Source organism: Paenibacillus paludis, from assembly GCF_042610515.1.
Classification (GTDB): domain Bacteria; phylum Bacillota; class Bacilli; order Paenibacillales; family Paenibacillaceae; genus Paenibacillus_AQ.
Map to the genome: position 1 here is coordinate 460310 of NZ_JBGJZP010000001.1, position 115343 is coordinate 575652.

Consider the following 115343-nt stretch of genomic DNA (forward strand, 5'->3'; position numbering starts at 1 on the left):
AAAGCAAATAAGCTGGCTGAGAACAACATGACATAGATTAGAAACAGGTGATTGTACATAGACAGGAAGCTGTAAGACGCATAAGTATATGTAAAATATCCCAAAGCTCCAGCTAACAGCAAACGTCCTCTGACCCTCCCTTTGAAGCTCATAACCAGTGACACAACCAGCAAAGGAACCCCCAATACCAGCGTAACTCCATCCTGGGCTATAGCCTGAGCAGCTGCGGAAACTGAATCGTGTTTATATATCCCACTACCATATAATTCGACCTTGTCACCCCAGATAGAGGTAAAAGATTCAGACCTTCTTGCCGCCTCCGGGCCGTGACCTGACAGCAAACCGTACCCCGACGCAATTATCGCAAGGAGAATAATTAAACCCGTTAAAATGCCAACTGACCGTCTATATTCCATCGGCGTCTCCCCCTGGTCGAATAGTCAAGCAGAAACGGCTTTGCCGTCCTTTTAAAGGACGGCACCGTTCCAGCCCCCCCGCAATTAGAAGCATGGCCTCAACATGCCGCGCGATCAGGGCCTCCTTCTGCTCCTCCGGCAGCTCTTTCTCGACGGTCAGCCTCATGATCAGTCCAAATGCCGCGCTCCAGATCACCTGGGCGGTAAGCTCCATTTCCTCCTCTTTACGGGCATCCATCCCTTTGAATTGGCGAAGAATACTGCAGAGCATACTGATCGCATTGCGCTCCAGTGCAGCCCCTTTATGCAGCACTGCCGTGTGGTTAAGCACAGCTGGTGAATCATTCAGTATCACATTCCGGTACTGGGATTCCTCCGCTGTTGTCACCCGAATGAACTGCGACAGCGACTGGCTTAGCTTCTCCTCAGCCGATTCTTCATTCTGCGAAGTGTGTAATCGGGCTGTTAGCCCATCAATCAACTCCCTGTACCCCTGCTGTAGAAGCTGCTCGACAATAGCCTCCTTTCCCTGAAAATAGTGATAAATGATTCCGGCGGAATAGTCCATCCGTTTAGCAATCTTGCGGATAGATAACTGCTTGATCCCCTTCTCGGCCACCAGCTCACCGGCTGTTGTCAGAATCAAATGACGCATCGCTTCGCGTTCCTGCTCTTGCCTTTGTTCTTTGCTCATGATTTCAAAATTCCTCCATTTGCGTTTAGATCAGTCAATTTAACACTGAAATGTTTTTAAACAGTGTTCAATATGCATTATATGGAACTATATTGCTGCGGGATGTGATTATTTTGACATTCTTAAGGAATCTCATTTCCAAACTGTATAATTTCCTAACAGAAATAAAGCCTGAGATAGCCCCGGCGGGCATCCCAAGCTTTAGATTTATCATTCAGTTGCCGAATTAAGTTAACATAATTATTGAATAAAATTTGGAAACATTTTGCTCATTCGAAACGTCTAATCATAGTACATCAGGTTAGGTTCACCTCTGCCATTCGCGTTTACTTCACATCATATAACTTTGTCACTTCTGGAGCAAGCCGCCTGCCTCTCATTCCCGGTGCAGCACAAAACATGATAAGATAGATTAGACCGCAACACTTCAAACCTAAGCAAACTATGAAAAAGGTGATTGTTATCAGCATCCAAAAAAACAGCGACCGGAAAAATCTCGANACAAAACATGATAAGATAGATTAGACCGCAACACTTCAAACCTAAGCAAACTATGAAAAAGGTGATTGTTATCAGCATCCAAAAAAACAGCGACCGGAAAAATCTCGACCAGAGGCTGCATCTTATGCCATGGTTTGTACAGCAATTCATTGACTATAAACGGCCGGATCTGTCGCCTTCAACCCTACTGGAGTATATCCGCGATTATGAATCTTTTTTTGGGTGGCTGCGTGTGGAAGGACTGTCAACGGCCGGCAGCAATGCTGAAATCACTCTGCTTGATCTGGAAACACTTCATATGGACAGTATTGTCGGCTACCGGCTGCATTTAACTACCCGCGCCGAAGGAACGAACACCCGGGTGACGGTATCCCGCAAGCTGTCCGCTCTGCGCTCCCTCTTCCATTACCTGAGCCAGATTGCCGAAGATGAGAATTTCTACCCGCTGCTGAAGCGCAATATTATGGCCAAGGTGGAAATCAAACGCATTCATAAACCGAAAGATACCGCAGCCAAGCTAAAGGGGAAAATTCTCGAAGACGAGGAACTGCTGGAATTTGTGGGCTACATCTATGAAGGTTATGGCAGAGATGTTGAGGCTAACAAGCAGGCACATTACTCCTTTCAGTTGAACCGGGAACGGGATGCCTGCATCGCCAGTCTGATCTTGAATTCCGGCTTGCGTGTATCCGAGGTGGTTAATCTCAACGTGGATGATCTGGATGTGAACAACAAGCTGCTTTATGTATACCGCAAGGGCAATAATGACGAGACCTTCAAGACACCTGTGTATTTCCGCGAGCAGGCCAAGGATGATCTCTCGCTGTATCTAAGTCTCCGCCAGGCCCGCTACAAGACGCCAAAGAGGGAAAAGGCGTTGTTCATTGCATTGCCCAATGGCAGCCAGGAAGGGAAACGGATGACAAAACGGGCGATTCAAGAGATGATTATCAAATACGCCAAGCGTTTCGGGAAGCCGTATTTGACTGTGCACAAGCTGAGGCACTCTTTCGCCACAGACTATTATCTGCAAAATGATATCTACAAAACTAAGGAGCAGCTCGGACACGCTTCGACCGAAACTACCGAAGTCTATGCCCATCTTACGGACAAAACGATGTCCGAAGCGATTGAGCGGCGTGTGGAAAGCTGATGGCATCGCAGCTGCTCTGTAGGAAACATGTGACGCTGCATTCGAGCGGAGTTTTGTTCTAATGCTGAAGAGTATTTAATTTTTATTATTGTAAGGAGCATACCCATGTCAGAGTATTACAATTATTCACCATCCGGCCCAGCCGGAGCTTCTCTCTATTTGCAATCGGACTGCGAGAACTGTTTTGGCTTATGCTGTGCGGCACTGCCCTTCGCGGTTTCGGTAGACTTCGCGATGAACAAAAACGCCGGACAGCCCTGTCCCAATCTGCAGACGGACTTCCGTTGCGGTATTCATACCGCGCTGAGAGACAAGGGCTTTCGGGGCTGCACGGTGTATGACTGCTTCGGAGCAGGCCAAAAGGTATCCCAAATCACCTACGGCGGCAAGGACTGGCGGCAGGCACCCAAAACATCATCACAAATGTTCGAAGTATTCCCGGTAATGCGTCAGCTACATGAACTGCTGTGGTATCTCACCGAAGCACTTCATTTCCAGTCAGCCGCCCCGCTTCATAGTGCACTGTCAACCGCTCTGGAGAAGACCGAACAATTCACGAACCTGAAGGCCGAGGCGCTGCTGGAGCTGGATGTTGCTGCTCACCGGGGGGAAGTCAACGAACTGCTCCTGCGTACCAGTGAACTTGTGCGTGATGCGGCCCGCCGGGAGCTGAAGTCGGTTCCCAAACGACAAGCAAAATATGGCCGCGGCGCGGATCTGATCGGTGCCAAACTGAAGGGTGCGGATCTGCGGTGCGTAAGCCTGCGGGGGGCCTATCTCATTGCTGCTGATCTCAGCGGAGCAAATCTGCAGGCTGCTGACCTCATTGGCGCAGATTTCCGGGATACTAACCTAAGCGGAGCGGATCTGACCGGCAGCCTGTTTCTTACACAGGCACAGCTTAATGCAGCCAAGGGCAATACCTTAACCAAGCTGCCTCCAGCGCTTGCCCGTCCTGGTCACTGGACATAGGATCTTCAACAATAGCAGCCCCAGTCTTCCGTTACCATGGAGGACTGGGGCTGCTGCTCCTTACGACCCGATTTTGAAGAGACGGTTCAATGAAGCGCGGACAGAATTTTCCGGGTTTTCTATTGTGAATTTTTCATATGTTGAAATTTTGAAAATAAGTTCGTTGCTGCCACAAAAAATCAGCGATTGCCGCACTATCGTTGATGCTGAAATGCCGGATTCCCGGCTCAATCCGCACGGTGTCCTTCATTTCCTCCCAAAATGCGGCAGCGACCTTATTCTGGGCATTGTTCAGCAGGCTCAGGTCTTCTTCGTTATGAACCAGTACTATTTTAGGATAAGCTTCATGTTTGAAGCCCTCAACGAGCACATAATCATAGCTGGAAAAAGCTAAAATCAGCTCTGCCAAACTACTGCTGCGTTCTTCGATCACCGATGTCTTTCTGCCGCTGGTGATGGCAATTGCGGATGCTCCGGCCTGCCGTTGCTGCCAGGTATCTGTCCCCGGATGATCCATATCATAGTCATGCGCATCATGTTTAATCACCGCCACAGTGCAGCCGTGCCGCTGCAGCAGCGGAATCAAGTCACAGATCAGCGTAGTTTTGCCGCTGTTTTTATAGCCGACGATCTGGCATACGGCAGGTGGACTCTTGCTGCCTCCGCCATTCGATTCCTCACCCGTTCGAGGACTTCCCGCGGGAACCCGGCTTGTCCTTTCTGCATTTCTACTGCAGGTAAAGCTATTCTTGCCCTTTCCATTCCTGCCTCGTCCTAGCCTTGAGTTGCCAATATTCAGCCGCGCAAAGTCCCGGCCTGTTTCACTTCTTTTCTTGCTACGCTTCATCACGTTCCTGCTTCACCCCTGATCTCTAGTTCCGCACGCTCCCGCATGGCTGCCAGAGTCCATTCAGCCCTGAAGTTCTCCCGGCAGCTTCAGCACCCTTACTTTGGCGCCAGCGCATAAACCGCGTTCTTCCGGCGGAACGACAATCAGACAATCGCTGTCCTTGATCGTTACCATGACCGATGATTCGTCGATTGCTGCCGGAAAGGCATACAAACAGCCATCACGGAATTCCAGCCTTGCGCGCACATAACGTGTATAATTGTTCACCTTCGAATAATCTGCGCCAAGCACAGCCGTCCATTCCGGCAAAAAGGGCAGCGTAGCACCCTGCATCAGGGAAATGACCGGCCGCGCAAACAGATGAAAACCTACGAAGCAGGCTCCGGGATTGCCGGACAGTGCCAGCAGCAGTTTGCCTCCGCGAACAGCGGCTGTTGTGACGCTGCCCGGGCGCATCGTAACTTTATTAAATAGCATGTCGCCGCTGTTCTCCCGGACCAGATCACCCATAATATCGTAATCCCCCACAGATACCCCGCCCGTAGTGATCACCATGTCATAGCTATCCAGAGCCATTTGCACTTTGCTCCGGGCCAGCTCCAAGTCATCTATGATCGCACCCAGCATGACAGGCTCACCCCCGGTCTCCCGCACCAGCGCTTCCAGCATCGGTGAGTTGCTATTGCGGATTTTGCCGGGTTGAAGTGGCTCATCTACCTCCAAAAGCTCAGTACCCGTAGCGAAAATCCCGATCTTAGGCCGTCTCAGTACTTTGACGGTATGTACTCCAAGCGCTGCCAGCGCAGCGATCTCACCCGCAGCAATCTTCCCTCCTGATCGAAGTACAAGTGCTCCTTCCTTCAGTTCAAAACCCCGCGGGGTAATATTGCGGCCGGCCTGCTGCGGCTTGCGGAGTCCGACAAAACTTTTGCCATCGGCTTCCCGGGTTTCCGTGATCTCCAGCATCACAACCGTATCCGCACCTTCGGGCACTTGCGCCCCTGTCATAATTCGCGCGGCTGTTCCGGACGTTATACTCACAGCAGGTACAGCTCCGCATGGAATATCATCGACGACTTCCAGCCAGACTACGCGATCCTGCCCGCAATCCTTGGTATCCCCGGCGATCAGCGCATACCCGTCCATCCCTGAGCGGTTAAATGCCGGAAAAGGATGCGACGCAATCACCGGCTCGGCCAAAAAACGCCCGAAACTCTGATTCAGCGGTACTTCCTCACCATCCAGCAATTTTGCATATTCAATCACCCGGGCTTGCGCTTCTTTAACCTGGAGTGCTTTTCGATGAAATTTATGATCCGGCGTATCCTGTCTGCTATTCATAAGAACCCTCCGTCCTCTGTCTCATGTGGCATCATGTGCCTACTGTTTGCTGCTCCGGTACAGAACTATTTTAACATGAGACCCGGGAAAGTGATATTTGGATATGAGTGTCTGCTCGCGGTACGCTCCCCTTAGCATTACGAGACAAGGCAAAAAGGATACCCGCTATAGAAGCGAAGGTATCCTCTAATCCCCATTTGGGATATAAATACAGATGTTGAATTACGAAGCCCGGATCACTTTGACATCTCCCGGAATTACTTTCTCGCCCTCATAGAGCATAAACCGCCCGTTCTGCCATTCCACCCGCAGCAGCCGGTAATCATCGGACTGGTACTGCCAGACATGCTGCTCTCCGCCATTGACATACGGCGTCTGTCCTGTTACCGCTGCGAACCCTTCGTATTCTTCCTCCAGGTGGAACGTGTAACCATCCAGCTCCAGCGTAGAAGGTACCTCGGCAGGATCATCCAGCCGCCCGTCAATCGGTTGATACAGACTGTACTGCAGCTGTTCACGCTCCTCAATATACAGATAGGAGATCTTGCTTCCGTCGCGGAGTGTCAAGACAACCGCATTGCGGCCGCTGGTTTTCGTCCGTCCTGTTACTTCATAAGTAACCAGTGACACTTCGCAAATATCTCCCGGGGAGAGATTCAGCATACTTTTTGGTGCAGCCGGTGCTTCTGTTTTGGAAAAAAGATTACCAATACGTTTCCATATACTCAAACTCCATCATTCCTCCTGTTATATTTAACCTCGTATATAAGCCGCAATAATTAATGCCCCCGTTACATGCAGCGAGCCAGCCAATAATCCATAACCGATTTTGCCCAGCTGGGTGCCATAATCAAGATTTAGCTTACCCCAGCGGCTCAGCAGCAGGCGGACTGTCTTTTCAAGGAAAAACAAAAGAACAAAGGAAACTATGGAGACAATAAGCGCATCTCCCAGACCCTTTGAAGTGGAAATGGAAGCCGATAATATGTAGGCTTGTGCCAGCAGTTTCAGTACGAAACGCGTTGTGACCGCCATATTGCCTGCCTTCAGTTCCTCTAAATCATTATAACGGGTAAACAGCGAATCCACGAACATCAGTACACATAGAAGCACTGCGCCGCTCACCGTCCATACAACCATGGACACCAGTGTTTGGAAATCCATTGCTTTAGCCCCCGCTTATTCAGATTGCTGCTCTATCCGACCACATAGAGAAGGCGAAGGAGAAACCGCTAGTTCCGTCTCCCCTTCGCCTGTGAACACCGGCTTTAGGACCGGTAAGTCCATATCCTATTGTTTGTCGTATTGCTTCATCAGCGCAGCCAGCTCATCTTCTACAGCTTGGTCCTTGCCCAGCTTCTCGAATTCATCGTCAAGTGATTTATTGCCCGAGCTCATCTCATTGCTGGCTTCTGCCTGAGCTTCAGCTTGCAGCATCTTTTCTTCCATGCGCTTCAGTCCGGCGGAAGCCGAGTCAGAGCTGAAACCGCTCATTGCCTTATTGATTTCAGTTTGCGCCTTGGCGGCATTGAAACGGGCTACCAAAGTCTCACGTTTGTTCTTCATCTCGGTGAGCTGTTTGCGCATTTCCTCCAGTTTGGCACGCAGGTTGTCGGCCGAAGCTTTATTCTGATCGAAGCTTGTTTTGTACTCCACCAGCTTGACTTCAGCAGATTTCTTCTCTTCCAGCGCGCGGCGGGCCAGATCGGCATTGCCGGCTTGAGCTGCCGTATGCGCCTGCTGGTTGCGCTTGGCTACAAGTGCTTCCTGCTCTTCATACAGCTGTTTGAATTTCTTCTCGATGGCGATCTGGGCAGCTACCGCTTTCTCAGCATCCTCCAAATCCTCGGTCATATCACGGATATATTGGTCCGTCATTTTGACCGGGTCTTCCGCCTTGTCAATAATCGCATTCACATTGGACATGGTCAAATCACGCAATCTTTTAAATATAGACATCGGTTCATTCCTCCAAAATAAAAGTTAATTGCTCATTTGGTATCTTTTACGCAGAGTGTCGAGAATCGTTTCAAATTTATTGCGTTAAATATTGATCTACCTTGCTGTTTACGATTTCTACAACTTTAGTGATGTCCTCTTTGCTCAAATCATCATAATGAATGCCCATAACCACCGTGACCGTCTTGCCCAGTGCAGCCGATACCTTGAGCGCGATGGCTTCACTGATTGTATGCTCTTTGTGATGGGGGACGGCAGAGGTGGATACGCTGATGTTATCACCGTCAACATATGCGGTGCTTGCCGCACCGATATGGCGGACCCCTCCGGTAATGAGCAGCAGTAAATCACGGCCTACAGCTATTGCAGACAGTTCAATGTCTTCTGGATGGAACTCATAAGCAACCAACCCGATCTCCCCCTTCCCATTATATTAACCTTGAAGCACGAAGATATCTCAGGTCAGCGGAAAAACAGTACGTGCAAAACTTGGGATAGCTCACACAATACCGCGGATCTCGTCCAGGGAAGAAATGTTCTCAGCTAGCATGAACTGCTGCAGTTCTTCCACAAGCGTGCTTCCTGCCCGCAGGTTCATGAAATTATAGGTTCCAACCTGGATAACCGTTGCTCCGGCCATAATAAATTCTATAATATCCGTTGCCGAGGTAATTCCGCCCATACCGATTACCGGAATGGACACCCGTTTCGCTACCTGATGCACCATACGCAGCGCCACCGGCTTGATCGCCGGACCGGACAGTCCGGCATACAGATTATTGAACACGCTGCTGCGGCGGCGGACATCGATCTTCATCCCTGAGATCGTGTTAATCAGCGAAACCGCATCTGCCCCCTCTTCCTGGCACATCTCAGCCATTTCGGCGATATCCTCGGCGTTCGGTGACAGCTTCACGGCGAGCGGAAGTTTCGTTGCTGCTCTGACCGCACGCACGACCTCCTGTGCAGCAGGAGTCTTGACACCGAAAGCGATACCTCCTTCTTTTACATTGGGGCAGGAAATATTAAGCTCTATCATGTCCACCGCAGTTGTGCCGGCTAGACTCCGGGCTTCAGCATCCCGCTGGATCAGCTCGGCGCCGAGTACATAATCATGCAATGTATTGCCGCCAAGATTCACGATCCGTGCAGTGTCCAGTGTCTCCCAATATGGAAGTTCCTTGGCCAGAAACCCTTCCACTCCAGGGTTCTCCAGACCGACACTGTTCAGCATGCCGGAAGCCGTCTCATAGACGCGAACACCGGGGTTTCCAGCCTTGGCGTTAAGTGTAAGACCTTTGCCGGAGATTCCTCCCAGCATGGACACATCGTAAAGCTTGCCATACTCACGGCCGAAGCCGAAAGTGCCGGAGGCCATGACGATCGGATTCTTGAAATGTACGCCTGCTATATTTGCAGTTAAATTAATCATGGAAGAGCACCTCCTCCGCCAAAAAGACCGGACCGTCCGCACATGCCTTACGCTGCCCGTCTCGGCAGGACACACTGCATACGAGACATGCACCTATCCCGCAGGCCATCCGGTTCTCCAGTGAAAGATACACACCCGGTTTTTTGCCTGCTGTCTCGGCTGCGAAGCCTTTTAATTGCGCTGCTTTCAGCATGGGATGCGGTCCACAGACAAAAATATGATCATAGCTGGTAAAATCAACACTGTCGAGAATCAGGCCGCCGACATTGACCGTCAGCTCCGCCGCCAAGGGACGAAATGCTTCCGTACGGAAGGCTTCCCGGCTGAATCCCAAATAAATATCGCTGCCCGGAAGCTTCTGCGCACAGTAATAAAGCGGAGCAATGCCAATCCCCCCGCCTACCAGAGCAACCTTCCCCTCAACTTCGGGAAAGCCATTGCCAAACGGCCCTTCAAGATCAATGTTATCTCCGGGTGTCAGACCGGCAAAGATTTCAGTTCCTTCCCCGACCACATGATAGAGAAATTCGACACCGTCATCGTTTACTTGATGTATGCTAAGCGGTCTGGACAACAGCGGATAGGCTCCCCATGCCCGCAACATGTAGAATTGACCCATTTCACCGCCGTAATTCCCTTCAACCCGAAGGTGGTACACTCCATCAGCCAGCCGCTCGTTAGTTATAACTGTCGCCACGTTATCAAGCTCCTTCAAATTTAATCTTATTAACCATGCCCTAGAAGGAGTATAAAATCTGTGACATATTTCACATTGGTAGAGTGCTATTTTCTGTGCCATACCCCGCGCTCATAGGGTTTCGGCACATTCGCTTTGTCTAGCCCGCCAAGCGCTTCCTCAGCATGCAGCGCCCAGTAAGGGTCACTGAGCATTGCCCGGCCAATAGCCACGAGTTCCGCCTTCTCTTCGGCAACTACGGACTGGGCTTCTGCGTAGTTCTCAAGACGTCCTACCGCTATAACCGGAACCTGCAGGCCGCTTCTGATATATTCAGCGAGATCCACCTGATAAGCCGGACCCGCGTTAGGTCCACCATTAGAGCCGACCGGTCCTTCTCCGCCAGAAGATACATGGAAGATATCTACGCCAGCGTCTTTATACCGGCGGCAAATGTCCAGAGCATAGGCTTCATCATAGCCGCCTTCGACATATTCTCTGGCTGATACTCTCATCAGCAGCGGCATCTCTGCGGGCAATACTTCTCTAACTGCTTGGACCACTTGTTCGCCGAACAGTGCCAAATCAGCTCCGTACTCATCTTCTCTGACGTTGGTGAGCGGGGAATGGAACTGATGAATCAGGTATCCATGGGCACCGTGGATCTCTACCGTGTCAAAACCGGCTTCCACTGCTCTGCGTGCGCCCTCACGGTAAGCCAAGACAAGCTCTGCGATCTCTTCTTTGGAGAGGGCCTGAGGTATTTTGGACTTCTCATCGAACGGAATTGCCGACGGAGCAACCGGCGGCTCCGCATCCAGCGCCTTGCGGCCTGCATGACCTAACTGAATAGCAATTTTGGCGCCGTACGCATGGACCCCATCCGTAATCTTGCGATAGGCCGCTATCTGGTCATCGCTCCAGATCCCGGTGTCGTGGTTAGTGATTCGCCCGTCCGGATGCACACCGCTCATCTCTACAATAATAAAGCCGGTTCCGCCAACGGCGCGGCTGACATAATGCACGAAATGCCAATCATCCGGTATTCCGTCCTGCTTGTACACCGCATACTGGCACATCGGGGGCATAACTATCCGATTCTTTAAAACTAAGGCCTTCAATTCATAAGGCTTGAATAAATCAGTCATTTCCGATTCCAACCTTTCCGGTGATCCGATTTATAGTGGAAGCGAATCTCCCATTTCATTAGTATACACGTAAAATTCACGGCAATAAATCTCAACCTGTGAGCATGGAGTCCGGCATAAATTAGCCTTCGTTTGGGGATAACAAGGGAGAAACCGCAGTGAGCGAAGTTACATAGGAGGTGTGGATGAATGGATAAGCTGTTAAAAGGGCGGAAACTGCTCATTCTCTTAGCAATTACAATGGTTCTGCTTAGCCCCGTGACCTCTGCAGAGCTTGTTTCAGCCTCTCCTCCCCTGCTGCAGCAACCGGAAGAGAACGGAACCCCTCAGCCACAAAATGCTGCCGAAGACGAAGTAGAGGCTATTGCACCCGGTTCTTCTTCTTCCGCAGCGGCTGCCCGGCGGCAAAAACGCAGCAAAACTCTGACTCTAAGTCAGCTGATGCGCAAATATCCGGAGACGATCAAGACCCAGGGGCCCCGGAACAGGATGATCGCCCTGACGTTTGATGATGTTCCTGATCCGCGTTTCACACCGCAGCTGCTGGATGTTCTCCGCAAATACCATGTGAAAGCGACCTTTTTTGTCGTCGGAAGCCGGGCTGAGAAACATCCTGCACTGGTGCAGCGGATGATCAGGGAAGGCCATGTTGTCGGCAACCACTCTTATAATCATCCGGAATTCGGGAAGCTTAGTGTAAATGAATTCCGGACACAAATTGTGCGTACCGAAAATATTATTGCTGCCCTTGCCGGGTATAAGCCACGATTAATTCGCCCGCCGTATGGGGATGTCAGTGAGCAACAGCTCAAATGGGCGAAAAGCCACGGCTACAAGCTGATCAATTGGAATGTTGATTCTTTGGACTGGCGGGGGTTGTCCAAATCGCAGGTAAGAAACAACATTCTGTCTCATGCGGGCAAGGGGGCGATTGTGCTGCAGCACGGCGGCGGCGGCCAGGGAAGTAATCTTCGGGGGACGATCCAGGCGCTCCCGGAAGTTATCAATATCTTGCGCAAGCGGGGTTATACTTTTGTAACCGTCCCCCAAATGCTTCAGATTGATAAAAATAAATAACTATTTTAGTGGCTATAGCCTCTAGGTTGTTCTTTATTTCAATTGATATAGCAAAAGCTTCGCCTTCCGTCTAGAACCGGTGTCCGTTTTTTGAAATTGAAAAAGGAAACGAGCTGCCATGATCTGCGGCATTCATCGTTTCCTTTTGAGTGTGGCTTAATAGCAGCATGGAGCCGTTAAAGCAGACTATTCAATAATATACAAATTCACGTACTGGAATCCAAAATCCGATACGAAGCTTTGGCTTCCGGGAATAAAGATATCTATACGGTTGCCTTTGATCGCACTTCCCATATCCGTAGCCGTGGCCAGAAATGCCTGCTTCGGCAGCCCGGGATGCGAATGTCCGGTCACCAGCACCTTCGTACCTAGGGGAATCACATTCGGATCTACAGCAATCGTGCCCAGCTTAAGCGCATCGCCGAAATAATCGACCGCCCCCCATTTGCCGTTCTCACTGGCTGCTGAGGAGTAAGCTGTAGCTTTGGCCTGAATAATTTTGGCATAGTTGAATTCTTTACCCCAGGCTTGAACTGTATTGGATTCCTTCTCCACGTTCAGGCTGGTTGAAATGACGGAAGCTGGGGACGAGGTGTCTGCAGCGGCAATAAGTTTATTCTCACGTGGAATGGTGAGCTTAAGCCCCGGATAAATATTCACGCTCGCAACCGACTTGTTGGCGTTCATGAGTTCATCAACACCGATACCGTAGTAGTTCGATAGTGTATAATAGGTGGTAGTTTCTCCTGCAATATGTACGCTGTCCGCCTTGGCGGGAACTGCATGCAGCAGTGTACTGATGCCAACGGCAGCAGCAAGGGCTGTAATGGCTCTGAATCTGATCTTCATATTTGCCTCCTTCATTAGTGGGTGCAAGAGGGTTCCCGTGAGGGAATATCTCGCACCAAGATAACTCTGGACGTATGTACCTTTTTCTTTGCCGGCATATCCAGTGCAGTTGTTTGTAAACTAACAGTATTGAATATATCACAATTTTGTAACCAATGCCTAAGAAATTGTTACCATTCTGATAGAATTTACTTTTTCTCCACGCAACGAAAGGAATACTATTACATAGTAATCATATATTCCCAATATATTAAGAGATTTTTTAAGATATTCGGATATTATCCGCGAAAATTTTACACAGATTTAACAATTCCCCCTTCGGCAAATAGTAGAATGGTAGAATACGATAAAGTTATTAAGACATTGAAGCACACTTGGAGGGTCTATGAACGCAGAAGAGAAAAAAAACAACCATAGCAGTCCAGCTACTGCTTACCTCAACCGGGACTTAAGCTGGATCGAATTTAACCGCCGCGTACTGCTTGAAGCGCAGGATCTGGACAATCCGCTGATGGAACGCGCGAAATTTCTCGCGATCGTATCCAGCAATCTGGATGAGTTCATCAGTGTGCGTGTAGCCGGAATTCAGGATCAGATTAGAGCTGGCTACACGAAAAAAGATTTTACCGGCTATACCCCCTCCGGATTGTACAAACGTCTGATCAAGCGGGTCACCAAAATTATTGCCGACCAATACCGCACCTTCCGCGATATCTCCCGGCATTTGCATAAAGAAGGCATTGTCTTTGTTAACTATGAGGATTTGACTCATGCTCAGGAGTTGTCGATTGAGCAGTATTACCGCGACATTATTTTCCCTGTTCTGACTCCGATGGCCGTTGACCAGAGCCGTCCGTTTCCGCTTGTGCACAGCCAGTTCATCTATCTGGCCGTGGTGCTGACCCGTAAGAACAGCCAGGAAGAGGATCCCTATTTCGCCATCCTGCAGATCCCTTCCAACCTGCCGCGGTGCATTCCGCTACCTCACCGTTCCAACAGCAAAAAACGGCAGTTCGTCTTTATTGAGGATGTTATCCGCCATCATATTCAAACGTTATTCAGCGGCTATGAGCCGGTAGCAGTCAGCGAGTTCCGCCTAACCCGCAACTCTGATCTGACGATTGATGAGGAAGGCGCAGAGGATTTGCTCGAGGAGATTGAAAAGGAGCTGCGCAAACGCCGCCGTGGTGTTCCCGCCCGGCTTGAAGTGCAAAAAGGGATTCATCCTTATGCCCTTGAACAGCTGCAGGCCGAATTCGAGCTTGAGGATTTTGTCTTTGAAATTGATGGGCCCCTTGACCTCGGGTTCCTGCGGGGATTCGCAGGCAGCCTGAAGGGCTTCAGTTACCTGTTTGATGCTCCGATAGTGCCGCAATATCCGGCGGAATTTGAGGAGAATGAAGATTTCTTCGAAGTGCTGAGCGAGCGCGATGTGCTTGTGTACCATCCATACGAATCCTTTGATGCGATGAGCGACTTTATTATTCAGGCCTCCGAGGATGAGCATGTCATGGCCATCAAGATGACCCTGTACCGGGTCAGCGGCAACTCGCCGCTGATTACCGCCCTGGCCAATGCCGCAGAATCGGGCAAACAGGTTACCGTGGTAGTAGAGCTGAAAGCCCGCTTTGACGAAGAGCGGAACATTGCCTGGGCACGCAAGCTGGAACAATCCGGCTGCCATGTCGTCTATGGCCTGGTCGGGCTCAAAACGCATGCTAAAGTGACGCTGATCGTCCGCCAGGAAGGGAACGAGCTGCGCCGCTATGTACATGTCGGTACCGGGAACTACAATGACAGCACAGCCAAAGCCTACACCGACCTCAGCCTGTTCACTGCCAATAATGAAATTGGGCTGGATGCCTCAGAGCTGTTCAACCAAATGACCGGTTATTCCGCCAATTATGACTGGAATGCCTTCATCGTCGCTCCGACCAACATGAGCCTGTCGCTGCAAAAGCTGATTCTCCGCGAAGCCGAGCACGCGGCAACCGGCAGACCGGCACGGATTATAGCCAAGATGAACTCTTTATCCAATCAGGAGGTCATCGACAGCCTGTACAGTGCAGCCCAGGCCGGTGTTTCCATCGATTTGATTGTACGCGGCGTCTGCTGCCTGCGCCCGGGCATTGAGGGCCTCAGTGAGCGGATCACAGTCCGCAGCATCGTTGACCGTTTTCTTGAGCATTCACGCATCTATTATTTCGAGAATGGCGGCAAGCCGGAAGTGTATTTATCCAGCGCCGACTGGATGACACGCAATTTGACCCGGCGGATAGAACTGATGTGTCCGGTGTTGGACAGCGGCATCCGCAAGCAGATCGTCAAGATCCTTGATCTGTCGCTGAAGGATAACGTGAAAGCCAGCTTCCTTCAGCCGAATGGATATTACGAACGGCCAGACGACAAAAAGGCTCCCTTCCGGAGCCAATTAGCCGCTTTGGAGGTCAGTCATTGGAAAGGGAGCCGAGCTTTACCTTCACCGACCAAGCATTCTTAAATGCTTTTAGGGCGTTCTCAATGTCTTCCTGTCCGATATGCACCTCACCTACACCCTCAAGCTCCAGATGAAGAGTATTGCCGTGCAGCTCAGCATTCAATCCGCGGATTACACCGATCTCGGTGCTGTCCAGAGCAATGCTAAGCTGTACGAGCGTACCCAGCTTATGAATCCACTCCTCGTCGGAAGCCAGTAAAATGTCCTTATGTGTCTGGGACAATTTCTGCTTCCGGCTTTTTGTGCTGTAGGAAGCAATAAGCGCACTGAGAATCAATTGCCGGTGAGTAAGACCGCGGATCGGTGAATTCATCAGCCAGTAGCGTGTATGCCGTTTCGACTGGTAGTAGTTAATATTCGACCCTGTCCGGTGCAGCATGATGGAGACATAGATCAGCATCTTCTGCTCTTCGTGGTCACCTTCATGTCCCAATGCGCCAAACAGACTCATCGCAAGCTTGCAGATATGTTCCAGATGCCCTTTAGAAGTGCGGATATCGAAGCGGATTATCGTATCCAGACTGAACTCCAGCGCACTGTCACACACCGGCTGCTCAGGATTTAAGAGGTCATGCAGCATGCCTTCCCGCAAACCTTCCCCGCTGATGAGTGCCTGACTGGCTCGGATATAGTTGTAAACCGTATGGAAAATGACCAGCCCCGACACAATGATGTCCGCCCGGCTTTTGGACAACCCTTCCATATCTTTCCGTTTCTCATAAGGCGTATCAGGCAGTATCTCCATAAACCGGTCTATCGTTTCACTGGAGAGTACATAACCATGAGAATTCGGCAAGGAATACTCCCTCATCTTCTGGTCCAGCTTGCCTAATGAACGGAGCGTTCCCCCGAGGCCGTATAACGGCAGACCAGCACTGGTGCCCAGCCACTCATGCTCGACTAGCCTGCCGGTCACATAAGCCTGGAGCTTCTTCACTTGTTCGCTGTTCCAGTTGCCTTGGTGGCTGAACATGAGGTTGGTGTTGACCGCACCGAATGGAAAGGAGATGCTGTGCTGATAGCGCCGTCCGCGGAACAGGGTAACCTCCGTACTGCCGCCGCCAATATCAATCACGAATCCGTCCTGCACATCAAAGGCATTAATGACGCCAAGAAATCCAAAGTAAGCTTCCTGATAGCCGCTGATCACCTCAATTGGAATCAAGGAAGCCTCCGAAAGATATGTAATGATCTCGGAAGAATTTGCGGCGTTGCGAATGGCCGCTGTCGCTCCTGCACGGATCCTATCCACCTCAAAAGCGCTGCAAATCTCCTTAAACTGGCGCAAGACAGGAATAATGGTGTCCATATCTTTCCGCTCGAGCCTGCCCTCTTTTGTAATCTTCTCACTTAACCGGGCAGAGTATTTGCACTCCTTGATGATTTTGTAACCTCCTTGCCGCGTTGTATCATAAATCACAAGACGAATGGAGTTGGAACCAATATCAATGATGCCTATCCGGCAGAGATCATCGCTCATCTGTATGTACCCCCTTCAAGTTGATCGAGCATATCTATATACTATATCACCCATTTAGGTCTTAACCAAAAGCAAAACGGCCGCCGGAGTTGTTTCCAAGGGCCGTTTAGTGCGTTTCTATAAGACTTTGCTGAGGAAATCCCGGGTCCGGTCATGTTTCGGATGGCCGAAGACTTCCGCAGGTGTCCCCTGTTCTACGATATAGCCGCCGTCCATAAAAAGAATCCGGTCGCCCACTTCACGGGCAAAGCCCATTTCATGAGTGACAATAACCATCGTCATCCCATCTTCGGCCAGCTTCTTCATCACTTCCAGCACCTCCCCGACCATCTCAGGGTCAAGCGCCGATGTCGGCTCATCGAAGAGCATCACATGCGGCTGCATGGCCAGTGCACGGGCGATGGCGATCCGTTGTTTCTGCCCGCCGGAGAGCTGAGCCGGGTAAGCATCGCGTTTATCTTCAAGCCCAACCGTCCGTAGCAGCTCCATCGCAATTTTTTCAGCTTCCGCCGGCTGCTGCTTTTTTACTTTGAGCGGAGCAAGCATGATATTCTGCAGCACCGATTTGTGCGGGAACAGGTTGAACTGCTGGAACACCATGCCCATTTTTTCACGGGTCACATTAATATCATGTTTCTTCGCTGTGATGGACTCGCCTTCAAAGGTGATTTCTCCCCCAGTGGGCTGCTCCAGCAGATTCAGACAGCGCAAAAAGGTGCTTTTGCCGGAGCCGCTGGGTCCGATGACCACCACAACTTCGCCTTTTTGGATTTCGAGGTCAATGCCCTTCAGGATTTCCAGCTTGCCAAAATGTTTTTGCAGGTTGTTAACGGCGATCATCCGTATTCAGCCTCCTTTCGAGAATGCCAAGCAGCTTAGATAAAGTGAATGTAAGGATGAAATACATAATGGAGATGATGATCAGCGGTGTAAGCCCCTCATAAGTAATGGCTGTAATATTTCTGGCCTGGAAAAGAAGATCCGCCACCCCGATCATCGACACAATGGACGACTCCTTAATGATCGTAATGAACTCATTGCCGATAGCCGGCAGCACATTCTTCAGCGCCTGGGGAAGCACAATGTAGCGCATGGTCATCCCTTGTTTCATCCCGAGAGAACGGGCTGCTTCCATTTGGCCGCGGTCCACGCCTTGAATACCGGCACGGAAGATCTCGGCCAGATAAGCCGAACTGTTAATCGTGAGTGTAATCGCACCGGACTGAATCGCCGAAAATTCAAGACCTAATTCTACTAAGCCGTAATGGATGAGAAAGAGCTGTACCAGCATTGGCGTACCGCGCAGAAATTCAACCCACGCAGTAGCGATAAACCGCAGTACGCTCCACTTGGACATGCGCAGCAGAGAAACTATAATTCCCAGTACAAAGCCGCAGAGTACCCCAATCAATGCCAGCAGCAAGGTGTATTTTAAGCCGGAGAAAAAAAGATTGCGGTATTCATATGCCATATCGAATAGATTCATTGCAGGCCTAACCTCCTGTCTTCTTGTAGGATTTCAAAAAAATAGAAAACAGCGGATCACCGCCATTTTCTGAATAGTGTAACTGTACTCTGCATAACTGTCATTATTTCTGAAAGTGCCGGAATCTGAGCTTCCTTTATTTGCTTATGGAAAGGTCGCTTGCAGCCGATACGTACTCTTCGATTTTGCCGTCTGCCGTCAAACGTTTCAAGGTTGTATTCACTTGATCCAGCAATTCTGTATTGCCTTTCTTCACTCCGATAACGTATCCGTCATCCTCTACCACTGGTTTGGCGTCAGTAATTACTAGGCCCTTCACATTCTTCACGAACGATTCTGCAACAGGCCCTTCCATAATAGAAGCATCTACACGGTTAGATTGCAGCTGCATAACAATCTCAGTCATTTTGGTCAGCGAGGTCAGCTTCGCCCCTTCAATTTCTTTGGCGATATCTTCCTGAATCGAACCTGTCTGAATGCCAATCTTCGTATTCTTCAGGGCATCCATAGTAGCAAATTTATCTTTATCAGCTTCACGAACGACAACCGCTTGCTCTGCTTTAAAGTAAACATCAGAGAGGCCGACTGCTTCTGCACGTTTTGGTGTATAGCTCAGTCCGGAGATAACAATATCCACTCTTCCGCTCGATAGCTCGTTCAGCAGGGAATCAAAAGGAAGATCCCTGATGACCAGCTCAGCACCCATATCAGCAGCGATGTCCTTGGCAATCTCGATGTCAAAACCTACGATCGTATCCTTGCCATCTATCATTTTATGGAATTCGTAGGGCGGAAATTCTGCGCTGGTTCCCAGCGTCAGTGTTTTGGCTGCAGTTTCGCTGCCCGCGTTGCCATTCGATGCCGCATTTTTATTATCATCATTGTTATTGGTACCACAGCCGGTCATAAGTCCTACCGCCAGCAGCATGCCTAAAGAAAGTTTACCCCATTTTTTCATCTGTATATCTCCCCTATCCTGTTTTGGTACTCTAAGTTGTGCCTTTGACCGATTTATTATAAATCACTCCGCATGAATATGCAAAGACAAATTTGTGACAAAGCCCGTTAAATCAAGGTTAGAAAAATATGGTGTAAGCTTGCATTACATTCCATCATTTTGCACATGCCCTGACTTGAAGTATATACTATTTACTATCTCCAGCTGCTTCCTGGAATAAACGGAATTGGTTCACAATGACCTCTGGAGTGGTAATAACATGCAAACTGTGTGAAAAGGATGCCTGCGAGGTCAGTTTGTTCGAAGTGTTGCAATGATGTGAATGCTCACAAACATAAGCTTATGCTTTCGATGTCAGTTTGTTCGAAGTGTTGCAATGATGTGAATGCTCACAAACATTTAGGAGGTGCAGGCCATGCTGCTGGAAGCGATGTACCATGTTCCCCGTGACAAGTGGGCTTATGCCTACGATACAAAAACTATACATCTGCGTGTTCGCACCAAACGTGACGATGTGGACTGTGTAGCAGCCCTTACAGGTGATAAATATGATTGGGATCATACCTTTTATGAAATCATGATGGAAAAAGCCGCTTCCGACGACAGATTCGATTATTGGGAGGCTGCGGTCCGGCCTAAATATAAACGGCTCAGTTATACTTTTCGCGTCAGCAAAGGACAGGAAAATGTATATTTGCTTGATAACGGCATCCGTTCGGAATGCCCTCAGCCGCCTAACCACTTCTACGAGTTTCCCTATATACATCAAATTGATCTGTTCAAGGTTCCCAACTGGGCCAAGGATGCGGTGTTTTATCAAATTATGACCGAACGTTTCGCCAATGGCGATCCCACCAATGACCCGGAAGGAACCGAAGCCTGGGGCGGAACTCCGAAGCTGGATAATTTTTTTGGCGGAGACTTGCAGGGAGTGCTGGATCATCTTGACGATCTGCATGAACTGGGTATCAATGCTGTATATTTCACTCCGCTGTTTTTCTCCCCTTCTAACCATAAATATGACATCGTGGACTATAAAAAAGTCGACCCCCATTTCGGAGATAATGAGCTGCTGAAACATGTAGTCGAGGAATGCCACCGAAGAGGAATACGGGTGATGCTGGACGCCGTCTTCAATCATTGCAGCGACAAGTTCCCGCCTTTTCAGGACGTGCTGGAGAAGGGTGAATATTCGGTTTATAAAGATTGGTTCCATATCAACTCCTTCCCGGCTGTGGTGGCTGACGGTATTCCTACGTATGACACTTTCGGCTTTTTTGGCAATATGCCCAAATTCAACACAGCAAACTACGAGGTCAGAGCCTACCTGCTGGAAGTCGCCGAATATTGGATCAAGGAGATCAAAGTAGACGGGTGGCGGCTGGACGTTGCCAATGAGGTGGATCATCATTTCTGGCGCGACTTCCGCAAAGTGGTGAAATCCGCCAATCCGGAGGCTTATATCGTTGGTGAGGTGTGGAGTGACTCCCTTACGTGGCTGCTGGGCGATCAGTTCGACTCGGTGATGAACTACCCGTTCTCAGGTACGGTGCTGGAATTCTTTAATGGCGGTATGGATGGCATCACCTTCGGACAACGGATCGGCGCTCTGTTAATGAGATATCCGCAGCAGACAAACGAGGTGGTCTTCAATTTGCTCGGCAGCCATGACACTCCCCGTTTGCTGACGGTGGTCGGAGAAGATAAACGGCGCCTCAAGCTGGCGGTTGTTTTCCTCTTCACCTTTATGGGGACACCTTGTATTTATTACGGGGATGAGATCGGCCTGACCGGCTCCGAAGATCCCGACTGCCGTAAATGCATGGAGTGGGATGAAAAGAAGCAGGACCGCGAGCTGTATGATTTTTACCGGATGATGATCTTCCTGCGCAAAGAGCACAAAGCCCTTCGAGAAGGCAGATTCCGCATTCTGGTAGCCTGTGAAAATGACCCCTGCATCGTGTATGAACGTGCGGATGAGATCATTCATTTCACGGTCTGGATGAACAATTCCGCGGAGCCTCGCACGCTTAGACATCCGATGGAAACCGATGACTGGCAGGATGCGCTTACCGGCGAACCGGTTGCCCCGAAGGAGGGGATTATGCATATCTCGCTTGATCCTTATGGTTACCGGATTCTGTGCCGTAATTTAAGCTGAAGGCAACAAGATTGTGTGCCTATTAAAACCAGTCAAACACGATAAAGTGTCTGACTGGTTTTTTTATGATATATCCTCTCGAATATCCTTATAAAACTCAAAAAAGACACTCCTAAAGTCTTAACGACCTGTAGGAATGCCTCTTTGTGCTTTAATTATTGTGTGATTTTGTTGTAGATGTCGATATACTGCTGCGCGGAAACGTTCCAGCTGTAGTCACCGGCAAAAGCGTTTTTCGTGACTTTTTTCCAGTGTTCCGGCTTGCGGTAGAACGATACAGCCCGGCGCAGTGTATGCATCATGTCATGTGCGTTGTAATCCTTAAATGTGAAGCCGTTGCCCTCGCCTGTTTCCTCGTTATAGGCATGAACGGTATCATTAAGCCCGCCTGTCTCACGGACTACAGGAATACTTCCATAACGCAGCGCCAGCAGTTGGCTGATTCCGCAAGGCTCGAACTTTGATGGCATCAGGAACAGATCGCTGGCCGCATATATTTTGCGCGACAAAGCGTCATTGAACAGAATCTGCGAAGACAGCTTGGTCGGGTACCGCCATGCCGCTTCACGGAACCAGCGTTCATAGGATTCGTCCCCTGTACCAAGCAGTACAAATTGAATATCATCGTAATACAGCAGCTCATCCAGCACGCGTGTCAGGAGATCAAGACCCTTGGAATCAACCAGCCGCGTAACCATTGCGACCATCGGAATATACGGGGCTACGGGCAACCCTAACTCCTGCTGCAGGCCCAGCTTATTCTCAGCCTTCTTCGCCAGATTTGAACGGTAACGTGTAAAGATTTGCGGATCGCTGTTGGGATTGTAGCTCTTAGTATCAATGCCGTTAACAATCCCGCTGAGACTGTCCGCCCGGGAAGAGAGCAAGCCATCCAGACCATATCCATAATAGGCCGTACGGATTTCTTCCGCATAAGTCGGACTGACCGTAGTCACATGATCACTATGGACGATCCCGCCCTTCATATAGTTCACGTTGCCGTAATACTCTACACCGCTGAAGTAGCTGTCATCCAGGCCAAGCAGCTCACCCAGCACGGAATAAGGAAACACGCCTTGGTATAGCAGATTGTGAATGGTAAAGACAGTGCGCATCTGACTGTAGAACGGATCATGCCGGTAATGGCCCTGAAGCAGCATCGGAATGACTGCAGCATGCCAATCATGGCAATGCAGCACATCCGGCTGAAAATTAATGGCCGGCAGGCATTCCAGAACCGCCCGGTTGTAGAATGCAAACCGTTCCCCATCATCCAGATATCCATAAATGCCGTCACGTCCAAAATAATATTCGTTGTCGATAAAATAGACCGGAATACCATCGTAAATAATCTGTTCGATGCCGCAATACTGATTGCGCCAGCCTACAGGAACATCCACTACGGCTACATGCTCCATTTGCGAAGTGAACTTCTCGGGAATTCCCCGGTATTTTGGCAAAATCACCCGTACATCCACTCCTGCGCCCTTTAGCGCCTTGGGCAGAGCTCCAATGACATCAGCCAAACCACCTGTCTTAACAAAAGGATGGGCTTCGGCTGCAGCAAATAAAACTTTCATTCAGATTCCCCCTTAAATGTACGAATTCCACTATTTCAAGCTTGTTTGACCACCTTGCGGCCGGATTTCTTGAGCACCAGAAATCCAAGTGCCGGAATGGTCAGCTCTATGCTGTTCAACTGATTATGCCATTCTTTCTTGCTGCTCTTCATGGGCTCATTGCTGGCACCCGAGCCGCCAAACCGAATGTCCTCAGAGCTGAATATCTCTTCATAAGTTCCCGGGCGGGGTACGCCAATCCGGTACTGACGCCGTTCCACCGGCTGAAAATTGATAATTACAAGCAAGGTATCTACGGGTCTCTTACCTCTGCGGATATAGGACACAATACTTTGGCCATTATCATCGGCATCAATCCACTGATAGCCTTCCATATCATGATCAAGCTCCCACAATGCTTTTTCCGCCAAATACAGCTTGTTCAGCGCAGCGGTATAGGCCAGCATTCCGCGGTGGCTTTCATAATCCAGCAGCAGCCAATCGAGCTGCTCCTGATCCTTCCACTCGATAAATTGTCCGAATTCTCCACCCATGAACAGCAGCTTTTTGCCGGGATGGGTAATCTGGTAGCCCAGCAGCAACCGGAGACCGGCAAATTTCTGTTCATAAGAGCCTGGCATCTTGTCCAGCAGTGATTTCTTGCCGTGCACCACTTCATCATGAGAGAGCGGCAGCGTGTAATTCTCGGCATAGGCATAACAAATTGGGAAGGTCAACAAATTATGATGATAGGGCCGTGCCCCGAAATCATGTTCTATGTAGCCCAGTGTGTCATTCATCCAGCCCATATTCCATTTGTAGTTGAAACCGAGTCCCCCTTGATGAGCTGGAGAAGTAACGCCAGGCCAGGCGCTGGATTCCTCCGCCATCATCAATGCTTTCGGATAATACTGAAAGATTGCTTTATTCAACTGCTGTATGAAACGGATGGCTTCAAGATTCTCAAGACCACCGTTTTGATTGCGTCTGAACTGATGGCCCTGCTTCTCAAAATCGAGCCGCAGCATGCTTGTAACCGCATCAACTCTCATGCCATCTATATGATACTGCTCGAACCAGAATAAGGCATTTGAAATCAGAAAGGAGGAAATTTCCGGCTTGCTGAAATCAAAGGAAAGCGTTCCCCAGCCCGGCTTCTCGGCCAGCATAGGATCCGCATACTCATACAGCGGTGAACCGTCAAACATTCTCAGGCCATGTGCATCCTTCGCAAAATGGGCCGGAACCCAGTCAAGAATGACTCCAATGCCTGCCTGATGCAGCTGATCAATTAAATACATCAGCTCATGCGGCTCTCCGTAACGGCTCGTTGCGGCAAAATATCCGGTTCCCTGATAACCCCAGGATAAATCATAAGGATGTTCAGCCAGCGGCATAAACTCTACATGGGTATAACTCATCTCCAGCAGATAAGGGATCAGCAGATCACTCATTTCCCGGTACGTATAAAATTCTCCGTCTTCCTTCTGACGCCAGGTGCCGAAATGCATTTCGTAAATGTTCATTGGCCCGTTGTACGGGGCCTTCGTCCGCCGCCGCCAGGCAGCATCTCCCCAGCTGTAGCCGTTAAGATCCGCCACCACTGATGCCGTCGCCGGACGCACTTCAGCCTTGAAAGCATAGGGATCAGCTTTAAGGAAGCTGTCGCCATTCGCTGCGACGATCCTGTATTTGTAAAAAGTTCCCGGCTCTATTCCCGGAAAAAAACGACTCCAAAATCCTGAATCGGGTATCTTATATAACGAGTCCACGTCCTGCGTTCCATCCCAGCCGTTATGATTACCAGCCAGTCCTACATATGTCGCATGAGGAGCCCACACGGTAAAGCGTACGCCGGTCATTCCTTCTTCAGCGGCAATGTGCGCGCCCAGCATCGTATAGCTGCGATAATTCGTGCCCTCATGGAACAGGTAAATATCTTCAAATGACGGGAGGTTTTCTGCTTCTTGTATGTCAGGCAAATCATCACCACCTTATTATATAGAATGCACCTATAACATTACCCGAATGTTGGGCGTTTGAAAATGATTTTACAAGCAAAATAAGCTTTCACAGAATAAAGAAAATATTCATGTAATTTTTCTTGCGGTAACGCAATATATTTCACCTATGTCGTTTCAAGCGCTTGTGGAGAGTTTATATTACAAGCATTGACAAAAAAATGGGAGGGATAACAAATGAGTAAAAAAGAATGTATCGCCATGCTCCTGGCGGGTGGTGAAGGCCGCAGATTGGCCCCCCTGACCAGCACAATGGCAAAGCCTGCAGTCCCTTTCGGAGGACAGTATAGAATCATTGACTTTCCCCTCAGCAATTGTGTGAATTCCAATATCGACACTGTAGGCGTACTGACGCAGTACGAAGCTAATTCCTTGCATCAACATATTGGTGAAGGGGAGCCCTGGGGGCTTCACAGCACAACTAATCAGGGTGTCAGACTGCTTCCTTCGGGAGTTGAAGGCCGTGAAAGTTATTCTGGAACAGCCGATGCCATTTATAAGAACATTGAGTTTATTGACAGTCAAAATCCTGAGCATGTACTGATCCTCTCGGCAGATCATATTTACCATATGGACTATCGAAAAATGCTGGATTACCATATCGGCAAATCCGCCAAAGCCACCATCTCGGTAATGGAAGTGCCTTGGGATGAAGCAAGCCGCTTTGGTGTGATGAACGTAAATGAGGAACTCCAAATTTCTGAATTTGCCGAAAAACCAAAAGTCCCTAAAAGCAACCTCGCTTCGATGGGGATTTATCTATTCGAGTGGAAATACCTGAAAGAACATCTTCTCCGTGATGCCGCAAATCAGGCTTCCAGCCATGACTTCGGCAAAGATGTGATCCCGACGATGCTGGAGGCTAATGATGAATTGTTTGCCTTCCGTTTTGAAGGCTACTGGAGAGATGTAGGTACAGTGGGCAGCCTCTGGGAAGCGCATATGGATCTTCTGCAAGCCGATAACGGCTTCAAGCTCGACAACTCGAAGTGGCCAATGTATAGCCGGGCCCGCCGGACCAAACCCGCTGCAGTTAAACCACGTATGCAGTTGCAGATCAAAACAGCAGATTGCCTCGTAAATGAAACTTGCCTGCTGGAAGGCAGCCTGCAGCGCTCTGTAGTGTTCGGCGGCGTGGAAATCGGCAAAATGACCATGATTAAACAAAGCGTTATTATGCCGGGTGCACGTATTGGCCGGGGCGTAGTGATTGAAAATGCAATTATCGGTGAAGGAGCTGTTATCAAAGACGGCGCTGTAATTAAGGGCAGTGTGGACAACATTGTCGTTGTCGGTCCTAATGAGATTGTGGCCGCCAAACCTGTCATTCGTACTCAGCCTTCCCGTCTACTGCAGGAAGTGTACGAAAAAACCGGACGTCTGCGGGCTGAAGGACTTCCTTCCTAAGTTATCAGCATCCCGTCAGTCTCCAACCTATACAAGAAAAAGCAGCAGTCTCTGATAACCGGAGCTGCTGCTTTTTTCTTGCAATATTTACTTCCTGTCGCTTTACACTCATAAAGAGCCTGTTACAGTAATTCGGGTCCGTTTTCACCCTCTGCTGCAACTGGAGGCTGTTCCTCGGTCAGCGGCAAAATAACAGTAACCTGCGTTCCTTTGCCCAGCTCACTATCCAATTCCAGCTTTCCGTGATGAAGCTCCACAATTTGCTGGGAAATGGCAAGCCCCAGTCCGGTTCCTCCGTTCAGCGCGTCGACCTGGAAGAAACGATCGCGGACTCTGGAGAGGTGGGCTTCACTGATGCCAATTCCGCTGTCCCTGACAATGACAGCCATCTCCTCCTTGGAGAGACGGTGGGTGGACAGGACAATGCTGGAATCTTCAGGGGAGAACTTCACCGCGTTGTCCACCAAATTCAGGAATACCTGTTTCAGCCGGTTGGCGTCTCCCTTGATATAGATCGTCCCTTCACATTCCAGCAGCAGATGTATACGTTTCTTCTCCGCTTTGGCCCATACATTCAGTATCGTCTCCTGAAGCACAACTTTGATATCGATAAGAGCGATGGATAGCTTCATCTCATTCTGCTGCAGCTTGGAGAAGTCGAGGATTTCCTCCACCAGCCCGATCAGCCGGTCGCTTTCCTTGGATATAATCCCCATGCCCAGCTTGGTTTCCTCCGGATCGTAGCCACCTGAAATCAGTGTTTCACTCCAGCCCTTGATGCTGGTCAGCGGCGTCCGCAACTCATGGGAAATCGAGGAAATGAAATCATCCTTAATCTGATTGCTGCGGATAATTTCATCTGCCATATAGTTGAGTGTGGTTGCCAAATCACCAATCTCATATTTGTAGTCACCTTTGATCCGGGTCGTAAATCTGCCTTTGGCCATCTGCGCCGATACTGCCGTAATATTATTGAGCGGCTTTACGATGGAATTGGCGAGACCGAAGCTGAAGAGCATAACAATAGCCATTACTGCTCCACCGATACCGATGGATACCAAGGTAAGATTCAGCAAATCTGAGTTGATTCTCTCCATGGACGTAAGGTATCTTACAATAAAAGAATCGCGGCCGTTAATGTGCAGCATTTTGGATACCGCCATAACGCTCTCATTCGTCCCTGCTTGTCTGCCTACCCAGCGTCCGATACTTCCGCCAACCGCTTCTGAAACATCACTGGTAGTAATCGTACGGTCAGGCTGAAATGGCGTAGATCCGGTAAGGATATCACCGTTAAGGGTCAGTATCTCCAATTCTGTATTATCCATATCGAAGTATTCAAGCAGCTTCTGAAAATGAACGGGCGAACCCTCGTTGGAAAATGTAAATTTATAGAAGTTTTCCGATATTCCGATCTGGGTCGTAATTTTATTATAAACACTATCGTAATAATACGTCCGGATGGCCAGCAGAAAAATAACCTCAACGAGGAGGAGCGCCACGAAGACTACAAGAATATAGTGCAGTACAATCTGTCTGCGCATCCCCTTCTTGATCATTGTCCTTGACCCTTCCATTTATAGCCGTGTCCCCATACGGTCTGTAGGTATTCGGGTTCTGAGGGATTATTCTCAATCTTTTGGCGCAGCCGGCGGATATTTACATCAACAATTTTCGGATCACCCATGTACTCCTTGCCCCAGACATGATCCAAGAGCGAGTCGCGGCTGAGCGGCGTGTTTTCTTTTTCCAGGAAAAATTGTACCAATGAAAACTCGGTTGGCGTCAATTCGATGCCTTCCCCGCTGCGCTTAAACTGTTTGGAAATCAGATCGAGCGTAAACGGCCCCGAATGAAATGAGACCTTTGCAGACTGCTCCCGGTGAACATTGACACGGCGCAGCAGCGATTGTATACGGGCGATCAGCTCCGTAGGACTGAATGGTTTGCTGACATGGTCATCCGCACCGACTGAAAGGGCGTAAACCTTATCCTGCTCCTGGACTTTTGCCGTAAGAAAGATAATCCCGAGCCGTTCATTCGTTTCCCGGATGCGTCTGCACACCTCAAATCCGTCGATTCCGGGAACCATTACGTCCAGGAGTGCAATATCAATATCAGGAACCGTAGTCAGCTTGTGCAGTGCTTCATTGCCGTCAGCGGCTTCCAGCACCTCAAATCCGTTACGCTTGAGATTAATAACTATAAAACTGCGGATGGATTCTTCATCCTCCAGGATTAATACCTTACTCATCGATTCCCTTCCTTTCTATAGGCGAGGTGATTTTATTGTTGTCGCCCCCGCTTGTGTTCTGCTCAACTTCTCCCCGGTAGCCGATAAACTTATCAAGATCAAATCCTAATATTTTCCACCCGCTACTCTTTACGCGCTCCCATTCCGCCGGAGAAAAGAATGAGATTTCTGCTACCGTCTCACCGGTATTCGACAAAATAAACTTAAGTGATTTGTCCTGGACCGACTTGGTATCCACTGTAACATTCTCATGCCATTCCGGTAAAAGATCAATCCTGAAGCGGTCCGACGGATCACGGTATTGCAGCGCGGAAAAGGTTAAGCCGTTTTTGCCGTCCCATTTGTAATAAGAATTGAAATAGGGAATCGTCTCAGGATCAAAATATTCCCAGCCCTTCGGCGGCTCCAGCAATCCGATTTCGATAACGCCGTCGCCGTCGATATCCTCGCTGACAATCTTTCTGTCCTTAAAGGTCCGGGCATCTCCGGGGATCACCACACGCAGCTTATTATTCTCCATCACTACCACCGTCGTATATGCTGAGCGTGAATCCACTGCCGAATCCAGAACTATACCTTCTTTATTCTCTGCCACTTTTCCTGAGACAATATTGTAATAATTACTGAAATAAGGATCCAGATCGTCAAGCTCATCCAAAACCTTAAAGCCGTCGTTGTACTGATAGGTAGTAATTGTCGCAAACTCATTACGTTTAAAATACACAACCGTGATGTCTTCAATCCCATCCTCATTGAGATCATCGACCATATATTTCGTGTAGGGCTGGGAGAGCACTTCCTCCAGCTCTCCGCCGGAATAGGAGTAGACCACCATCCCTTTCTCTACACCTCGTGAATAACCGGCAATGATATTCAGCTTCCCCTCACCGGTTACATCCCTTAAATCAACGGAATCCAATTCCGTTCCGCCACCGTCAAATACCAGCTTCTTCTCCCAGACATCGTCCCGCTTCTCCAGGATCATGCCGTGAATCAGTACGGCCTCGTTCTTCGTCGAATAGAAGACGAGTGTCTCCATCGTTCCGTCCTTGTCCAGATCCTCAGTGAAAATAGAGCTGTCATCGTCACTAACCGGACGGATCAGCGAAGCTCCGGCTGGCATGTGGGACGTGATCGCCGTCATCAGCGAAGCCTTGTCGGCAGACAGCTCCGGCGCCTTCATCCGCAAAACAGGATCGCTGATGAAGGTGCAGCCCGACAGTATGGACAGAGAAAGAGATACCGCCGCCAGACGTCTCAGAACTCGATTATTCAACTTCATCACTCTTTCCTTGTTTCGTGGTGTAATGTTTACAGATGCAGGCGTTCTTGTGATGTCAGACGGCGGCCCTTTACATCATGTTTGATCCGGCCGTCTTCAAGCACCCACAACCGTGTAGCATAACGTTCCGCCAGCTCTAGGGGCAACACCGTCACTACCGTCAGCCCTGTCTCTTTGCAGAGCTTGCGCAGGGTTTCCAGCACTCCCTCTGCTGTACGCGGATCAAGACCGGTAACCGGTTCATCTGCCAGAATTACCTTGGCTCCGTGAACCAGTGCCCGGGCAATCGCCACCCGCTGGCGTTCTCCGCCGCTTAGCTGGCTTGTCTTCATCTTGGCCTTATCCAGCAGACCCAATAAATCCAGCTCGTCCATCGCGCCCATGTAGTCGTCTGAACGGACCATTCCTGTCACCATCCGCCAGAGCGGTGTTTGTGAGGACTGGCCTATCAGCACGTTCTTAAGCGCAGTCCGGTTCGGATTGAGCTCTGCATTTTGTTCCAGATAAGCCCACTCCCGGCGGATCTTCCGTTTGCCGGTAAAGACATTTCCGAGAATATTGACTCCATCCACCCTGAAGTTCCCTCTGTCCCATTTCTCTTTCAGCGCAAGGCAGCGCAGCAGCGTTGACTTACCGCTCCCGCTGGCTCCCAGCAGTACAACAAGCTCACCTGGTTCTAATTGAAAGCCAATGTCCTGCAGAACAGGCATTTTTTCTTCCCCGACTGCTTTGGCTAAATGTTCAACTGTGATCATAGTTCAGCCTCTCCCTGTCTTTGACTCTACTCTATAGTGTACTCTGAAAGCGTGATCGATTTCCATGCGAGCATCCGTTCTTATCTTACCTCAATTCAGCTGGCGTGGCGAGAATAATAACCCTGCCAAACCGAACAATATATAAAAAGCGCCCAGCAGGACAAAAACACCGCTTCCCCAGCCAAATTCTAGCAGCAGTCCGCCGATGCCCGGTCCCACAATGCTGCCGAGACTAAAATGAAAGGAGGAAACCACATTTGCTGCAGGCAGCAAATTACGCGGAAGAATATCTGCAGCGTAACTTAGACCCAGCGAGAAGAAAGAACCTACCAGACCGCCTGCCAGCATCAGCACAACCAGCGTCAGCAGGAAATGATTACCGGACAGCGGCAGCAAGGTAAAGGCCAGACCGCCACTCACACCGGAAAAGATCAGAATCTTCTTTCGGCCGTAGCGGTCGCTCCATATCCCCAGCGGCAGTTGAAGCAGCAGACCGCCAATACCGGCGAATGGTAGCAGCGCAGCAATCTGATCCGTGCTGTAGCCGATGCGCAGTCCGTACACAGGGAAATTACTGTTCAGACTAGCTTCCATATAGCCGTAAAGAAGTGCAGGAATCAGGGCATACCAAGCGAGGCTGTAGCTTCGCCCGAAACGCCGCGCTTGTCCCTCACCATGCTCCACTTTATCCGGGTGAGAATCCGGCAGCTTGATGAGGACCAGCAGCAGCACCAGTACAAAAAGCACAGCGATGATCAAAAACGGTGCAGCCTGGCCATATCGCAGCAGGCTGATCCCTAGCGGGCCGAGACTAAACCCGAGACCGTAGGACATCCCATACAGCGAGAGATTGCGCCCCCGGTGCTCCGCAGGTGTCATGAGCAGCACCCATAGCTGCGCGGCATAGTTAATGGCTGAGTCTCCAATGCCCACAAACAGGCGCAAGACAAACCAGACCTTGATACCCGGCAGCAGCGGGAACAAGAGCAGCGCCACCAGCACAAGGCTGAGCCCGGCAGCGATCAGCTTCTTGAAGCCGATGGCGCCAAGAACCCGCTCGGCTACCAGCGTCATCGCAAAAGAGCCTACATATAAAGCAGCGGCATTAAGGCCGTTGAGTGAGGAAGAAACCCCTTTTTGCTCCAGCAGAATGGAGAGTACCGGAAGCAGCAGCCCTTGGCTGAGCCCGGCAGCGATAATAACGGTAATCAGAATCATATAATTCCATTTGTTGTTCAGTTTGCTTGTTGCGGTGAGCCGGTCTGACACGGATGAATCCTCCTAAAAGTTTTGTGAGCATTTACTTCCTGAGTCGCTTCGAACAAAACTGGCTTCGAAAGCATACGCTTAGTTTTGTGAGCATTTGCTTCCTGAGTCGCTTTGAACAAAACTGGCTTCGGAAGCTTAGGGCTATGTAATACAATAGTTAAGCAAACGGACGTGAAACGGCAAACACCGAACATTATAGTGGACAACCCTCTTCAAAACAAGAGATAATATATAGAAGTGACGGATTTCCCTGGGGGTGTATGCTTCATGAGCTATGAACTGAAAATTGATGTCTCGCCTGTATATGAACTGCTGGACAGTTTCATGATATATGTTACCGGTAAATGGATCTCTAATCTGGATATAGGTCCCGACTGGGTCCGTGATCTCGACGGCCGCATACCGCCGCAGCAGGTATCCGCTCTGAAGCAGGCTGCCGAATGGCCCTTTACTGACTATGATGTGCTGTATGCCTGGGCTTACAACCGCGGGCCAGGCTCCAAAGTGCTGCAGTTCCTGGACGAATTGGAGTCCTCCTCACTGGAGGAGCGCTTCGGGCGCTTGTCTCCCCTGTTCCCCGATTTTACGATTGAAGAATGTAAACGGATCAGGGACAGCTATGCTCCGCTTCTTCGCCTTTGGTATGATCAGTACTTCCGCCATGTGGAGCAGAAGATTCTGCCGTTGCTGATTGAGGATGCCTCGGAGAAGAAGCTGCTGGAGAGCAAAATGGACCCTGGAGCGCTGATTGAATACGCCTCAGGCGGAGTGGTAGTCGGAGACATCCCGGATTTGCAGACTATTGTGCTGCTGCCTACAGTGCACAACCGGCCGATTAATACGTATTGCTTCTATAATACCTTAATGATCATTCAGTACCCTGTAGATGTGCCTTCTGAAGACGAAGACGAGCCGCCTACCGTACTGCTGCGCCTGACCAAGGCGCTGTCGGATCCGACGCGTCTAAGACTGCTGCGCTATGTGGCTAATGAGCCCAAGACCATATGGGACATGCAGTCCGATTTGAGCCAGTCCAGTGAAATGCTTATGCATCATTTGCTTATCCTGCGGGTCGCCGGTCTCCTGCGCGTCCATCTGGGCAGTGAAGGAGAAGGCAATGAACGTTTCAGCATCCGCGCGGACGGCGCCTCGGATCTTCAGATGTTCCTGGAATCCTATATTCGTTTATAATAACAGTACCAAATAGAGACAGAGACAAGTGAATGCTTACGAAGCGAGTTTTGTACGAAGCCCTGCCCATAAGTATCTGCTAACAAAACTTTTAGGAGTGAGCGTTATGAAATATTCAACACAGCAAGTAATTTTCGATTTGGACGACACCCTGGTGCACTGCAACAAATATTTCGACCTCATTCTGGGGCAGTATTTCGAACTCATGTCCGACTGGTTCAGCGGCATTGGTCCTACTACGAGTGAAGTCCGCACCAAACAGGCCGAGATTGATGTAGAGACGGTAAGCACCAGCGGACTGGCCAGTGAAAACTTCCCCAAGTCCCTCATCGCAACCTACCACTATTTTTGCGCCAAATTCAACCGGTCAACCGATCCCTATCAGGAGCAGCAGCTGATGAAGCTTGGACTCAGTGTCTATGATCAGGAAATCGAAGCTTATCCGGGCATGGTCGAGACGCTTGATTCATTGAAACAGGACGGTCATGATTTATATCTGTACACCGGCGGCGACGATACGATTCAACAGCGCAAGATTGAACAGATGAAGCTGGATGTATATTTCAACGACCGGATCTTTATCCGCCAGCACAAAAATGTAGAATCACTGGAAAATATTCTGAGCACTTACCCGTTCGAGCGCCAGCGCACCTGGATGATCGGCAACTCTCTGCGCACCGATGTACTCCCTGCCGTGACCGCAGGCATCAACAGCATTTACCTGAAGCAGCAGAATGAATGGCTCTATAACCTGATCGAGCTTCAACGTGAAATGCAGCAATCTGTAGTAACCATTTCTTCCATTCACGAAGTAACCCCGGTTATCCGGACAGCGTCTCTGCGGCAAAATCACGGCTGACAAAAAGACAAGTCCTTGTTACAAATGACATAGGCAACCTCCTGGCAGTGTGATTATACTGTTTGAGAAGATTCTCATCTCATTGCAGGAGGTAGGAATGAACAAGAAGACGAACCCTAAGAACACTCCGGACAGCAGACGCTTACTCCCCATGCTGCTGGCTGTAGTTGTGGTTATCCTCCTTGGTGTGCTTGTCTATATCACGACGAGCAACAAAGACGATGAGGCCATAGTATTCGACAATCTGCCCAACTACACGGATGTAAAAGGCACCATCGTGGTTGACGGGCTGAAGTATGAGAAGCAGCCGCATCTCGGAAGTGAAGATGCCAAGGTCAAGGTCATTGAATTCGCCGATTTCAAATGCCCTGCCTGCAAGAAATGGACGGCAACTTATCTGGATACGTTCATTAAAGATTATGTAGACAGTGGCAAAGTGCAATTTTATTTCATGAACTTTGCATTTATTGACCGGGATTCTTATCTTGGCGCAAGTGCCGGCGAAGCCATCTATAAGCAGAGTAACGAGAAATTCTGGGAGTATCTTCATAAGTTATATGAGAATCAGGGTGACGAAAGCAAGATCTGGATTACCCAAAAGTTCATCCTAGACTTCGTGAAGGACAATATTGATGGCCTGGACTATGCTCAATTTGAGCAGGATGTCCAGAATCACACCTACATGTATGATGTGAAGGAAGACTTTAAGATTGCCGGCTCTTATGGAGTGAATGGCACACCTAAATTCATGGTGAACGGCGTTCTCCTGCCGAACTCTTCATATGAAACACTGGCCGCTGCCATCGAAGCCGAACTGGTCAAATAAGAAAGTAATGCATTTAAAAAGAGGATGTGCTCCGGCCGGAAATCATTAGGCCAGGGTGCATCCTCTTTGATTGCTCGTAAGATTTAAACTTTGCCTTTATTCTACAGTCAGTTGACCTGTACTCACATCCGAGAGTACCAGCTTGCCCTCCTGCGGTGAGCCGTCCTCACCGGCAAGCTTCAGCTTGCCTGTTTTGCCTTTCTCAATCAGCGCCTTGACCTGGGCATCACTAAGGGTGCGGCCGTGATTTTCCTTCCAGATGACAAATTTACAGCCTTCCTTGTAATGGGAACAGCCATACCCTTTGCGGCCCATAAAAATCGTTCCACCGCAGCCGGGCCGCGGACACTTCCCGATGATTTTTGGTCCGTCATCCCCTTTGGCCGCAGCCGATTTTCCGGCAGCTTCCGCTCCTGACTCTCCAGCCACTTTGCGGGGCTTCGCCTCAGCCGGTTTACCTGCCGGCTTACGTGCCGCGCCGGCTCCGCTTCGTCCTTTGGCTCCGCCTTTCAAGGATGGCGTCTCCCCTTCAAAGGAGGTTTTGGCTGCCCGGGACTGTACCCGGACTTTGTCCACAATCATCGAGGCGAAGCGTTTGACGTTCTCCATAAACTGCCCGTCCGCCGCCGTGCCTCTGGCGATTTCATTCAACCGCCGCTCCCACTGGCCGGTCATTTCCGGTGACGTCAGCAGTTCGACACCTGCACCACGAATAAGCTCAATGGCAGTCCTGCCCTTTTGCGTGATGGCGATTTTTTTGCCCTGCATTTCCACATAACCCACGTTCTTAAGCCGTTCAATCGTCGCCGCGCGGGTAGCCGGTGTGCCAAGGCCGGAGTCCTTCATCGCGTCGCGCAGCTCCTCATCCTCGATCTGCTTGCCCGCACTTTCCATTGCTTTCAGCAGCGTGCCCTCCGTGTAGTGCTTGGGCGGCTGCGTGTCCTTCTCTTTGACGATCGCATCACTGCAGATCACCTCATCGGCAGGAACCACTGAGAAGGGTTCATTCACTTCAATTTCTTCTTCCTCTTCATCTTCCTTGCCTTTGCCCTTGGACGGCTTGGCCTTGTCCTTCTTCTGATCGCCGTAAATCACTTTCCAGCCCAGGGACAGCAGCTCCTTGACCGTAGTTTTGAAATTTTCGTTCTCCACCTCGGTAAGTACGGTATGAACCTTATATTCAGCAGCCGGATAAAATTGCGAGAGGAAGCGGCGCACAATCAAGTCGTACAGCTTGGCCTCATCCGTGCTAAGTCCCGATGCTTTGCGGTTAGTCGGCAGAATGGCATGGTGATCTTCAACCTTCGAGGGATTGCAGATAAACTTATTGCCTTTATGGACCAGATTCCGGTTGGCGCCTTTGACCCATTCGTCGTACGATGTTCCTTGCAGGGCGGAAAGCGTCTTGTGCATCTCCGGAATGTTCTGCTCGGTCACGTAGTTGGAGTTGGTCCGGGGATAGGAGATCACCTTATGCTTTTCATATAATGCCTGAGCAATATCGAGCGTTTTTTTGGCGGAAAAAGCATGCTTACCGTTCGCCTCGCGCTGCAGCAGCGTCAAATCATATAACTTATTCGGATACTCTTTCGTCTCTTTGACCTCATAAGAAGCTATCCTGCCCGGCTTGCCCTTGACCTTGGCGGCCAATGCTTCAGCTTTGGCTCCATCCGTCAGGCGTTCCCCTTGCCACATCCCTTTGTAGGTCATCTCGTTCTGAGCGAAATGTCCCTCCACTTCAAAAAACTTAAGCGATGAAAAAGCTTCTATCGTCTTCTGGCGGTCATAGATCAGCGCAAGTACTGGAGTCTGCACCCGCCCGACGGACAGCAGCACATTATGTTTGGTCGTAAACGCCCGCGAGCCGTTCATGCCAATCAGCCAATCCGCTTCACTGCGTGCTCTGGCGGCTTTGGTCAGGTTTTCGTACTCTGAACCGTCCCGCAGCTCCTGGAACCCTTTACGTATCGTCTCCGGAGTCAAATCGGAAATCCACAGCCGTTTCACCGGCTGATTCAGCTTCAGATGCCGCTGTATCAGCGAAAAGATATGCTGTCCCTCCCGCCCGGCGTCGCAGGAATTGACCAATAGGTCGCTGCGTTTGGCCAGTTCACCAATAACTTTCAGCTGGTCAATGGTACGCGCATTGGGTACCAGCTTGAACTGCTCGGGGATGATCGGCAAATCATTGATATTCCATTTTTTATATTTGTCGTCATAGGCTTCAGGCTCGGCCAACCCGATAAGATGTCCAATCGCCCATGTGATGATGTACTGCTCCCCTTCCAGATAGGAACGGTAATTTTTGGCCTTTGGTTCTATTGCGGCGGCGATATTCCGCCCCATATCCGGTTTCTCCGCAATAATAAGTGTCTTCAAAAAGTATCGCTCCTTAACCTTCATTGTTCCAAAATACGTCCAGTAGTCTATTATACCATTATGTTTAACGTATTACCTGCTATTAATCAGTATAAGTTGAGCACCAAATACAGGTGCTCATGGATTCTACCAGGCTTTTTTATCATTAAATATAAAGAGCAGCTCCAGCTTCCTTTGCAACTCCAGTTGACGGTGATGGAACCGGATGTGAATGAAAAATACCCCGCCATTATCACTGACGGGGTTTCGTTTTATTTTTGCAGGTCTTTTAATACTGCCCCAAGGTCGGCGGTATACTTGGTCAACCTTAAGCTTATCTCTGTACGCATAACATCACGGGTTAGTCCAAAGCGTTCCTGGTACCCCCGGCAAAAGATTTTATAATATACCAAAAATTCCTCCTGTTCATCCGCCAGCATCCTGATATTCCGCTGCTTCAGCTCTTTTTGTAACTGATAGGTATCCTGAATAATTCTACGCTGTATGGCTTGACCGGCCATTAAATAGGCGCGTTTAAGGATGTTGCCTGAATGTTCGATCTCCTTCAGGCTCTTGCTAACCATAGTATCTATGTAAGGGAGCAATATGAGGTCACGAACCATTGTCCGTTCATCGACGGTTATCATTTTTCTTACCTCATCATCTTGCTTCTGCTCATACTGCTCCACGTGTTCGGTCATTAACATTTTGGTTTTCCATCTCTCATTCCCGTTTAATTTACTCATTTATAATGTCCTCCAATCTGTTCGGCCCGTTCCAGGGCAACACCAGATTCGAGCAACGAGGAAGCACGTATGAGCGCTCGGCTACCGTACCGGGTTTTGATTTGATCAATTGCCCATTCTCTGTTGTATGTGCGGATACGGTCATCAAATAAGGTAAGCTGCATGACACTGTCATCGGTCAAATGCGATATAGATATCGCTAAACGGCTTAAAGGCATACCGGTCCAATTATCAACGAATAAGCGATATGCCGCTGCTGCCACCTCATGAGTTAAAGACGATGGCTCCGGCAGTGTCATTTGTCGGCTGTATGAGTTTGATTTATCACCATCGGTTTCTGATACCGCTATAGACACCGTTGCTCCCATATACCGGTATCTCCGCGCTCGTTGGCACACCTCAATCACCAATTCAAGCAAAACAACCTCGATTTCAGGTAGCCGGGTATACAAATTCCAGCGTAGAGCCTTACCGTGTCCTACTGATTTGATTTGATGGCGTATGCCGGTAACTACTGGACTGGGATCTATGCCACGGGCAGTCTGCCAGTAATACTCCGCCTGAATATCGCTTTGCTTGCCCATGGTCGTACGCATTCTCCGCTTAAACTCACCTAACTCCATACGGGCAATATCTCCAATTGTGGTAATACCCATGCGGTAAAAATTTTTGCTCATTCGACCAGCCACCATAAACATTTCATGCACTGGCAACGGCCAGAGCTCTTTATCTAAATTGTCGTAATCAAGCCTGAAAATTCCGCCGTCCTTCTTCTTGGCAAAGTTGTTTGCCATCTTAGCAAGTATTTTTGTCGGTCCGATCCCCACTCTGGTCCAAACACCAGTTGATAACATGACATGCTGCTGAATGGAGTGAATTACCTCCTGCAAATCTCCTCCAAAAAAGCTCAATGAGCCTGTCACATCCAAAAATTGCTCGTCGATACTGAAGGCTTCAACAAGGTCGGTATAACCGTGATATATTTCTGAAATCAGCAGAGAGACCTTTATATACGTACTCATCCGTGGCCGGATGACCACGAGATCCCGGCATTTAGTCATTGCTTCACCCACGCGTGACGCGGTGGTTACACCATAGGCTTTGGCGATGGGGCATGCTGCCAATACAATGCCATTCATCCTGGTTGGATCTCCGACTGCGACAGGCTTATCTTTGTATTCAGGGTGAGCAGCCTTTTCGACGCTTGCGTAAAACGCTTGGCAATCTGAAAGTAAAATGATTCGGTCCTTAGGCATATCGCTGCTCCCGTACCGGATGCCACCCGAGGATATTAGAGAGCAGAAAGACTCGTGGCGCACGGACTGATAAGCAAGTAGCGATCTCTCCCAATTTGTCCAGGTATATGATTTCAATGGTTTGGCCGATACTCATTTTCATGATTGATCGCCTCCGATAAAATAAGAACATTTGTTTGTATTATAACCAAACATACGTTCCTTATACAATAAGTAAGATATTCTTCGAATGGAATAAAAAAGTAATTAATTATCTCCGCTCACTTTATTGCAGATATAGACATATTTGTTTAGACAATCCTTGTTAAGTTTTGTAAAGTGTCTATCTATACTACATATGAGGAGTGTTCCAATTGAAAAAGTTTAAACTAATGTTAATTTTATTATTAGTTTTTGCATCCTTGCCCGTGCAGAGTGCGCTAGCAAGTGGTTCCATCATAGTTACTGATACTCCGGCTAATATGCCCACCGTGCCAACACCTACATTTTCACCAATGCCTACACCCCAAGTAACAACGAACCTCACTGCAACGTCAATGTATGATTATTCTGGAGGTTTACTCGATGGAAAAAGACTGAGTATAAACCCTCAACTGACAGAATACATTACTAAGCTAACGGATAATAACGAGGATACAACAGAATCTATGGAGAAATGGCAGCAGCTAGTTTACGTTTTTCCTGAGGAAGTAACGATTAATGGTGCTATTGCAAAATTCATATCAGAAGGTACAGGTGAGTTACTGGCTATTTATTACGATTCCAAAAATGTTTCCATAACATCAACAACATTAGTGAGTGGCAATCGAATTAAAGCTGCTCTGGGTAAAGGTGAAGTAACTGGTGTTAAAAAAGTAATACTTTATGCTAAAGGAACTGATTCTAAGGAAGTTGACTTTAAAGTGACTGTTTCTGAATTTAACGTCTATGGTTTTGGGAAAGATCCCACACCTCAACCAACTCCTACACCAACTCCAGAACAACCAACTGGTGACCAGGCAATACTTACAATTACATTATTGAATGGAATAGAAAAACAATATGATCTTCCTATGAACGAAGTTAACGCTTTTTTGACTTGGTATGATGCCCGTGATGCAGGCAGAGGCCCTGGAATGTATGCAATTGATAAACATAGCAACAATAAAGGTCCCTTTAAAAAGCGTAAAGATTATGTTGTCTTTGACAAAATACTCACCTATGAAGTAAGTGAGTACACAGCAGCAGAATAAACAAAACAAGCCCGTTAGGCAAAGTGGTCAAGCCCCTGTTTTATAGACACTGAAAAAAGACCCTAGGCTATAAGCTGCTTCCGGTACTCTACCGGAGGCAGCTTATTTAGTCTTCGTTGCGGTCGATGTTGGTTGTAAAATTGAATATAGGCTTCAATTCGCCTTTGTGCCTCGTCCAAATTTCGGATGTCATAAGGGTAGAGCCCTTCCGTTTTGAGATGCGAGAAGAAGCTCTCCATGGAGGCATTGTCATAACAATTTCCTCGGCGAGACATGCTGATTTGGGCGCCAACCTTTGGCAGCATGTCGTGGTATGCATGAGACGTGTATTGGAATCCCTCGTCGCTGTGAACGATCAGTCCAGTCACGTCTTTTGTCTTGTGAAAGGCTTTCTCAAAGGTCTGTAGAACCAGTGGATTGTCATTTCTCTGACTCATGTGGTAGGCTACAATTTCATTGTTAAACAAATCTTTCACCGCAGAAAGGACCTTCTTATGATTCATCCAAACTCCATGATCCTGCAGCAAGAACAACTGGATCTGTCGGTATCCGTAAACTCCGTTGTAGTGCTCGTAAACCTTCTTCACGTTACATACCGATCTGCTTCATCTCCTGCATCCAGATTTCCAAGCACTTTTTTAGCATCTCGTTCTCCCGCTTCAGCCTTTGGATCTGCCTATCCTGATTCACATATTCCTCACGCGTTCCCCGCCCATGTATCAGTCCAAACTCGCCAAGTTCCCGATACTTCCGCATCCAAATGTTAAACTTCTCCATGATTCTGCGATAGGTCCATCCTTCTTTAACGTGTAGGCGTATAGCTTCAAGCTTCGTCTCATATGAATACGTTGTTAACTTCTGTCCCTTTTTCAAGAGGTTTATTCCAATGTCTATCTAAGGGGTACACTTCAAGTGCCTAGCGGGTTATTTTATGTATGCTCTAAATTCAAATCTTTCCAAGATGGCCGCAATAAGTCGCGTCAGATTCGTCATATCAGCATCTTTTGGTAAAAGTGTTTTTTTATTGCCCCGCTAGTATCTAGGTTTGTATGATCAAGAAAAGTATAACTTAAATGTATTTTATCATCAGGAATTAAGTCCAATCTATCATTGCGGATTCACAATATAATAACGTATAACCTTGAAATGGAGTGATGATAAATGGCGACAATTATAAGTTATGGTTCACAGGCAAAAATCCCGTTAAACCCGCTCACTATTGCTACAACAGTTGCGGGGATTCCTGGAGCTGGAGCGGGTCTAGCCACAGCGCAAGTAAATATTAGTCCGGCTAACCCTGCCTCTTTCTCCAGTAGAGTCGAGTTAAATGGTAGTTTTAGTCTTACTGCACTTGCTAATAGTCAATTTTTTGTTATAATTCGGCGTGCTGGAGTTGATATTTATAGATCCTTTTTCCGTTTTACTACAACTACTGATATTCAATTAAATGTTCTGTGGGTTGATGGTCCTTACCTTGGAATCCACAACTATGAATTGGTAATTCAAAATGATAGTAACTTGCCTATAAATCTATTTGGACCCATAGCATTCACAGCAACTGCTATTGGAGGAGACGGCGTAATTTAAGTTATAGAACTAGATTTGGGTCTAGTCAGATAACAAACGCGAAATCTTTTGATGCTCAAAATCAAAATTAGCGGTTGCAAATTGAAACGGAGAAAAAACGTGGATTTAAATATACGAAGAATTAAAAAATGAAAAAAAGCCCTGCGACCATTACGGCCGACAGGGCTTTTACCGGTGCTTTCGGACTGCACGCTTCGGCGCTTCCGATATATGTCGCAGTCTTTTTTTCGCAGATTACGCATGGCCTGCTTTCCGAAGAAGAAGTCCATTCCTTTACCTGTGTCATGGCTGTGTCTCACCTTCCTAAGCCTCCAGAATGGTTAATCAGGATCACGTCCTCCGGTCCGTATCTGGCTGCAACCTCGACTGCCACAATACCTGATGTCTCGCCACCGCTATAGCAGACGATGTGCTTCAAGTCTGTTTCCTCCCTGGGACTAGACAGCCCCTAAATGTGCAACCTCATTCGCTCAGTCTGCGTAAAATTGATAAAGGAGTTGGTAAAAATGGTGGTCTTCGCTATTCTTTTCATGTTGCTTGCGATACTGAATATTTTCTTTCCGGCAATGGGCTGGTACATACGTTATGGATGGATGATAAAGGGTGACTCCGAACCCAGTGACGCATATCTCATGATGAGTAGAATAAGCAGTGTTATCGTACTTATTGTTTTTCTCATATTCTTTTTGCCTATAATTTTTAGTTAGGGGCTTGCTGATCCCTTAAAATAACTGCTGCTATTTGATTGCTGTCCGCCGCTACGCGATTTCCACATTCTGCAGGCCGATTTCGATAATGTTACATACCCAATTGTTTTCCGGGAATGTGGCAAAGCGTCCATCTGGAAATGGCTGAGTGGCCACTGTCCAAACGCTACGTTTATTCCTCATTCCGCTGTACTCGATATCTTCCCGATCTGGGCGGTACTGCTGCGGCTGACCGGGCGGTGGAGATTCTTTTACATCACGGGCGAAGGAATTGCCCTTGCTCCGGCCTTTGCGGTGAATGGTGCCGTGAGATCCTTCCTCTCCCAGCCTGCAGGAACTTTGAAGTCCCCCCGCGCTTTCCGCCCTCCTGGTTATCCAGCGGAGTTTTTCCGAAGAGTACCCTCCTCTACAACCGGCGCAGTCACCTGTCTTATGATACGCCGGACGTCATCCAACTTGTCACCGATCTGAGCAGGCACATTTCCTCCGGGTCGGTATTGTCATACTCGTCCGATTCTTCGGCACTCTCGATGGTTTTAGTAATCTGTTTGATCTGCGGAAGTAGCTTCTGAACATCAGCTATAATTTGATTTTTCCATGTGATTATCATCTTAAAGGAAGAAGAGTAGCTTATGCTGCTCCTCCGCCCCCTTTCATTTTTCTCTCAACACGCTTCTTATAAGCGCCCCACTTAGCTGACAATACTTTAGGGTTGTAATCATTCTCTTCCGCGATCTCTTTCTTTACTCACTTCTTCCATAGTGTCAGCTCCTTCGGCGTCTTGTTCCTCGCCCAGGTTCTACCGGTTTTCGTTCCATCCAGAAGCCTCCGCTCTTTCTGACTCCGATCGCAAATACCTTGAGCGAAATGAACTTGATGAATTTTCAAATGGGTTAGAGGAGTTTGGCATCGACGATGATTTAGAACCCTTTGATTATTTGTTGTTTAGCGGATCTCGTTCTGGAGAGTTTTGCACTTTGGAGTGTGGCCTGACATTGATTTTGAGACTTTCGAATGCCACGTTTATAAAACATATTTTCCGCCATACTCATATCCCAATGCTAATCGAGGCAAGTCTGGAATCCGGATCTCCAATTAATTTAAAAGCTATCATGAGTCTCGTAGATTTCGTTTTTTAATAATTTCATATATATCCGCTAGTTTAGTCCAAGCAGCACGACAGTTTTTTCATATATTAATTTTAAGGAGGTGAATATCCTATGACCATTCAATTTGTAGATTTACGGTTATCGAACCAGGCAGCTTCCGATGCAACTCCAGTTGTGATTCCATTAGCGGCTACCCCTTTGGTATTCGGAGATATCGGGATTCAGACCGCAGGGGTACTGCCTGAGAATCAGAGCAACGTCCGCGTGCTGCTGGCTGGATATGTAAAGACGGAAAACAATCCCTTGTTCAATACGAATACCCTTAGAGTTCGCAGAAATGGAACCATTATTTTTACCACAACATTCGGGGTGGCGATCAGCAGGGAAAATGAAGCTTTTGGTTTCTCTGCTGTCGATGTCCCCCCTGCTGCCATTGTAGCAACCGGGCAAATTCAGTATACGGTTGAAATCTTCACCAATGCAGCTGCCACAGATCCATTTAATAACGTTCAGGCGAGAAACTTCAGCGGAATTGCCGCTGCAGGCAATTTCTCCGGCTAAACAATCTTCCCCTGCCAATCTTAAGATTGGCAGGGGATTCAATTACATAATCAAAAATGCCGCAAGCCGCTATCAAACCTTCACTTCAATTCAAAGTCCCGGCAATCCGCATAACCGCTTCAGTAATATCCAGTACTTCCTTAGTGCTGGCTTTGCGGTCCATATATTCAACCTTCTGCGCTGCAGCATCCTTGCCTACAACAATCGCAACCGGAATACCGATCAGGCCGGAATCCTTAAATTTCACCCCGGCACGCTCATCCCTGTCATCATAAAGCGTGTCAATCCCTAGAGAGGTAAGCTGCGCATACAGTCGTTCAGCCACCGCTGTCTGCTCTTTGTCCTTGGTTGACATCAGCAGAATATGAACATTGTAAGGCGCGAGTGCTTGGGGCCAAATAAGACCCTGTTCATCATGATTTTGCTCGGCTACAGCAGCCAGCAACCGCGAGATGCCAATCCCGTAGCAGCCCATAATCATTGGAGCACTTTTGCCTGAATCGTTCAAATACGTGGCTCCCAGCTTCTCACTGTACTTGGTACCCAGCTTGAAAACATGGCCGATTTCAATTCCCTGATGAAAGTGCAGTACCCCTTGGCCGCAATTCGGACAAGACTCACCCTCCAAGACATTTCGGAGATCACCCACATGCTTGAGGCTGAAATCCCGTCCGGGTACGACACCGCGCAGATGGTAATCTTTCTCTCCGGCACCCGCTATACCCGACTCCATAGCCGCGACTGCCGAATCAACCAGCACGGTCAGCGAAAGACCGACTGGACCGACATAACCGCTCTCTACTCCGGCGGCATGCTGCACAGCTTGATAATCTGCCAGGGAGATGTTGCTAGCCCCGATCATTTTGGCCACCTTATGTTCGTTGACCTCATGATCCCCGCGAACCAGTACGGCATAAAATTGACCGCTGGCTTCATATATCAGCGTCTTGATGATTTCCTCAGGCTGGATATGCAATTCCTGTTCCAGTTGTTCAATCGTCCGGATGTCCGGTGTATGGAACTTCTCGGCAGCAGGTTGGTCCCCTCTTATCATGCGTACTTCTTGCTCTCCCTCAGGAGACCGAACTTCAGCCAATTCCAGATTTGCAGCATAATCGCAGACAGAGCAGACGCCAATGGTATCCTCTCCTATTTCGGAAAGCGCCATAAATTCGTGGCTCCCGCCTTCACCGCCTATGGCCCCGGAATCGGCATGCACGGCCCGGTACAGCAGACCGCAGCGTTCAAAAATTCTTTGATAGGCGTTATACATTCGCACATAAGATTCGTCCAACCCGTCCCAGCTGGTATCGAACGAATAGGCATCCTTCATCAGGAACTCCCTGCCCCGCAGCAGCCCGGAACGCGGCCGGCGCTCATCACGAAACTTGGTCTGAATCTGGAACACAGTCAGCGGCAGCCTCCGGTAGGAATTGATCTCCCCCCGTACCAGTGAAGTTATTACTTCCTCATGGGTTGGTCCCAGTACAAACTCCCGGTCATGACGGTCTTGAAGCTTGATCAGCTCCTTGCCGTAGACCTCATATCGCTCCGACTCTTTCCAAAGCTCAGCAGGCTGCATCGCGGGCATCAGGATCTCCTGTGCACCCGCGGCATCCATTTCCTCGTGGACAATCTGTTCAATCTTGCGCAGCACACGGCGGCCAAGAGGCAAATAGGTATAGATTCCGGCCGCCAGCTGGCGGATGTATCCTGCACGCAGCAGCAGCTGGTGGTTTGCGGTCTCGGCCTCAGCCGGAGCTTCGCGAAGGGTTGTGGCAAGTAGTTGACTTTGACGCATAAGGTTCAGCCCTCTCTGGTTTGGTTAACACAATTTCTCAAGTCTTCTTAAGAAAACGCAAAAAGACACATCCGTCAGGGACGAATGCGTCGTGATACCACCCTATTTCAACCGCCAAGCTGTGCCTGGCAGTCCTCAAGTCCGGATAACGGCCGGGGCCGGCAGCACCTTAATGTCTTTCCAAAGTGCAGCAGCTTTCAAGGCAGGGTACACTTCTCTCGCTTCATGAAGGACCTTTCAGCCGGTGAGTCCTCTCTCTGATCCAAGCGATTCCAGAAACGTAGATCCTTGATCAACGCTATTACGCTATTAATATGGTATTCAATTTAAAGGATAATGCAAATTTCGTCAAGCCCGCTGAGAGATCCATCAGTTTCCACTCTCTCCAATTTCAGTGCAATTAATCCTTTACAATGTAAAATTATATCAGGATGTATGTTAATTCTTTCATATTCAAATATAGACATATGAAATTATTGTGTCAATAAACCGAATATATCATTATAACATTTCACAAGGAGCAGCTGCTTACAACCAAATCTGCTTCTATGCAACCAAGGGGGAGTCATAACAATGTACACAAATATTAGAAAAATCATCCGCAAACTCACATCCCGTTCACTTCAGAGGAAGATGATGTTGATCTTCACGATTATGCTGGTTATCCCAGTCCTCCTCGTGAGTTACTTCTCCTACTCCAGTGCAAGCAAACAATTGGAGCTGAAGATGCAGGAATCGACACATGCCAGTGTGAATTTGCTAAAAACTACAATCAATGAAACGGTAAATGCAGCTATGAAAAATGTTCAACAGCTCAGCCAGCAGCTCACTTCCGCCGACATTGATGCTCAAACACCGGAAGCCCGTGAACTCATTGAATTGTTCATGAAAGAACATCCAGAGCTGGAGATCCTTACGGCGGGTAATGAAAAAGGCTCCTGGATGAAGGCACCGGATCCCGGCAAGCAACAGGATTACGATCCGCGTACCAGAGAATGGTACAAGGCGGCCATGCAAAATGCCGGCAAAGTTACCATCGTGGATCCCTTCGTTTCCGCCACTACAGGCAACTACAACCTGTTCATCTCTGAAACGCTAAAAGACGGCAAAGGAGCAGTCACCACCAGTCTTAGCCTTAAAGCGATGAGCGAACGAATCAACCAGGTTAAGCTGGGAGAACACGGCTACTACTATGTCGTTGACCGCAATCATAAATTTGTGTCCCATCCTGTCAAAACAGCAGGAGAAGAGATCGACGACTATGTGGTGAAGCTACTTACAAATGAGGGTGGAGCGTTATCCTATACCAATCCGGATTCCGGTCTTGAAATGCGGGGATATTACACCACTGATCCAATTACCGGCTTCACGATTGTCGGTGTCTTAACCACACAAGAATTCTCAGATGCCTCCCTGCCTATACTCTATACCGGCTTAATGGTTCTCGGAGCAGCCCTGATTGTTGCATTGGTATTGATGTACTTTATTGTCCGGGCAATCTCCCGGCCAATCGCCAACCTCAACAACTCGGCACGCCGTGTAAGCGAGGGCTATCTGAATGAACGAATTGTGATTGACCGTACAGATGAGATTGGCCAATTAGCTGAGAACTACAATCTCATGGTCGATTCCTTGCGGAATATCGTGATTGACATCTCGGATACGTCCGGTCTCTTGGCTGCTTCGAGCCAGCAGCTGACAGCGACTACCGAGGAGAACTCCAAAGCAACAGCCTATGTAGCCGGGCTGGCAGAGGAGTCTTCGAATGGTGCCGAAACTCAAACCGCTGCGATGATTGAAACGTCGCGGGCGATGGAAGAAATGTCCTCCGGCATTCAAAAAATAGCCGAAGCCGCCTCATCCATCGTTGATTCCTCGACCGATACAGGAGCAGATGTGCTAGTCGGGAGCCGCAAGATCGAGCAGGTCAGCAAGCAGATGAACGCCATCCGGGAATCTACGCAACTGTCGGCTGAGCTGATTGGACAATTAAATGGCCTAAACAGCGAGGTCTCGGAAATGAGCAGCGCCATTTCCACTATCGCCGTACAGACTAATCTGCTCTCATTGAATGCAGGAATCGAAGCCGCACGCGCCGGGGAACATGGCAAAGGATTTGCAGTAGTTGCCGCCGAGGTGCGCAAGCTGGCTGATCAGTCTAAAATGACCGCCGGCAATATCCAAGACACAATTGTTCAGATGACTGAACTGATCGATCAGACCTATGAAACCATCCAGAATAGAGTGTCGGCAGATGTCGAGCTTGGTATGCAAGTAACGGAAGAAGCCAAAGAAGCCTTCGCAAGCATTGAACATTCCACAGCCAAGATCAATGGACAGATTCATGACATCTCTGCGATCACTGAACAAATGTCAGCAGGTGCAGAAGAAGTCGCAGCATCTGTCCAGGAGATCTCGAACATCTCGCGTTCCGCTTCCGATGCCTTCCAGAATGTAACAGCTGCTACCCAGCAGCAGCTTGCCTCGATGGAAGAGATCACCTCTTCATCGGGTGAGCTGTCCAAAATGGCCGGAGATTTGCAGCAAAAAGTCGAACACTTCAAGCTTGAAGATTAGGCAGCCGCCTAATCTTCAACTGTCAGCTAAATCAGCTCTAATTTAAAGAAGCCGTCTTCCACAGCATATACTGTGAAAGACGGCTTTTAAGGTTTCATGTTCAGATATTCATTATAGATTAGACGAGAACTGTCGATCCCATCAGATATTTATCGACTTCACGTGCAGCTTCGCGTCCTTCATTGATCGCCCAGACCACAAGACTTTGCCCACGGCGCATATCACCGGCGGCAAATACTTTATCCACGTTCGTGTTGAACTTGCCGTAACGAGCCTTCACATTGCTGCGGCGGTCTGTCTCAAGGTTCAACTCCTCGATCATCTCCTGCTCTGGTCCGTCGAACCCAATCGCAATCAGGGCAAGCTGAGCCGGATATACAGCCTCCGTACCTGGGACCGGCTGATAAATCTTACGTCCGGTCTCATCCACCATCCGGCGGATTTGCACGGTATGAAGTTCCTTGAGGTTGCCTTCTTCATCACCTACGAATTTCGTAGTCATGATGGAGAATTCACGCGGGTCATCACCGAAGATTGCCTTGGCTTCCTGCTGTGCATAGTCAAGCGTATACACATTCGGAAACTGCGGCCAAGGATTGGCAATCGGATCACGCTCAAGCGGAGCTTTGTCATGCGTACCAAATTGGGTAATGCTGTTGCAGCCATGGCGGAGCGAAGTTGCCACACAGTCAGAACCGGTGTCACCGCCGCCAAGCACAATAACATCCTTACCTGCAGCAGAGACAAAGTTGCCATCCTGCAGATTGGAGTTCAAGTAGCTCTTAATCGTGCCGTTCAAATAATCCATCGCATACATGACGCCCTTAAGCTCAGCTCCCGGGACGTTGAAACGGCGCGCCTTGGTCGCACCGCCGCAGAGGACAACCGCATCAAATTCATCAACCAGCTGCTGTGTCGGAATATCTTTGCCGATCTCTGTATTCACTACGAAGTTCACGCCTTCGGCAGCCAGCAAGTCAACACGGCGCTGCACGACACGTTTGTCCAGCTTCATGGTCGGAATTCCATATGTCAACAGGCCGCCTACGCGGTCACTGCGTTCAAATACAGTTACAGTATGTCCTGCCTTGTTAAGCTGGGCCGCTGCAGCCAGACCAGCGGGTCCGGAGCCGACGATGGCTACTGTCTTGCCGGTACGCTTCTCCGGCGGACAAGGCACAACCCAGCCTTCCTCAAAGCCCTTATCGATGATGGCAAGCTCTATCGTCTTAATCGTAACCGGCTGGCCGATCAGACCGACGGTACAGGAGCCTTCGCAAGGTGCCGGACAGATGCTGCCCGTAAATTCAGGGAAATTGTTCGTCTTATGCAAGCGTTCGAGTGCTTCCTTCCACAGTCCCCGGTACACCAGATTATTCCATTCAGGAATGAGATTGTGGACAGGGCATCCTGAAGTTCCGCCGGCCATATCAATACCTGTATGACAATAAGGGGTTCCGCAATCCATACAACGGGCGCCTTGTGTCCGAAGCTCGTCCTCGGTTAAATGATGGTGGAATTCTTCCCAGTCTTTCACGCGCTGTTCAGGATCCCGGTCTCCTGGGAGCTGGCGCTTATACTCCATAAATCCAGTAGGTGTAGACATATTTACGTTTCCCCCATCCGTTCTCTTCGTGTTGATGTATAGTACATTGTAACATATTGCGGCAGACTCATGTCGTTTCAGCGCAATGAAGTACCTGCACATTCTATACTACTTTTAAGTTTAGCATTTCTAATTTTAATTATAGTAGCATTCTATACTTTCGCACTGTAATGGATTAATCTGCTGATTATTTGTACTATTTCACATGTTGTGTCAGAGAAAACGCTTTTTCTTCAAACCGTACGTTCATAAACATAGAATCGGTAATCATACGGATTTTTTTCATCGCGAATTCCTGGGGTGTTGGAAATCTCTGTCCACTCACTCCACTCTACCTCAGGAAATTTCGTATCGCCTTCAAACTCATGTCCTATCCGGGTCACAATCAGCTTATCGGCATACGGCAGGAACATCCGGTAGATCTCCGCACCGCCAATAATCATCAGTTCATCACCCTTGCCGCCTTCAGCCAGCGCTTCCTCCACTGTGTGCACGACCTTTGCCCCCTCCGGAGCATAGCTGCGGTCCCGGGTAATAATAATACTCGTTCTGTCCTTGAGGGGCTTGCCCCCGAGCGACTCCCACGTCTTACGGCCCATTAGCATTCGTTTACCAAAAGTTTCGGATTTGAAAAAGGCAAAATCACGCGGCAAATGCCAGGGCATATCATTGTCCTTGCCGATTACACCGTTAGCACCCATTGCCCATATCATGCTTATACTCATATTTTAGCCCCCTTTTCAAGGAATCATCAGAAATGTTTCCAACAAAGACTATATAGCCACTGGTGCTTTAATTCCCGGATGATGAACATAATCAGTAAACTCAAAATCTTCAAAGGTATAATCAAAAATACTGTCCGGCTTTGTGAGCATCTTCAGTGTAGGCAGCGCATAAGGCTCTCTGGACAACTGCTTGGCGACCTGCTCCAGATGGTTTGTATAAATGTGCACATCGCCTCCGGACCAGATGAAATCACCAACCTCAAGGCCGGTCTGCTGGGCAACCATATGTGTGAGCAGGGCGTAGCTGGCAATGTTAAAAGGCAATCCCAGGAAAGTGTCCACTGAACGCATCGTCAGCATGCAGGACAACTTGCCGTCCGCTACATAGAATTGGAACACAAAATGGCAAGGCGGCAGCTTCATCTGCTCAATCTCGCCCACATTCCAGGCACTGACGATATGACGGCGGGAATCGGGATTATGTTTGATCGACTCGATCACATTCGAAATCTGATCAATAATCCGGCCGTCGGCGCTCTCCCAGGCCCGCCATTGGGAACCGTATACGGGGCCCAGCTCCCCGTTCTCATCTGCCCATTCGTCCCAGATCGAAACACCGTGCTCCTTCAGATAGGAAGTGTTCGTCTCTCCTCTAAGAAACCACAGCAGTTCATAAACTACCGATTTCAAGTGAATGCGCTTAGTTGTCACCAGCGGAAAACCCTCTTGCAGATCAAAGCGGAGCTGGCGCCCAAATACGGATATCGTACCAGTACCTGTCCGGTCGCTTTTTTCCGTGCCATGATCCAATATATCCTGAAGTAAATCCAAATATTTACGCAACAGTCAGCGCTCCTCTCCTCTTTTTTTCTTATCCTAGTTTACCATGACCTGACCGCCCTTGTAACTTAGCAAAGAACAGGAAATTTTTTTCGCGAATATTGTTCGAATGCCAGTGATGGCTATATACCGGCTACTCTGAGATCCGCAGCTCAACTTTTTGCTCAGAGGCCTTCACCACAGCACGTCCGCCAACAGGGAAGGTAAAGATCGGCGAGACATGTCCAAAATTGACATCGGCGATTACCGGGAGGTGCTGCAGCTCTTTTTTACTCTTAATGATGGAGCCTAATATTTCCGGGGTCATCTGTGAAGCACGCTGAAATCTCCCGATTACCAGAGCCTTTACTTGTGCGAAGCCGGGCTGATGAAGCAGCGACTGCAGGTCGCGGTCAAAGTTCCCCGGGCGGGATTCATAGTCATCTTCCACAAAAAGAATCGCGTCCCTCAGGCTGGGCATAAACTCTGTCCCCTGCAGCAGATTCAGTGTGCATAGGTTACCACCAATTATAGTGCCTTCTGCGTAACCTTCGTGAATGGCATAAGGCCCGGCGTTTGCTTCAAATATACGATTTTCCTGATCCAAGAACCAGGCATCATCGCTCCACTGCTCCGAAGGAAGTATATCCACTTCTTCATCTTCCATCATCATTTTGACAAAATAATCGGAAGTATATTCATTCCCGTGACGCATGGACAGTGTAGAGAAATGAGGACCGGAGTAGGTGATCAGTCCTGTTTTGGCATAAATGGCATTCTGCAGTACCGTAATGTCGGAATAGCCGCATAACCGTTTGGGATTCGCTGCAATCAACCCGAAATCCAGTCCCCGCAGCAGCTGGTTGCAATTGAAACCACCAAGCGTCGTCAATATCCCTTTTACCTTAGGATCGCTGAAGGCGCTGTGGAGATCCTCAAGTCTGGAGTCCACCGAAGACGAATCGAAGCCATCTCTTTCATAAGCATGCTTGGAAAAAGAAACGGTAAACCCAAAAGCCTCCAATTTCTTTGTTGCTGCCACGATTTGCTCTTCCGCTATAACCCCTAAGCTCATGGAAGGTGAAATAATCCGGATTTCATCACCGGCTTGCAGTTTTGCCGGCTTCATTGTCTTCACTCCCTTTGTGCTTGATTTGCTCCAGCAGCAGGTCAGTAAGTTCATTTACAGGCAGCGTACCGTCTGCCACATAGTCGGATGAGGGAAGAACGGTATGAAGCATTGCCAAGTATGCCTCCCGGCCTCCACGCAAATATCCTTCCATTTCCCGGGCTACATCGCTGCTTGCGGAATCTTTATACTCTCGGATGAATCTTCTGGCCATAGCCACATCAAGCGGAGTGTCGATAAATATGGCATAATCAATCAACCGGCTTAGTTCGTTATGTACATAGGCGAAAGGATAATCGAGTAAAATATACTCCGGCCGGTCCGCTCCGGCAAGCAGCCCTTTCAGGTCAGCCACCAGGGGTTCAAGCTTCCACTCATTATAGTCAGCACCCCGTTCCATCCACCGGTCAAACTCATCAGGCCAAGGGAAATCATAGTCATCAAAAAACAAAGCAGCCGAGTTCACCAGCCGCTCCTGCAAGATTCTGACGGCAGTCGTTTTGCCGCCGCCTGAGACGGCTGCTATGGCGATAACACAAGTTCTGTGTGTAATGTTCCTCTCCTCCTTTTATACCCGCTTACGATGAAAGGACAGCTGTATAGGCCCGTTTCTCTCTTGATCTTACCACAAGTAGTTTCGGCTGCCATCTGTATAACTATATGTAATGTGTTAAAAAAAGAGGATGTCTACCAAGCCATTTGCATGGCTCGGCGGACATCCTCTTATTGTTGTCTGCCGAAGCAGTCTATAATTTATTATTTAATTACGTGAATTGGGTGGCCTTCCACAAGCTCAGCCGCTTCCATGACGATTTCGCCAAGGGTTGGATGCGCGTGGATTGTCAATGCGATGTCTTCGAGCGTAGCGCCCATTTCAATCGCCAGACCCAGTTCAGCAATTAGGTTGGAAGCTTCGATACCCACAATTTGTGCGCCCAATACGAGGTTGTTCTCGCTGTTTGCCACAATCTTGATGAAGCCATCCGGAGCGTTCAAGGAAACTGCACGGCCATTACCTGCGAACGGGAATTTGCCGGCTTTTACTTTGTAGCCCTTGTCCTTCGCTTCTTTCTCGGTCAGACCCACACTGGAGCATTCTGGATCGGTGAACACAACAGCCGGGATGACTTTGTAGTCAACAACGGATTTGTGTCCGGAGATCGCTTCAGCAGCGATTTTACCTTCGTAAGAAGCTTTGTGTGCCAGAGCAAGGCCTGGAACAATATCGCCGATTGCATAGATGTTAGGAATGTTGGTACGGCCCTGGTGGTCAACTTTGATCAAGCCGCGCTCGTCAAGTTCCATACCGATCAAATCCAATCCCAGCTCGCCATCCGTATTTGGACGACGTCCTACAGTTACAAGCAGGTAATCCGCAGTAATTTCCTTGGACTCGCCGCCCACGGAGTATTTCACGGTTACTTCCTTGTCGTTCTGTACAGCACTTTCCGCTTTGGCATTAGTAACAATCTCAATCCCAGTCTTCGCCATGTTCTTGGCAACCAGACGGGTCATATCCTTGTCAAAGCCAGGCAGAACTGTGTCCAGACCTTCAATGATGGTTACTTTAGTGCCAAATTTGGAGTACATTTGGCCAAGCTCGGCTCCGATGTAGCCGCCGCCGATAACGATCATGCTCTTCGGAATTTCCGGAAGATCAAGCGCTTCGGTCGAAGACAGAATACGTCCGCCAAATGGGAAAGGCTTCAGTTCGATCGGACGGGAACCTGTAGCAATGATACAGTTGTTGAATTTGTAGCGGGGAGATTCATGTTCATTGAACAAACGGGCTTCGTTTGTATTGATGAACATAGCTTCACCGCTGAATACTTCAATTTTGTTGCCCTTCATCAAACCGGTTACGCCGGTTGTCATTCTTTTGACAACGCCGTTTTTGAATTCCTGTGTTTTTGCCCAGTCCACTTTGACGTTCTCGGCAGTGACACCGAAAACTTCACCATGCTGTGCAGCTTCGAATTGATGGGCTGCAGAGATCAGAGCCTTGGAAGGAATACATCCGCGGTTCAAACATACACCGCCGAGTTCCGATTTATCCACAATCAGAACTTTCTGGCCGAGCTGGGCGGCACGAATTGCCGCCACATACCCGCCGGGACCTGCACCAATTACCAATGTGTCGATTTCGATTGAAGCGTCTCCGACTACCATTAATTACACCTCCATAACTAACATATCAGGATTTGCGAGCAGGGTCTTAATATAATTCATGAAGTTCTGTGCTGTTGCACCGTCGATGATGCGGTGGTCAAAGCTCAGGGACAGCGCCATAACAGGAGCGGCTACGATTTCGCCGTTCTTCACAACTGGTTTCTCAGTGATACGTCCAGTACCGAGGATCGCCACTTCAGGGAAGTTGATGATCGGTGTAAAGAACATACCGCCAGCGGAACCGATGTTGCTGATGGAGATTGTGCTGCCTCTCATTTCGTTAGCTGCCAACTTACCGTCGCGTCCGCGCACAGCCAGATCGGTAATGCTGCTGGCAATCATCCAGATGCTCTTACGGTCAGCATCCTTGATAACCGGAACGATCAAACCGTTGTCTGTATCTGTAGCGATACCGATATTGTAGTATTTCTTGTAGACAATTTCATTGGACTCTTCATCAATCATGGCGTTAAGCGCCGGGAATTGACGGGAAGCGGCCACGAGTGCTTTGACGATAAACGGAAGATAAGTCACCTTCACGCCTTTCTTCTCAGCAACTGGTTTCATGCGGGCACGGAAAGCTACCAGCTCGGTAACATCCACTTCGTCCATGATGGTAACGTGAGGCGCAGTGTATGCGGATTTAACCATCGCATTGGAGATCGCTTTACGGATACCCTTGAATGGAACACGTTCTTCTTCAAGGCTTACATTGCCGGATGCTGCTGGTGCAGCTTCTTTGGCCTTGGCTTTTGGTGCTTCCGATGCTGCTGGTGCAGCAGCCGGTGCAACTGCTGCCGGTGCAGCGGAGCCGCCTTTCAGGAAGGCTTCAACATCTTCATGAGTGATCTTGCCGTTCTTGCCGGAGCCGTTCACCTTGGAGATGTCAACACTCTGCTCACGGGCAAACTTGCGCACACTTGGCGTAGCAAGTACATCGCGGTTTGGAGCAGGAACCGCTGCTGGTGCAGCTGCTGCCGGTGCAGTTTCTTGAGCAGCCGGAGCTTCAGCGTGGCCGCCTTCCTGCTGTGGAACTTCGCCTTCTGCAGCAATGATCGCTACAACTTCGCCCACACGGCATACCTGTCCGTCCTTCACACGTACTTCAAGCACTGTGCCGTTAACCGGGCAAGGCACTTCTACTACAGCTTTGTCATTCTGTACTTCCATTACGATATCGTCATCGGTTACTTTGTCGCCGACTTTGATATGCATTTTGATAATTTCGCCTTCATGCAGACCTTCGCCCAGTTCAGGGAACCGGTATTCAAAGTTTACAGCGCCGCCAGTTGCAGGGCTGCTGGTTGCCGGAGAAGTCTTAGTGTCAGCTCCGCCTTTGGCTGCATCTGCTTCTTGAGTAGCCTGTGCTTCCGCATGGCCGCCCTCCTGCTCAGGAACATCGCCTTCTGCATCAATAATTGCCACTACTTCGCCTACGCGGCAGACTTGACCGTCTTTGGTGAAGACTTCAAGCACTGTACCGTTGACCGGACAAGGAACTTCTACAACCGCCTTGTCATTCTGTACTTCCATTACGATATCGTCATCGGTTACTTTATCGCCGGCTTTGATATGCATTTTGATAATTTCGCCTTCATGCAGACCTTCGCCCAGCTCAGGGAACCGGTACTCAAATTTTGCCACCTTGATAACCTCCTAATAGTTATATAGCCGATGCTTCTTCAACTAACTTCTCAGAAACTCGCTTCGAAAGCATCCGCTTAGTTTGTGAATACCTCAAAAGCAAATCAGAAACGGGTGCCGCCCTTTTACAAGGACGGCAAGGACGTTTCTTCTTAGAATTCCATAACTTTCTTAACAGCTGCAACTACGCGTGCTGGTGTAGGAATCCAACTATCCTCGATTTGCGCGAACGGATAAATGGTGTCCGGACCGGCAACACGAAGCACTGGCGCTTCCAGATGAAGAATAGCTTTTTCATTGATTTGTGCGATTACCTCTGCAGCCACACCGGAGCTCTTTTGCGCTTCTTGCACAACGATCGCACGGTTCGTCTTCTTCACAGAAGCAACGATGGTATCAATATCAATCGGGCTAACCGTACGCAGATCGATAATTTCAGCCTTAATGCCTTCCTTTTCCAGCTGATCGGCCGCTTTGGTAGCAGTATGTACCATTAGACCGTAAGAGATAATTGTAACATCCGAACCTTCGCGGACAACATTTGCTTTGCCCAGCTCGACGGTATATTCACCTTCAGGCACTTCTGCACGGAATGCATGGTACAGGTTCAAGTGCTCCATGAAGAATACCGGGTCATTGTCACGGATCGAGGCAATCAGAAGTCCCTTTGCATCGTACGGATTGGAAGGAATAACCACTTTGATCCCCGGGCTTTGAGCGATCAGGCCTTCGAGGGAATCGGTATGCAGTTCAGCCGCTTTTACGCCGCCGCCAAATGGAGTACGGAATACTACAGGAGCATTGAATCTGCCCCCGGAACGCCAGCGCAGGCGTGCAGCCTGTACGACGATTTGATCGAGTGCTTCAAAGATGAAACCAACAAACTGGATTTCAGCGATCGGACGGAATCCTTGCACGCCCAGACCAAAAGCCAGACCGCCGATGGCGGATTCAGCAAGCGGAGTATCGAAAACACGATCTTCGCCAAATTCTTTTTGCAGCCCTTCCGTTACACGGAAGACGCCCCCTACATTCCCTACATCCTCACCGAAGATAAGAACGTTAGGGTCACGGTTCAGTTCAACACGCATTGCGTCACGAATTGCTTCTTTCATATTCATTTGTGCCATTGCCTGATATCCCCCTTATTCAAAATCGGCTTTTTGTTCTTCCAGATGTTTCGGAGTTACCTCGAACATGCTGTCGATCAAGCCAGGAACGGTCATTTTTTCGGTTTGCTCTGCTTTTTTAATCTGCTCGTTAACAGTCGCTTTCGCTTCTTCTCTTACGCGCAGCGTATCTTCTTCGGTCCAGAGGCCTTTCTTCTCCAAATACTTGGCAAGACGGGCAATCGGATCCTTCTCGTTCCATTGTCCTTCTTCTTCTTTGGAACGGTATTTGCTGGCGTCATCGGAAAGGGAATGCGGACGGAAACGGTAAGTCACAGCTTCAATCAGCGTAGCTCCTTCGCCTTTGCGTGCGCGTTCTGCAGCTTCCTGCACCGCGGAGATTACTGCAAAGACGTCCATGCCGTCGATCTTAATACCGGGAATACCAGCTGCTACTGCTTTATGTGCAATGGATTTGGCAGCCGTTTGCTTCGCGAACGGAGTCGTAATCGCATAGCCGTTATTTTGAACAAAGAAGATTACCGGCAATTTGAAGCGTCCGGCAAAGTTAAGACCTTCATAGAAGTCGCCTTCGGAAGAACCGCCGTCACCAGTGTAAGTAATAGCAACGTTTTGTTGTTTCTTCAATTTGAAGCCCATTGCAATTCCGGTAGCGTGCAGAATTTGTGCACCGATGATAATCTGAGGCATAAGAACATTTACACCTTCAGGAATCTCACCGCCATGTTGATGGCCGCGGGAATATAAGAAAGCCTGGTATAATGGAAGTCCATGCCATACCAACTGCGGAATGTCACGGTAGCCAGGGCATACGAAATCTTCTTTCTGCAGGGCGTATTCACTGCCCACCATGGTTGCTTCTTGTCCGGATACCGGCGCGTAGAATCCCAGGCGGCCTTGACGACCCAAGTTGACCGCACGGTCATCCCAAGTACGGGTAAATACCATACGATACATGATTTCTTTCAGTTGATCATCGGTAAGTGTAGGCATCTTATCCTTGTTGATAACTTCTCCATCCGGGGAAAGTACCGAAAGGGCCTCTACGTCCTCTGTATACACTTCATAAGGAACTCTAGTCATCATTTTCACCTCAATAAAAAAATTTGAATACCATTTGAATATCAGTGGCCTCTGTTATAGAATTATTATACACCTGTTTTATCTGTTTCGTCAAAGAAATACGCATAAAATTTATGTTTTCATAAATTTTGTATGTATAACAGGTTGATAAATATTCTATAACAGATTAGAGTTTTTTAAGCAAGTAAATGATTAATGCCACATTTACCGCTTGGGTAATTTTAACGCACTGCTACGTTTAATGCAAAATTCGACAAGAAAGGTGACGATTCAGCTATGAGCGAACCTGTTTTTCTGAAACGTACAATTGTTAAGCAAACATTATGGAGTGAATTTCTCCAGGAAGAACGCAGGCTGCGCATTTATCTCCCCCCCGGTTATAACGAAGTCCTCAGTTATCCGGTAGTGTACTGCCAGGATGGTGAGGAGTTCTTCAACTTCGGCCGCATCGCTACTCTTGCCGGGCAGCTGATTGTGGAAGAAGATGTGGAACCTTTCATTATTGTTGGCGTGGAAGTAAATGTCCCCGTGCGGACACAGGAGTATGCCCCCTTTGGCAGCAGGTTCAAGCAATACCTGTCTTGCTTTGCCGAAGAGATTATTCCCTTCATTGAACATAATTATCCGGTTCGCCGCACCCCTGATGAGCGGATCATCGCAGGAGACTCCTTGGGCGGCAGTGTTTCTCTGCATTTGGCACTGGCATATCCCGGGCTTTTCACCCGTGTCCTTAGTCTTTCCGGTGCATATTATCCGGAGTCACGTGAAATCATTGCGCAGGAAGAGGACCTCTCCTGGCTTACTATTAATATGGTAGTAGGACTGCAAGAAACTGAATACCAGACGGATACCGGAGTTTACGATTTCGTGCAGATGAACAGGGATACCAAGGCTTTGCTGGAATCGCGGGGCGCTACAGTATCCTACCGCGAAAAAGACGGGCGTCATCTCTGGGGATTTTGGCAAAAAGAGCTCCCAGAATCATTACTCTATTTCTTTAACTCATGAAACAGGTGAAATGGGCAAAATAGTGAACATACTGCGAACGTATGTATGTTCCCTAACTGATTACGCTTTCAAATCATGACGGGCATTACGGTGCCCGTCCTTTTTTTTTTGCAAGGACGGCAACCGATATTCTGGAATGTGGCGCCCTGTCTAGAGCTTCTCCGCAATAATCCGCTCCAGCAGTACATCGCAGCCGGCACTGATCAGATCATAGACCTGCTCGAAGTTACCGGTGAAATAAGGGTCTGGTACCTCGCGCAGCTCTTCATCCGGCAGCAAATCCATGAAGAACAGCAGCTCCGCGTCCTTCCCCCCGGGAAGCTTGCGGACATTCTCCCCATTTGATTTGTCCATGCACACTATATATTGAAACTTTTCAAAATCACCGCTGCTAACCAGGCGAGCTGTCATATTCTCATAGCTGATTCCCCACTGATCGAGAATACGGCGGGTTCCTTCATGCGGTGCTTTGCCGATATGCCAGTCACCAGTACCGGCAGAATCCACCGAGATTCTATCGGATAGCTTGCGTTCACCAATTTTATGGCGGAGCACCGCTTCTGCCATAGGCGAGCGGCAAATATTGCCCAGACAAACGAATAATACACTTACGATTTCTCTCACCTCCTGCAATTGTTTCCTCAGTTATTTAATCTGCACATTTCATAAACGAAACGTACTCTATTCATTTTAGCGTTGTCCGCATCAATTGTACAACTTTTCAATCTGCATTATACTTGGTCAGGATGACAAACTATGTAGCAGATTTAAAGGAGGGGATTGTATTGCCATCCAAACGTGTTGTTATTTTTGCCGGCGGCGAGCTGTCAGAGGAGTTTTTACTACTATTAGATGAAGAAGATTTTATTATCGGTGCTGACCGTGGCGCCTTGTTTCTAATATCCCATGGGTATACACCCGACATTGCCGTTGGCGATTTCGACTCTGTCTCCCCAGAAGCACTGCAGCAGATTGAGGCAGGAAGCAAAAAAACCATCACCTGCGACCCTGTGGACAAGGACTTGACCGACAGCGAGATGGCGCTTGAGCTTGCACTCAACACCCAGCCCGAGTCGATTCTGCTGATCGGTGTGACCGGCACGCGGATGGACCATACTCTGGCCGGGATCCAGATGATGACAAGAGCACTGCAGCGGCAGGTAAGCTGCTCTGTGATGGATACTCATAATTATATCACCCTGACCGGTTCGCAGGCGCTGGTGCATGAGCGGGGGTATACTTATGTCTCTTTACTCCCTCTGACTCCTGAAGTTACAGGGATTACACTTCAAGGTTTCCAATACCCGCTTACCGATGCCACGCTTAAGCTTGGCCAGTCTCTTGCCGTAAGCAACCGTCTGATAGAGGAGTGCGGAACAGTTACTATTGAGAGCGGTCTGCTGCTGATTATTCAGAGTAAAGATTGATTTACATATGAATTCGGAGACATCGTTGTAACCTTTGTTTCAAAATGAAAAAGCCGGGATAACCCTTGTCACAAAAGGGGTTTCCGGCTTTTTTTGTATCGAAATAACCGTCAAATATTAATATTTTGTAACTTTTAATGCGATTTTAATAAAACGCTTACAACCCATATCCAGCTTGCTTTTGAAGCCTCTGTTCCATATTTTAGGGCATGTATAACCTGCTATACTACGAAACAGAGAAAGACGAATGAATGATAGATACAAACCTGGGAGGTATTACAACATGAAAAAGCAACAATGGTTTAAGCAAGCAATCGTCGTAGGAATGTGCACCACAATTGGCCTGAGTACACTAATGGTTACAGGAGCCGGCACAGCACCCGTTGCTGCTGCATCCGTGACGTCGTCCTCTACTGGACAAAAGGTTGTTAATTTCGGCAAAAACTATATGGGTACCCGTTATCAGTTCGGCGCATCCACTTCTACTACCAGATATTTTGACTGCTCTTCCTTTACCAAATACATTTTCGCCAAATATGGCGTCAATCTGCCGCGCACATCTGCAGCGCAATCGAAAGTCGGAACCTATGTTTCCAAAGCTAACCTTCGTGTAGGCGATCTGGTGTTTTTCTCCAGCGGCAGCAGAGCTAACGGCAGAAACGTAACTCACGTAGCTGTATATGCAGGAAATGGCAAGATTCTTCACACTTATGGCTCACCGGGTGTAACGATTTCGGATTTGAACTCCGGAAACTGGAAAAGAACCTACCTTAAAGCCCGTCGAGTACTGTAGTTTTCTACAAGTGGAAACGGCTTCGCCGTCCTCAAAAGGACGGTATCCGTTTCAGCGAGAAATAGAAGGATAACTTAACGCGTGAAACATATAAATTCTTATCTTTTAAAATAGTTTTCAGCGCTTACCATGCACCGGAAGTCAGTCCGTCTCTACCCCTTCCGGTGCGCGCATTACATATCCGGTTCCACGTATGGTATGAATCAGCTTATTGCGATGGCCCTTGTCCACTTTCAACCGGATATGCCGGATGTAGACATCTACTACATTCGTATCCGCTTGAAAATGGTATCCCCAGACATGCTTTAGAATCTCGCCGCGGGGACAGATTTCCCCCAAATGCACGGCGAGGTAATACAGCAGATCAAATTCTTTGGGGGTCAGTGTAAGGGAATTTCCGTCCCGGCTAACCAGCCTGCGGCTGGGGTCCAGCACCAGTCCATCGACCTTAAGCCGTGTCTCATGGCCCCTCCGGTGTCCGGTGAGCCATAACAGATTCATTACCCTGCATTTGAACTCGCCTGCATGAAGCGGCTTCTTCAAGTATTCATTGCCGCCCGCCTCAAAAGCCGCAACTACCTCTCCTTCCGAATTGCCGCCGGATATGACTACTACTGGCAGAAACACGCCCCGTTCTCTAAGATCCGCAATAATTCCCCATCCCTCCCATCCTCGGGCATCGTACAGCTCTGTTAAGAGCAGTACGGGCTCCTCTCTGGACAGCATTAAGCGAAGATCCTCAAGATCTCCGCTTAATGCTGTTTGCAGTCCAAGCTCATGCAGAGTGAGCTCAATGAATTGATGCTCCTCTTCTCTCCTGGTTCTGTCTTCCGCAGATTCTTTACTGCCAAGGACTGCCCCGGGCGCAAACCATACGACTACCTCATTCATGGACATCCCCGCCTCACTCATCGTTCGATAGCGGCCGCACGGCCGCAGATATTCATTAGATTTCCCGCAAAGCAAAGAGACCATTCCTCAGAAATGGTCTCTTTGCTGACTTCTATTAACAATTATTTCACAAAATCAATCTCCTGAAAGCCCGCCACCTCAGTGTCCCAGCGTTCACGCACAAAAGCCTGATGACTGGGGTGATTATTATAGGCCTCGTAAGCCTCCTGATTATCGAACTCCATCGAGAAGCCAAAGTCATATTCACATTTGGCACTCACCTGGCGCAGCACCTCAAAATTGCGCACCACCGGAATAGCGCTGAGAATATCCTCTCCGGCTCTCAGAAATGCCGCTGTTTCCTCAGAATTTACCGGATGTTTTAACGTAAAGATTGCCATGTGACGGATCGTTCCATTGTTCATTCTATCCTCTCCCCTTCATTATCCGAAATACCGGTGATAAAAGCTGCGGGCTGCTGCAATATCACTGGTTCCATGAATCAAAGCTCGTCCATCAGTGAAAATGACCATGCGGTAAGGCCCATCCGTATAGGAGACAAGATAAGGATTGCTCTCTACCTTGCCGGCCCCCAGTCTGGACAGCCGGTCTGCCGTTTCCTGCAGATTCAGCTTCTGCCGCCGCGCCGGACGGATCTGCACGGTGTCCCGGCCACAGAGCACATCGCTCCGTTCCGTATTCGCCGCTGTCAAATAAGGATAAACCGGCTGGCTGCCGCAGGACGGACAATCACTCTTCTTGGCAGCTTTGACACCGATCTCCTGATGTTCATTACGCCACACATCAAAGGTCAGCAGCTTGTTGCGAAGCTGTTCCTTCCGTCCTCCGAGCAGCTTCAGCGCCTCCGCTGTAGCGTTAGCAGTAACGAGCTGCACTGCCTGCGGCAGAATCCCCGCCGTATCACAGGTATCCCCACCCAGAGGTATAGTCCCCAGCAGGCAGTTCAGACATGGTGTTTCTCCAGGCAGTATCGTATAGGTAATACCATAGCTGCCTACGCAGCCCCCATAGATCCAGGGAATGCCGTACTTCATCGCCATATCATTTATAATTAGCCGGGTATCAAAGTTATCAGTACCATCCATGATGAGGTCCACGCCGTGAAGCAGGCTTTCCAGTTCTTCGGCACGCACATCCAGCACATGCGCTTCAACCTTTATTTCGGAATTGATGTTCTCCAGTCTGGCTTTGGCCGCTTCCGCTTTGGGCATACGCCCGATAGCGTCCTCCTCGGTGTACAGCTGCTGGCGCTGCAGATTGCTCCACTCCACATAATCACGGTCGGCAAGAATCAGGCGTCCCACTCCGCAGCGCGCCAGTGTCTCGGCAATCCCCGTGCCAAGCGCTCCAGCTCCAACAATAAGTACGCTGGAACGTGCTAGGCCCTGCTGCCCCTCTATCCCGAAAGGTGTAAAGCGTACCTGGCGTGAATATCGTCCATCCCGGCCTGAAGAATGGACAGCAGACTCTTTTTCATGTTCATTATGGCTCATCCCGGAAACAACCCCCCCATATTTAAAAGCCGGGGAACAGCACCAATAACATTGCTCTTCCCCGGACTTTGAAATTCAACTATACAGATTGCGCCGACCACTGCTCAACATCCCAAGTCTTTGTCACCCAATCTTCGTAGAAATCAGGTTCATGAGATACGAGCAGAATGGTACCTTTGTATTCCTGCAGGGCACGCTTCAGCTCTGCTTTGGCGACGATATCAAGGTGATTTGTAGGCTCGTCGAATAAAATCCAATTGCTTTCGCGCATCATCAGCTTACATATACGCACCTTAGCCTGTTCCCCACCGCTCAACATGCTCAGCGGACGGGTAATATGCTCATTTTTCAATCCGCAACGGGCCAGATGGGCGCGCACTTCATGCTGATTGAGACTGGAAAATTCATTCCAGACATCATCAATCGGTGTAATGTTAGCAGCCTTAACCTCCTGCTGGAAGTAGGCGGAACTGAGGAAATCACCCAAGTACGTTTTTCCGCTGTAAGCGGGAAGCACGCCGAGTATCGTCTTCAGCAGCGTGGATTTACCTACACCGTTGCAGCCGACAATTGCAATCTTCTCCCCGCGTTCAATCGTCATATTCAGCTTTGGCAGCAGTGGACGGTCGTAGCCAATCTCGAAGTCGATGCCTTCAAATACAGTCTTGCCGCTGGCCCGGCTTTCCTTGAACGAAAACGTCGGCTTGGCCGCTTCTTCTGGACGTTCAATCCGTTCCAGACGGTCGAGCTGCTTCTCACGGCTCTTCGCCCGTCCCGAGGTGGAAGCACGCGCCTTGTTTCGCTGAATGAAATCCTCTTGCTTCTTAATGAACTCCTGCTGCTTCTCATAAGCATCAATATGCTGGTTCTTGTTCATGTCAGCCATATCAAGGAATTGCTCATAGTTGGCCGTATAGCGGGTCAGCTTGGCAAATTCAAGATGGTACACGACATTAACAACCTTGTTCATAAATTCAGTATCATGGGAAATCAGCAAAAAGGCATAAGGATACTGCTTCAGGTAGTTGGTAAGCCAGTCAATATGCTCTACGTCCAGATAGTTGGTAGGCTCATCGAGCAACAGCACATTCGGTTTCTCCAGCAGCAGCTTGGCCAGCAGCACCTTAGTCCGCTGTCCTCCGCTGAGCGAAGCGACATCACGGTCCAGGCCAATCGCCGTCAATCCCAGCCCGTTGCCCATTTCCTCAACCTTCACATCAATCAAATAGAAATCTCCGATATCCAGCTGTTCCTGGATTTCACCCATCTGTTCCAGCAGCAGTTCCAGCTCTTCCGGAGAGGCATCGCCCATTTTCTCGGTAATCGCCATCATCTCATTCTCCAGCTCAAGCAGCGGCAGGAAAGCATCCTTCAGCACATCGCGCACGGTTTTACCCGGCGTAAGATTGGTATGTTGATCCAGATAGCCATAACGCACCTTGGGAGTCCATTCCACTCTCCCGCTATCCTTCAGCAAAGTTCCGGTCAAAATATTCATCAGCGTCGATTTGCCGACGCCATTCGCCCCCACCAGTCCAACATGCTCTCCGTCGAGCAGCCGGAAATTCACATTCTTGAAGAGCTGCCGGTCTCCGAAGTTGTGGGAAACGTCTTCTACTGTAAGTAAACTCATAAATTCTCCGTAAGCTCCTATCTATATTTAAAAATAAGCAGTATTCTGTCAATACATACAACGACCATTTTAGCACAAGTAAGCGCCAGCCTGAAATAGGAATTTAACTGAATGAAAGATCTATTGCAATATAATTCCATTCATTTACGTTCTTTTCTGAAAAAAACCATAGCGTTTTTCAGAATTCTTCTTCACGCTTTCACTTAGCAGTTCATCCAGAACCTCCAGCAGCTTCCCTTTCCGTTGAAAAGGATCCTGCTGGAGCGGCAAACTGTATACCCTCCCAATACAAAGCGCCGATTCTAGCAGCAGCGCTGCAGATTTTCCAGCAAACGGCAGACAAATCCGCCACTGCGGCTGTGGTGCAAGCCCGCTGCGGCGCAGCCAGTGAAGAGTATCTTCCAGTCTCCATTCGGCTCCCGATGTAATCAGCATCGGAACATCGCTGGCCGTGAACGCCTCAAATGCACCCTCATATCCGCCTGTTCCAAGGTCAAGTACTACAAACTGATATCCCCTCTCCAGTATTTCTGTCATATTCCCATGTTCTGGACGCTGCCAGAAATGCAGCTCTTTCCATTCCAGAGGAAGAACTTTACTGGTGGGAAATCCCCCGGCCACCGGAAAATCAAACAGGCTGCGGATACGATCATAAACGGATGAATCCGGGCTGAAATCCACCCAGGCCGTCATCCCCCTCCTGGAAAGGCTGCTGGCCACTGCCAGAGAGGTATGTGTCGTGCCGAGGCCCGAAGCTGTCCCGAGCAGCGCCACAATGGTTGTTTTCCGTTTCGTCTCCGGGCCGGAAACCCGCATCTCCCGGAATGTGTAATTCTCAGCCGCTGCTTCAATCGGCTCCAGCGCACGTAGCACCTCCTCAGCGCTTTGATATCTTTCTTCGGGATGATGGCGCAGCAAACGTCTGATGACAGGAATCAGTTTATCCGGAATTACCCGGCGCAGCTTGGCCTCCATGCCCGGTTGCCAGCGGCTGTATTGACCGGCAGAAGCCATATACAATATTAGCGCTCCCAAACCGTAGAGGTCCGTGAAAGGCCCGCTCTGTCCGTTGCCGTATTGTTCCGGTGCGGCGAAGCCGACAGTCCCCAGCTTCTCGGTATCTTCACCTGCACCGCTTCTGTAGCTGCGGGCGATGCCAAAATCAATCAGCATCAGCGAATTCGTCCCGGTCAGCATAATATTAGAGGGCTTCAAATCACGGTAAATAATCGGCGGTTGATGCCCGTGCAAATAACACAATACCTCCAGCAGCTGTTTGACATAGCTGATCAGCCGTTCAGTCTGTATCGGTACAGGATGCCCGGCCATATACTGGCTAAGGGTCACACCTTCGATATAATCCATAACCAGATAACAATATCTTTCTTCATCCGGAGGGTAGAAGTCGGCAACTCTCGGGAATAGCTTGTGGTTCAGCGAGATAAGCATATCTGCTTCCGCCAGAACGGATCCGTAATTCCCTTCGCCTTCAAAGCACATGCTTTCCTTCACGGCCCAGCGTTTGCCCGCCAGCCGTATATCCTCCGCCAGATATACATAACTCATTCCGCCCGTACCGATTAAAGCAGTGATTTGGTACCTGTCTCCAAGAACCTGCCCCACAGCAAGCTTCGATTCGTAATTCATCCTCATTTCCTCCTTGTCCCTAGCCTGATACAAACAAAAAAAGAGGGAGAGCCACCGTTATACAAGCTTAACCCGGCGATTCGCCGGAAGCGTAGATAACGGGATGCTTTCCCTCTAATAACTAAATTATTTATAGAATGAACTAATGCTGTTACCTAAACAAAGATTCACTTAATACTTGATCATATACAGTGTAATCTCGTCACGGTTATGAAACAGCTGCTTCGCCCGCTGAATCTGCATCCGTTCACCTTCAAACATACTGATGATTTCCTTAATCATCGCCAGTGGCTTCTTATGCATTAGCTTCACTGTAACAACCGCCGTTCCACCTGGCGTGAGACTGTGCAGCAGCCCCGTAACCAGCTTCGCCATCAGCTTGGGGCTCCAGCTCATATCGCAGACCAGCAGATCAAACTCGTTCTCGCGGAATTTCACTTCACCCGCATTTTTGCGCAGAATCTTCAGTCCTGGCTGATTGCGCAGCGATTCATGCATCAGTGCCGGGTCAACTGCCGTCACCTTGAGGCCGCGCTCCAGCAGGAATGATGTCCAGCCGCCTGGAGAAGCGCCAATATCGACCGCATTGCGAAAGCTGGAGAACGGAATGGCAAATTCCTTCTCCGCTTCCATCAGCTTAAACTTCGCACGCGAAATTTGCCCATCCTCCTTGCGGAAACGGATCATTCCTCCGTTCCAGCTGGACAGATTGTCCTCAGGCCGGGACACTCCGGCATACAGCGCCTCTCCGTCTGCATATACAGATATAACCCATGCCGGTTCCTGTACGGTGAATTCCGCCCCCAGACTCACGAGCTGCTCCTGCAGCCATTCACGAAGCTCGCCGGGACTGTCCTGCCAGAAGGAGCTTCCGCCTTTGCGCACATGCAGCGAAACCTTCTCGCCTTCCAATTCTTTGCGCCGGCTCAGATAGGCTACCAGCCGTTCCAGGGCAGACGGGTTGCCCTGATCCTGGAACTGCACGGGTTGAATATGCCGCAGAAAGATCGGCAGGTTCTGCGCCAGCAGGCTGGATACCTCTTCCGGCTCCGCTTCCAGTGTCGCCAAGAAGATCTCACCCGGCAGCAGCAGCGTACTCTTCACCGCGCCGAACAGGCGGCGGAGCTCTTCCTGGGCATAAGGTGCAAATCCGTGATTGGCGGTGCAGATATAACGTGAAAGGGTCTTTTCTTCCGGAGCAGCTGTCTGCTCACCGTTCTCTTGTATACTATCGTTCAAATCATTTGCCTCCAGGTCTGATTTTAATCCAGGGACGACCGCTATCCCATTCAACTTCTACGGGAATATCAAAAGTAGCCAAGATCATTTCTTTGGTTAATACTTCTTCTTTGGGGCCGGAGCCTGCCAGCTTCCCGTCACGGATCAGCGCCACATGGGTAAAGAGCGGCACAATCTCTTCCACATGATGTGTAACGTAAACTACGGATACATCACGCTGCTTCAGCTTGTCGATCTCGGCGAGCATTTTCTCCCGCTCGTAAAGATCAAGGCCAGCGCAGGGTTCATCCATAATCAGCAGCTTCGGCTCGGCCATCAGGCAGCGGGCCAGCATCGCCTTTTTGCGTTCTCCTTGGGACAAGGTGCCAAACGGATGATAGGCCATATCTCCGAGGTTCATCTCTTCAAGCAGCCTTTTCGCCTGATCCTGAACAGATTGTGGAATCGCCTGATAAAATCGCAGATAAGCATAAGCACCGGTAGCTACCACTTCCCACACGGGGTCGGTGAGCGACAGCTTTTCCATCAGTGACGGGCCGATATAGCCGATTTCCTTGCGCACTTCACGCAGATCGCACTGGCCGTATTTATAGCCCAGAACCTCAACGGATCCGCTGCTTGGAAACAAATAACCAGTCATCATCTCCAGAATCGTTGTTTTACCGGAACCGTTCCGTCCAAGAATAACCCAGTTTTCGCCTTGCTTCATTTCCAGCGACACATCGTCAAGAATCTGGCTTTGCTCCCGTCTAAGGGTAAGATGTTGTAAAGATATCATTTATGAGGTCACTCTCCTTATGTATTCCAGCACTTGTTCTACAGAACCCATTGCATAATGAATCTCCGGTTCAGAGCAGCGGTCCGCCGGGACCACCAGCAGTGCAGGGACACTTGAAATACGGTAGAGGTTCACGAGCTCCGGAAGCATGTTCACATTCCCGCCAGCCATTATCAAATCTTGGGGCAGCAGATGAGCCGCTACCTCCAGCATCCGCCGGGCAGCCTTACAGGTCCCGCAAAGCGGGGTATACAGAAAAACAGCAAGCGGTTCACGCCTCTGCTCCAGCAAACCCAGCAGCTCGGATTGATTCATTTCAGTAATTTCAGTCATATGCATCCCGCTCCTGCAGCAATTTCCATTAGCTTCTCAGCTGTGATCGGTCCATAATGCAGTACGCTTCCCTCAGGTCTTGCAGCATACAACAGCTCATACATTTCTTTGCGGCCAGCTGCACTTGAGGTATGCAGATAGATCTCCCGGGGATACAAGCCTTCCAGCACGATTCGTCTGGCCACTTCAGCCCCGTTGTAATCTTCCGGCCCCATATCATAATCCAGCGACAGGATACCGACCTCGCATTCACGCAAGAGCAGCAGACATTCTTCCGTTGTCCGGGCCAGTGTGAAGCCGGAAGGCAGCTTTCTTAGATCATCCATATAAATATTTATCACGGTCTGTCCTCCGCTTCATACCAGGCCAGCACGGCAGCAATCTCCTGGCGGTGGGTGCCGTCCGGCCCCTTTCCGGTTTCCAAGGCAACTGCCATGTGACGGAAATGCTCTGAGGTCAGCAGCTTCCGCAGATTCTCTGCACCAATATGGCCTTGTCCGATCGGCGCGTGCCTGTCCCGGCGCAGCCCATAGGGATAAAGGGAATCATTCAGATGTACGGCAACGAGATGCGGCCAGTAATTCAGCGCAGCCCCCCGTTCCAGCAGTTCCTCCGTATGCTGCGGATTCCAGATCCCCGATGCAAAAGCATGACAGGTATCAAAACAAAATCCGATCTTCTCCGGAAAGCGGCTAAGCTCGCGTACCTTAACCAGCTCTTCCAGCGTCATGCCTTCATTGCCATGATTCCCGGCCTGATTCTCAATCAGCAGTTTGGTCCGGCCATTCCAGGCGACCAGTGTGTCATTCATACATTGTATAATATTTTGATAGCCTTGTAACGGCTCTATTCCGGCAAAATGTCCGAAATGCACGACTATCCCCAGCGAACCGCAGGCCTCCGCGATTTCCAGATCATTCAGCAGCGACGCCACCATGATCTCTCGGGAAGCCGCACCATTGGTACCGGCCGCCATATTCGTCGGGTAAGGAGTATGCGCGATAGACACGATTCCCTTCTCCCTGCAGAAGGCAGCGCAGTCCTCGGCATCCCGCCTGTCCACCGGCTTCAGCTTCAGACTGCGCGGATTCTTCGGAAAATATTGAAAACATGCCGCACCGCTCTCCCAGGCGAACCGGGCCGCACGCCCGTATCCGCCGCGAATGCTGACATGAGCCCCGATTTTGGGGCTATTCTTCATGCTGGCAATCCGGGCAATAGAACACTTTACGCCCGGATTGCTCCGTCTTAATTATCGTTCCCCCGCCGCGCAGGCATGGTTCGCCTTCCCGGTCATATACCTTGCACTGGTCATTGTAAGAGCCGGTAACTGTATCGCCGGCCATAAACGGCATCTCCATATAGCCGCCGATTTCCGTTGCCTCCGTCAGTACCTTGCGGATACTGTCATACAAGCGTGTAATCGCCTCGGGTGATAGATTCTGAACCAATACCGAGGGCAGCAGCCTTGCCTCAAAAGCAATTTCATCGGCGTAGCAGTTGCCGATGCCGGCCATAACCTGCTGGTTTACGAGCAGGCTCTTAAGTGCGCCGCGGCGTCCCTTCAGCAGTCCTGCGAAACGCTCCGCAGTCATTCTGCGGTCCAGAAGCTCAGGACCCAGCTTGCCCATTGCCGCTTCGCTTTCCTTAACCGACAACAGATGAAGGTATCCGAGCCGCAGACCCATAAAGTATAGGATGTGCTCGCCGAAGGCCAATTCCACCTGTGTACTGCGATCCGGACGTTCTTCCTCTGTTCCATAGTAAAGCAATCCGCCGAGCATTAAATGCAGCAGCAGCCTGCGGCCATCGTGAAGGTGGAACAGAATATGCTTGGCACGGCGTTCTACAAACACAATGCGCGCACCTACCAGTGCGTTGACAAAGGCTTCAGTGTCCATATTTATTGTTTTTTCTCTATTCACAGTTACACCCGTAATTGGAACATTTATAAGATGCTGGCTTAGCAGCTTTCGGTAATTCTCCATTTCCGGCAGTTCCGGCATATTCACATCGTCCCTTCTAGGTTGGTAAAGCAATCACAACATTGACATTATACACCGAGCCTTGCCATAAGTTCAGCTAAATCAGCATAAATTTCATCTGGTGTTACGCCTGTTATTTGTTGATAATGTTCAAAATTGTCCGCTGTAGTCAGGCCGGTAAGCACCAATATCGTCCGGCAGCCGGCTTTTACCCCGGCCGAAATGTCAGTCCGCATATTATCCCCGACAACTACAGCCGTCTCTGGTTTAATTCCCAGCAGTGCAGTTGCATAGGTGACCAGGTGCGATTCCGGTTTGCCGATGACTACGGGGGACACACCGCTTGCGGCTTCAATCGCCGCCCCCAGTGATCCCGCTCCCGGCATGACCCCATCATCGGAAGGCAGCATCAAATCCGGGTTCGTCAGCACAAATTTCGCACCTTCCTGAATCCAGCGGGAAGCCTGCGCCAGTGAATCATATGTAAAAGAGCGGTAAATCCCTTGCACCACATACTCCGGTTTCTCCGTCACAATTAACAATCCTGCAGCTGTACAAGCTTCAATCAATCCCTCTTCCCCAAGTATCGCCACCCTTGCCTTTGGTGATTCCTCGGCAACATAACGTGCTGCAGCCATTGAGGAAGTGCAGACCTCTTCCGCCTTGGCTTCAATGCCCATCCCGTTCAGATGTGCGGCGACAGCCGCCGCTGTCCGTGACGAATTGTTTGTTACAAACAGAAAGGGGATTCCCGCTGAGCGCAGTCCTGCTATCAGTCTGTCAGCGCCGGGAATCATCACGCCTCCGTGAAATAATGTCCCGTCAAGATCAATCAGCAAACCTCCGATATCTTTCATACCGCTCCCTCCATCCCCAGAATATTAATTAATGCAATTAATAAATCACTCAATTAATTAACATTAAATGAACCGCAGCAATAGCAGACAAACCCGCAACTGTTCGGCATTTTCTCTATTGCTTCGTGCTGTTTTAACGAGTCTAATCTTTAAAATTTAACATACATCGTCGAACGATAGCGAACCGCTGTCCTGTTGGTCTTTTTATGGCAGTACAGTGTCATTTCCTGCGCTTTCCCGGAAAATAATTTAATTCCCCGGGCCATTTCCCGCTGGCTTCAGGGAGTTTCGCCGATACACCGGAAAGGTGCAGAACTCTTCTGCGAGCAGTGTATTCGGGAAGATCGCCTGCGCCTCTTCCAGCAGTGGAGCAAGCTCTTCCTGCGAAATATAACGTGAGCTGAAGTGTGTCAGTAACAGTTCCCGTCCTTCCGCTTCATGGGCAAGCATAGCCGCCTGCCGGGCAGTGCTGTGATGATATTGATAGGCCATATCCGCCAGTTCATGGGCGAAGGTTGCCTCATGGACGATAAGATCAGCACCCTGTGCCAGCGGCAGACTTCCCTTACAAGGCCGTGTGTCGCCCAGAATAGTCACGATGCGTCCTTTTTTCGGCTCGTTGACCACATCTGCAGCGCGAATGAGCGTCCCTTCATCGGTAACGACATCTTCACCTTTCTTCAGCTTGCCGTAAAGCGGCCCCGGCTTCAACCCATAGCTTCGAAGCAGTTCTGTATTGAGACTTCCCGGACTGTCTTTCTCTGTTACCCTGTAACCATAGCTGTCAATCCGGTGCTCCAGCAGGCCAGCCTCCACCTTAAAGCTGTCGTCTTCAAACACGAGACCTCCGGTATGCTCTACAATATCAAGCTTATATGGAATACGGGACTGGCTGACGGATAATGAAATGTCCAGAAAAGCCTTCAGGCCCGGTGGACCATATACAGTTAGCGGAGCAGTTCCACCCTGATATCCGCGGCTCGACAGCAGACCCGGTAAGCCAAACAGGTGATCACCGTGCAGATGGGTAATAAACAGCTTCTCCAGCTTACCCAGCCGCAGTGGAGAACGCAAGACCTGGTGCTGAGTGGCTTCTCCACAGTCAAACATCCAGAAACTGCGCCGTTCCTCAAGCAGTCTTAGGGCAATTGAGGTAACATTGCGCTGTAGGGTCGGCACACCTGCATTAGTGCCCAGAAAATAAACCTCCATAATAATCCTCCTCTCTTTTTTCTGTAAAGACAAAAACATCTTCCTTACACCTATGAAATGCATTCTACCTCTTTTACGAAATGAAATCATCTTTCTCTGCATTTCTTCCGCTCCAGCTTCGTTCCCAGCAAAAAACCTCCCGATTACGGGAGGTTCCGCTTAGTAGGATTTCCACCTTCAGACAAGTCCATGGGGATTGGGAAGCTTACAGCTTCTCTACGTTGAAATACTGCGCTTCTGGATGGGCGAAGACCATCGCTGATACTGACGCCTCCGGCTCCATCATGAAGCCTTCGGTAAGATGGACACCGATATCCTCAGGCATAAGCAGCTTGAACAGCGGCCCTTGATCCTCCAGATCCGGGCAGGCCGGATATCCGAAGGAAACGCGGATCCCCTGGTACCGCGCACCATGTCTCTGCTTCATCGTCATATCTGCAGGATCCGGGAAGCCCCAGGTATCCCGCATCATGTGATGAACACGCTCAGCAAGCCCTTCAGCAACCTCAAGCGCCACTGCCTGCAAAGCATGGGAACGGAGGTAATCCCCCTTCTCTTTCAGTTCAGTCGACAATTCACGGACACCGTGACCGGCGGTAACGACCAGGAACCCGACATAATCCATAATTCCGCTCTCCACTGGCTTCAGGAAGTCGGCAAGACAGAGAAACGGCTCGACATTCTGCCGCGGGAAAGTAAAGGTATGCAGAACCTCTGCAGTGTTCTGCGGGTTATAGATCAGTATATCGTTACCCTGGGACTGTGCCGGGAAAAATTGATACATGGCATGAGGCTTAATGGTGCCCTCCAGCATCGCGTGATGCAGGATGTCATCCACTGTCTCCTTCAATTCCACGGTGCGGGCATCCCCGGCGGCAAGCTGTGCTTCCACCGAACCGCGTAATCCCAGGTGATGGCCCAGCAGCATCTGCATATTCACATATGGAATGATATGACCTAGCGGATAGCCGCGCAGCACATGGCGCTCTACGTCCGGCGGAATGAATACAGGTGCATCTGCTGAAATCTTGGACCGGACGGCCCGGGTCAGCACCGGAAGCTCCTGCTGCGGTGCCACCGCAACCGCCGCCTCCGCTTCAAGGCGGACCTCTTCTTCAATCTTGGCCCGCTCCAGCGGATTCATCAGCCGGTTAGCGATATCCAGACCATCCATCGCATCTTTAGCGTACAGTACCAGGCCGTCATATTCAGGCCGGATACGATTTTTAGTGAATTTACGGGTCAACGCGGCACCGCCTACCATGATCGGCACATCAATACCTGCTGAGCGCAAATCCTGGGCAGTCAGGACCATCTGCTGCGCCGACTTGACGAGCAGGCCGGACAGGCCGATCGCATCGGCCTTCTCCCGGCGGAAAGCTTCAATGATATTTTCAGGTGGTACTTTTATACCCAGATTAACGATCTGGTAACCATTGTTGGAGAGAATGATCTCCACAAGGTTCTTACCGATATCATGGACATCCCCTTTGACGGTGGCCAGCATAATCTTGCCTTTCACCGATGTCTCGTCCTTCTGCATAAACTGCTCCAGATGGCCGACAGAAGCCTTCATCACTTCAGCGCTTTGCAGCACTTCAGCGACAATCAGCTCATTGTTGTTAAATAACCGGCCCACCTCGGACATTCCAGCCATAAGCGGCCCGTTGATGATTTCCAGCGGACCACTTTTGGTCAGCGCTTCGTTAAGGTCAGGTATCAGCCCTTCCTTCGTTCCTTCAACCACATAGGATGCGAGCCGTTCCTCCAGCGAAAGATTGGAGATCTTCTCTTTCTTCTCAACCTTTTTCTCACGGAACGCAGCAACGAAGGCAGACAGAGTCTCATCATTCGTATTGTAAATCAGCTGCTCAGCCAGATGGCGCTCTTCTTCCGGGATGGAAGCATAACGCTCTACCTTCTCCGTGTTCACGATGGCATAGTCCAGTCCGGCCTTCGTGCATTCATACAGGAAGACCGAGTTCAGCACCTCGCGGCCCGCTTCCGGCAGTCCAAAGGAAACGTTACTGATCCCCAGTATCGTATGCACGGAAGGCAGGGCTTCCTTAATCATGCGGATACCGTCGATGGTCTCCTTAGCAGAGCCGATATACTGCTCATCCCCTGTACCAACAGGGAACACGAGTGTATCAAATATCAGGTCCTCTGCCGCCAGCCCATATTTGTTCACCAGCAGATCATAGGAGCGTTTGGCAACCTCCAGCTTGTCTTCCGCTTTAATGGCCTGTCCGGATTCATCAATCGTGCCTACGACAATCGCAGCCCCGTATTTATGAATCAGCGGTGTAACCAGTTCGAATTTTTCTTCACCATCTTCAAGGTTAATGGAGTTAATAATCGCTTTACCCTGGCAATATTGCAGCGCCAGATCAATAACCTTGGGATCGGTTGTATCGATCATCAATGGAACCTTCACCTTTTTGACTACCAGCTCCAGAAACAGCTTGATGTCCTCGATCTCATCGCGGTCCGGATCCTGTACGCAGACGTCAATGACCTGAGCTCCACTCTTGACCTGTGCCCGGGCAATCTCCGAGGCTTCCTCGTATTTCCCTTCCACGATCAGCCGCTTGAATTTCCGCGAGCCGAGTACATTCGTACGCTCACCTACCATATAAGGACGGTTGTCACTCTCAACGTAAACAGGCTCAATGCCTGACAATGCCGGCGGATGACTTCCCTCCAGCTGGCGCGGCGGATAAGCCGCTAGTGTCTCTGCCATCGCCCGGATATGATCCGGTGTCGTTCCGCAGCACCCGCCGGCAATATTCAGCCAGCCCTTCTCGGCAAAACCTGCCAGCTTGCGGGCAAGCGAATCCGGTGACTCATGATAGTTCCCGTTCTCATCCGGTAACCCGGCATTGGGATAGCAGCTAACTGCTGCCGAAGAAATTGCCGAGAGCGACCGGATATGATCGCGCATAAACTCGGGTCCGGTTGCACAGTTCAGCCCGATGGAGATCGGCTTCAGATGCTCCAGCGAGATATAGAACGCCTCAATATTCTGTCCAGCGAGCGTCGTGCCCATCGGTTCGATAGTACCCGAGATCATGACTGGCAAAGTGATGCCTGCCTTCTCAAAGGCGTTGCGGATGCCGATGCTTCCGGCTTTCACATTCAAAGTATCCTGGGAAGTTTCCAGCAGCAGGGCATCCACTTTGCCGTCAATCAGCGCTATAGCCTGCTCCTCGTAGCTATCCACCAGCTCTTGGAATGTTACGCCTCCGGTGACCGAAAGCGTTTTTGTTGTCGGGCCCATTGCCCCGATTACGTAACGCGGGTGATCGGGCGTCTCAATCTTGTCAACAGCATTTCTGGCCAGCCTCGCAGCTTCCAGGTTAATCTCCCGGGCCCGCTGAGGGATATCGTATTCGGCAAGCACAACCGAGGTTGCGCCGAAGGTATTCGTCTCGATCAGATCTGCGCCTGCTTCAAGATATTGTTCATGAATAGTCTGTATAACCTCCGGACGGGTGAGCACAAGCATCTCATTACAGCCATCCAGCTCATCCCCGCCAAAATCTTCACCGGTAAGTGGCACCTGTTGAATCATCGTGCCCATTGCTCCGTCTAAAATCAGTATCCGCTGCTGCAAGCTTTCAGCAAGTGTGTATTTAGCCACTTCATATCCCCCCAGTAAAACATTAGAGTAAGTTTAGCAGAATAAAGCGGAATCGAAAAGCCTTCCTTTCCACTCTGCATAATAGTTTTTCTTTATAGCCAGCCTCTATCTCTATTTCATTATGGCTGCACTGTAATTTCTTTAGTCGGCATAGAGTGCTGTGTTCTAGCTGTTACATGCGAAGTCACATCATAGTTGCCTTCCTTCATCAGGATCGCCTCAGCTTTATATGTACCGTTGCCGGAGAGCTTGCCTTCAAGCTCCTGCTTGTCTTCTTCATTATTTTTATTCACAATCTCAAAAAGCACCGCCTTCGCATCATCCACAGCTTCACTGCCCTGGGTAACCACAGCCTCGAAAACTACCTTTTGATTTACCGACACGTCCCCCGGATTCCAGCTCAGCTCGACGTGAATCGGTTCCATAGAGTGCTCTGATCCGTCATGCATATGGCTTGATTCTCCATTATTACCTGAACAGCTTACAATCATTGACATCGCCGCAATCGTAAAAAGAGCAATCAGCTTCTTGGGTTTCATCATCCGGAGTCCTCCCGACCAGGGTAGAATTTATAATGATATTTCCAGCTTGCGGTTGCATTCTTTTACTATTATACACAACATATTCGCAATTTTAGAAGATTGCTTAAACTTTCACGCCTTTTTCGTGAAGTTAGTCATATACAGATGGATTCTCTCCCTATAATAATTGACCAACCTCTTGCTTTGAGCGCAAAAAAGCCAGCATCCCATTAGGGGATACCGGCTTTACAAAGGTTACACTATAGCGATTGTACCAGGGGGAGGAGCTCAGAGAGATGGCCGATTCTATAATCCGGCTGAATCTCAGGATTTGGTAATTTGTCAGTACGGTTAATCCAGACAGTAGTCAAGCCAGCGGCCAAGCCGCCCTTAATATCCGTCGTGAGTTTGTCGCCGACCATCATCCCTTGTTCAGGGGTTACATCTAGCAGCGAAAGAGCATGCAGGAAGATATCCTTGTCCGGCTTTCCTTTGCCAAAGCTGCCTGAGATGACTACATGATCAAAATAGGGGATAAGCTCAGGCACTCCGTCGAGCTTCTCCTGCTGCAGTGACGGGCAACCATTCGTGAGCAGCAGCAGCTTCACTTTACCACGGAGCGCATCAAGCACCTGTAACGTCTCTTCATACATGTAAGGCAGGCTACGGCGCTCGGCAGCAAACCTGTCTGCCAGCGTTTCGGCAAGCACCTCATCTTCGACACCGAGGGAGGCCAGACCACGCCGCCACGACTCTTTACGGTATACAGGAGCCAACTGTTGGAGCTTACGGAACTCCGGTTGTTCTCCAGCTGAGAAATTGGACCAAAGTGCTTCATAAGGATTAATCCCGATCATCTTTGTGAAAGGGAACGTCTCATAAGTCTCATAAAGATTCCTGGCTTCCCTGCGAACGGCAACTTCAAGCTCTTTAGGATCAATGGAGTCACCTGCAGCTTCACATGCATTGCGGAAGGCTTCTTCAACACTCCGTTCATCCCAGAGCAATGTATCGTCAAGATCAAATAGTACGGCGGTAATTGGCATTAGATTTCTCCCTCTCCCTATGCTGTTATATCTTCCTACTCGTGTACTACTTCGATGTTATTGGCTTTGCCGAACTCCTCCAGGCGTACACCCATGGCCTCAGTGTTATAACGGTTAATCAGCTTGGAGAAAATCCACTGTTTGCGCTTGCCCTTATATTTAAGCACAACCACTCCACGGGACAATGTGATCTTCTCAATATCTCCCGCCTGCAGCCAGCGTTCACGGTTATACTTAATCGTAGACACTCTGTTGCGCTCAACCTTCAGATACGGACGCCGGAAGAATAGAAGTGCCGCCAGCGCAAAGTAAAGAACGACGCCCAGCCAATTGGCAAGGATGCCGCTGCCTCTGGCCTCGTCGATCGAGCCTACCACCCAGAACATAATTCCAAGCAGCATTAGAACAACTGGAAATGCAATGTTACGGCCCTTAAAGATATCACTGTTTTTCGCAGCTGATTTTGACGAAGAAGCATAAATGGAATCCTTGCCCTGCTTCTTTCTTTGCTTGTTAACCTGCTGTGTGTTGCGTTGAACCATTCTTTCCCAAGAACGGGCCATGTCAGTTCCCCCTAGTCATCCTGTAATATCTATGAAAAAGACACACTGGACTAATGTTTGAGTCCCTTGTTGCCTTGTTCATGCTCATCATTATCCACGATTTCAATGGTGTCGAGCTGGGCCCGGAAGTTGCTGCGGATGTTGCCCAGATAAATCTCACGGAGCTTGGCCCGTTCAGCCAATTCCTCTTCACTCAGGCCGCCATTCTTCTGTTTGCGTGCCAGTTCATTGATGCGTGCGACCAATTCGTCAATATTCAATGCTTTCCCCTCCCCTATAAATTCATTCTAACTTTGCCATGAGAAAAAGAGCTTGTCAAGGTCTACCCCCTGAAAGCTCTTTACGTCAGTCTATACTGCTTATGATGAAGTTAATACACAGGCAATGTCAGTATATCTCCGGCCTGAATGTTCCCGTTCTTCAAACCGCTTGTTTTTTTAATTCCTTCTATATATACGACCGTCTTCATACCCGCTGGTTTGTTCTTAAGGGCGATACTCCAGAGCGTGTCTCCGCGTTCAACTACTACCCGCTTTTCCTGCTTCACTAATGATGCTGAACTTGCAAAAACATTACCAACAACTGTAAATCCGGATACAACAAGCATAAAGACCAGCACAAGCTTCACGAGATATTCTTTACGGCATAATCCTAAGATCGCTGCAAATAAAGCGGCGGCGGATTGTTTCATTTCATTCATATGATTAGAAGCAGATTGTCCTCTAGTAGATTCAACTTCACCGGCCTCTTCGTAGATGCTGCGGTATGTACTGTATTTTAACATTGTTATCGTCCTCCAAACACTCGTTCTTACTTTCGGAAATAATATAACACGAACATGTGTTTTGATCAATAGATTTTTTAGAACAATTGTTCGCTTTTTTTCCGTATCCATAAATGTGCCAGTTTCCAGCACCGGCTTTGCCTTTTCCCGCCATTTCCAAGCCGTTATTAGATACTAATATGGTAAAAAGCTACTATTTCCACTACTAATCTCAGATTGTTAGAACTTATGTTTGTACGAACGGAAGTTCTATGTTATAATTTTCCCAAACATACTATATGGGGTTGATTCCGATGTCAAAGATTTCGAGTCGTCAACTGGCGATCCTGGAATTTATACGTAACGAAGTCCGTAGCAAGGGTTATCCTCCGTCCGTCCGGGAAATCGGTGAAGCTGTAGGCTTGGCCTCAAGCTCCACAGTGCACGGCCATCTGGACCGGCTTGAGAAGAAAGGCCTTATCCGCCGCGACCCTACGAAACCGCGTGCAATTGAGCTGCTCGGCCAGGAAGATTCCGAGAATGTACATCAATTCGTACAGACGGTTACCCGTATTCCTGTCGTAGGTAAGGTCACCGCCGGGGTGCCGATTACCGCAACGGAGAATATCGAAGATTACTTCCCACTACCTTCCCACTATGTGGGGGACAACAAGGTATTTATGCTCTCCGTTCTCGGTGACAGCATGGTGGAAGCAGGCATTATGAATGGTGACTACGTAATCGTCCGCCAGCAGCAGACTGCTGACAATGGCGATATCGTCGTTGCCATGACTGAAGAAGACGAAGCTACCGTCAAGACATTCTACAAAGAACGTGACCACATTCGTCTACAGCCGGAGAATCCGGCTTATGAACCCCTCCGTCTTAACCGCGTTACGATTTTGGGACGAGTTATCGGTCTCTTCCGCGATATCCATTAATATTTTTGTTCATATTTAAGGGCTGCTTCGCTTTTTCAAGTGAAGCAGCCCTTTCCCCTTTTCAAATGGTCATTTTACTCATTGCGAACATTTGTTCTATTTATCTCATATAACATTTCCTTTGAACAGCAACAGCACTCCGCACATATTCTGATATCAAAGGAGTGCTGAACCTATGCCTAATTATCGGATTATTGTTGATCTGTCGCAGCGCATGCTATATTTGCTTGACAATAACATCGTTACCCGAGGGTTCCCTGTCGGTATTGGCACCATGCTTACCGTTTCACCGGCGGGAGAATACACTATCATTAACAAACAGCCCAAGCCTGGCGGACCCTTCGGTGCATTCTGGATGGGTCTATCCAAACCACATTACGGCATTCATGGAACGAATGACCCTTCTTCCATCGGACATATGGTCTCCCATGGCTGTATCCGCATGTACAATGAGGATGTGCTGGCCCTTGCAGCAATCGTGCCTATTGGAACACGGGTTACAATAAGGGAGTAACAGTATGGTGGTCAGACAAAAAGCAAAAACACCCAAAGGATCACAAAAAAATGATCGAGGGTGTTTTTCATTGTGCTTAATATTGGTCCTTCCTGTCTGCTGATTCATACCGGTCGCGTATTTCACGATTTTTAGCATATATGTACAAATCCAAGGCTATTATTCCTCTCCGGGCAAGTTTAACCAACAGTACGAATGCGTAAATACAAGCTACAACCGATATGAGCCACATCAATACGCTAAATACGCCAATTCCATTAATGAAAAAATTCCCTCGATGCACAGACAACTTTCACTCACTCCCCTCTATTCTTGAATATGAAAATACCCCACCGTTCTGGCAGGGTACAGTTATTTCGTCATCATACTGTTGTATGGAACAAATTGTATATGATCTTTATTTCAACAGCTTCGGCTTAGGCTCTATCGGAAAGGCTGGTTTGTTGTGTTTCGGCAGCCTCATCAGAAGAACCATGTCCAGGTCCCAGCAAATTCAGCACAATCACACCAATGACGATTAAGGTTATTCCTATTACGCTGCCTGTATTTATTTTTTCTTTCCAGATCAGTACTGAGATCAGAACTGTAGCTACCGCTCCGATTCCAGACCAAATTGCATAGGCCGTATTTAATGGAATAGTCTTCAATGACAACGACAAAAAGAAGAACGAGCAAATGAAACTAATCAGCATTACGATTACAGGGATTATTTTGGTGAATCCTTGCGATGCTTTGAGCATCGAAGTTCCTACAAGTTCGCTGGCAATGGATATCGCCAAAAACAGATACGGCACTTACTTCTCCTCCTTTACTCCGTCCATCAATTCTTTGTAAATGCGTTCTTTTAACTCCAGATCTGGCGGTGCCAGTCCAAACTTTTCCGCAAACCAGAGTCCGTCGGTCGCCAGTCGGGCAATGGTTGCCCACAGTGGATCCACACCGTCATTTTCAAAATTATGTTGCCATTCAGCATATTTCTCCTGCATGTTTGTCAACAAGCCGGGATTCGTAAATAAAGCTGCTGCCAGCACCGAGTTCATGTCACTGCCTTCTCCAAAACCATAAAAAGTAGATTCAATGTATGCCCTGCTCCATTTACCAGCTTGTTGCTGGTCATGCTCTACACGGCTCTGAACATCTTCCGTAAAGTTTCGGGTCAGCTCATCCACCATACCGGAAACCAGTTGCTCCTTGTTAGGAAAGTGATACAGTAAACCGCCTTTGCTAACGTTAGCCGCTTTGGCCACAGCTTCCAGAGTTAAGTGTTCCACCCCTTGATCACGAACAATGGAGGAGGCCGCTTGCAAAATCATTTTTTTCTTGGAGCTGTTGTTATGTATAGTCACCTTATCACCCCGATTTCAACTGTACCGTCTGGACGGTTTTTTGTCAAACCAATATAAGTATAAATAACCTGGCTTTTCCGCAAGCAGAAAATAAAATAAAGAGAATACGCCATACGCTTGCAATGCCCACAAAACGGGTAATAAATACCATATATAGTTTGAAGATCACTTATGTAAGGTGAATGAATGGGCTATCCTAAAGTTATACAGGAATTCACCCTTACAGGCGGGAGGAAAAAGATGAAAAAGAACAAACCATTCTATAAAATCTGGTGGTTCTGGGTGGTTTTAATAGCCGCCGGCATCATAGGGTTGGTAACCACCGGGAACGAGGACAAGTCAGATGATCCTACTGCTTCGATTACGGCGCTAGCAACACCGATGGTTACTGCCAAGCCAACCACTGAATCAAGTCCATCTCCAGCAACAGAACCAACGTCTAAGGCTACAGCAGAACCTACAACTGCCCCACCCCCTTCACCCTCAGCCGAACGAACTGTCAACCCCACTCAAGCAACGTCTGCTGATCAAGTACCTTTATCTGCTGATGAGGTGCTGGCTTACACTGCCAATCTTACAGGTAAAACTTTTATAAAAGATGTAAACGTCGGGACAGACAATATAACGGTTACTTTTTTTGAGACCTACCAAGCATATAAAGAAGCGAACCCAACCTCCGGCATTACAAAAGAAGATTACATCGATTACTTTTCTACAGGCGACCAAATAAACAAACTGCTTATGGAAGAAACAAGCCGATTATTCGCGCAATTCCCCGGAGCTGCTTCGATTGACATGGTGATTCCATACGATGGGAAAATCTATTCCGTAGCTCTCACGCAAGGAGAAATCGAGCGATTTTATAACGTGGACTTCAGTACACTGGCTTCCAATGAAATATGGAGAGAGAAAGTTAGCAAGCCACACTTCAACAAAAGAGAACGGCAACAATTCGTTGAGCAGTTCGTCCAAGTAAATTAACAAGGAGTTTGTGATGTACACCGATTAATTGTATAATCTACTAAATATTAACTAGGAGTGATCGCAATGAGTAAACTCACGCGTTCAGATAAAGCTATCGTTTCCTTTTTACTTGGATTCGCCTCCCTGTTCATTATTGCGTTCTTCGTAATTCGATATATTGTGCAAAATGTTTCATTTGCTCCATAAAATCCATATTTACTTGCGGCACTTGTCTGGGAAAAACTTAAACCATAGACATCAATACCCCGTCATTATAATCACTGACGGGGTATTGTTCGTCAAAGGATGGTGAACTATTTTCTCAATGATCAATTGATAGTTTTGCACACCCAGTGGTGCTGTTTCTACAAACAATTCTCCAAGTGTTATATTATTATCAAAAACATTAGTTACCAGACACCAATTAAGGCCATCAATCCCACCCTATGTTTCTGCCATTTCATCATCTCCTACCAGATCTGCTTTATACTTTTCTTGGGAGATGTTAATGCGTAGATTAATAACACCCGGCTAAACATTTTTTTAGTTATCGCGCTAAGTAAACTGACAGGATCGGAGTAAAAATAATGAATAACATATTAATAGTTGAGGATGATATCGCCTTGAGCGATGGTATTGTCATTGCACTCAAAGGGCCACATATAACCATCATGCAAAAGCATGACATTACCTCTGCAAAAGAACAATTAAAAACTACTGCCTTTGATTTAGTAATTCTAGATGTTAATTTGCCGGATGGAAGCGGGCTGGATCTTTTAACTTACATACGCAAATCAACAACGATGCCAGTCATCGTTCTAACTGTTCATGATCTGGAAACGGATATTGTCACTGGCTTTGAGCTGGGTGCCGATGATTATATCACTAAGCCTTTTAGTCTTATGGTATTAAGGGCCAGAGTAGGAGTTCAACTAAAAAAAGCCAGACACCCGCACCCCGACACCATTCAAGTTGACGATTTCTACTTTTCATTTGATAAGATGAAATTTTTGAACAATGGTAATCCGGTCGAGCTTAGCAAAACCGAGCAAAGGCTACTTCGTATCTTGATTGACAATCGGGGGATTACCGTTTCCCGCGATCGTCTGGTGGACAGCATCTGGACAGATGGAGCTGAATATGTAGGTGAAAATGCCCTGTCTGTGACGATAAAAAGGCTGCGTGATAAACTCGAAGAGAACCCCTCCGCTCCTTGTTATATCAAAACCGTCTATGGGATCGGTTATACATGGGCTATAAAATGACAATCTTGAACTATATATGTATTGGAATTGCCGTTACTGCACTTATATCAGCAGCTGCTGCGATTATGCTATACCGCAAAAACATCGACAAAACAATAAAAACATTTGAGAATATGATTGATACTGCGATTGACGGCAATTTTTCAGAGAAGGTTTTTGACGAATCCGTTATATCTGCGTTAGAAGCAAAGCTCGCCCATTTTCTAGCGCTTTGTTCTGTATCTTCTAAAAATTTACTTGCGGAAAAGAATAAAATAAGCGAACTCATATCCGATATTGCGCATCAAACGAAAACACCTATCTCGAATATCTTACTATATTCTCAAATTCTCAGTGAATACGAATTACCTCAAGATGGTTCTACTTGTGTAAAGGCCCTGTCAACACAAGCTGAGAAGCTTCATTTCCTGATCCACGCCTTGATGAAGACATCACGCCTGGAAACGGGGATTATCAAGCTAATCCCAAAGCAAGGCTCCGTCCAAGAGCTGATGGATGCTGCGTTGGAGCAAATTATGCCAAAGGCGAACGGTAAAGAAATCACGGTTGTTAGAAAATGTACAGCAGCGCTGGCTTGGTTCGATCTAAAATGGACGGTCGAAGCTGTCTACAATATCTTGGATAATGCTGTGAAGTATACAAAAACCAACGGAAGCATTGCCATTAGTGTAGATGTTTTTGAATTATTTTGCCGAATTAATATTACCGATAATGGTATAGGCATTGCGGAAGAGGAGCAGGGTAAAATATTCACGCGTTTTTATCGCTCTCCTGCTGTTAACACGCAAGAAGGTGTGGGCATTGGCCTCTTTTTGGCAAGGGAAATCATCGCGGCTGAAGGAGGTTATATCAAGGTATCTTCGCATCCGGAAAGAGGATCTACTTTCTCCATTTTTCTTCCTATGGATCAATAATTCTTTCAACACTGTTAGATTTCAGAAAGAATGTAGAAAGATTAGTAAGCTATTGTATGTACTGTAGAGAACTAAGTACATACATTTTTTGGTGTGGGAGGAGAACAACTTGCAAGTATTAGAAACCAAGGATCTAAAAAAAATTTATGGTAGCGGAGATACTGCGGTTCATGCATTAGACGGGGTGAACCTAAAGGTGGAAAACGGGGAGTTTGTCGCGATTATAGGTACATCCGGAAGCGGCAAGTCTACCCTGCTGCATATGCTTGGAGGACTGGACCGGCCAACCAGCGGAGAAGTCACGGTCGATGGCAAAAATATTACCTTGTTGAAAGATGAGGAATTGACCATTTTCCGCAGACGGAAGATGGGCTTTGTATTCCAGAATTATAATTTGGTGCCGGTCCTGAACGTATCCGAGAATATTGTGCTGCCTATTGAACTGGACGGAAAACAGCCTGACCAAGCCTATTTGTCTAAAATTGTGAATATATTGGGGCTTGAAAACAAATTATACAATCTGCCGAGTAATCTCTCCGGGGGACAGCAGCAACGGGTAGCCATTGCCAGAGCGCTGGCGTCGAAACCGGCTATTATTTTGGCCGACGAACCAACCGGCAACCTGGACAGCAAAACTAGCCTTGATGTTATGGGACTTATAAAGGTTTCCAGCCAACAGTTCGGCCAAACGATCGTAATGATAACACACAACGAGGAAATTGCCCAAATGGCCGACCGTATTATCCGCATTGAGGACGGTAAAATGGTTAGCGGTGGCAACAGATGATCAAAGTCAATAGTAATAAAGCAATCCGTAATCTATCGACTAATATTTTGAAGGCGAATAAAACCCGTAACATCATAGCGATTATCGCTATCGCCTTAACCTCGTTGTTATTTACCACCCTGTTCACTATGGGACTCGGCACGGCGGAAAGCCTGCAGCGGGCAATGATGCGGCAGGCAGGCGGAGATGGTCATGCCTCACTCAAATATCTAAACGAGGAGGAATTTAATCAGATCAAGGACCACCCTCTTATTAAGGAGCTGGCTTATGACCGCTTACTAAGCAAAAAAGTAACAAGCGGGGAGTTGTTAAAGCGTCATGCGGAGTTTTGGTATTATGACGATATTGGTCTGAAATTCGGATTTATTGAGCTTGAAGGCGGGCATAATCCGGTAGCAGAAAAAGAAGTCATCATGGACTCCAAGACTGCGGAGTTACTAGACGTTCCCCTGAAAGTGGGGACACCATTAATCCTGAAGCTTGAGATACATGGCAAAGAGGTTCAGCGTGACTTTGTGCTCTCAGGCTGGTGGAAAAGTGACCCCGTGTTTAACGTGGGGCAAATCTTTGCTTCCAGAGCTTATGTAGATGCCAATTCCGAAGAATTGCGCAGTACATATAAGCAGGACTTTGATCAAACCGGAGTTATCAATGCTCTGTTAAAATTCGATAACAGCTTTGATCTCCGGGGAAAACTTGACAAAGTGATAACGGAAAGCGGTTTTTCCCTTGATAAAAATGCATCGAACTATCTCGACGGTAATGTTAACTGGTCATATCTCTCCACTAATTTCGCCATGGACACGGGAACCATCCTTGCACTAACTGCCGCTCTCCTGTTGATAATGTTGACCGGCTACTTGATTATTTATAACATATTCCAGATATCAGTCATGCGCGATATCCGCTTCTACGGACTTCTAAAGACTATCGGAACAAGCAGTAGGCAAATCCGCCGGATCATTCGCAGGCAGGCATTATTCCTCTCCTTGCTCGGGGTCCCTATCGGCTTACTCATAGGTTTTGTTGTCGGGAAATCACTTGTACCTTTACTTACGGAAAGATCAATGCACGCAAATGCTGAGATATCTGTATCCCCGAGCCCATGGATTTTTATCGGTTCCGCTCTGTTCGCAGTTATTACCGTCATCATTAGTACGTTAAAACCAGGCAGAATTGCCGCGAATGTTTCTCCTGTCGAGGCTGTAAGATACACAGATGGAAGTGCTAAGAGAACGAGTGGCGCCCACCTGAGGAAGTCAACCAATGGCGCTAAAATGCCTCTCATGGCTCGTGCCAACCTGGGGCGCAATAAGAAGCGGACAGCTCTGGTGGTGATCAGCCTTTCTTTAAGTCTGATCCTCCTGAATACTACATTCACGTTATCTCAGAGTATGGACATGGACAAATACTTGTCAAAATTTAATGATACTGACTTTCTTATTGGTCATGCTGAATATTTTCAAGAACACTTCACCGGTTCTGATAACGCGACCACGGAAAGTTATATTCAAGCCGTACAGGCACAACCAGGTTTTGAAGAAGGCGGCCGCTTGTATAGTGGCAGTGATGTACTCACTATCGAGCATAAGGACAATAGTGAGGGGTATGAAGCAGATGCTCGCGGCAACTTACCTACAGTGGCTTATGGATTGGAAGAATTACCTCTTCACCGGCTGCAGTTGGTTGATGGCGAGCTGGATTTTAACAAGCTCGCTTCAGGAAAGTACATTCTGGAAGGAGTGCCGGCGGATGATAATAACAAGCCTGAGATGGAATACACTGAATATCAAGTGGGTGATAAGGTAACCCTTCATAACTATATGGGTTCAGTCAATAATCCCCAGGCTCAAGAATATACCAGTCATGAATTCACCGTACTTGGTCATGTAAGCATGAAAAGCACGAATTCTGGTACAAGTGCCGCATCCTACGCTAGCTTCTACCTGCCTGCGGATATCTATAAATCACTTGTGCATCAGCCTGCTGTGATGAGTTACGCCTTTAATGTATCCAGCGGTCACGAGGACACGATGGAAAGCTTTTTGAAGAAGTACACTGAAACTACTGAACTGACGATGCATTACAGATCCAAATCTATTGTAATGAATGAATTCACAGGTATGCAAAATACAGTAGTAGTGATTGGCGGAACACTTAGCTTAATTATTGGTTTAATTGGTGTGCTGAATTTTGCTAATGCGATATTAACTAGTATTTTGACCCGACGCCAGGAATTTGCCATCCTGCAAAGCATTGGTATGACCAATAAACAATTGAAAACAATGCTTATCTATGAAGGACTATACTATGTGCTTGGTACCAGTGTATGCACAATCTTATTAGGAAGTCTATCCTCACTCTTGATTGCAAAACCCTTCACTCATTTAATGTGGTTTATGAGTTATAAATTCATTATCTGGCCCTTGCTCGCTGTACTGCCTATTCTATTATTACTTGGAATCTGTATTCCACTCACCAGCTATTCTCTGAGCGGCAGGAAAAGTATTGTGGAACGGCTTCGGACAGCTGAATAACTAGCTAATTTCTCTTATTATTTTTTTATCTTAATACAAACAATCTATCATTCACTCTCATAAACTGTATTAGCCAAATGAGAGGATAGGTGAAATATATGAGTATTCAATTTTTAGATATGCGTATTGCCCAAGATAGCACGTCTGATACACCAGCGTTAGGGCTAAGTTCATCTTCTTTTCCCTACACTTTTGGAGATATCGGATTACAGACAACAAGTGTTTCCCCTGAAAATGTTAGCTTGGTCCGGGTGACACTAAATGCGTATGCCCGGCTAACGTTATCCGCTTCTTCAAGTTCAACTGTCGTCCCTAATGCTACCTTTACCATACTGCGAAACGGTACTCCGATCTTTTCTACCGTCTACCAAAAGCCAGCTACGCAAATTGAGACTATCTATGAAATGAGCGGACTGACCGCCGTTGACTACCCTCCTGCTGCAGATGTACTTTCAGGTCAAATCAGATATACCATTTATGTAGTCACTAATTATGGCATCACTTTAGGCGCAAGATGCTTCAGTGGGAGCGCAGTAGCAGGTAATGGGTAAAATGATCTTTTAGTGTGTATCCCCGGAGACTACGGGGATATTTTATTTAGTCACATCTATAATCTTATCTATCTTGATCCAATCCCAATCATCCTCTGAGACCCGCAGCTTTATACCGCGGAGCTCCTTGTCTACTCTCATAAAGCTCATCACAATCCCCCGGTACAATGGCAGCATATTTCTCCTTTAGAATAATCGTCTGACATGAGTAGCTTCTGCGCAGCATGGTTCAATTGTGCAAAAAAAGAACGTCCGCTATGGACGTTCTCTAATTTTCTTTATTCGTCTACACCATTCCAGCTAATTACGCATTACACTTTCTGTTTTACGCTCTTGACTTGCATGTAATGTTTTCATTGCAAATCTTGCTATCGGCTGCGCAACCAACAGTTCAATCCAAAATGCTATCCCAAAGTTTCTTGGCCAGATGTGAAGGAAGTTTTTAAACGGTTCTAGGCTTATTTGTTTCGTCCCAACCCATGTGCCGATAATCGATAATACAATAGATAACACTGTGACATTCAATAAAGTATTCAATAGAACCCTAGCATTAAATCCATCGGTTTGTCCCATGAATTTTGGCATTACTTTCCCAACCACTGGTCCTGCAACTAATCTTACCAATAAAACTACGATTATCCACATGAACGGAATAATCTTTAGTGTATCTATATACACTTCCTTACTGAAACCAAGTTCCAATCCCACAATAATAGGAGCAATAGTATTTACTGAAATAATTGAAATAATCAATAAAAATAGTATACCTTCTTTTGCGTCTCTAGGCAGTCTTGTGTCTCCATGCATGGTTTGTCATCTCCGTGAATAATATTTCAGATGGCAGACGTATCATGAGACATATATTTTCGGTCAATAAAAAAACCGATATCTCTACACACTGATCTAATAATCATAACATTTTCCTCAAATGAATGTAAGACGTTCTACTTAAAATGTATTAAATCCCCCTGCTGGTTAGTTCAATAATAAGCATTCGCAATATGGTTATTTAATTATCCCTCGTACATTTCGTCAGTGGATATTGTGGGGATGGATCATTTTATTTTTTATTGTCGGGTATAAATTTGGCTGGTTTAATTGGGGTTGATACGACCTTCATCAGTATTCAGAAATGCTTCAGCATTTTTGAACTTGTCTATCCTGCGGATTTCCCACTACTCCTTGAAGGCGATACAGAGCAGCACTCCTAATACTTTCCGTTTAGTCATATACCTCATATACTCCGGCCTCAAATGGACCGACGGTTGCTGAGCATGATTCTTAATGCAATGCCTTAATATCCCTCCCTAGGGCTATGACAGCCCTCTATTAAACTCAAATAAATACCGTCCTGTGGACGAACCTTGATGCCTGAATCTCACAAAATGCAAGCTTTGATAATACGATCTCTATCCCTTTACCAGCCAATACCCCTGTAGTCATCGGGCAGGTTGGCCTCGAAGTAACTGCTGCAAGTGGAACTATACGAGTACAATTTTCAGGAATTGCCGAGCTCGCATTTTCAGATACTCCACATTTGACTCAGTCATTGCCTTCTCCATTGTAAGAAGTGCAGAAGTTTCGCCGGTCTCTTACGCCTTATACTCCGTAAGTGTCTCTGAAGCAAACCCAAATGCTGTACAGGTCATTAATATTACCGCAGCAGATTTTGATGTTCCCTTTCCACCGTCAAATGAATTAGTTTATACCCTATTTCTTTTTTGCACAGCAGATGTGACTCGGATAGGTATCGAGAGCTTTAATGCCGTTGCCTACTCAGATTAAGCAGTCTCTTTCCAACTCGTGAACCTGGGTACGGTTAATGACTTAGGTTACTTATAATGTTCTGAACACTACTTAATACCTTGCTAATAAAGGTTTTATTTAATGCATTTTATTCTTTCTATTATATGTGGGCGTTTTGTGGGCATATATTATGATGTCACTTCCCATTATGAGGAGAGTGAACTATAGATTCTATAACCCCGCCAGTATACTGACGGGGCTTTGATTATGCAGACCGACAAACTCTTTTTAAATATGCACAAGCATTTAATCCTTCCTCTCATAAAATATGGCATCTACTAAGAGAGGTTAGGTGAATAAGATGAGTATTCAGTTTTTGGATATGCGCATCTCACAGGATAGTGTAGTGGATACACCAGGTATTAATTTGGTCCGTTCGGGTGCGATTTTCGGTGACATTGGACTTCAAACCTCAAATGTTACACCTGCAAATGCAAGCTTGGTAAGGGTCACTTTAAATGCTTATGTAAGGCTTAGTGTTGATGTTAGCGTTATAGTTCAGAATGATGTTACTTTTAGCGTCTACCGCAATAATACATTAATCTTTAGTACAACGTACCCGGGAAACATCAATAATACAGTGACACAATACGAAATGGTAGGAATAACCGCTGTTGACTTTCCGCCGGCTAGTGATGTGCTCACAGGCCAAATTCAATATACCATTTTAGCATCTGCCATTAGGACTGCAACTCTAGGAGCAAGAAGTTTCAGTGGAATTGCAGTAGCAGGTAATGGATAATGATCGTTCAAAGTAGTGTCCCCGGAAATTTCGGGGATTATTTTTTTATCACATTATTTAAGATGATCCTTTAACACTTCTCCGAGCCATCTTACTCATCCGCGAAAAATTTAATATTCCGCTGCTTCAGCTCTTTTTGCAGTTGAAAGGTAGCCTGCATGTTCCGGCGCTGTATAGCTTGCCCGGCAATTAGATAGGCTCGTTTAAGGACGTTGCCAGAATGCTCGTTCTCCTTCAAGCTCTTACCCACCATTGTATCTATATGTCGCATCAAAATAAGATCCCGGATCATCTCGCCTGCCCCCTCAGTGATTCATCCAGTAATCTATGTTAGGTCCACGCCCAGTGCTCTGTGTGCCTCCCTGTGGCGATGTTTCGTACGGTACGTACGTTCCCAGGCCTCAATTATTACAGCCTTCTCAATGGGTGCAGACGACTCCCATAATATACATTGCTCCGCTACCAGCGCTTTGAATCCCTTGATTATCTCAGCAGGCCGCCGCCCGCTCAATCGTCGCAGTTCATTAATGTTGGGCAACCGTCTGAAATGATACCGGAACTGAAATATGATCCGCAGCAGCTTGCGCGGGGTATATCAAGCATAGCGTTTTTCCGCCACTGTCTGCCAGGCGAGGATGCTCGCTGCCAAAAACACGCTCGGCGCGCCAGTGGTCAAGCAAGTAGCTCTTACACGTCCATCACGGACTCCCTTAACCTCTATCTTCCTCTGTGGAATCTTCCCGGCTTTATCCAGGTATATAATTTCGATGGTTTGACCGATGCTCATTTTCATGATTGATCGCCTCTATATAAATAGGAACATTTGTTTGTATTATAACCAAACATATGCTCTTTAAACATCGTGAGTATATTCCACAATTGGAATGTTTATGTATAATTGATGAACATAATCTTTATATCCCAAATATAAGAAATATTGTTTAGACAGAATCCAATTATTGTCATAGTCTTATTTAGCTACGTTCACGAGAGGTCAAAATGTCTCATAGAACTAGATCAGACAGAGATCTTGGGTGTAGGACTACTAATAGAGAGGAGTGAAAACTAAAGAAACATAGATAAGATACATAAAAGTGTCGAGTTAATTTAAGGAATCAGCATCCCTTTGATTCCTGCAGCTCCATTATGGACTGTAAAACCTAATTTCACAGGAGGGATTATTCCAATTGTTACTAAACTGGAGCCTGGAGGTTAAAATATACTTGCGAGGTGTTTTATGAAGAAATTAATTATTGCAATCATGGTCCTATTGACTATTTTCCCAATGACTTCGACTCAAGCAGCATCAACAGAATCAGAATTTATTGTTTTCCAGTACCAAAATGTAAACGGAATTGCTGGGGTTACTAAAAGTTTTCCTAGCATGGATGTAACTAAAATCACTTTTAAAGCCGAACGAGCAGACATGAGATTTTTTATTTATAATCAAAATGGTCAAGAAGTTTATAGTAATGCAGTTTCCAAGGATAAAGAGGGAACTTTCACTGTAAATTTAAAGAATGTTTCTAAGGTTAAGCTTAATACTTATGACGATACGTTTAATAATGTTGGATATGCCGTCCATTTTAAGCTTAATGGTAACTACGTCAATAACGAAACCGATAAATTCGTAATAAAGGATTTGATAGCATCCACAAACAATGAAGCAACTGAGACTACATTACGTTGGCAAAACATCGATTCGGTTTTATTTGGTCGCTATGATGTATATTTAAATGGTAATATTGTGGGTTCCAGTAAATACAACAATTACAAATTCACAGGGCTAACCAGTGGACGGGAGTATACCTTTAAAGTAGTACCCTATGACACTAATGGGCAAGGTTATCCGGGCGCAGAAATAAGTTATATTATCCCTGTACCACAGACGCCAACACCAACACCAACAGCTTCGCCTACACCTACACCTAGTCCCACACCTAGTCCCACACCGACGGCTTCTCCAACGGCAACTCCATCACCGACAGTTACACCGGACCCAACACCGACTACTACTCCTAGTGCTACACCAACTGTGACACCTGAACCAACAGCTACGAGTACACCAGTTCCAACCGCGACTCCAAAGCCAACAACAACTCCTAAGCCTACAGCAACTCCAGAGCAGCCTACAGGAGATCGGGCTATCCTTACCATCACTCTGGTGAATGGAACAGAAAAAGAATACGACCTACCAATTGCAGAAGTAGATGCATTCTTGAACTGGTACGATTCCCGTGATGCAGGAAGAGGCCCTGGGATGTATGCAATTGATAAACATAGCAACAACAAAGGCCCCTTCAAAAAGCGTAAAGATTATGTCGTATTTGATAAAATACTAACCTATGAAGTAAGTGAATATACAACTTCCGAATAATCTTTCCCAGGACTTAGATCCTCTTTCCCTTTTAGCCAAGCGCTATAATTGGATAGAGGAGGTTTTTTATGTTTATTTCCCCAATGTTATTACAAACTACTGCTGGTCCATTCAGCCACAATGATTATATTTTGAACCAAAGATAGACGGACACCGGCTGACTTTCTCCCAGGAGGCCGGGAAAATCCGGAGCCCCGGCTATGAGGAACTGAACCAAATCCGGCATGCTGCGGAGTCCAGTGTTCGCGGAGTTTATCACTTAAGCAATAGAAGCCTGCCGAATATAATAGTTCGGCAGGCTTTAATGTGTGGTAAGCGATTCCAACAAATACAATAGGAAAATGAAGCCTTCTCTACTTCATCTAAATAAAAGCATGCCTAGTTTTAAAGAAACCTGGTAATGTTTCAATTGTCATTTTTAGCAAGATAAGCTTCATCGACTGAAATATAAAACTTCAATATGTAACAGGCAGGATAAGGCGTTTGTACACCTTAAGCCCCGGCTGCGGGCCAAGGTAAGAATGAGGAACTGGACCAAATCCGGCATCCTGCGGAGTCCGGTATTTACAGAATTTATCGTATAAACAAAAAAAGTCCGCCGACCGATAAGGTTGACGGGCTTTCAATTTTCCGAAAGAGATGCATTTAGATAAAGCACGTACTAAGAATAATAACCAACAAGATAAACAGAACCAGAATTGCAGTGGTAGAAGTAAAGCCACCATATCCCCCAGCAAATTCACCCATTACAGTCTCCCCTTTGTAATTGAATAAAATTTAGAATATACAGGCTTTTGTAATGATGACCAACAAGATAAAGAGTACCAAGATTGCACCTGTCGACGTAAAAGGACTTATACATTTAACTTCTTTTTCATGTTCACAGCCATATCCTCCAACAACTCCACTCATTCGTTATTCCTCCTCTGCAATTGGATACAACTTATAATATGTGGGATTTTTATCTGTGCTTGGGTAAATAGGAATCGAATTATGGGGGAATGAACACAAAACTGGCTTGTTGCGGAGTCCAGTGTTTACTGAATATTTTTATATAAACAGAAAAAAGCTCGCCGACCAGTTAAGGTTGACGGGCTTTTGAAACTCATCCAATCGATATACCAGAATAGGTAACCGGTCCAGTAACACTGGCAGTATTCAGTAAAATATTGAGACTGTTATTGGCCACGCCTAAAGAATATGCATGATACCCTTCTGGAACGCTTCTATCCAAATATGAAATAGTAATAGGTTGAATTGCTGAAATCGAAAGTCCACTAGCTCCCACATTGAAAATAGGTTGTCCATCTCTGTACAAAGTGAAAATCACACTTGGAACACCCAATGTCGTTTGAAAACCAATAGTTGCATCCAGTTGAACACTTCCACTTGCTACGGTAGCTAGTCCAAACTCAGCTAAGATTAAATTTTGAGCCGGCGCGAGAATGGGAATGGATACCGTTTGGCTTCCTGTTGTCGCAGTACTACTTCCTACATCTATGATTTGTGCCATGTTAAACCACCTCCTCTTTATTTATACTCATAGAGTATGCAAAGAGAGGAATTTTGATTGGACAGACAATGATAACTTCAACCTATTTTATGTATGCTCTAAATTCAAATCGTTCACGCATAAACCAACTGCCGGCAATCTTAATTGTCTCTGGGGAATACCCCCCAACGATGCCGCCATAATCCATCAAATGGCCTGTTGGGTCCGGATCTTCCCGGTACCAGACTGAGGCCTTGGATTGCGCAAGGGCAGCAGTCAGGAAGTCTGTATTGTTCTCCATGACTTTGTATGTGTTGTTCAATTAAGTCACCCTCTATTTCAAAACGAAAACTGAGTAAATGAGACTATTAAAAGTATAATACCAATAATCGAAGATAAGGCAGCCATTTTATCTTTAGTTTTAAAATAAGAAGCCCCTCCATTAAAAATCAATGATCCGCACATCCCCATTATTGTCCATGACATTGTCACTTGATCCCTGTTACCGAAAAATGTTATTGCCAGAATTATTGTTACTGCACTAAATAAAATACCAACCACTCTTAGTACTTTTAGCAAAACACTCACCTCCATAAAAGTAAAACCTGCTCATTGGCAGGGTTAGTACTTGAATTCATTATAAACTATACACATTATATATAGAACATTATGTATATGCACTCTATATCACTGGTAAGGAAAATTTTCCTGAACTCAAAGAAATACCCCACCATTGCTGGCAGGGTACGGTGCTTCCGTTAAATCTATTTTATCGTGACTGTACTACTTCTTGGTAGAATATTCGCTTACTTCAAAGGTTAATATCTTATCGAAGATCACATATTCAGTACGCTTAGCAAATGGACCTTGTTAGTGTGTTTATCAATCGCGAACTTGGCAGGACCCGAACCGGCATCTTTAGTATCGTACCATTTTAGGGAGGCATTCACTTCTTCTATTGAGAGGTCGAATTCCTTCTCTATACCTGTTGTTAAAGTACTAAGCGTGATATATGCCGCCTCTACCCTCTCTCTATGGCTGGCGGTGAGCAAATCCGACACCGGACATATCCGCCTGCATTTACCTCTATAGCCTTTGGGGAGGCAGGGTTATTACAATAGTCCGGCGCTTCATACCAAGCCTCTTCTTCCGTGTCCCTTTCTTCCCTGTCATACACTCCATCAGGTATACAAGCATGTAATAAGTGTCGCCCGGTACAACCGACGGTATGATTAACTGTTTGACTTTCTCCTGAATCTTCTTCTTGGTGGACACTTTCACTTTGCTCATACAACTTATCATCGTGCTTATGTAAGAAATGAATGGGTAAGAACTGTGCTGTCAATAACATCCGCTGTACTGGGTTTTTTTGTTATCCGTTAAATTAATAAGGATAAGGAAAAGAATTCAATAGCATTTTTCTTTGCGCGCCCCGTAACAGCTGTGCATGATTACCTGATCGCCCGGCTTCAGTCCGGACTTCTTCATCTTTGGTCGTTTTGGCATGCCGTGTTCTCTCCTTAAAGGGGCTATGCCCTTTCGAAACTAAAATAGATAAGTCGCGTATAATTGGTAAATAATTGAATTTGGAGTGTGACATATGGATAAAAATAAAAAGTCTTACGGCTTGGGAGTAGGAATCTGCTTTGCTGTTGCCTTTGGATTTGCTTTCCACAACATCGCATTAGGTATCGGATTAGGAATTGTTTTTGGTGTTGCCTTGTCTCAATCGGGAAGACCTAAGACTCCTAAAGATAAGTGAGTTCACCCCTCCCTTGCGCTATGACAGCCCCTATTAACCTACAAAATGTTTGTCATCATGCGGACGAATTAGTTTGAGTAACTGCATAGCATATCTCAAAAAACAATTGGAGGTATGTTATATGGTTCGTACACTTGACGCACGATCTTCGCAAAATGGAAATGGTAATGTTTATTACGAAGCCCTCCCCACTGATCCAACTATTTTTGGACAAGTAGGTCTAAACATAGTGAATCCGGTTGGGATAATACGAGTACAATTAGTTGGATCTTTTGTTGTATCTCCTATTTCTACGCTTACAGGAAGAACATTTATTTATGTCAAATTGGTTAGAGGATACAATTATGATGACCCTCGAGTTTACTTATCTTCCTGGGCTATACAAATAGAAGACAGCTTTACTAACAAAAATTTAAGTTTTTCCTGTTGTGATTACGTTACTTCTGCCCCACCGAACAACCAACTTGTTTATACATTATTTGTAAATGCAACAATTTCGTCTTTCGTTAGAAAAGGTCCTGAGAATTTAAATGCAATCGCTTTTTGTGACGAGTAACCTTTTTTTATTTTTGGACACCCCAGTGGTACGGGATTAGGCGGTCCTGGCTATAATTGACTACGGGACTGCCTAATGATTCAGCCAAAGCCTTGACTTCTCCCTGCCAGCGGTCATATGCCTCTCTCCCAGGCCATAAACTCTGTACACATGCAGGTCGGAGTGGGCAACGCCCGCAATTGGATGTGTAATTGTCATCGCATATTTGTATTCAAAGTTTGGTATTTGAGCTTCCTGTCGAGACAAAAGTTGAAAACGAAGTCTATTTTGCCCCAAACCTCCGGCTTCTTCAAGATTGTGGTTTGCTCTCATGTCAACTTTATAGCCATATTACCTCTGCTTAGAATACGAGGAACATTTTCCATATGAATGAAAGCTGGTAGTTTTCCACCGTGTCAAAACATGCTTGGAGAATCAATTCTATTCCGGGGCTGAAATGAAATTTGTTCAAGAGAGTTTAGGCCACGGGAATATGCAAATAACTTCTGATATTTATGCCCACATCTCAAAAAAATCGAATCCGATCACACGGGAAGGTTTGATTTACAGCTTCAAAATATCCTAGAATAAATATTCGCGGTAATTTTGTGGTAACCCATCTTCTCCAAGAGAAATCGCCCTTCTTCCCACAAAAAAAGAAAAGCCCTCAACGCTTACGCGTCAAGGGCTGCTGTATTCTAGTAAAGAGTCATGTACTGGTCTCTTTCCCACTCGTGAACCTGGGTGCGATAGATATCCCACTCGATTTCTTTCAGCTCGTAGAAATGAGCCAGTGCATGTTCGCCGAGGGCTTCGGTGATGACATGGCTGCGGATCATTTCGTTCAGCGCTTCCTTCAGATCGGATGGCAAGCTAGGGATGCCTTCTTCAATCCGCTCTTCTTCGGACATCACATAGATGTTACGGTCGATTGGAGCCGGAAGATCCAGTTGGCGTTTGATGCCGTCAAGACCTGCCTTCAACATTACAGCAAGTGCAAGGTAAGGGTTAGCTGCCGGATCCGGATTGCGGACCTCGATGCGAGTGCTCAGCCCTCTGGAAGCAGGGATACGGATCATCGGGCTGCGGTTGCTGGCGGACCATGCTACGTAGCAAGGGGCTTCATAACCGGGAACCAGACGTTTGTAAGAGTTCACTGTCGGGTTCGTGATTGCAGCAAACGCACGGGCATGCTTCAGAATACCTGCCATGTAGTAACGGGCTGTCTTGCTCAGGCCAAGTGTGTCGCTCTCATCGTAGAACACATTCTCTTTGCCTTTGAACAGGGATTGGTGAGCGTGCATACCGGATCCGTTCATACCAAAAAGTGGTTTAGGCATAAAAGTAGCATGCAGGCCGTGCTGGCGGGCTACCGTCTTCACGACAAGCTTAAAGGTTTGAATTTGGTCAGCAGCTTTGATGGCATCAGCATATTTGAAGTCAATTTCATGCTGGCCGGAAGCAACTTCATGGTGGGAAGCTTCAATTTCAAAGCCCATCTCTTCAAGAGTCAAAACGATTTCGCGGCGGCAGTTCTCTCCAAGATCCATCGGCGCCAAATCGAAATATCCGCCTTGGTCATTCAATTCCGTAGTCGGGTTCCCTCTCTCATCAGTTTTGAAGAGGAAAAACTCAGGTTCAGGACCAACGTTCATCGCGGTATAACCCATTTCTTCAGCTTCTTCCAGACAACGCTTCAGAATACCACGCGGGTCTCCGGCAAACGGTGTTCCGTCAGGCATGTACACATCACAAATCAGACGGGCAACCCGGCTGTCCGTCACCCAAGGGAAGATTACCCATGTGCTGAGGTCAGGATAGAGATACATGTCGGATTCTTCAATCCGTACATAACCTTCAATGGAGGAACCATCGAACATCATTTTATTGTCGAGCGCCTTTTCGAGCTGGCTAACAGGAATCTCTACATTTTTGATCGTTCCGAGCAAGTCTGTAAATTGCAGGCGAATAAAACGGACGTTTTCTTCCTTGGCGATGCGCGTAATATCCTCTTTAGAAAAGCTCACTATACCCTCTCCCTTTCATGTCTCTTTATGTTATTTATTAAAAAACCGGGAAAGTTCGCCTTGAATAAGAGAGACTTGTCCCGGTCTTTTACCGGAAACCAGTTCCTGCTTCAGCAAACGATGAAGCTGTGAATCGGACAACTCTCTACGTCTAACCTCTGTATCAGGGGTAATAACCGTAGCTTCTTCGGATTCCTTCGTGACTGGGTTCATCACCTGCTTGATGCCGGCAATGTTAACACCCTTCTCGATTAATGCTTTGATTTCCAACAGGCGTTCCACATCATTGAATGAGAACAAACGCTGATTGCCGGAGGTACGAGCGGGCACAATCAGACTGTGCTGCTCATAATAACGAATTTGTCTGGCAGATAAATCGGTTAGCTTCATTACAATACCTATAGGAAATAGTGCCATATTTCTGCGGATTTCATCACCCATGACTCATCCAACCTTCCAATGATCTTTTTCTCATCTCATTGTACATTTCCTGGTTTCGCGTGTCAATGGTGTGTGAGTTTTTCTTACAGAAGATTTCTATCCCGCATACTTTGCAGCGCCATCAACACACCGTACTTCACATGAGAATAGGTTAATCCGCCTTGCATATAGCCAATATAGGGCGCCCGGATCGGCGCATCCGCAGATAACTCCAAGCTGCCACCCTGAATGAACGTTCCTGCCGCCATAATGACAGGATGTTCATAACCGGGCATATCCCAAGGCTCAGGCACGACATGGCTGTCAACGGCTGCAGCACGTTGAATCCCCTGCACAAAGGCAATCAGATGCTCCGGCCCGTCAAAAGCAACCGCCTGGATCAGGTCCGTACGCGGTTCATCCCAGGCTGGTTTGGTCGTAAACCCGCAGCGCTGAAAGACAGCAGCTGCAAAGATACTCCCTTTGAGCGCTTGCCCCACTGTGTGTGGAGCCATAAAGAGCCCTTGGTAGAGTCCGCGTGTTGTTCCCAGCATCGCGCCTACTTCTCCGCCTATCCCCGGTGCTGTGAGCCTGTAGGCCGCCAGCTCAACAAGATCGCTGCGTCCGCAAATATATCCGCCTGTCTCAGCGATACCCCCACCCGGATTCTTGATAAGTGAACCTGCGACGAGGTCGGCTCCCACCTGGGGAGGCTCAAGCTCTTCCGTAAATTCTCCATAACAGTTGTCTACGAATACGATGACATCCGGTTTCAACGTTTTCACTTTTGTTACCATATCGCCGATTTCAGCGACCGTAAAGGAGGAACGCCAATCATAGCCCCGGGATCTTTGGATTCCGATAACTTTTGTTTGGTCATTTATAGCGAGCGCTACTTCGTCCCAATCCACTTTCCCTTCGGCAGTTAAAGCGGTCTCACGGTAGCCTATACCAAAATCGGCCAAAGAGCCTGTCCCGTCACCGGGCTTGCCAACTACTTTATGCAACGTATCGTATGGGCGTCCTGTGATGTACAGCAATTCGTCTCCTGGACGCAGTACGCCAAAAAGCGCCGTAGAGATGGTATGCGTACCAGAAGCAAAATGAGGCCGAACCAGCGCCGCCTCCGCACCGAATACCTCAGCATACACAAGATCCAGCACTTCACGGCCCCGGTCATTATAGGCATAGCCGGTAGAACCGGCAAAGTGAAAATCGCTCACCTGCTGCCGCTGGAACGCCTCAATAACCTTCCACTGATTGTGATCCACTATCCGGTCCAGCTTTTTTACCGCACTTTCAATTTCAAGTTCTGCAGCCTCCGCCGCATGTAAAATATCCTCTGCAAAAACAGCCATTTCCCCTTGTTCTCCCCTTACATTACATTTACTTAACATCAAGAATTAACCCCACACAGTAGGATTCGGCTTCGAAGACCGAAGGAGATATCCATGCTTTGTGGGGACACTCAATGCATTCCTTAATTTATTTTGAGACTTGCTCAAAATGATGGTTTATTCCTGCACTACGAACTCCGCTAACTTGTAGCCCCATTTCTCATAATCCTCTTTGTTTAAGCGGACATTGTAGAGCACATCATTCTCGTCGTACTGCTGCTCCAACACCTCGCCTACACGGTAGAGCAATGAAGACAGGTCGCCACGGTCACCTGGAATCCGGAAGGTCAGAGTATCCCCTGCCAGCGAATCTTCAATGATCTCCCGGATCAGGGTTAGATCTTCAGGGTTAAAAGCACTGATCTTTAAATATCCCGGACCTGCAGGAAGCATCTCCAGCTGTTCCGGCTGACAGATATCGCTTTTGTTGAACAATGTAATTTGCGGCTTCCCGGCAGCACCCAGATCCGTGAGTATGGCTTGGACAACCTCCATTTGTTCCTCACGCATTGGAGAAGAAGCGTCGACTACATGCAGCACCAGATTCGCTTCATTCACTTCCTCCAGAGTGGCACGGAAGGACGCCACCAGATCATGCGGCAGATTCTGAATGAATCCAACCGTATCTGTTAACACAACCTCTTTTCCTGACGGAAGCTGCAGTACACGTGAAGTCGGGTCAAGTGTAGCAAACAGCTGATTCTCAATATATACATCTGCATCCGTGAGCTGCTTCAACAGCGTCGATTTGCCTGCATTTGTATATCCGACAAGGGCCACCTGTACGGCACCGCTCTTGCGGCGGCGTTCTCGATGCAGCTCACGGGTCTTCACCACTTCGTCGAGCTGGCGCTTCAGCTCATCAATCCGGTTGCGGATATGCCGGCGGTCCGTCTCCAGCTTGCTTTCCCCTGGTCCTCTTGTGCCGATACCGCCGCCGAGTCTGGATAGGTTCTTGCCCTGCCCGGAGAGGCGCGGCAGCAGATAGGAGAGCTGTGCCAGCTCTACCTGAATAATACCTTCCCGCGTCTTCGCCCGTCCGGCAAAGATATCCAGGATCAGCTGGGTGCGGTCGATAATTTTCAGATCCAGAGCTTCCTCCAGATTGCGCACCTGCGCTCCGGACAGCTCCTGGTCAAAGATTGCCGTATTTGCACCGAAACCATCTGCAGCCATCCGCAGCTCTTCTACCTTCCCCTTGCCGATGAACCATTTGGAATCAGGAGTTTCCTTGTTCTGGCGCAGCACGTCCAGCACTTCGACACCGGCTGTCTCCGCCAGCTGCACCAATTCTTGCAGGGAAAGCTCCGGGTCAATGCCGGTGCGCTTAATTTTGTCCGTCACCAAACTGACTAATATTGCCCGGTCCTGGATATCTGTTTGTGTATCATGTGTTGTCGTCATGCATTCAATGCTCCTTATCTCCATACCCCACTGAGGTATATCATCCGTTAATCATATTTTGTTTTACAGCTTAAAATCTTCAGTCCGCAGTGTCATCAGCTCCTGCTTGCCGGGGCTGTTGCTCTCGTACTGGTTCAGCAAGCGTACTGCTTGTGCACGCACGGCTTTCTCAATCGAATTGCGCACAAAGCGCGCATTGCTAAAGGCATGCAGGCTCTCCGTCTTCTCCACCAGCAAATGCTGCTTTAACTTGAGTATCGCCTGCGGCATCAAAATATAATCGCGCTCTTTGGCCATAAGTTCGGCAATCTGCAGCAGCTGATCAATCGTGTAGTCGGGAAACTCAACCTGAATAGGAAACCTTGAAGGCAGCCCCGGATTACTCATCAGAAAATAATCGATTTCACCGGAGTATCCGGCCAGGATCAGCACAAACTGGCTGCGGTGATCCTCCATGGATTTTACCAGCGTATCGATGGCTTCCTTTCCAAAATCCTTATCGCCTCCGCGTGCAAGACTGTAGGCTTCATCAATAAATAGGATGCCCCCGAGCGCCTTTTTCACCAGGTCACGTGTCTTCTGGGCGGTATGCCCAATATATTCGCCGACGAGATCCGCTCGCTCTACCTCGATCAGATGCCCTTTGCTTAATACACCCATCCGCTGGAACAGCTTGGCGACAATCCTCGCTACCGTCGTTTTACCGGTTCCGGGATTGCCCTTGAAGACCATATGGTAAGCCTGGCCGCCACTGGCAAGCCCAGCCTCGCTACGCATCTGGGCGATCTGCAGAAGCGCATATATCTCAAATACAAGCTCCTTGATATTATCCAAGCCAACAAGACCATCAAGTTCCCGGCTTAACTCCTGGAACAGTCCGCTATGGCCGTGATTTTTGGGGAGCGCGGCTCCACTGCTGCTGTCGCTCACCGCACTGCTCATCGGAGGGGGATCTTGATTCCGCAGCACAATATTGATTTGCCTTGACGGTCTGCCTTCCTCCCGCCCGCTTGCTGCCGCTACGCGTCCGTTCACCTTATTCACCTCATTATCCAGGGCTGACTGCTCTAAGTAAGTCTATTCCGGTACATGAGGTCTTATTAGCAGTTTCAGGATTTTTATACTTGGCAAATGATTTACAGAAATAACTGCTGCAGCTTCCATTTGGTGTAGGCCAGGATTTCACGGGATTTATACTTGGCCATCGACATTACCTTTGACTCGGTAAGCCCCAGCTCAGGTGCAGCATAGCCCAATTCTCTGGCAATTTCCTGCGCCCGCCGTCCATGGAAGGTATGCGTAATAATAACGGAAGACGTCATCCCCTCACGCTTCATAATTTCCTGGCTGAACAGCAAATTCTCGTACGTGCTGGTAGATTTGTTCTCCATAAGGATATCTTCTTCCGGCACCCCTTGCTCCACCAGATAATTCCGCATCCCTTGACCTTCGGTAAATTTGTAGTCCGGATCGTCCAGCCCCCCCGAAACAATAAAGGTGCTGAACATTCCCTCCCGGTAGAGCTTTAGCCCGTAATCCAGCCGTTCCTTCAGGCCGGGGCTTGGCTTATCCCCCCACATGGACATGCCGAGAATAATCCCTGCATCCGCTTTCGCCATAGGTGATGTTGTAGCCGCACTGTTAATGTTATTAAACACAACCGCACACCATAGGAGGCCTGCTGCCACAATCGTTATACCTGCAATAAACAAGTTGCGCTTACGCCGGGAACGGCGTTTTCTGGACACTTTGCGTATTGGGGATGAACCTCTTTGGTAAACGTACCATTCCATTTTTTATTTCCTCCTGAATTCTCCGTGATGGAACAATTCGGCACGATGCTTCAGTGAGAGAGAGAAATAAGGAAAGGCGTGCGCGTCAATACTGCGTAGAATGCTCTTGGCTGTTGCCCAGGCCAGATTATAGTCGCTGTCCGTAATGTCTTCCCTTTCCAGCGCTTCCTCAAGTTCATCCTCATCCAGCAAAAACACCTCTCCGTTCCAAAGCACCACAACGTCCAGGTACAAATCATCAAACCATGGAACGCCTTGATCCGTGACGCCTTGAACTTTGCAGGTGTCAATGTACCATTGTACGATATTCTGTCGTTCGTCGAACATAGCCGTCACAATATAGTGGCTATCCTTGGGAAAATATTGCAGCCAAGAATATCCTTTGTCCGCTATGCGGTATGTATGCCTTCCATAGCTCTTCCACAGTGGTTCCTTCAGCCCGTAAATCGTATAAAGAGTGATATAACCGCTGAATTCCCGGGTTTCCACATAGCGGCAGGCGAAATGTCGGCGCGTAATCCGGCGCCAGTTGGCCCGGTCTCCGAATTTACGTTTCATATGAATTACCCTCTCAAGAAATGGTGTCTTCAGCTTAACACATTTAAGAGACACACTCAAAACATCCCGTAAAAAAACAGAACTGCCGGCAACGTAATCAAAGGTTACAGCTTCTGGATTAAAGCAAATATTTAAAGGTCCATTCAAAAAAAAGGACTATCCTTTCCCATCTTGGATGGGTAAAGGATAGTCCTTTGGATCAAAGACAATCTCCATTGTTATTGAGGAGATTGGCCCTCATTTGAAAATCCGTTCTCCGGAACTGTTCCCGCCTCAGTACTGTTATCCGTACCAGCATTTCCTGAACCGGAGGTTTCAACAGGTGTAATAGTTGGCAGCGGGGTTGGTGGAAGCGGAGTAGCCGTTGCTTCCGGCGGGGTTACAGCTCCACCCCCATTACCGTTGCCACCTCCATTGCCATTGCCATTGCCATTGCCATTGCCGTTCCCATTACCATTTCCATTCCCGTTACCATTGCCGTTGCCGTTCCCATTGTTTCCACCGGGATTGCCGTTGCCTTCGCCGTTTCCGTTACCCTGTCCGTTGCCTTGATCATCTGTCGGAAGATTCGGATCAGGCGTTGCTTCCGGTTCTGGTGTCTGCAGTTCATCCTGAACCATTACGGTAACGGTGCCCGATGGCTCGCTCTCCACATCCAGTTCGGGATAATAAGCTGTTACATAATATTCGTAAGTCAGCCCAGGCATGGCGCTAATATCACCCATTGTGAGTGACTTTGTGCTGAGAAGTGAAGTGAACTCCGTCTCCGAGGTTTCCCGGCGGTAAATCCGGTATTCCACTCCTGCAACCTGAGCCGCTTCCCAGCCAAGGTTCACGGTCAATGTTGAAGGATCATATTCAGCGGATAGACCCGTGACAGGCTGTACCGTTTCCGGAGTAGCCGTTGGTTCAGGCGCACTCGCACCTTCCGGTTTAGGGAAAGATTTTTCCGGAATCCCCTCCAGAGCCTTCTCCATAACTTTACCCCAGAACGCCGCTGCAAGCGGACTGCTGTTCTTGAGCAGATGTGTCTTGCTCGGCTTGTCATATCCCATCCACACTGCTGCGGTCCATTCCGGTGTATAACCGACAAACCACACGTCACGGTTGGATTTGATCCCGTCGTACCCGCTCTGGGTAGTACCGGTCTTGCCGGCAACCGGACGGTTGATTTTCGCTTTTTTACCTGTACCGTCCTGTACAACTTCCTGCATCATTTGGGTCATTTGGTAAGCTGTATCCTTATTCATCACCCGCTCAGGCTTTGTATTGGCCTTATAGACCGTGTCCCCGTCACTGTTGGCAATCGATTTAATCGAATACGCCTCACGCAGTTCACCGCCGCTGGCAAAAGCACTGTATGCCTGAGCCATTTCCAGCGTATTGGTTCCTTTGCTCATCCCGCCGAGGGCGAGTGACAGGTTCTTGTCTTCATCGCTGAGGCTGATCCCCAGCTTCTTCGCAAACTGGAAGCCGGTATCCACACCAATCTCATTCAGCAGCCAGACCGCCGGGATGTTTTCCGACTTTGTTATCGCCTGACTCATGCTGATCGTTGATGAGTAGCCATGTAGATTTCTCGGACAGTATTTGCCGAAGCACTGCTTTTCATTGCTGAGCATTGAGGAGCTTGAGAATTTCCCCGACTCCAGAGCAGGAGCGTAAGAAACCAATGGTTTGAAGGAGGAGCCCGGAGAACGCCGGCTGCCGTTAACACGGCTGTAGCCCTTCTTCTCATAATTCCGTCCGCCCATCAGCGCAACGATGCTGCCATTCTCCTGATTGATGATGGTCATCGAACCCTGCACCAGTTCCTCATCCACACTTTTTTCGAAATTGTCGCTATCGGCAAAAGCCTCTTCTACCGTCTGCTGGGCGTTTTTATCCATCGTTGTATAAATTTTGTATCCGCCGATGTTGAGATCATCTTCGGTTAATCCAAACTTGTCTTCCGCCTCGTCTATAGCATAATCAATAAAGGCCTGATAGCGCTGTTTGCTTTCGGGCGGCTTATAGTTGTAGTTGACCGCAGCGGCTTCATCCCGCTCCTGTTCAGTAATTTTCCCCTGTTCATACATCAGCTGGAGCACTACGCCGCGGCGTTCCTTGGACAGCTCTGGATTACGCAGCGGATTGTAACGTGACGGCCCTTTCGGCATGGCAGCCAAAGTGGCGATTTGCCACAGCTTGAGTTCGTCAAGATTACTTTTGCCAAAATAACGGATAGATGCTGCCTTGATGCCGTAGACTGTGCCACCAAAGTTAATCCGGTTCAGGTACAACGTAATAATCTCATTTTTGGTTCTCTCATTCTCAAGTGCTACAGCAATGGAAACCTCGGTCGCTTTGCGGAAAAACGTTTTATCGCGTGTCAGGAAGATATTCTTCGCAAGCTGCTGGGTGATCGTACTGCCGCCTTCAACCATGCTGCGTGCTGCGATATCTTTGACGGCCGCGCGGCCGATCGACCATAAATCCACACCTTTGTGTTCAAAAAAACGTTTATCTTCTGTAGCAACAAAAGCCTCGATCAGTTGTTTAGGAATATCTTCATACTCTACCGGATCACTCTTTTCGAGTGACAGCTCGCCGATCAAATTCGCATTGCGGTCAAAAATCTGTGTCGGCGGGTTCACTGTTAATTTGTCCTGGTTCTCATTCAGCAGTTTCTGGCCGTTCAGCATAATAAACAGGTAGCCGCCAAGCGCACAAAAAATCGCCAGCGCCGTTGCAAAAAATAAACTCCACAGTACGCGTTTCTTGGTTAGAAACTTCTTCTTTTTCTTAGGCTTCCCTTTGGGACTCGCAGGGGTGGTGCCCCTGTCTCTATTGCGGTTCGTCCTGGAAAAATCGTCTCTAGACATGCTGCCTCCTGACTCCCTTTCGGAAACATCTTGAAATTGTATACACGAATGAAAAGAACAACCTTCACAGGTTGCTCTCTCGCACTCTCTATTCAAACGCTTTATAAACAAAAAGGTTTCACTACAAGGTTGTAAAAAATGTTATTCTTCGCTTCCACTGTCCTGCATCAGCGATACGCTGCGCTGTGGCGTAAAGGTGGAAATGGCATGCTTGTACACCATTTGCTGGCGTCCGTCACTGTCGATGACAATTGTGAAATTGTCAAATGCTTTGATGATTCCCCGGATTTGAAAGCCGTTGGTCAAATATACTGTGGCAGGGATATTCTCTTTACGCAGCTGGTTCAAGAACGTATCTTGGATGTTAATGGACTTGTTCATATGACGTACCCCCAATGGTTCAATTAGATTGTTCAGAAGTATATTCAAGACCTGAGAGAAACTTTCCTGCTATTATAGCACGTATTTTTGCAAAATTCTCTGAAAAGTTTTGCTCGTTGAAATCGTCGATCCACTGGATTTCCTTCATGTGGCGAAACCATGACAATTGTCGTTTGGCGAATCGGCGGGTATCGCGTTTCAGCAGTGTCACAGCCTCGTCCAGCGTCGTTTCTCCCGCGAGATAAGCGGCAATTTCCTTGTAGCCCAATCCCTGCATGGACACAAGAGTTCTGCTGTAGCCATGATCCAGCAGTCCTTTCACCTCGGCGACGAGACCTTCCGCCAGCATCTGATCGATTCGGTCTTCAATACGTTTATATAGTATTTTCCGGTCCATTGTCAAACCTATGAGGCATAACTCATATGGAGACTCCTTCTTCTGAGCCTCATGGGACGCCGAAAGCGTAACTTTTGTCTGGTGATGAATTTCCAGCGCACGGATGATTCTGCGGCGGTCATTCGGATGCAATCTGGAAGCGCTGGCAGGGTCTACAGCCGCCAGTCTGGCGTGCAGGGCTTCTGCTCCATGCTCCTCGGCAAAGGCGTCCTGCTCGCTGCGGAACGCCTCATCCGCCACGGCCTCAGAGAAACGGAAACCATAACACAGGGATTCAATATACAGTCCCGTTCCTCCCACAATAAATGGAAGCTTCCCCCTGGTGCTGATCTCCTCGATCAGCCGGACGCCCTGCACCTGAAATTCAGCGGCAGAATAGGCATCTTGCGGATCATGGATATCAATTAAATGATGCGGAATCCCCTTCATCTCCGCTGGTGTGATCTTGGCTGTGCCGATATCCATTCCGCGGTAGACCTGCATGGAATCACCGGAGATGATCTCTGCACCGTACGTCTCCGCGAGCTCCAGGCTAAGCCTTGTTTTGCCGACTGCGGTCGGCCCCAGCAGTACCAGAACCTTATGTTTAGTCTCAGTTGTCAATGTGTATCACCCCGTACGATGTTTTGGAGCTGCTGCGCAGCTGTTCGGTAAAGCCCAGCCGTGAGAATTCGCCGCTTAAGGCCTTCTCTTTGAGCAGGACAGCCTTGCGTGCTACTCTGACTGCCTCAGCGACACTCTCCCCGGTCAAGGCTGCTGTGTTAGCGAAACGGCGCAAGGGGGATATTGCCGCAGAATCCGTCAAGGGAACCCGGAACATCGGGTCGAAGTAAACGATATCGACACTATTGTCCGGCTGTTCCCGCAGGTACCCCAGATGTTCGCTGTGCACAACCTGGATGCGGCGCAACGCTTCGTTTACTTTCTGCTGGCCGGAAATGTACTGGCTCATGCCTTCAAGCAGCAGCGCATACAGCGGCAAGGAGCTTTCCAGCGCAGTCACCACAGAATCTTCTCCGCCATGGACGGCAAACAGCAGAGAATCGCTGCCAAGACCCGCCGTGCAATCCAGCACGCTGTCTCCCGGCAGCATTCCGGCAGCTTCCAGCATGGGATCAGATTCGCCCTTCAGAATGCGTTTCGCCCGGACAAAGCCCATACTGGGATGAAACTCCATCGGTGGCAGACCCGGCGAGATCAGCCGTACCGCCTCCTGCAGAACTACCAGAATCTCCTCGTCCCCGTAACGTTCCGCCAGCTTTGGCATGGAGAACCTAGCCCTAAGCACATAAGGTGCACCTGTGCGCTCGGCAAGCTGCTGAGCCCGCAGCACAATTTCCGGTATCGGGTCAAAACCCGTTGTTATAATCATGATGCCTCCGATCTGGTACGCATTAGAGCGCTAAAAATAGAAATGAACAGATTGCAGATCAAGAGCTGTAAGTGAGCTGGCTTACCTCATATGCAGTGCAGCTGCACTTACATGACACGTTTGAACAGCTTCTCCAGGTCATAGGAAGAAAAAGAAACCACGATCGGCCGTCCATGCGGACATGTATATGGCTGGCGGCAAGCTGCCAGCCTGGACAGCAGAGCCTCTACCTCCTGCTCTGTAAGCTTCTGGTTGGCCTTGATGGACGCCTTGCAGGAGCAGAGAATGGAGGATTTCTCACGCAGTTTGGCCAGGTCGATGTAACGTTCGCTCAGCACCCATTCCGCCATTTCCTCAATGACCGCCTTCTCATCTCCCTCAGGGAACCAGTACGGCAAGGAACGGACCAGAAAAGTCTGCCCTCCGAAATGCTCAAGAAATACACCTGCCTGTTCGAACCAATGCAGCCTTTCACTAAGCTGGCGGCTCTCCGAAGGGGTGAATTCCAAGGTGATCGGCAGGAGAAGCTCCTGCGAAGCATCCTCGGGACGACCGAATTTCTCATAATAATATTCATAATTAATCCGTTCATGTGCCGCATGCTGGTCAATCAGATAAAGCCCGCTGTCATTCTGGGCAATAAGATATGTCCCGTGATGCTGGCCGATATAGTTCAGCTCAGGGAACTGAGGGAGCGCAGGATCTTCACTGCCGGTTGGAGCGTACAGCTCCTCTGCTGAAGGCATCCCTCCCCGGGGCGGCATTGCCCCGGCAGGCTGGCGGTAGCTGCCGCCAGCCCCTTCACGCGGCAATGAAGAAGTACTGCCGCTGTATGCCGCAGCAGACTCCCGGGCCACCGGCATTGCGCTCTGAGGCTCTCCCGTCCGCTGCTGTGCGTTGCCGGAGTAGCGTTCTCCTGCTGCAGCCCCGTTGCCGAAGGGAGAAGCACTGCTGACTCCGCTGTTCCAAGCACCCGGTCTCTCTGCGGGACGATTAGCATCCAATGAACCCGCTTGCTGCAGATCACTCTGCGGAGCAACACCGGAGGGCATATCACTTTGCGGACCAGCGGTCCGCGGGTCTGGACCGTCTTGATCATTGCGGGCCATGCCTGGCAAACCATCGGCTGGCTGAGGTATGGCACCTTTCGGAAAGGCAAACTGCTCCTGGATAAAGGAACTGCTGCCCTTGGCGCCTATTATCTCTTTGCCCGGCCGCGGAATCAGACTCTGGCCCAGCAGAACCTTGCGGATCTCCTGCTCAACAAATGCGTACAGTTCGATCTCCTTACTGAAACGCACCTCCAATTTCGCCGGGTGTACATTGACGTCGACGAGTGATGGATGCATGTCCAGCTGCAATACGAGCAGCGGATAGCGGTTAATCGGCAGCAGCGTGTGATAAGCCCGCATAATAGCCGCATTCAGCCCGTTGCTGCGGATGTATCTTCCGCCTACAATCGTGGTGACTGCATTGCGGTTGGAGCGGGTCCACTCCGGCCTGCTGACAAAGCCGGTAATCCGGTAATCCGGATCTTCTGCTGAGATCGGCAGCATCGCCTTGGCCGCTGATGTACCGTAAACGGCAGCAATCACCTGCAACAGATCGCCGTTGCCAAGTGTATGCAGTAGCTGATTGCCATTGTGATGCAACGTAAAGGAGATGGACGGATGAGCCAAAGCCATCCGGTACATCGCATCCGAAATATGCCCCAGCTCGGTTTGGATGCTCTTCATATATTTCAGCCTTGCCGGTGTGTTGAAAAATAATTCCCTTACTGCAAGATCGCTTCCCTTACCGGAAGGTGTATCCTCATTGCGGATTAGCTTCCCGCCTTCGATATCAATCAGTCTGCCTTTACCATCATCACTGCTGGCAGTCAGAAGGGATACCTTCGAGACAGCGGCGATACTGGGCAGAGCCTCGCCGCGGAAGCCAAGGCTCGTGATCAGGAACAGATCACGTCCATTTGCAATCTTGCTGGTCGCATGCCGGTAGAAGGCGGTCTCGCAGTCCTCAGGCTCAATACCTGAGCCGTTGTCTTTGACGCGGATGCTCTGCAGTCCGCCCTCTTCAACAGAAACCTCAATTCGGGTGCTGCCGGCATCAATCGCGTTCTCCACCAGCTCCTTTACAACGGAAGCCGGCCGCTCCACAACCTCACCCGCTGCAATCTGGTTGGCAATATGCTCGTCCAGTACATGAATTTTAGCCATTTTGTATTCACCTCGCCAATAGTGATGTTTGTTCTTCGCTAGAATTACGCTTTCTTGGAAATACCCTAAATTACAGCTCCTTGGCTTTTTGCTTAAGCTCATTCAGCAGGCCCATTGCCTGCAGAGGGGTCATATTCATCAGATCTGCACCCTGAACAGCGGCAACCAGCTCTTTCAGTAGCGGATTTTCTTTAACAGGTGCAGGTGCGGAAGCCGCTCCACCTTTACGGTTCCTGCGCGGCTCTTCTTCCCCAAAGATCGACAGTTGTACGACTTCAGCGTCTGCTGCATCCGGCAGGGAGGCCAGCGAGACGGCAGCTTCGGTGTAAGCTGATCCGCCTGATGTGCTCACGGCGGCTGCATTGCCCGCATGCATGTAGGCAGCATCATCTCCTGATGGCAATACATCCGTGTCTTGCGTTCGGCTTGCAGATAGTCCGCTTGCCTGTTCCTTCACACCGTGACGGCTCTCATAAGCAGTCCCGTATTGCAGCGCAGGCGAGCCCGGAGGCGCAGACTGCTCAATGCTCTGGAGCAGACCGTATGCCCGGTCAATAATACCTTCCGGCAATCCGGCCAGCCGGGCGCAATAGATGCCATAGCTGCTGTCGGCAGCTCCCGGCACAAGCTTGCGCAGGAAGTTCACTTTGTCTCCACTCTCTTGCACGGCCATAGAATAATTCTTCAGCCCTTGCAGGCTCTGCTCCAAATGGGCCAGCTCATGAAAATGCGTCGAGACCAGTGCTTTGCAGGCAATGGTATCATGCACGTATTCAATTACCGCCTGGGCAATCGCCATGCCCTCGCTTGTCGAGGT

Annotated in this window: 112 protein-coding genes and 1 pseudogene (2 of these 113 running past the window's edge); 29 read left to right on the forward strand and 84 right to left on the reverse strand. The window is 48.3% G+C overall.

What is annotated here, in order from left to right:
- Together ACAN56_RS01975 and ACAN56_RS01980 are read right to left on the reverse strand one after the other, a co-directional pair.
- Positions 1-416 carry the 5' portion of a hypothetical protein gene (locus ACAN56_RS01975; RefSeq protein WP_379140081.1) on the reverse strand. Its footprint begins 463 nt before the window's first position, so the window shows 416 of its 879 coding nt (coding positions 1-416); its start codon is at positions 414-416; its stop codon lies off the left edge, out of view.
- Positions 406-1110, reverse strand: a complete 705-nt coding sequence (locus ACAN56_RS01980; RefSeq protein ID WP_379140083.1) for a TetR/AcrR family transcriptional regulator — start codon at positions 1108-1110, stop codon at positions 406-408. Before ACAN56_RS01980 ends, ACAN56_RS01975 begins: the two co-directional genes overlap by 11 nt.
- A gap of 571 nt (positions 1111-1681) precedes the next feature.
- Here ACAN56_RS01980 and xerS point away from each other — a divergent pair.
- Both xerS and ACAN56_RS01990 read left to right on the forward strand, forming a co-directional pair.
- The gene (gene xerS, locus ACAN56_RS01985) at positions 1682-2764 is read left to right on the forward strand and encodes a tyrosine recombinase XerS (protein ID WP_038599968.1); all 1083 of its coding nucleotides are present in this window, start codon (positions 1682-1684) and stop codon (positions 2762-2764) included.
- A gap of 105 nt (positions 2765-2869) precedes the next feature.
- On the forward strand, positions 2870-3736 hold the full coding sequence (locus ACAN56_RS01990) for a pentapeptide repeat-containing protein (protein ID WP_379140084.1): 867 nt from the start codon (positions 2870-2872) through the stop codon (positions 3734-3736).
- A gap of 133 nt (positions 3737-3869) precedes the next feature.
- Here ACAN56_RS01990 and mobB read toward each other — a convergent pair whose 3' ends face one another.
- The 9 genes from mobB to ACAN56_RS02035 form a co-directional block, all read right to left on the reverse strand.
- Positions 3870-4583 (reverse strand): molybdopterin-guanine dinucleotide biosynthesis protein B, encoded by a 714-nt coding sequence (gene mobB / locus ACAN56_RS01995; protein ID WP_379140086.1) that lies wholly within the window; start codon positions 4581-4583, stop codon positions 3870-3872.
- A gap of 63 nt (positions 4584-4646) precedes the next feature.
- On the reverse strand, positions 4647-5927 hold the full coding sequence (locus ACAN56_RS02000; protein ID WP_379140087.1) for a molybdopterin molybdotransferase MoeA: 1281 nt from the start codon (positions 5925-5927) through the stop codon (positions 4647-4649).
- A 222-nt stretch (positions 5928-6149) separates the two neighbouring features.
- Complete coding sequence (locus ACAN56_RS02005; RefSeq protein WP_038592812.1) at positions 6150-6656, reverse strand: DUF4178 domain-containing protein; 507 nt, start codon at positions 6654-6656, stop codon at positions 6150-6152.
- 24 nt (positions 6657-6680) lie between these two features.
- Positions 6681-7091, reverse strand: coding sequence for a DUF350 domain-containing protein (locus tag ACAN56_RS02010; protein ID WP_038592815.1), 411 nt, complete (start codon positions 7089-7091; stop codon positions 6681-6683).
- Positions 7092-7217: 126 nt separating this feature from the next.
- Complete coding sequence (locus tag ACAN56_RS02015; RefSeq protein WP_038592818.1) at positions 7218-7886, reverse strand: PspA/IM30 family protein; 669 nt, start codon at positions 7884-7886, stop codon at positions 7218-7220.
- 76 nt (positions 7887-7962) lie between these two features.
- Positions 7963-8295 carry a prenylated flavin chaperone LpdD gene (lpdD, locus tag ACAN56_RS02020; protein WP_038592821.1) on the reverse strand — a complete coding sequence of 111 codons (333 nt, stop codon included), beginning with the start codon at positions 8293-8295 and terminating at the stop codon, positions 7963-7965.
- 90 nt (positions 8296-8385) lie between these two features.
- Complete coding sequence (locus ACAN56_RS02025) at positions 8386-9318, reverse strand: dihydroorotate dehydrogenase (protein ID WP_379140088.1); 933 nt, start codon at positions 9316-9318, stop codon at positions 8386-8388.
- Positions 9311-10015 (reverse strand): dihydroorotate dehydrogenase electron transfer subunit, encoded by a 705-nt coding sequence (locus ACAN56_RS02030; RefSeq protein ID WP_038592827.1) that lies wholly within the window; start codon positions 10013-10015, stop codon positions 9311-9313. The genes ACAN56_RS02025 and ACAN56_RS02030 overlap by 8 nt, the downstream gene beginning before the upstream one ends.
- Positions 10016-10101: 86 nt before the next feature.
- Positions 10102-11142: an NADH:flavin oxidoreductase/NADH oxidase gene (locus ACAN56_RS02035; protein ID WP_379140090.1), complete on the reverse strand. Its 1041-nt coding sequence runs from the start codon at positions 11140-11142 to the stop codon at positions 10102-10104.
- Positions 11143-11331: 189 nt separating this feature from the next.
- Here ACAN56_RS02035 and ACAN56_RS02040 point away from each other — a divergent pair, with 189 nt between their 5' ends.
- Entirely contained in the window at positions 11332-12219 is an 888-nt protein-coding gene (locus ACAN56_RS02040; RefSeq protein ID WP_038592830.1) for a polysaccharide deacetylase family protein, read from the forward strand.
- A 186-nt stretch (positions 12220-12405) separates the two neighbouring features.
- Here ACAN56_RS02040 and ACAN56_RS02045 read toward each other — a convergent pair whose 3' ends face one another.
- Complete coding sequence (locus ACAN56_RS02045) at positions 12406-13068, reverse strand: 3D domain-containing protein (protein ID WP_038592833.1); 663 nt, start codon at positions 13066-13068, stop codon at positions 12406-12408.
- 385 nt (positions 13069-13453) lie between these two features.
- On the opposite strand from ACAN56_RS02045, the gene ppk1 reads away from it, so the two are divergent.
- Positions 13454-15568, forward strand: a complete 2115-nt coding sequence (gene ppk1, locus ACAN56_RS02050) for a polyphosphate kinase 1 (protein WP_379140093.1) — start codon at positions 13454-13456, stop codon at positions 15566-15568.
- On the opposite strand, the gene ACAN56_RS02055 is transcribed toward ppk1, so the two are convergent.
- The 4 genes from ACAN56_RS02055 to ACAN56_RS02070 all read right to left on the reverse strand — a co-directional run bounded on the left by ACAN56_RS02055 (position 15516) and on the right by ACAN56_RS02070 (position 19489).
- The gene (locus ACAN56_RS02055) at positions 15516-17045 is read right to left on the reverse strand and encodes a Ppx/GppA phosphatase family protein (RefSeq protein ID WP_038592839.1); all 1530 of its coding nucleotides are present in this window, start codon (positions 17043-17045) and stop codon (positions 15516-15518) included. The two genes, ppk1 and ACAN56_RS02055, sit on opposite strands and share 53 nt — an antisense overlap.
- A 117-nt stretch (positions 17046-17162) precedes the next feature.
- Positions 17163-17885, reverse strand: coding sequence for an amino acid ABC transporter ATP-binding protein (locus ACAN56_RS02060; protein ID WP_038592842.1), 723 nt, complete (start codon positions 17883-17885; stop codon positions 17163-17165).
- Positions 17872-18531 carry an amino acid ABC transporter permease gene (locus tag ACAN56_RS02065; protein WP_038592845.1) on the reverse strand — a complete coding sequence of 220 codons (660 nt, stop codon included), beginning with the start codon at positions 18529-18531 and terminating at the stop codon, positions 17872-17874. Before ACAN56_RS02065 ends, ACAN56_RS02060 begins: the two co-directional genes overlap by 14 nt.
- A 136-nt stretch (positions 18532-18667) precedes the next feature.
- Positions 18668-19489, reverse strand: coding sequence for a transporter substrate-binding domain-containing protein (locus ACAN56_RS02070; protein ID WP_379140094.1), 822 nt, complete (start codon positions 19487-19489; stop codon positions 18668-18670).
- 415 nt (positions 19490-19904) lie between these two features.
- Between ACAN56_RS02070 and ACAN56_RS02075 the strand changes: the two genes are divergently transcribed.
- Complete coding sequence (locus ACAN56_RS02075; protein ID WP_379140096.1) at positions 19905-21650, forward strand: alpha-glycosidase; 1746 nt, start codon at positions 19905-19907, stop codon at positions 21648-21650.
- Between the two features lie 155 nt (positions 21651-21805).
- Here the strand turns inward: ACAN56_RS02075 and glgA are convergent, their stop codons facing one another.
- Both glgA and glgB read right to left on the reverse strand, forming a co-directional pair.
- Positions 21806-23230, reverse strand: a complete 1425-nt coding sequence (gene glgA / locus ACAN56_RS02080) for a glycogen synthase GlgA (RefSeq protein WP_379140098.1) — start codon at positions 23228-23230, stop codon at positions 21806-21808.
- A gap of 35 nt (positions 23231-23265) precedes the next feature.
- On the reverse strand, positions 23266-25104 hold the full coding sequence (gene glgB, locus ACAN56_RS02085; protein WP_379140420.1) for a 1,4-alpha-glucan branching protein GlgB: 1839 nt from the start codon (positions 25102-25104) through the stop codon (positions 23266-23268).
- Between the two features lie 303 nt (positions 25105-25407).
- On the opposite strand from glgB, the gene ACAN56_RS02090 reads away from it, so the two are divergent.
- Positions 25408-26637 carry a glucose-1-phosphate adenylyltransferase gene (locus tag ACAN56_RS02090; protein WP_379140101.1) on the forward strand — a complete coding sequence of 410 codons (1230 nt, stop codon included), beginning with the start codon at positions 25408-25410 and terminating at the stop codon, positions 26635-26637.
- Positions 26638-26759: 122 nt separating this feature from the next.
- Here the strand turns inward: ACAN56_RS02090 and ACAN56_RS02095 are convergent, their stop codons facing one another.
- The 5 genes from ACAN56_RS02095 to ACAN56_RS02115 all read right to left on the reverse strand — a co-directional run bounded on the left by ACAN56_RS02095 (position 26760) and on the right by ACAN56_RS02115 (position 32197).
- Positions 26760-28196: a sensor histidine kinase gene (locus ACAN56_RS02095; protein ID WP_038592863.1), complete on the reverse strand. Its 1437-nt coding sequence runs from the start codon at positions 28194-28196 to the stop codon at positions 26760-26762.
- Positions 28193-28891, reverse strand: coding sequence for a response regulator transcription factor (locus ACAN56_RS02100; protein WP_038592865.1), 699 nt, complete (start codon positions 28889-28891; stop codon positions 28193-28195). Before ACAN56_RS02100 ends, ACAN56_RS02095 begins: the two co-directional genes overlap by 4 nt.
- Entirely contained in the window at positions 28884-30167 is a 1284-nt protein-coding gene (locus ACAN56_RS02105) for a hypothetical protein (protein WP_156130893.1), read from the reverse strand. The genes ACAN56_RS02100 and ACAN56_RS02105 overlap by 8 nt, the downstream gene beginning before the upstream one ends.
- Positions 30168-30202: 35 nt before the next feature.
- Positions 30203-30928, reverse strand: a complete 726-nt coding sequence (locus ACAN56_RS02110; RefSeq protein WP_341093726.1) for a phosphonate ABC transporter ATP-binding protein — start codon at positions 30926-30928, stop codon at positions 30203-30205.
- A gap of 90 nt (positions 30929-31018) precedes the next feature.
- Positions 31019-32197: an MFS transporter gene (locus tag ACAN56_RS02115; protein ID WP_379140105.1), complete on the reverse strand. Its 1179-nt coding sequence runs from the start codon at positions 32195-32197 to the stop codon at positions 31019-31021.
- Positions 32198-32464: 267 nt separating this feature from the next.
- Here ACAN56_RS02115 and ACAN56_RS02120 point away from each other — a divergent pair, with 267 nt between their 5' ends.
- From ACAN56_RS02120 to ACAN56_RS02130, 3 genes are all read left to right on the forward strand, one after another.
- Positions 32465-33388: an ArsR/SmtB family transcription factor gene (locus tag ACAN56_RS02120; protein WP_342435709.1), complete on the forward strand. Its 924-nt coding sequence runs from the start codon at positions 32465-32467 to the stop codon at positions 33386-33388.
- 106 nt (positions 33389-33494) lie between these two features.
- On the forward strand, positions 33495-34247 hold the full coding sequence (locus ACAN56_RS02125) for an HAD family hydrolase (RefSeq protein ID WP_038592873.1): 753 nt from the start codon (positions 33495-33497) through the stop codon (positions 34245-34247).
- A 97-nt stretch (positions 34248-34344) separates the two neighbouring features.
- Complete coding sequence (locus ACAN56_RS02130) at positions 34345-35073, forward strand: DsbA family protein (RefSeq protein WP_038592876.1); 729 nt, start codon at positions 34345-34347, stop codon at positions 35071-35073.
- A 96-nt stretch (positions 35074-35169) separates the two neighbouring features.
- On the opposite strand, the gene ACAN56_RS02135 is transcribed toward ACAN56_RS02130, so the two are convergent.
- From ACAN56_RS02135 to ACAN56_RS02150, 4 genes are all read right to left on the reverse strand, one after another.
- Positions 35170-37452, reverse strand: a complete 2283-nt coding sequence (locus tag ACAN56_RS02135) for a type IA DNA topoisomerase (RefSeq protein ID WP_379140108.1) — start codon at positions 37450-37452, stop codon at positions 35170-35172.
- A gap of 251 nt (positions 37453-37703) precedes the next feature.
- On the reverse strand, positions 37704-38177 hold the full coding sequence (locus ACAN56_RS02140) for a YhjD family protein (RefSeq protein ID WP_379140110.1): 474 nt from the start codon (positions 38175-38177) through the stop codon (positions 37704-37706).
- Positions 38174-39433, reverse strand: a complete 1260-nt coding sequence (locus tag ACAN56_RS02145) for a DNA polymerase IV (protein ID WP_379140112.1) — start codon at positions 39431-39433, stop codon at positions 38174-38176. The genes ACAN56_RS02140 and ACAN56_RS02145 overlap by 4 nt, the downstream gene beginning before the upstream one ends.
- Positions 39426-39575: a hypothetical protein gene (locus tag ACAN56_RS02150; protein ID WP_379140114.1), complete on the reverse strand. Its 150-nt coding sequence runs from the start codon at positions 39573-39575 to the stop codon at positions 39426-39428. Before ACAN56_RS02150 ends, ACAN56_RS02145 begins: the two co-directional genes overlap by 8 nt.
- Positions 39576-39786: 211 nt before the next feature.
- Here ACAN56_RS02150 and ACAN56_RS02155 point away from each other — a divergent pair, with 211 nt between their 5' ends.
- Positions 39787-40665, forward strand: a complete 879-nt coding sequence (locus tag ACAN56_RS02155; protein WP_379140116.1) for a hypothetical protein — start codon at positions 39787-39789, stop codon at positions 40663-40665.
- Between the two features lie 62 nt (positions 40666-40727).
- Here ACAN56_RS02155 and ACAN56_RS02160 read toward each other — a convergent pair whose 3' ends face one another.
- Both ACAN56_RS02160 and ACAN56_RS02165 read right to left on the reverse strand, forming a co-directional pair.
- The gene (locus ACAN56_RS02160) at positions 40728-41168 is read right to left on the reverse strand and encodes an IS3 family transposase (RefSeq protein ID WP_379140118.1); all 441 of its coding nucleotides are present in this window, start codon (positions 41166-41168) and stop codon (positions 40728-40730) included.
- 85 nt (positions 41169-41253) lie between these two features.
- A complete protein-coding gene (locus ACAN56_RS02165; RefSeq protein ID WP_379140120.1) occupies positions 41254-41421 on the reverse strand; it encodes a hypothetical protein in 168 nt (55 codons plus the stop codon).
- 405 nt (positions 41422-41826) lie between these two features.
- Here ACAN56_RS02165 and ACAN56_RS02170 point away from each other — a divergent pair, with 405 nt between their 5' ends.
- Entirely contained in the window at positions 41827-42252 is a 426-nt protein-coding gene (locus tag ACAN56_RS02170) for a hypothetical protein (RefSeq protein WP_038592888.1), read from the forward strand.
- Positions 42253-42547: 295 nt separating this feature from the next.
- Here the strand turns inward: ACAN56_RS02170 and ACAN56_RS02175 are convergent, their stop codons facing one another.
- Complete coding sequence (locus ACAN56_RS02175; RefSeq protein WP_379140123.1) at positions 42548-42670, reverse strand: hypothetical protein; 123 nt, start codon at positions 42668-42670, stop codon at positions 42548-42550.
- A gap of 88 nt (positions 42671-42758) precedes the next feature.
- Between ACAN56_RS02175 and ACAN56_RS02180 the strand changes: the two genes are divergently transcribed.
- Together ACAN56_RS02180 and ACAN56_RS02185 are read left to right on the forward strand one after the other, a co-directional pair.
- Positions 42759-42959 carry a DUF6199 family natural product biosynthesis protein gene (locus tag ACAN56_RS02180; RefSeq protein WP_038592891.1) on the forward strand — a complete coding sequence of 67 codons (201 nt, stop codon included), beginning with the start codon at positions 42759-42761 and terminating at the stop codon, positions 42957-42959.
- Between the two features lie 1220 nt (positions 42960-44179).
- Positions 44180-44629: a hypothetical protein gene (locus ACAN56_RS02185; RefSeq protein WP_038592896.1), complete on the forward strand. Its 450-nt coding sequence runs from the start codon at positions 44180-44182 to the stop codon at positions 44627-44629.
- Positions 44630-44714: 85 nt separating this feature from the next.
- Here ACAN56_RS02185 and ACAN56_RS02190 read toward each other — a convergent pair whose 3' ends face one another.
- Positions 44715-46430, reverse strand: a complete 1716-nt coding sequence (locus ACAN56_RS02190) for a proline--tRNA ligase (protein WP_379140126.1) — start codon at positions 46428-46430, stop codon at positions 44715-44717.
- Positions 46431-47003: 573 nt separating this feature from the next.
- Here ACAN56_RS02190 and ACAN56_RS02195 point away from each other — a divergent pair.
- Positions 47004-49007 carry a methyl-accepting chemotaxis protein gene (locus ACAN56_RS02195; protein ID WP_379140128.1) on the forward strand — a complete coding sequence of 668 codons (2004 nt, stop codon included), beginning with the start codon at positions 47004-47006 and terminating at the stop codon, positions 49005-49007.
- Positions 49008-49125: 118 nt separating this feature from the next.
- On the opposite strand, the gene ACAN56_RS02200 is transcribed toward ACAN56_RS02195, so the two are convergent.
- From ACAN56_RS02200 to pdhA, 9 genes are all read right to left on the reverse strand, one after another.
- Positions 49126-50613 carry a glutamate synthase subunit beta gene (locus tag ACAN56_RS02200; protein WP_038592902.1) on the reverse strand — a complete coding sequence of 496 codons (1488 nt, stop codon included), beginning with the start codon at positions 50611-50613 and terminating at the stop codon, positions 49126-49128.
- 233 nt (positions 50614-50846) lie between these two features.
- The gene (locus ACAN56_RS02205; RefSeq protein ID WP_379140131.1) at positions 50847-51338 is read right to left on the reverse strand and encodes a dihydrofolate reductase; all 492 of its coding nucleotides are present in this window, start codon (positions 51336-51338) and stop codon (positions 50847-50849) included.
- Between the two features lie 48 nt (positions 51339-51386).
- Positions 51387-52181, reverse strand: a complete 795-nt coding sequence (locus ACAN56_RS02210; protein ID WP_340897952.1) for a thymidylate synthase — start codon at positions 52179-52181, stop codon at positions 51387-51389.
- A gap of 130 nt (positions 52182-52311) precedes the next feature.
- Positions 52312-53286 carry a S66 family peptidase gene (locus tag ACAN56_RS02215; RefSeq protein ID WP_379140133.1) on the reverse strand — a complete coding sequence of 325 codons (975 nt, stop codon included), beginning with the start codon at positions 53284-53286 and terminating at the stop codon, positions 52312-52314.
- A complete protein-coding gene (locus ACAN56_RS02220) occupies positions 53258-53752 on the reverse strand; it encodes a nucleoside/nucleotide kinase family protein (RefSeq protein WP_231578284.1) in 495 nt (164 codons plus the stop codon). Before ACAN56_RS02220 ends, ACAN56_RS02215 begins: the two co-directional genes overlap by 29 nt.
- Before the next feature lie 290 nt (positions 53753-54042).
- Entirely contained in the window at positions 54043-55455 is a 1413-nt protein-coding gene (gene lpdA, locus ACAN56_RS02225; protein WP_038592917.1) for a dihydrolipoyl dehydrogenase, read from the reverse strand.
- Positions 55456-55458: 3 nt separating this feature from the next.
- Positions 55459-57099: a 2-oxo acid dehydrogenase subunit E2 gene (locus ACAN56_RS02230; RefSeq protein WP_379140136.1), complete on the reverse strand. Its 1641-nt coding sequence runs from the start codon at positions 57097-57099 to the stop codon at positions 55459-55461.
- Positions 57100-57251: 152 nt separating this feature from the next.
- Positions 57252-58229, reverse strand: coding sequence for an alpha-ketoacid dehydrogenase subunit beta (locus tag ACAN56_RS02235; protein ID WP_038592923.1), 978 nt, complete (start codon positions 58227-58229; stop codon positions 57252-57254).
- 15 nt (positions 58230-58244) lie between these two features.
- Positions 58245-59312: a pyruvate dehydrogenase (acetyl-transferring) E1 component subunit alpha gene (gene pdhA, locus ACAN56_RS02240; protein WP_038592926.1), complete on the reverse strand. Its 1068-nt coding sequence runs from the start codon at positions 59310-59312 to the stop codon at positions 58245-58247.
- Between the two features lie 276 nt (positions 59313-59588).
- Between pdhA and ACAN56_RS02245 the strand changes: the two genes are divergently transcribed.
- Entirely contained in the window at positions 59589-60320 is a 732-nt protein-coding gene (locus tag ACAN56_RS02245; protein ID WP_038592929.1) for an alpha/beta hydrolase, read from the forward strand.
- A gap of 150 nt (positions 60321-60470) precedes the next feature.
- Here the strand turns inward: ACAN56_RS02245 and ACAN56_RS02250 are convergent, their stop codons facing one another.
- Positions 60471-60935: a low molecular weight protein-tyrosine-phosphatase gene (locus ACAN56_RS02250; RefSeq protein WP_038599989.1), complete on the reverse strand. Its 465-nt coding sequence runs from the start codon at positions 60933-60935 to the stop codon at positions 60471-60473.
- A gap of 170 nt (positions 60936-61105) precedes the next feature.
- Between ACAN56_RS02250 and ACAN56_RS02255 the strand changes: the two genes are divergently transcribed.
- Both ACAN56_RS02255 and ACAN56_RS02260 read left to right on the forward strand, forming a co-directional pair.
- On the forward strand, positions 61106-61747 hold the full coding sequence (locus ACAN56_RS02255) for a thiamine diphosphokinase (RefSeq protein ID WP_038592932.1): 642 nt from the start codon (positions 61106-61108) through the stop codon (positions 61745-61747).
- 283 nt (positions 61748-62030) lie between these two features.
- The gene (locus tag ACAN56_RS02260) at positions 62031-62540 is read left to right on the forward strand and encodes a C40 family peptidase (protein ID WP_038592935.1); all 510 of its coding nucleotides are present in this window, start codon (positions 62031-62033) and stop codon (positions 62538-62540) included.
- 141 nt (positions 62541-62681) lie between these two features.
- Here the strand turns inward: ACAN56_RS02260 and ACAN56_RS02265 are convergent, their stop codons facing one another.
- From ACAN56_RS02265 to ACAN56_RS02355, 19 genes are all read right to left on the reverse strand, one after another.
- On the reverse strand, positions 62682-63431 hold the full coding sequence (locus ACAN56_RS02265; RefSeq protein ID WP_379140140.1) for a winged helix-turn-helix domain-containing protein: 750 nt from the start codon (positions 63429-63431) through the stop codon (positions 62682-62684).
- A gap of 122 nt (positions 63432-63553) precedes the next feature.
- The gene (locus tag ACAN56_RS02270) at positions 63554-63856 is read right to left on the reverse strand and encodes a Dabb family protein (protein WP_038592937.1); all 303 of its coding nucleotides are present in this window, start codon (positions 63854-63856) and stop codon (positions 63554-63556) included.
- An 18-nt stretch (positions 63857-63874) separates the two neighbouring features.
- Positions 63875-64945 carry a ThiF family adenylyltransferase gene (locus ACAN56_RS02275; RefSeq protein ID WP_038592940.1) on the reverse strand — a complete coding sequence of 357 codons (1071 nt, stop codon included), beginning with the start codon at positions 64943-64945 and terminating at the stop codon, positions 63875-63877.
- Between the two features lie 79 nt (positions 64946-65024).
- Complete coding sequence (locus ACAN56_RS02280) at positions 65025-66578, reverse strand: ABC-F family ATP-binding cassette domain-containing protein (protein WP_038592943.1); 1554 nt, start codon at positions 66576-66578, stop codon at positions 65025-65027.
- Between the two features lie 144 nt (positions 66579-66722).
- On the reverse strand, positions 66723-68225 hold the full coding sequence (locus tag ACAN56_RS02285) for a protein kinase domain-containing protein (RefSeq protein ID WP_379140144.1): 1503 nt from the start codon (positions 68223-68225) through the stop codon (positions 66723-66725).
- Positions 68226-68396: 171 nt separating this feature from the next.
- Complete coding sequence (locus tag ACAN56_RS02290; RefSeq protein WP_076109532.1) at positions 68397-69464, reverse strand: SAM-dependent methyltransferase; 1068 nt, start codon at positions 69462-69464, stop codon at positions 68397-68399.
- 1 nt (position 69465) lies between these two features.
- Positions 69466-70242 carry an ABC transporter ATP-binding protein gene (locus tag ACAN56_RS02295; protein WP_038592948.1) on the reverse strand — a complete coding sequence of 259 codons (777 nt, stop codon included), beginning with the start codon at positions 70240-70242 and terminating at the stop codon, positions 69466-69468.
- Positions 70243-70575 (reverse strand): thioredoxin family protein, encoded by a 333-nt coding sequence (locus ACAN56_RS02300; RefSeq protein WP_231578285.1) that lies wholly within the window; start codon positions 70573-70575, stop codon positions 70243-70245. It lies immediately after the preceding gene.
- Entirely contained in the window at positions 70572-70916 is a 345-nt protein-coding gene (locus ACAN56_RS02305) for a cyclic-phosphate processing receiver domain-containing protein (protein ID WP_038592951.1), read from the reverse strand. The genes ACAN56_RS02300 and ACAN56_RS02305 overlap by 4 nt, the downstream gene beginning before the upstream one ends.
- Positions 70913-71776 (reverse strand): deoxyribonuclease IV, encoded by an 864-nt coding sequence (locus ACAN56_RS02310; protein WP_038592953.1) that lies wholly within the window; start codon positions 71774-71776, stop codon positions 70913-70915. The genes ACAN56_RS02305 and ACAN56_RS02310 overlap by 4 nt, the downstream gene beginning before the upstream one ends.
- On the reverse strand, positions 71766-72581 hold the full coding sequence (locus tag ACAN56_RS02315; protein WP_038592956.1) for an Fpg/Nei family DNA glycosylase: 816 nt from the start codon (positions 72579-72581) through the stop codon (positions 71766-71768). Before ACAN56_RS02315 ends, ACAN56_RS02310 begins: the two co-directional genes overlap by 11 nt.
- Positions 72582-72628: 47 nt before the next feature.
- Complete coding sequence (locus tag ACAN56_RS02320; RefSeq protein ID WP_038592959.1) at positions 72629-73417, reverse strand: HAD-IIA family hydrolase; 789 nt, start codon at positions 73415-73417, stop codon at positions 72629-72631.
- Positions 73418-73666: 249 nt separating this feature from the next.
- Positions 73667-74629: a ribonuclease Z gene (gene rnz / locus ACAN56_RS02325; protein WP_038592962.1), complete on the reverse strand. Its 963-nt coding sequence runs from the start codon at positions 74627-74629 to the stop codon at positions 73667-73669.
- Between the two features lie 205 nt (positions 74630-74834).
- Positions 74835-78212 (reverse strand): methionine synthase, encoded by a 3378-nt coding sequence (gene metH / locus ACAN56_RS02330; RefSeq protein WP_379140424.1) that lies wholly within the window; start codon positions 78210-78212, stop codon positions 74835-74837.
- Positions 78213-78391: 179 nt separating this feature from the next.
- A complete protein-coding gene (locus tag ACAN56_RS02335) occupies positions 78392-78814 on the reverse strand; it encodes a FixH family protein (protein ID WP_379140149.1) in 423 nt (140 codons plus the stop codon).
- A gap of 239 nt (positions 78815-79053) precedes the next feature.
- On the reverse strand, positions 79054-79839 hold the full coding sequence (locus ACAN56_RS02340) for an HAD family hydrolase (protein ID WP_379140151.1): 786 nt from the start codon (positions 79837-79839) through the stop codon (positions 79054-79056).
- Between the two features lie 35 nt (positions 79840-79874).
- Positions 79875-80402 (reverse strand): hypothetical protein, encoded by a 528-nt coding sequence (locus ACAN56_RS02345; RefSeq protein WP_076109525.1) that lies wholly within the window; start codon positions 80400-80402, stop codon positions 79875-79877.
- A gap of 50 nt (positions 80403-80452) precedes the next feature.
- Positions 80453-80662 (reverse strand): DUF896 domain-containing protein, encoded by a 210-nt coding sequence (locus tag ACAN56_RS02350; RefSeq protein ID WP_038592973.1) that lies wholly within the window; start codon positions 80660-80662, stop codon positions 80453-80455.
- A 110-nt stretch (positions 80663-80772) separates the two neighbouring features.
- Complete coding sequence (locus ACAN56_RS02355) at positions 80773-81186, reverse strand: LysM peptidoglycan-binding domain-containing protein (RefSeq protein WP_038592976.1); 414 nt, start codon at positions 81184-81186, stop codon at positions 80773-80775.
- A 293-nt stretch (positions 81187-81479) separates the two neighbouring features.
- On the opposite strand from ACAN56_RS02355, the gene lexA reads away from it, so the two are divergent.
- Positions 81480-82106, forward strand: a complete 627-nt coding sequence (gene lexA / locus ACAN56_RS02360; RefSeq protein ID WP_038592979.1) for a transcriptional repressor LexA — start codon at positions 81480-81482, stop codon at positions 82104-82106.
- Between the two features lie 175 nt (positions 82107-82281).
- Complete coding sequence (locus tag ACAN56_RS02365) at positions 82282-82620, forward strand: L,D-transpeptidase (protein WP_076109523.1); 339 nt, start codon at positions 82282-82284, stop codon at positions 82618-82620.
- Between the two features lie 416 nt (positions 82621-83036).
- On the opposite strand, the gene ACAN56_RS02370 is transcribed toward ACAN56_RS02365, so the two are convergent.
- Both ACAN56_RS02370 and ACAN56_RS02375 read right to left on the reverse strand, forming a co-directional pair.
- A complete protein-coding gene (locus ACAN56_RS02370; RefSeq protein ID WP_341093779.1) occupies positions 83037-83414 on the reverse strand; it encodes a DMT family transporter in 378 nt (125 codons plus the stop codon).
- Positions 83415-83966: a TetR/AcrR family transcriptional regulator gene (locus tag ACAN56_RS02375; protein ID WP_379140156.1), complete on the reverse strand. Its 552-nt coding sequence runs from the start codon at positions 83964-83966 to the stop codon at positions 83415-83417.
- A 240-nt stretch (positions 83967-84206) separates the two neighbouring features.
- Between ACAN56_RS02375 and ACAN56_RS02380 the strand changes: the two genes are divergently transcribed.
- From ACAN56_RS02380 to ACAN56_RS02405, 6 genes are all read left to right on the forward strand, one after another.
- The gene (locus ACAN56_RS02380; RefSeq protein WP_038592985.1) at positions 84207-84947 is read left to right on the forward strand and encodes a hypothetical protein; all 741 of its coding nucleotides are present in this window, start codon (positions 84207-84209) and stop codon (positions 84945-84947) included.
- A gap of 569 nt (positions 84948-85516) precedes the next feature.
- Complete coding sequence (locus ACAN56_RS02385) at positions 85517-86194, forward strand: response regulator transcription factor (protein ID WP_038592987.1); 678 nt, start codon at positions 85517-85519, stop codon at positions 86192-86194.
- Positions 86191-87108: a sensor histidine kinase gene (locus ACAN56_RS02390; RefSeq protein ID WP_379140426.1), complete on the forward strand. Its 918-nt coding sequence runs from the start codon at positions 86191-86193 to the stop codon at positions 87106-87108. Before ACAN56_RS02385 ends, ACAN56_RS02390 begins: the two co-directional genes overlap by 4 nt.
- A 109-nt stretch (positions 87109-87217) precedes the next feature.
- Entirely contained in the window at positions 87218-87895 is a 678-nt protein-coding gene (locus tag ACAN56_RS02395) for an ABC transporter ATP-binding protein (RefSeq protein WP_038592989.1), read from the forward strand.
- On the forward strand, positions 87892-90432 hold the full coding sequence (locus tag ACAN56_RS02400) for an ABC transporter permease (protein ID WP_379140160.1): 2541 nt from the start codon (positions 87892-87894) through the stop codon (positions 90430-90432). Before ACAN56_RS02395 ends, ACAN56_RS02400 begins: the two co-directional genes overlap by 4 nt.
- Before the next feature lie 98 nt (positions 90433-90530).
- The gene (locus ACAN56_RS02405; RefSeq protein ID WP_379140162.1) at positions 90531-90983 is read left to right on the forward strand and encodes a hypothetical protein; all 453 of its coding nucleotides are present in this window, start codon (positions 90531-90533) and stop codon (positions 90981-90983) included.
- 300 nt (positions 90984-91283) lie between these two features.
- On the opposite strand, the gene ACAN56_RS02410 is transcribed toward ACAN56_RS02405, so the two are convergent.
- Positions 91284-91790, reverse strand: a complete 507-nt coding sequence (locus tag ACAN56_RS02410; protein WP_038592993.1) for a DUF2798 domain-containing protein — start codon at positions 91788-91790, stop codon at positions 91284-91286.
- A 1291-nt stretch (positions 91791-93081) separates the two neighbouring features.
- On the opposite strand from ACAN56_RS02410, the gene ACAN56_RS02415 reads away from it, so the two are divergent.
- Complete coding sequence (locus tag ACAN56_RS02415; protein ID WP_038592996.1) at positions 93082-93531, forward strand: hypothetical protein; 450 nt, start codon at positions 93082-93084, stop codon at positions 93529-93531.
- A 91-nt stretch (positions 93532-93622) separates the two neighbouring features.
- On the opposite strand, the gene ACAN56_RS02420 is transcribed toward ACAN56_RS02415, so the two are convergent.
- Together ACAN56_RS02420 and ACAN56_RS02425 are read right to left on the reverse strand one after the other, a co-directional pair.
- Positions 93623-93844, reverse strand: coding sequence for a YhjD family protein (locus ACAN56_RS02420; RefSeq protein WP_489685688.1), 222 nt, complete (start codon positions 93842-93844; stop codon positions 93623-93625).
- 282 nt (positions 93845-94126) lie between these two features.
- Positions 94127-94324: a hypothetical protein gene (locus ACAN56_RS02425; RefSeq protein ID WP_379140167.1), complete on the reverse strand. Its 198-nt coding sequence runs from the start codon at positions 94322-94324 to the stop codon at positions 94127-94129.
- Between the two features lie 444 nt (positions 94325-94768).
- Between ACAN56_RS02425 and ACAN56_RS02430 the strand changes: the two genes are divergently transcribed.
- Positions 94769-95908 carry a fibronectin type III domain-containing protein gene (locus tag ACAN56_RS02430; protein WP_379140169.1) on the forward strand — a complete coding sequence of 380 codons (1140 nt, stop codon included), beginning with the start codon at positions 94769-94771 and terminating at the stop codon, positions 95906-95908.
- Positions 95909-96553: 645 nt separating this feature from the next.
- Here ACAN56_RS02430 and ACAN56_RS02435 read toward each other — a convergent pair.
- The 6 genes and pseudogenes from ACAN56_RS02435 to ACAN56_RS02460 form a co-directional block, all read right to left on the reverse strand.
- Positions 96554-96655: a YjcZ family sporulation protein gene (locus tag ACAN56_RS02435; RefSeq protein WP_231578288.1), complete on the reverse strand. Its 102-nt coding sequence runs from the start codon at positions 96653-96655 to the stop codon at positions 96554-96556.
- Positions 96656-96685: 30 nt separating this feature from the next.
- Complete coding sequence (locus ACAN56_RS02440; RefSeq protein ID WP_197073739.1) at positions 96686-96820, reverse strand: sporulation protein YjcZ; 135 nt, start codon at positions 96818-96820, stop codon at positions 96686-96688.
- A 193-nt stretch (positions 96821-97013) separates the two neighbouring features.
- Positions 97014-97421 carry a hypothetical protein gene (locus tag ACAN56_RS02445; RefSeq protein ID WP_038592998.1) on the reverse strand — a complete coding sequence of 136 codons (408 nt, stop codon included), beginning with the start codon at positions 97419-97421 and terminating at the stop codon, positions 97014-97016.
- 82 nt (positions 97422-97503) lie between these two features.
- Complete coding sequence (locus ACAN56_RS02450) at positions 97504-97722, reverse strand: hypothetical protein (RefSeq protein WP_038593001.1); 219 nt, start codon at positions 97720-97722, stop codon at positions 97504-97506.
- A gap of 17 nt (positions 97723-97739) precedes the next feature.
- Positions 97740-97979 carry a hypothetical protein gene (locus ACAN56_RS02455; protein WP_156130900.1) on the reverse strand — a complete coding sequence of 80 codons (240 nt, stop codon included), beginning with the start codon at positions 97977-97979 and terminating at the stop codon, positions 97740-97742.
- A gap of 204 nt (positions 97980-98183) precedes the next feature.
- Positions 98184-98398 (reverse strand): annotated as a pseudogene (locus tag ACAN56_RS02460) (ran-binding protein 10); the annotation flags it as partial.
- Positions 98399-99000: 602 nt separating this feature from the next.
- Between ACAN56_RS02460 and ACAN56_RS02465 the strand changes: the two are divergent.
- Together ACAN56_RS02465 and ACAN56_RS02470 are read left to right on the forward strand one after the other, a co-directional pair.
- Complete coding sequence (locus tag ACAN56_RS02465) at positions 99001-99162, forward strand: glycine zipper domain-containing protein (RefSeq protein WP_197073601.1); 162 nt, start codon at positions 99001-99003, stop codon at positions 99160-99162.
- 121 nt (positions 99163-99283) lie between these two features.
- Positions 99284-99718 (forward strand): hypothetical protein, encoded by a 435-nt coding sequence (locus tag ACAN56_RS02470; protein WP_379140174.1) that lies wholly within the window; start codon positions 99284-99286, stop codon positions 99716-99718.
- Between the two features lie 677 nt (positions 99719-100395).
- Here ACAN56_RS02470 and glnA read toward each other — a convergent pair.
- The 13 genes from glnA to mutS all read right to left on the reverse strand — a co-directional run.
- On the reverse strand, positions 100396-101724 hold the full coding sequence (gene glnA, locus ACAN56_RS02475) for a type I glutamate--ammonia ligase (protein WP_342435758.1): 1329 nt from the start codon (positions 101722-101724) through the stop codon (positions 100396-100398).
- A gap of 30 nt (positions 101725-101754) precedes the next feature.
- A complete protein-coding gene (locus ACAN56_RS02480; RefSeq protein WP_036656080.1) occupies positions 101755-102165 on the reverse strand; it encodes a MerR family transcriptional regulator in 411 nt (136 codons plus the stop codon).
- 83 nt (positions 102166-102248) lie between these two features.
- Positions 102249-103502: a methionine gamma-lyase family protein gene (locus ACAN56_RS02485; RefSeq protein ID WP_038593008.1), complete on the reverse strand. Its 1254-nt coding sequence runs from the start codon at positions 103500-103502 to the stop codon at positions 102249-102251.
- 156 nt (positions 103503-103658) lie between these two features.
- Positions 103659-104945: a GTPase HflX gene (gene hflX, locus ACAN56_RS02490; protein WP_038593011.1), complete on the reverse strand. Its 1287-nt coding sequence runs from the start codon at positions 104943-104945 to the stop codon at positions 103659-103661.
- Positions 104946-105008: 63 nt separating this feature from the next.
- The gene (locus ACAN56_RS02495; protein WP_038593013.1) at positions 105009-105980 is read right to left on the reverse strand and encodes an AAA family ATPase; all 972 of its coding nucleotides are present in this window, start codon (positions 105978-105980) and stop codon (positions 105009-105011) included.
- Positions 105981-106081: 101 nt separating this feature from the next.
- On the reverse strand, positions 106082-106738 hold the full coding sequence (locus ACAN56_RS02500; RefSeq protein WP_038593016.1) for a YdcF family protein: 657 nt from the start codon (positions 106736-106738) through the stop codon (positions 106082-106084).
- A gap of 3 nt (positions 106739-106741) precedes the next feature.
- On the reverse strand, positions 106742-107296 hold the full coding sequence (locus ACAN56_RS02505) for a ribonuclease FAU-1 family protein (RefSeq protein WP_038593019.1): 555 nt from the start codon (positions 107294-107296) through the stop codon (positions 106742-106744).
- Between the two features lie 218 nt (positions 107297-107514).
- A complete protein-coding gene (locus ACAN56_RS02510) occupies positions 107515-110160 on the reverse strand; it encodes a transglycosylase domain-containing protein (RefSeq protein ID WP_379140178.1) in 2646 nt (881 codons plus the stop codon).
- 141 nt (positions 110161-110301) lie between these two features.
- Positions 110302-110541 (reverse strand): RNA chaperone Hfq, encoded by a 240-nt coding sequence (hfq, locus tag ACAN56_RS02515; RefSeq protein ID WP_019910673.1) that lies wholly within the window; start codon positions 110539-110541, stop codon positions 110302-110304.
- A 19-nt stretch (positions 110542-110560) separates the two neighbouring features.
- Positions 110561-111541, reverse strand: coding sequence for a tRNA (adenosine(37)-N6)-dimethylallyltransferase MiaA (miaA, locus tag ACAN56_RS02520; RefSeq protein ID WP_038593027.1), 981 nt, complete (start codon positions 111539-111541; stop codon positions 110561-110563).
- Entirely contained in the window at positions 111531-112310 is a 780-nt protein-coding gene (locus ACAN56_RS02525) for a class I SAM-dependent methyltransferase (protein ID WP_038593029.1), read from the reverse strand. Before ACAN56_RS02525 ends, miaA begins: the two co-directional genes overlap by 11 nt.
- A 107-nt stretch (positions 112311-112417) precedes the next feature.
- A complete protein-coding gene (gene mutL / locus ACAN56_RS02530) occupies positions 112418-114526 on the reverse strand; it encodes a DNA mismatch repair endonuclease MutL (RefSeq protein WP_342435762.1) in 2109 nt (702 codons plus the stop codon).
- A gap of 70 nt (positions 114527-114596) precedes the next feature.
- Positions 114597-115343 carry the end of a DNA mismatch repair protein MutS gene (gene mutS / locus ACAN56_RS02535; RefSeq protein WP_342440403.1) on the reverse strand. It continues 2085 nt past the right edge of the window, so only the last 747 of its 2832 coding nucleotides appear in the window; the start codon falls outside the window, past its right edge; its stop codon occupies positions 114597-114599.

Bases quoted from the DNA above. Each gene is read 5' to 3' on its own strand.
- ACAN56_RS02040 (WP_038592830.1), top strand. From the start codon at position 11,332: ATGGATAAGCTGTTAAAAGGGCGGAAACTGCTCATTCTCTTAGCAATT.
- ACAN56_RS02425 (WP_379140167.1), bottom strand. From the start codon at position 94,324: ATGAAAATGAGCATCGGTCAAACCATCGAAATTATATACCTGGATAAA.
- ACAN56_RS02335 (WP_379140149.1), bottom strand. From the start codon at position 78,814: ATGATGAAACCCAAGAAGCTGATTGCTCTTTTTACGATTGCGGCGATG.
- ACAN56_RS02500 (WP_038593016.1), bottom strand. From the start codon at position 106,738: ATGGAATGGTACGTTTACCAAAGAGGTTCATCCCCAATACGCAAAGTG.
- ACAN56_RS02170 (WP_038592888.1), top strand. From the start codon at position 41,827: ATGGCGACAATTATAAGTTATGGTTCACAGGCAAAAATCCCGTTAAAC.
- ppk1 (WP_379140093.1), top strand. From the start codon at position 13,454: ATGAACGCAGAAGAGAAAAAAAACAACCATAGCAGTCCAGCTACTGCT.
- ACAN56_RS02405 (WP_379140162.1), top strand. From the start codon at position 90,531: ATGAGTATTCAATTTTTAGATATGCGTATTGCCCAAGATAGCACGTCT.
- ACAN56_RS02345 (WP_076109525.1), bottom strand. From the start codon at position 80,402: ATGGCCCGTTCTTGGGAAAGAATGGTTCAACGCAACACACAGCAGGTT.
- lexA (WP_038592979.1), top strand. From the start codon at position 81,480: ATGTCAAAGATTTCGAGTCGTCAACTGGCGATCCTGGAATTTATACGT.
- ACAN56_RS02435 (WP_231578288.1), bottom strand. From the start codon at position 96,655: ATGGGTGAATTTGCTGGGGGATATGGTGGCTTTACTTCTACCACTGCA.
- ACAN56_RS02260 (WP_038592935.1), top strand. From the start codon at position 62,031: ATGAAAAAGCAACAATGGTTTAAGCAAGCAATCGTCGTAGGAATGTGC.
- ACAN56_RS02470 (WP_379140174.1), top strand. From the start codon at position 99,284: ATGGTTCGTACACTTGACGCACGATCTTCGCAAAATGGAAATGGTAAT.
- ACAN56_RS02090 (WP_379140101.1), top strand. From the start codon at position 25,408: ATGAGTAAAAAAGAATGTATCGCCATGCTCCTGGCGGGTGGTGAAGGC.
- ACAN56_RS02205 (WP_379140131.1), bottom strand. From the start codon at position 51,338: ATGAGTATAAGCATGATATGGGCAATGGGTGCTAACGGTGTAATCGGC.
- ACAN56_RS02480 (WP_036656080.1), bottom strand. From the start codon at position 102,165: ATGGGTGATGAAATCCGCAGAAATATGGCACTATTTCCTATAGGTATT.
- ACAN56_RS02510 (WP_379140178.1), bottom strand. From the start codon at position 110,160: ATGTCTAGAGACGATTTTTCCAGGACGAACCGCAATAGAGACAGGGGC.
- ACAN56_RS02055 (WP_038592839.1), bottom strand. From the start codon at position 17,045: ATGAGCGATGATCTCTGCCGGATAGGCATCATTGATATTGGTTCCAAC.
- mutL (WP_342435762.1), bottom strand. From the start codon at position 114,526: ATGGCTAAAATTCATGTACTGGACGAGCATATTGCCAACCAGATTGCA.
- ACAN56_RS02235 (WP_038592923.1), bottom strand. From the start codon at position 58,229: ATGGCACAAATGAATATGAAAGAAGCAATTCGTGACGCAATGCGTGTT.
- ACAN56_RS02200 (WP_038592902.1), bottom strand. From the start codon at position 50,613: ATGTCTACACCTACTGGATTTATGGAGTATAAGCGCCAGCTCCCAGGA.
- ACAN56_RS02150 (WP_379140114.1), bottom strand. From the start codon at position 39,575: ATGAAAATGAGTATCGGCCAAACCATTGAAATCATATACCTGGACAAA.
- ACAN56_RS02190 (WP_379140126.1), bottom strand. From the start codon at position 46,430: ATGCGTCAAAGTCAACTACTTGCCACAACCCTTCGCGAAGCTCCGGCT.
- ACAN56_RS02160 (WP_379140118.1), bottom strand. From the start codon at position 41,168: ATGAATCATAAGAAGGTCCTTTCTGCGGTGAAAGATTTGTTTAACAAT.
- ACAN56_RS02315 (WP_038592956.1), bottom strand. From the start codon at position 72,581: ATGCCGGAACTGCCGGAAATGGAGAATTACCGAAAGCTGCTAAGCCAG.
- ACAN56_RS02465 (WP_197073601.1), top strand. From the start codon at position 99,001: ATGGATAAAAATAAAAAGTCTTACGGCTTGGGAGTAGGAATCTGCTTT.
- ACAN56_RS02340 (WP_379140151.1), bottom strand. From the start codon at position 79,839: ATGCCAATTACCGCCGTACTATTTGATCTTGACGATACATTGCTCTGG.
- ACAN56_RS02525 (WP_038593029.1), bottom strand. From the start codon at position 112,310: ATGATTATAACAACGGGTTTTGACCCGATACCGGAAATTGTGCTGCGG.
- ACAN56_RS02320 (WP_038592959.1), bottom strand. From the start codon at position 73,417: ATGAAAGATATCGGAGGTTTGCTGATTGATCTTGACGGGACATTATTT.
- ACAN56_RS02355 (WP_038592976.1), bottom strand. From the start codon at position 81,186: ATGTTAAAATACAGTACATACCGCAGCATCTACGAAGAGGCCGGTGAA.
- ACAN56_RS02285 (WP_379140144.1), bottom strand. From the start codon at position 68,225: ATGAATTACGAATCGAAGCTTGCTGTGGGGCAGGTTCTTGGAGACAGG.
- ACAN56_RS02195 (WP_379140128.1), top strand. From the start codon at position 47,004: ATGTACACAAATATTAGAAAAATCATCCGCAAACTCACATCCCGTTCA.
- ACAN56_RS02300 (WP_231578285.1), bottom strand. From the start codon at position 70,575: ATGACTGAAATTACTGAAATGAATCAATCCGAGCTGCTGGGTTTGCTG.
- mobB (WP_379140086.1), bottom strand. From the start codon at position 4,583: ATGAAGCGTAGCAAGAAAAGAAGTGAAACAGGCCGGGACTTTGCGCGG.
- hfq (WP_019910673.1), bottom strand. From the start codon at position 110,541: ATGAACAAGTCCATTAACATCCAAGATACGTTCTTGAACCAGCTGCGT.
- ACAN56_RS02215 (WP_379140133.1), bottom strand. From the start codon at position 53,286: ATGAAGCCGGCAAAACTGCAAGCCGGTGATGAAATCCGGATTATTTCA.
- pdhA (WP_038592926.1), bottom strand. From the start codon at position 59,312: ATGACTAGAGTTCCTTATGAAGTGTATACAGAGGACGTAGAGGCCCTT.
- ACAN56_RS02095 (WP_038592863.1), bottom strand. From the start codon at position 28,196: ATGATCAAGAAGGGGATGCGCAGACAGATTGTACTGCACTATATTCTT.
- ACAN56_RS02365 (WP_076109523.1), top strand. From the start codon at position 82,282: ATGCCTAATTATCGGATTATTGTTGATCTGTCGCAGCGCATGCTATAT.
- ACAN56_RS02065 (WP_038592845.1), bottom strand. From the start codon at position 18,531: ATGAATCTATTCGATATGGCATATGAATACCGCAATCTTTTTTTCTCC.
- ACAN56_RS02390 (WP_379140426.1), top strand. From the start codon at position 86,191: ATGACAATCTTGAACTATATATGTATTGGAATTGCCGTTACTGCACTT.
- ACAN56_RS02185 (WP_038592896.1), top strand. From the start codon at position 44,180: ATGACCATTCAATTTGTAGATTTACGGTTATCGAACCAGGCAGCTTCC.
- ACAN56_RS02165 (WP_379140120.1), bottom strand. From the start codon at position 41,421: ATGCGGAAGTATCGGGAACTTGGCGAGTTTGGACTGATACATGGGCGG.
- ACAN56_RS01980 (WP_379140083.1), bottom strand. From the start codon at position 1,110: ATGAGCAAAGAACAAAGGCAAGAGCAGGAACGCGAAGCGATGCGTCAT.
- metH (WP_379140424.1), bottom strand. From the start codon at position 78,212: ATGGGCACGATGATTCAACAGGTGCCACTTACCGGTGAAGATTTTGGC.
- ACAN56_RS02410 (WP_038592993.1), bottom strand. From the start codon at position 91,790: ATGCATGGAGACACAAGACTGCCTAGAGACGCAAAAGAAGGTATACTA.
- ACAN56_RS02070 (WP_379140094.1), bottom strand. From the start codon at position 19,489: ATGAAAAAATGGGGTAAACTTTCTTTAGGCATGCTGCTGGCGGTAGGA.
- hflX (WP_038593011.1), bottom strand. From the start codon at position 104,945: ATGACGACAACACATGATACACAAACAGATATCCAGGACCGGGCAATA.
- glgB (WP_379140420.1), bottom strand. From the start codon at position 25,104: ATGCTGGGCGCGCACATTGCCGCTGAAGAAGGAATGACCGGCGTACGC.
- ACAN56_RS02110 (WP_341093726.1), bottom strand. From the start codon at position 30,928: ATGATCACAGTTGAACATTTAGCCAAAGCAGTCGGGGAAGAAAAAATG.
- ACAN56_RS02445 (WP_038592998.1), bottom strand. From the start codon at position 97,421: ATGGCACAAATCATAGATGTAGGAAGTAGTACTGCGACAACAGGAAGC.
- ACAN56_RS02430 (WP_379140169.1), top strand. From the start codon at position 94,769: ATGAAGAAATTAATTATTGCAATCATGGTCCTATTGACTATTTTCCCA.
- ACAN56_RS02035 (WP_379140090.1), bottom strand. From the start codon at position 11,142: ATGACTGATTTATTCAAGCCTTATGAATTGAAGGCCTTAGTTTTAAAG.
- ACAN56_RS02385 (WP_038592987.1), top strand. From the start codon at position 85,517: ATGAATAACATATTAATAGTTGAGGATGATATCGCCTTGAGCGATGGT.
- ACAN56_RS02245 (WP_038592929.1), top strand. From the start codon at position 59,589: ATGAGCGAACCTGTTTTTCTGAAACGTACAATTGTTAAGCAAACATTA.
- ACAN56_RS02380 (WP_038592985.1), top strand. From the start codon at position 84,207: ATGAAAAAGAACAAACCATTCTATAAAATCTGGTGGTTCTGGGTGGTT.
- ACAN56_RS02310 (WP_038592953.1), bottom strand. From the start codon at position 71,776: ATGAAGAATAGCCCCAAAATCGGGGCTCATGTCAGCATTCGCGGCGGA.
- ACAN56_RS02120 (WP_342435709.1), top strand. From the start codon at position 32,465: ATGAGCTATGAACTGAAAATTGATGTCTCGCCTGTATATGAACTGCTG.
- ACAN56_RS01990 (WP_379140084.1), top strand. From the start codon at position 2,870: ATGTCAGAGTATTACAATTATTCACCATCCGGCCCAGCCGGAGCTTCT.
- ACAN56_RS02280 (WP_038592943.1), bottom strand. From the start codon at position 66,578: ATGAGTTTACTTACAGTAGAAGACGTTTCCCACAACTTCGGAGACCGG.
- ACAN56_RS02440 (WP_197073739.1), bottom strand. From the start codon at position 96,820: ATGAGTGGAGTTGTTGGAGGATATGGCTGTGAACATGAAAAAGAAGTT.
- ACAN56_RS02075 (WP_379140096.1), top strand. From the start codon at position 19,905: ATGCTGCTGGAAGCGATGTACCATGTTCCCCGTGACAAGTGGGCTTAT.
- ACAN56_RS02130 (WP_038592876.1), top strand. From the start codon at position 34,345: ATGAACAAGAAGACGAACCCTAAGAACACTCCGGACAGCAGACGCTTA.
- ACAN56_RS02100 (WP_038592865.1), bottom strand. From the start codon at position 28,891: ATGAGTAAGGTATTAATCCTGGAGGATGAAGAATCCATCCGCAGTTTT.
- ACAN56_RS02015 (WP_038592818.1), bottom strand. From the start codon at position 7,886: ATGTCTATATTTAAAAGATTGCGTGATTTGACCATGTCCAATGTGAAT.
- ACAN56_RS02265 (WP_379140140.1), bottom strand. From the start codon at position 63,431: ATGAATGAGGTAGTCGTATGGTTTGCGCCCGGGGCAGTCCTTGGCAGT.
- ACAN56_RS02270 (WP_038592937.1), bottom strand. From the start codon at position 63,856: ATGAACAATGGAACGATCCGTCACATGGCAATCTTTACGTTAAAACAT.
- ACAN56_RS02275 (WP_038592940.1), bottom strand. From the start codon at position 64,945: ATGAGCCATAATGAACATGAAAAAGAGTCTGCTGTCCATTCTTCAGGC.
- ACAN56_RS02125 (WP_038592873.1), top strand. From the start codon at position 33,495: ATGAAATATTCAACACAGCAAGTAATTTTCGATTTGGACGACACCCTG.
- ACAN56_RS02505 (WP_038593019.1), bottom strand. From the start codon at position 107,296: ATGAAACGTAAATTCGGAGACCGGGCCAACTGGCGCCGGATTACGCGC.
- glgA (WP_379140098.1), bottom strand. From the start codon at position 23,230: ATGAAAGTTTTATTTGCTGCAGCCGAAGCCCATCCTTTTGTTAAGACA.
- ACAN56_RS02000 (WP_379140087.1), bottom strand. From the start codon at position 5,927: ATGAATAGCAGACAGGATACGCCGGATCATAAATTTCATCGAAAAGCA.
- ACAN56_RS02010 (WP_038592815.1), bottom strand. From the start codon at position 7,091: ATGGATTTCCAAACACTGGTGTCCATGGTTGTATGGACGGTGAGCGGC.
- ACAN56_RS02180 (WP_038592891.1), top strand. From the start codon at position 42,759: ATGGTGGTCTTCGCTATTCTTTTCATGTTGCTTGCGATACTGAATATT.
- ACAN56_RS02060 (WP_038592842.1), bottom strand. From the start codon at position 17,885: ATGATCGCCGTTAACAACCTGCAAAAACATTTTGGCAAGCTGGAAATC.
- rnz (WP_038592962.1), bottom strand. From the start codon at position 74,629: ATGGAGGTTTATTTTCTGGGCACTAATGCAGGTGTGCCGACCCTACAG.
- ACAN56_RS02140 (WP_379140110.1), bottom strand. From the start codon at position 38,177: ATGAGTAAATTAAACGGGAATGAGAGATGGAAAACCAAAATGTTAATG.
- ACAN56_RS02025 (WP_379140088.1), bottom strand. From the start codon at position 9,318: ATGATTAATTTAACTGCAAATATAGCAGGCGTACATTTCAAGAATCCG.
- ACAN56_RS02485 (WP_038593008.1), bottom strand. From the start codon at position 103,502: ATGGCTGTTTTTGCAGAGGATATTTTACATGCGGCGGAGGCTGCAGAA.
- lpdA (WP_038592917.1), bottom strand. From the start codon at position 55,455: ATGGTAGTCGGAGACGCTTCAATCGAAATCGACACATTGGTAATTGGT.
- ACAN56_RS02400 (WP_379140160.1), top strand. From the start codon at position 87,892: ATGATCAAAGTCAATAGTAATAAAGCAATCCGTAATCTATCGACTAAT.
- ACAN56_RS02145 (WP_379140112.1), bottom strand. From the start codon at position 39,433: ATGCCTAAGGACCGAATCATTTTACTTTCAGATTGCCAAGCGTTTTAC.
- ACAN56_RS02295 (WP_038592948.1), bottom strand. From the start codon at position 70,242: ATGATATCTTTACAACATCTTACCCTTAGACGGGAGCAAAGCCAGATT.
- ACAN56_RS02045 (WP_038592833.1), bottom strand. From the start codon at position 13,068: ATGAAGATCAGATTCAGAGCCATTACAGCCCTTGCTGCTGCCGTTGGC.